Origin of the sequence: Chitinophaga filiformis (assembly GCF_900102545.1) — a bacterium.
Lineage (GTDB): Bacteria > Bacteroidota > Bacteroidia > Chitinophagales > Chitinophagaceae > Chitinophaga > Chitinophaga filiformis.
In genome coordinates this window covers 66,019-181,361 of the sequence record NZ_FNBN01000008.1, presented here as the reverse complement: position 1 = coordinate 181,361, position 115,343 = coordinate 66,019, and the positions used below count along the sequence as shown (strand labels likewise).

The 115,343-nt window shown below is 46.5% G+C and carries 81 protein-coding genes and 1 other RNA gene (1 of these 82 running past the window's edge); 39 read left to right on the top strand and 43 right to left on the bottom strand.

Features of this window, described 5'->3' with window-relative positions:
* Nucleotides 1-246, top strand: the 3' end of a protein-coding gene (locus BLR32_RS26540; protein ID WP_089836350.1) for an efflux RND transporter periplasmic adaptor subunit. It extends 420 nt beyond the left edge of the window; only the last 246 of its 666 coding nucleotides appear in the window; its start codon lies beyond the left edge, outside the window; its stop codon occupies nucleotides 244-246.
* Between the two features lie 469 nt (nucleotides 247-715).
* Here BLR32_RS26540 and trhO read toward each other — a convergent pair whose 3' ends face one another.
* The gene (gene trhO, locus BLR32_RS26535; RefSeq protein WP_089836349.1) at nucleotides 716-1,762 is read right to left on the bottom strand and encodes an oxygen-dependent tRNA uridine(34) hydroxylase TrhO; all 1,047 of its coding nucleotides are present in this window, start codon (nucleotides 1,760-1,762) and stop codon (nucleotides 716-718) included.
* A 156-nt stretch (nucleotides 1,763-1,918) separates the two neighbouring features.
* The gene (locus tag BLR32_RS33860) at nucleotides 1,919-2,131 is read right to left on the bottom strand and encodes a hypothetical protein (protein ID WP_143011601.1); all 213 of its coding nucleotides are present in this window, start codon (nucleotides 2,129-2,131) and stop codon (nucleotides 1,919-1,921) included.
* Nucleotides 2,132-2,383: 252 nt separating this feature from the next.
* Here BLR32_RS33860 and BLR32_RS34525 point away from each other — a divergent pair, with 252 nt between their 5' ends.
* On the top strand, nucleotides 2,384-2,506 hold the full coding sequence (locus BLR32_RS34525; protein WP_262487445.1) for a hypothetical protein: 123 nt from the start codon (nucleotides 2,384-2,386) through the stop codon (nucleotides 2,504-2,506).
* 45 nt (nucleotides 2,507-2,551) lie between these two features.
* Here BLR32_RS34525 and BLR32_RS26530 read toward each other — a convergent pair whose 3' ends face one another.
* The 4 genes from BLR32_RS26530 to BLR32_RS26515 form a co-directional block, all read right to left on the bottom strand.
* A complete protein-coding gene (locus BLR32_RS26530) occupies nucleotides 2,552-5,098 on the bottom strand; it encodes a DUF5686 and carboxypeptidase regulatory-like domain-containing protein (RefSeq protein WP_089836347.1) in 2,547 nt (848 codons plus the stop codon).
* A complete protein-coding gene (locus tag BLR32_RS26525; RefSeq protein ID WP_089836345.1) occupies nucleotides 5,095-5,451 on the bottom strand; it encodes a hypothetical protein in 357 nt (118 codons plus the stop codon). Before BLR32_RS26525 ends, BLR32_RS26530 begins: the two co-directional genes overlap by 4 nt.
* Nucleotides 5,452-5,759: 308 nt before the next feature.
* Complete coding sequence (locus BLR32_RS26520; RefSeq protein WP_089836342.1) at nucleotides 5,760-6,941, bottom strand: trans-sulfuration enzyme family protein; 1,182 nt, start codon at nucleotides 6,939-6,941, stop codon at nucleotides 5,760-5,762.
* 82 nt (nucleotides 6,942-7,023) lie between these two features.
* Nucleotides 7,024-7,443: an OsmC family protein gene (locus BLR32_RS26515; RefSeq protein ID WP_089836340.1), complete on the bottom strand. Its 420-nt coding sequence runs from the start codon at nucleotides 7,441-7,443 to the stop codon at nucleotides 7,024-7,026.
* A 122-nt stretch (nucleotides 7,444-7,565) separates the two neighbouring features.
* Here BLR32_RS26515 and metX point away from each other — a divergent pair, with 122 nt between their 5' ends.
* From metX to BLR32_RS26490, 5 genes are all read left to right on the top strand, one after another.
* Nucleotides 7,566-8,582, top strand: coding sequence for a homoserine O-acetyltransferase MetX (metX, locus tag BLR32_RS26510; protein WP_089836338.1), 1,017 nt, complete (start codon nucleotides 7,566-7,568; stop codon nucleotides 8,580-8,582).
* A gap of 832 nt (nucleotides 8,583-9,414) precedes the next feature.
* Nucleotides 9,415-9,783, top strand: a complete 369-nt coding sequence (locus BLR32_RS26505; RefSeq protein ID WP_143011600.1) for a hypothetical protein — start codon at nucleotides 9,415-9,417, stop codon at nucleotides 9,781-9,783.
* A gap of 140 nt (nucleotides 9,784-9,923) precedes the next feature.
* Nucleotides 9,924-11,222 (top strand): TolC family protein, encoded by a 1,299-nt coding sequence (locus BLR32_RS26500; protein ID WP_089836335.1) that lies wholly within the window; start codon nucleotides 9,924-9,926, stop codon nucleotides 11,220-11,222.
* An 18-nt stretch (nucleotides 11,223-11,240) separates the two neighbouring features.
* Nucleotides 11,241-12,320, top strand: a complete 1,080-nt coding sequence (locus BLR32_RS26495; protein WP_089836333.1) for an efflux RND transporter periplasmic adaptor subunit — start codon at nucleotides 11,241-11,243, stop codon at nucleotides 12,318-12,320.
* 14 nt (nucleotides 12,321-12,334) lie between these two features.
* Nucleotides 12,335-15,457, top strand: a complete 3,123-nt coding sequence (locus BLR32_RS26490; protein ID WP_089836331.1) for an efflux RND transporter permease subunit — start codon at nucleotides 12,335-12,337, stop codon at nucleotides 15,455-15,457.
* A 79-nt stretch (nucleotides 15,458-15,536) separates the two neighbouring features.
* Here BLR32_RS26490 and BLR32_RS26485 read toward each other — a convergent pair whose 3' ends face one another.
* Together BLR32_RS26485 and BLR32_RS26480 are read right to left on the bottom strand one after the other, a co-directional pair.
* The gene (locus BLR32_RS26485) at nucleotides 15,537-19,403 is read right to left on the bottom strand and encodes a SprB repeat-containing protein (RefSeq protein WP_176842441.1); all 3,867 of its coding nucleotides are present in this window, start codon (nucleotides 19,401-19,403) and stop codon (nucleotides 15,537-15,539) included.
* A gap of 128 nt (nucleotides 19,404-19,531) precedes the next feature.
* Nucleotides 19,532-23,500 carry a SprB repeat-containing protein gene (locus BLR32_RS26480; protein ID WP_176842440.1) on the bottom strand — a complete coding sequence of 1,323 codons (3,969 nt, stop codon included), beginning with the start codon at nucleotides 23,498-23,500 and terminating at the stop codon, nucleotides 19,532-19,534.
* A 666-nt stretch (nucleotides 23,501-24,166) separates the two neighbouring features.
* Between BLR32_RS26480 and BLR32_RS26470 the strand changes: the two genes are divergently transcribed.
* Nucleotides 24,167-26,923, top strand: a complete 2,757-nt coding sequence (locus BLR32_RS26470; protein WP_089836324.1) for a TonB-dependent receptor — start codon at nucleotides 24,167-24,169, stop codon at nucleotides 26,921-26,923.
* 383 nt (nucleotides 26,924-27,306) lie between these two features.
* Here BLR32_RS26470 and BLR32_RS26465 read toward each other — a convergent pair whose 3' ends face one another.
* The gene (locus BLR32_RS26465) at nucleotides 27,307-28,611 is read right to left on the bottom strand and encodes a GH36-type glycosyl hydrolase domain-containing protein (protein ID WP_089836322.1); all 1,305 of its coding nucleotides are present in this window, start codon (nucleotides 28,609-28,611) and stop codon (nucleotides 27,307-27,309) included.
* Between the two features lie 102 nt (nucleotides 28,612-28,713).
* Between BLR32_RS26465 and BLR32_RS26460 the strand changes: the two genes are divergently transcribed.
* A complete protein-coding gene (locus BLR32_RS26460; RefSeq protein ID WP_176842439.1) occupies nucleotides 28,714-29,748 on the top strand; it encodes a phosphotransferase enzyme family protein in 1,035 nt (344 codons plus the stop codon).
* 38 nt (nucleotides 29,749-29,786) lie between these two features.
* Here BLR32_RS26460 and BLR32_RS26455 read toward each other — a convergent pair whose 3' ends face one another.
* From BLR32_RS26455 to ychF, 10 genes are all read right to left on the bottom strand, one after another.
* On the bottom strand, nucleotides 29,787-30,569 hold the full coding sequence (locus tag BLR32_RS26455) for a DUF475 domain-containing protein (protein ID WP_089836318.1): 783 nt from the start codon (nucleotides 30,567-30,569) through the stop codon (nucleotides 29,787-29,789).
* Between the two features lie 14 nt (nucleotides 30,570-30,583).
* The gene (locus BLR32_RS26450) at nucleotides 30,584-31,186 is read right to left on the bottom strand and encodes an OmpA family protein (RefSeq protein ID WP_089836316.1); all 603 of its coding nucleotides are present in this window, start codon (nucleotides 31,184-31,186) and stop codon (nucleotides 30,584-30,586) included.
* A 10-nt stretch (nucleotides 31,187-31,196) separates the two neighbouring features.
* The gene (locus BLR32_RS26445) at nucleotides 31,197-31,850 is read right to left on the bottom strand and encodes a TerD family protein (protein ID WP_089836646.1); all 654 of its coding nucleotides are present in this window, start codon (nucleotides 31,848-31,850) and stop codon (nucleotides 31,197-31,199) included.
* A 7-nt stretch (nucleotides 31,851-31,857) separates the two neighbouring features.
* The gene (locus tag BLR32_RS26440) at nucleotides 31,858-32,424 is read right to left on the bottom strand and encodes a TerD family protein (RefSeq protein ID WP_089836314.1); all 567 of its coding nucleotides are present in this window, start codon (nucleotides 32,422-32,424) and stop codon (nucleotides 31,858-31,860) included.
* 3 nt (nucleotides 32,425-32,427) lie between these two features.
* On the bottom strand, nucleotides 32,428-33,615 hold the full coding sequence (locus BLR32_RS26435; RefSeq protein ID WP_089836312.1) for a P-loop NTPase family protein: 1,188 nt from the start codon (nucleotides 33,613-33,615) through the stop codon (nucleotides 32,428-32,430).
* A 3-nt stretch (nucleotides 33,616-33,618) separates the two neighbouring features.
* The gene (locus tag BLR32_RS26430) at nucleotides 33,619-37,431 is read right to left on the bottom strand and encodes a hypothetical protein (RefSeq protein WP_089836310.1); all 3,813 of its coding nucleotides are present in this window, start codon (nucleotides 37,429-37,431) and stop codon (nucleotides 33,619-33,621) included.
* Nucleotides 37,432-37,438: 7 nt separating this feature from the next.
* Entirely contained in the window at nucleotides 37,439-39,067 is a 1,629-nt protein-coding gene (locus BLR32_RS26425) for a hypothetical protein (protein WP_089836308.1), read from the bottom strand.
* A gap of 12 nt (nucleotides 39,068-39,079) precedes the next feature.
* Entirely contained in the window at nucleotides 39,080-39,418 is a 339-nt protein-coding gene (locus tag BLR32_RS26420) for a hypothetical protein (protein WP_089836306.1), read from the bottom strand.
* A gap of 8 nt (nucleotides 39,419-39,426) precedes the next feature.
* Nucleotides 39,427-40,845 carry a hypothetical protein gene (locus BLR32_RS26415; protein WP_143011599.1) on the bottom strand — a complete coding sequence of 473 codons (1,419 nt, stop codon included), beginning with the start codon at nucleotides 40,843-40,845 and terminating at the stop codon, nucleotides 39,427-39,429.
* Between the two features lie 364 nt (nucleotides 40,846-41,209).
* Nucleotides 41,210-42,313 carry a redox-regulated ATPase YchF gene (gene ychF, locus BLR32_RS26410; RefSeq protein ID WP_089836302.1) on the bottom strand — a complete coding sequence of 368 codons (1,104 nt, stop codon included), beginning with the start codon at nucleotides 42,311-42,313 and terminating at the stop codon, nucleotides 41,210-41,212.
* 142 nt (nucleotides 42,314-42,455) lie between these two features.
* Between ychF and BLR32_RS26405 the strand changes: the two genes are divergently transcribed.
* The 3 genes from BLR32_RS26405 (at nucleotide 42,456) to BLR32_RS26395 (ending at nucleotide 46,367) form a co-directional block, all read left to right on the top strand.
* Entirely contained in the window at nucleotides 42,456-43,694 is a 1,239-nt protein-coding gene (locus tag BLR32_RS26405) for a nucleoside recognition domain-containing protein (RefSeq protein ID WP_089836300.1), read from the top strand.
* Nucleotides 43,695-43,779: 85 nt separating this feature from the next.
* A complete protein-coding gene (locus tag BLR32_RS26400) occupies nucleotides 43,780-45,030 on the top strand; it encodes a YeiH family protein (RefSeq protein ID WP_089836298.1) in 1,251 nt (416 codons plus the stop codon).
* Between the two features lie 74 nt (nucleotides 45,031-45,104).
* Nucleotides 45,105-46,367, top strand: coding sequence for a glycosyltransferase family 39 protein (locus BLR32_RS26395; protein ID WP_089836296.1), 1,263 nt, complete (start codon nucleotides 45,105-45,107; stop codon nucleotides 46,365-46,367).
* Nucleotides 46,368-46,374: 7 nt separating this feature from the next.
* Here BLR32_RS26395 and BLR32_RS26390 read toward each other — a convergent pair whose 3' ends face one another.
* Both BLR32_RS26390 and BLR32_RS26385 read right to left on the bottom strand, forming a co-directional pair.
* Nucleotides 46,375-46,668 carry a thiamine-binding protein gene (locus BLR32_RS26390; protein ID WP_089836295.1) on the bottom strand — a complete coding sequence of 98 codons (294 nt, stop codon included), beginning with the start codon at nucleotides 46,666-46,668 and terminating at the stop codon, nucleotides 46,375-46,377.
* Nucleotides 46,669-46,815: 147 nt separating this feature from the next.
* On the bottom strand, nucleotides 46,816-48,363 hold the full coding sequence (locus tag BLR32_RS26385) for a GNAT family N-acetyltransferase (RefSeq protein ID WP_089836293.1): 1,548 nt from the start codon (nucleotides 48,361-48,363) through the stop codon (nucleotides 46,816-46,818).
* A 131-nt stretch (nucleotides 48,364-48,494) separates the two neighbouring features.
* Here BLR32_RS26385 and BLR32_RS26380 point away from each other — a divergent pair, with 131 nt between their 5' ends.
* Nucleotides 48,495-49,697, top strand: a complete 1,203-nt coding sequence (locus BLR32_RS26380; protein ID WP_089836291.1) for a glycosyltransferase — start codon at nucleotides 48,495-48,497, stop codon at nucleotides 49,695-49,697.
* Between the two features lie 4 nt (nucleotides 49,698-49,701).
* The gene (locus BLR32_RS34565) at nucleotides 49,702-50,331 is read left to right on the top strand and encodes an acyltransferase (protein WP_089836289.1); all 630 of its coding nucleotides are present in this window, start codon (nucleotides 49,702-49,704) and stop codon (nucleotides 50,329-50,331) included.
* A gap of 4 nt (nucleotides 50,332-50,335) precedes the next feature.
* Here the strand turns inward: BLR32_RS34565 and BLR32_RS26370 are convergent, their stop codons facing one another.
* Nucleotides 50,336-54,514, bottom strand: a complete 4,179-nt coding sequence (locus BLR32_RS26370) for a PKD domain-containing protein (RefSeq protein WP_089836288.1) — start codon at nucleotides 54,512-54,514, stop codon at nucleotides 50,336-50,338.
* Nucleotides 54,515-55,028: 514 nt separating this feature from the next.
* Between BLR32_RS26370 and BLR32_RS26365 the strand changes: the two genes are divergently transcribed.
* Entirely contained in the window at nucleotides 55,029-56,375 is a 1,347-nt protein-coding gene (locus BLR32_RS26365; protein ID WP_089836286.1) for a lipopolysaccharide biosynthesis protein, read from the top strand.
* A 48-nt stretch (nucleotides 56,376-56,423) separates the two neighbouring features.
* On the opposite strand, the gene BLR32_RS26360 is transcribed toward BLR32_RS26365, so the two are convergent.
* The 8 genes from BLR32_RS26360 to BLR32_RS26325 form a co-directional block, all read right to left on the bottom strand.
* On the bottom strand, nucleotides 56,424-57,515 hold the full coding sequence (locus BLR32_RS26360; protein ID WP_143011598.1) for a hypothetical protein: 1,092 nt from the start codon (nucleotides 57,513-57,515) through the stop codon (nucleotides 56,424-56,426).
* A 221-nt stretch (nucleotides 57,516-57,736) separates the two neighbouring features.
* The gene (locus BLR32_RS26355) at nucleotides 57,737-58,471 is read right to left on the bottom strand and encodes a class I SAM-dependent methyltransferase (RefSeq protein WP_089836282.1); all 735 of its coding nucleotides are present in this window, start codon (nucleotides 58,469-58,471) and stop codon (nucleotides 57,737-57,739) included.
* 18 nt (nucleotides 58,472-58,489) lie between these two features.
* Complete coding sequence (locus BLR32_RS26350; protein ID WP_089836280.1) at nucleotides 58,490-59,620, bottom strand: glycosyltransferase family 4 protein; 1,131 nt, start codon at nucleotides 59,618-59,620, stop codon at nucleotides 58,490-58,492.
* A gap of 3 nt (nucleotides 59,621-59,623) precedes the next feature.
* A complete protein-coding gene (gene asnB / locus BLR32_RS26345; RefSeq protein WP_089836278.1) occupies nucleotides 59,624-61,525 on the bottom strand; it encodes an asparagine synthase (glutamine-hydrolyzing) in 1,902 nt (633 codons plus the stop codon).
* A 10-nt stretch (nucleotides 61,526-61,535) separates the two neighbouring features.
* Entirely contained in the window at nucleotides 61,536-62,435 is a 900-nt protein-coding gene (locus tag BLR32_RS26340; protein WP_089836276.1) for a glycosyltransferase family 2 protein, read from the bottom strand.
* Entirely contained in the window at nucleotides 62,419-63,630 is a 1,212-nt protein-coding gene (locus BLR32_RS26335; protein ID WP_089836274.1) for a glycosyltransferase family 2 protein, read from the bottom strand. Before BLR32_RS26335 ends, BLR32_RS26340 begins: the two co-directional genes overlap by 17 nt.
* The gene (locus BLR32_RS26330) at nucleotides 63,630-64,787 is read right to left on the bottom strand and encodes a sugar transferase (RefSeq protein WP_245705526.1); all 1,158 of its coding nucleotides are present in this window, start codon (nucleotides 64,785-64,787) and stop codon (nucleotides 63,630-63,632) included. Before BLR32_RS26330 ends, BLR32_RS26335 begins: the two co-directional genes overlap by 1 nt.
* A gap of 46 nt (nucleotides 64,788-64,833) precedes the next feature.
* On the bottom strand, nucleotides 64,834-65,226 hold the full coding sequence (locus BLR32_RS26325) for a response regulator (protein ID WP_176842438.1): 393 nt from the start codon (nucleotides 65,224-65,226) through the stop codon (nucleotides 64,834-64,836).
* Between the two features lie 484 nt (nucleotides 65,227-65,710).
* On the opposite strand from BLR32_RS26325, the gene BLR32_RS26320 reads away from it, so the two are divergent.
* The 9 genes from BLR32_RS26320 to BLR32_RS26280 all read left to right on the top strand — a co-directional run bounded on the left by BLR32_RS26320 (nucleotide 65,711) and on the right by BLR32_RS26280 (nucleotide 83,583).
* Entirely contained in the window at nucleotides 65,711-66,901 is a 1,191-nt protein-coding gene (locus tag BLR32_RS26320) for a glycosyltransferase family 2 protein (protein WP_089836271.1), read from the top strand.
* Nucleotides 66,902-67,271: 370 nt separating this feature from the next.
* Nucleotides 67,272-74,255, top strand: a complete 6,984-nt coding sequence (locus BLR32_RS26315; protein ID WP_089836269.1) for a fibronectin type III domain-containing protein — start codon at nucleotides 67,272-67,274, stop codon at nucleotides 74,253-74,255.
* A 78-nt stretch (nucleotides 74,256-74,333) separates the two neighbouring features.
* Nucleotides 74,334-76,523 carry an exopolysaccharide transport family protein gene (locus BLR32_RS26310; protein WP_089836267.1) on the top strand — a complete coding sequence of 730 codons (2,190 nt, stop codon included), beginning with the start codon at nucleotides 74,334-74,336 and terminating at the stop codon, nucleotides 76,521-76,523.
* A 19-nt stretch (nucleotides 76,524-76,542) separates the two neighbouring features.
* Nucleotides 76,543-77,634 (top strand): acyltransferase family protein, encoded by a 1,092-nt coding sequence (locus BLR32_RS26305; protein WP_176842437.1) that lies wholly within the window; start codon nucleotides 76,543-76,545, stop codon nucleotides 77,632-77,634.
* 131 nt (nucleotides 77,635-77,765) lie between these two features.
* Nucleotides 77,766-79,208, top strand: a complete 1,443-nt coding sequence (locus BLR32_RS26300) for an O-antigen ligase family protein (protein ID WP_089836263.1) — start codon at nucleotides 77,766-77,768, stop codon at nucleotides 79,206-79,208.
* A 6-nt stretch (nucleotides 79,209-79,214) separates the two neighbouring features.
* Nucleotides 79,215-79,943: a TolC family protein gene (locus BLR32_RS26295; RefSeq protein WP_089836260.1), complete on the top strand. Its 729-nt coding sequence runs from the start codon at nucleotides 79,215-79,217 to the stop codon at nucleotides 79,941-79,943.
* Between the two features lie 47 nt (nucleotides 79,944-79,990).
* Nucleotides 79,991-81,637, top strand: coding sequence for a hypothetical protein (locus BLR32_RS26290; RefSeq protein WP_089836258.1), 1,647 nt, complete (start codon nucleotides 79,991-79,993; stop codon nucleotides 81,635-81,637).
* A complete protein-coding gene (locus BLR32_RS26285; protein ID WP_089836256.1) occupies nucleotides 81,637-82,797 on the top strand; it encodes an acyltransferase family protein in 1,161 nt (386 codons plus the stop codon). Before BLR32_RS26290 ends, BLR32_RS26285 begins: the two co-directional genes overlap by 1 nt.
* Before the next feature lie 3 nt (nucleotides 82,798-82,800).
* Complete coding sequence (locus tag BLR32_RS26280) at nucleotides 82,801-83,583, top strand: carboxylesterase family protein (RefSeq protein ID WP_089836253.1); 783 nt, start codon at nucleotides 82,801-82,803, stop codon at nucleotides 83,581-83,583.
* Between the two features lie 182 nt (nucleotides 83,584-83,765).
* Here the strand turns inward: BLR32_RS26280 and BLR32_RS26275 are convergent, their stop codons facing one another.
* The 3 genes from BLR32_RS26275 to BLR32_RS26265 form a co-directional block, all read right to left on the bottom strand.
* Complete coding sequence (locus tag BLR32_RS26275) at nucleotides 83,766-84,203, bottom strand: nucleoside deaminase (RefSeq protein ID WP_089836251.1); 438 nt, start codon at nucleotides 84,201-84,203, stop codon at nucleotides 83,766-83,768.
* Nucleotides 84,204-84,308: 105 nt separating this feature from the next.
* Nucleotides 84,309-85,562: a methionine adenosyltransferase gene (gene metK, locus BLR32_RS26270; RefSeq protein ID WP_089836250.1), complete on the bottom strand. Its 1,254-nt coding sequence runs from the start codon at nucleotides 85,560-85,562 to the stop codon at nucleotides 84,309-84,311.
* 177 nt (nucleotides 85,563-85,739) lie between these two features.
* On the bottom strand, nucleotides 85,740-86,558 hold the full coding sequence (locus BLR32_RS26265; RefSeq protein ID WP_089836248.1) for a glycogen/starch synthase: 819 nt from the start codon (nucleotides 86,556-86,558) through the stop codon (nucleotides 85,740-85,742).
* Nucleotides 86,559-86,667: 109 nt separating this feature from the next.
* Between BLR32_RS26265 and panC the strand changes: the two genes are divergently transcribed.
* The 9 genes from panC to BLR32_RS26220 all read left to right on the top strand — a co-directional run bounded on the left by panC (nucleotide 86,668) and on the right by BLR32_RS26220 (nucleotide 98,269).
* Nucleotides 86,668-87,525 (top strand): pantoate--beta-alanine ligase, encoded by an 858-nt coding sequence (panC, locus tag BLR32_RS26260; RefSeq protein ID WP_089836246.1) that lies wholly within the window; start codon nucleotides 86,668-86,670, stop codon nucleotides 87,523-87,525.
* A gap of 216 nt (nucleotides 87,526-87,741) precedes the next feature.
* Nucleotides 87,742-88,086 (top strand): aspartate 1-decarboxylase, encoded by a 345-nt coding sequence (gene panD, locus BLR32_RS26255; protein ID WP_089836244.1) that lies wholly within the window; start codon nucleotides 87,742-87,744, stop codon nucleotides 88,084-88,086.
* A gap of 26 nt (nucleotides 88,087-88,112) precedes the next feature.
* On the top strand, nucleotides 88,113-89,129 hold the full coding sequence (locus tag BLR32_RS26250; protein WP_089836242.1) for a lysylphosphatidylglycerol synthase transmembrane domain-containing protein: 1,017 nt from the start codon (nucleotides 88,113-88,115) through the stop codon (nucleotides 89,127-89,129).
* A gap of 278 nt (nucleotides 89,130-89,407) precedes the next feature.
* Nucleotides 89,408-91,513, top strand: coding sequence for a polyphosphate kinase 1 (ppk1, locus tag BLR32_RS26245; RefSeq protein ID WP_089836240.1), 2,106 nt, complete (start codon nucleotides 89,408-89,410; stop codon nucleotides 91,511-91,513).
* Nucleotides 91,514-91,595: 82 nt separating this feature from the next.
* Nucleotides 91,596-92,477, top strand: a complete 882-nt coding sequence (locus BLR32_RS26240) for a Ppx/GppA phosphatase family protein (protein ID WP_089836238.1) — start codon at nucleotides 91,596-91,598, stop codon at nucleotides 92,475-92,477.
* A gap of 62 nt (nucleotides 92,478-92,539) precedes the next feature.
* Nucleotides 92,540-93,355: a 3-methyl-2-oxobutanoate hydroxymethyltransferase gene (gene panB, locus BLR32_RS26235; RefSeq protein WP_089836235.1), complete on the top strand. Its 816-nt coding sequence runs from the start codon at nucleotides 92,540-92,542 to the stop codon at nucleotides 93,353-93,355.
* A 9-nt stretch (nucleotides 93,356-93,364) separates the two neighbouring features.
* Nucleotides 93,365-94,252, top strand: a complete 888-nt coding sequence (locus tag BLR32_RS26230; RefSeq protein WP_089836233.1) for a DUF1338 domain-containing protein — start codon at nucleotides 93,365-93,367, stop codon at nucleotides 94,250-94,252.
* A 150-nt stretch (nucleotides 94,253-94,402) separates the two neighbouring features.
* Nucleotides 94,403-95,932, top strand: coding sequence for an L-piperidine-6-carboxylate dehydrogenase (gene amaB / locus BLR32_RS26225; RefSeq protein WP_089836231.1), 1,530 nt, complete (start codon nucleotides 94,403-94,405; stop codon nucleotides 95,930-95,932).
* A 636-nt stretch (nucleotides 95,933-96,568) separates the two neighbouring features.
* A complete protein-coding gene (locus BLR32_RS26220) occupies nucleotides 96,569-98,269 on the top strand; it encodes a S8 family peptidase (RefSeq protein WP_218124255.1) in 1,701 nt (566 codons plus the stop codon).
* 156 nt (nucleotides 98,270-98,425) lie between these two features.
* Here BLR32_RS26220 and BLR32_RS26215 read toward each other — a convergent pair whose 3' ends face one another.
* The 10 genes from BLR32_RS26215 to bioD form a co-directional block, all read right to left on the bottom strand.
* A complete protein-coding gene (locus BLR32_RS26215) occupies nucleotides 98,426-98,833 on the bottom strand; it encodes a DUF4870 domain-containing protein (protein ID WP_089836229.1) in 408 nt (135 codons plus the stop codon).
* Between the two features lie 68 nt (nucleotides 98,834-98,901).
* Nucleotides 98,902-99,294: RNase P RNA component class A (gene rnpB / locus BLR32_RS26210), an RNA gene on the bottom strand.
* A 34-nt stretch (nucleotides 99,295-99,328) separates the two neighbouring features.
* Complete coding sequence (locus tag BLR32_RS26205) at nucleotides 99,329-100,357, bottom strand: Smr/MutS family protein (RefSeq protein WP_089836227.1); 1,029 nt, start codon at nucleotides 100,355-100,357, stop codon at nucleotides 99,329-99,331.
* Nucleotides 100,358-100,451: 94 nt separating this feature from the next.
* Nucleotides 100,452-100,904: a DoxX family protein gene (locus BLR32_RS26200; RefSeq protein ID WP_089836225.1), complete on the bottom strand. Its 453-nt coding sequence runs from the start codon at nucleotides 100,902-100,904 to the stop codon at nucleotides 100,452-100,454.
* 109 nt (nucleotides 100,905-101,013) lie between these two features.
* Nucleotides 101,014-102,663, bottom strand: a complete 1,650-nt coding sequence (locus BLR32_RS26195; RefSeq protein WP_089836223.1) for an amino acid permease — start codon at nucleotides 102,661-102,663, stop codon at nucleotides 101,014-101,016.
* An 88-nt stretch (nucleotides 102,664-102,751) separates the two neighbouring features.
* Nucleotides 102,752-103,723: a polyprenyl synthetase family protein gene (locus BLR32_RS26190; protein WP_089836221.1), complete on the bottom strand. Its 972-nt coding sequence runs from the start codon at nucleotides 103,721-103,723 to the stop codon at nucleotides 102,752-102,754.
* 36 nt (nucleotides 103,724-103,759) lie between these two features.
* Complete coding sequence (gene rnr, locus BLR32_RS26185) at nucleotides 103,760-105,895, bottom strand: ribonuclease R (RefSeq protein WP_089836218.1); 2,136 nt, start codon at nucleotides 105,893-105,895, stop codon at nucleotides 103,760-103,762.
* 11 nt (nucleotides 105,896-105,906) lie between these two features.
* Nucleotides 105,907-106,974, bottom strand: coding sequence for a tetraacyldisaccharide 4'-kinase (gene lpxK / locus BLR32_RS26180; RefSeq protein WP_089836216.1), 1,068 nt, complete (start codon nucleotides 106,972-106,974; stop codon nucleotides 105,907-105,909).
* A gap of 2 nt (nucleotides 106,975-106,976) precedes the next feature.
* Entirely contained in the window at nucleotides 106,977-107,558 is a 582-nt protein-coding gene (locus BLR32_RS26175) for a 5-formyltetrahydrofolate cyclo-ligase (RefSeq protein ID WP_176842436.1), read from the bottom strand.
* An 11-nt stretch (nucleotides 107,559-107,569) separates the two neighbouring features.
* On the bottom strand, nucleotides 107,570-108,196 hold the full coding sequence (bioD, locus tag BLR32_RS26170; protein WP_089836211.1) for a dethiobiotin synthase: 627 nt from the start codon (nucleotides 108,194-108,196) through the stop codon (nucleotides 107,570-107,572).
* Nucleotides 108,197-108,677: 481 nt separating this feature from the next.
* Between bioD and BLR32_RS26165 the strand changes: the two genes are divergently transcribed.
* From BLR32_RS26165 to BLR32_RS26140, 6 genes are all read left to right on the top strand, one after another.
* Nucleotides 108,678-110,036, top strand: a complete 1,359-nt coding sequence (locus tag BLR32_RS26165; protein ID WP_089836209.1) for a pyridoxal-phosphate dependent enzyme — start codon at nucleotides 108,678-108,680, stop codon at nucleotides 110,034-110,036.
* Between the two features lie 166 nt (nucleotides 110,037-110,202).
* Nucleotides 110,203-111,039 carry an ABC transporter substrate-binding protein gene (locus BLR32_RS26160; RefSeq protein ID WP_089836207.1) on the top strand — a complete coding sequence of 279 codons (837 nt, stop codon included), beginning with the start codon at nucleotides 110,203-110,205 and terminating at the stop codon, nucleotides 111,037-111,039.
* 187 nt (nucleotides 111,040-111,226) lie between these two features.
* On the top strand, nucleotides 111,227-112,294 hold the full coding sequence (fbaA, locus tag BLR32_RS26155) for a class II fructose-bisphosphate aldolase (protein ID WP_089836206.1): 1,068 nt from the start codon (nucleotides 111,227-111,229) through the stop codon (nucleotides 112,292-112,294).
* Between the two features lie 209 nt (nucleotides 112,295-112,503).
* Entirely contained in the window at nucleotides 112,504-113,352 is an 849-nt protein-coding gene (gene accD, locus BLR32_RS26150) for an acetyl-CoA carboxylase, carboxyltransferase subunit beta (RefSeq protein ID WP_089836204.1), read from the top strand.
* 110 nt (nucleotides 113,353-113,462) lie between these two features.
* Nucleotides 113,463-113,900, top strand: coding sequence for an SsrA-binding protein SmpB (gene smpB / locus BLR32_RS26145; protein WP_089836201.1), 438 nt, complete (start codon nucleotides 113,463-113,465; stop codon nucleotides 113,898-113,900).
* A gap of 21 nt (nucleotides 113,901-113,921) precedes the next feature.
* Nucleotides 113,922-115,061, top strand: a complete 1,140-nt coding sequence (locus tag BLR32_RS26140; RefSeq protein ID WP_089836199.1) for a tetratricopeptide repeat protein — start codon at nucleotides 113,922-113,924, stop codon at nucleotides 115,059-115,061.
* The last annotated feature ends 282 nt before the right edge of the window (nucleotides 115,062-115,343 follow it).

Sequence of the window (115,343 nt, the reverse complement as noted above, 5' to 3'; positions counted from 1 at the left end):
GCAGCAGTGATCGTTCATTGCAACCAGGGTGATGATATGATCGCCATTCCGGAAACGGCAGTAATAGCAGATCACAGTAAGAATTTTGTGCTGGTGTTCAAAGACAAGTATAATATCCAGGTAAGAGAGGTGCAAACGTATACCACTACCGGTGATATTATCTATATACTCAGAGGATTGACTGCGGGAGAAAACGTAATATCTGCACATCAGCAACAGATATACGAAGCGCTGAGTGATAATTAAACGCTGATCAATAGGGTTTTAGTTCGCATATAGGTTGATAGAATGGACATGCTAATGCAGCTCTTACAGGTGTTATCATTTGTTTGAACTGTTCTACATGCTCAATTACTCCGCCCCGCCGCAGAAGAAACAACGCGGGGCGGTTTTTTTATGTCTACCCGGGGTTATCACCCCGCGCTACAAACACACGGCACCTACGGAGCCGATCGCGGCGAATGAATCCATTATATCATCCCCGGGGTTATCACCCTACCGTGTACCCACATGTATTTGGTCAATAACATGTATGTCCCAAATGCAACAATTTTGATATGAAACCAGTATGAAAAAAATACTTTTTAAACGTTTTGAAGACTACATATTATGGGTAAAATACATGTGGGTACACGGTAGGGTTATCACCCCGCGCTACAAACACTGAGACCCCTAACGGGGTCTAATGCTGCGATTTTCTCACGGAAATTCAGGCTTAATCCTTTGTTTTATTTTCCCCTAATCTGGGTCTTAATCTTTGTTTGGATTTGTTGAAGAACATCGTACCCTTATCTACGCCTTTCCTCATCTGTTCCTGTTCTTCTGGAGACATCTGCACCACGGTGTGACACTCGTCACTACAGGTACCTGCATATTTAGCGGCACATTCATCGCACTGGATGAACAGCAGGTGACATCCGTCGTTCTTACAGTTGGTATGGGTATCACAGGGTTTACCACACTGATGGCACTGGGCAATCACTTCGTCGGTGATACGTTCTCCCAGGCGGTCGTCAAATACAAAGTTCTTGCCTTTAAACTTCAGGGGAAGGCCCTGCGCCTTTGCCTTATTGGTATATTCAATGATGCCGCCTTCCAGGTGGTATACATTCTGGAAGCCATTGTGCAGCATATATGCGGATGCTTTCTCACAACGGATACCACCGGTACAGTACATTACGATGTTCTTATCTTTCTGATCTTTCAGCATGTCGACCGCCATGGGCAGCTGTTCGCGGAAGGTATCGGAAGGAACTTCTATCGCGTTTTCAAAATGTCCGACTTCATATTCATAGTGATTACGCATGTCCACTACGATTGTATCAGGATCGTTAGTCAGCTCATTGAAGCTTTTGGCGTCCAGGTACTTACCTTTTACAGACATGTCGAAGGAAGGATCTTCGATACCATCTGCAACGATCTTATCGCGGACCTTAATCTTCAGCACCCAGAAGGATTTGCCATCATCATCCACAGCGATATTCAAACGGATACCGTTCAGGAAGGAATAAGAATAGAGGGCATCTTTGAAAGCCTCGTAATTGTGTTCGGGAATGCTGATCTGTGCGTTGATACCTTCGTGAGCTACATAGATGCGGCCAAATACGCCCAGGGCAAAGAGCCGCTGGTATAGGTCGTCACGGAAAGCGTTGGGATCTTCGATCTTTGCGTACTGGTAGAAAGAGACAGTAACGCGCCTGAATGTCTCAGCAGCCAGCCGTACTTTCAGTTCGGCGGCAGATACTCTGTTGTGTAAAGCCATTTTGCGTAAAGAAATTTTAAGAACACTTGCCTTGTGAGCAAAATTTCAGTTATCGCCTTACCAGCATCGAATTTCAAAGACTACTTTTAAAAGTATTGTCTAAAAGTCTGTCCAAACTTCTAAAACTGGCTCGGCGCCGCAAAGGTAATAAATTTCTCAGAGTTCTCCCTGCCAGGTCTCGGTCTCCCTGGACCACTCGTACAGGATCGTTGTCAGATAATAGGCAGTAGCGCTGATTATCAGCACATATCCGGCAAACCCAACGGTAAGATATTCAGGCAGACCATTCCAGTCATTCACTTCTGCTACATAGGCCAGGGTTGCCATTAAAATACCAAGAATAAAGGCGATCAATGCAATTCTTTTCATGAGGGGATAGCTGGTTTAGTAGATTCACATGAAAACGTTACGAATACGATACACAGGTGTAAACTGGCTTAAAATGTGTTTACTATTACTACAACGTGTAACACGGGGAAAATGTTTAGACGACCTTTAACATATCCCATCCTTTATAACTATTTGATTATTATCGTATATAAAATAATAGTAAGGCTTGGCATCCTTTTTGACATAAAGGTACACGGACAAGCAAATCAGATTAACCCAAAAATGTGAATTATGAGTACAGTTTTTCTCTACATCTTTTATTTTGTGGTGGCTTTATGGATTTACCGCTTACTGGCTTACTTCTACGACCGTAATCCCAAAGAAAGTTATAAAGCCAGGAAAGAAAGATTTTAGGCAAGCAGGGGAAAGTCAGAGTGGCTTTCCCTTTTTTTATTCCACCTATTCATCCTGTTGTGGTCTTACCAGGCCTCCAAACAATCCCCCGAAACCAACTCTTACACCGATCCGGGTATCGTCTTTACTCTGATATCCTGCAATTACATCAACGCGGATGACTTTCAGAATATTTTCCAGTCCCGCGAAAACTTCCACATAATTGTTATCCCGGTTCACGTAAAAGGCATTTGATCCTGCCACCAGGTTCCATTTCAGGCGGTTGAACAAGGGTATCTTATTGGTAAGCAATCCGTTAAAATGATGTTCGACATTCGCTGTTCCATACAGGGAGGCCGTATTACTGTACCGGTAATAAGGCGCCAGCTGAAAGCTATTCAGGTATTTGATGTTATAAAAAGTCTGGTTACCGTTAAAATGCTGGAAATCGGGTATGTCCACATGTTGACTATTGAGGAATCCACCCGCCCCAAAACGGTACTGAAATTCCCCGAAGAGTTTCAGATTGACGTTGTCCCGTATTTCAAAGTTCCATTTGTCGAAATTAGCGTCACTACCCGCAATGTCAGGAATTCCCTTGCTATACCCTACCCTGAACACCGGGTATTTTGAACCGATAGCCACCTTCCTGTCCGGCAGTTCAATAAACCGTTGTCCGGGTTGGAAAGAAAACGACAGGTTCAGTACCAGCGCCTGATTCCTGTTAAAAGGAATGGCTGCCAGTTCGTAAGGATGATTAGGCAGGAAATGTTTGCTGCTGTCTTTCCGGAAACTATAATCCGTGGTATTCTCTACCGGGATCCTGTCTTCGTAGGAAATACCCGCTGTAATAGTAGCACTGCTTTCAAACCTGCGCCTGAAGCGTAGTTCGCCAAACCAGTTCTCATACAGCTTCATATAATTGTCCTTGAACAACAGGGTATAAAAGATGTTAGCGATCGGTGCTATGGGATTGTCGCGGTTAAACTGGGAGATGCGTTTCCCTCCTCCTACCGTCCAGGTGTTCTGTCCATAGCGTCCTGCCAGTTTTGCATCCTTCTCCCATGCAAGGTAGGTATACGCATTCAGATGCGTATTACTAAAGCCATATCTTACACGGGGAATGATCCTCAGCTCCTGCTTTTTGGGCAGATCGAGTGTCAGCTGCGGCTCCAGGTTAATGGATATTCCTTCCACAGTATTATATTCAAGCTGTGTCAGTAAGGACTTGATCTCCAGCGTGTGATAATAAATACCGGTGTCCCGTTTAAAGTAATATTTATGTTCTACTCCTCCCATGCTGTAAAGGAGCTTCAGCGGATTAATGGGTTTCTGTCTGGCGCGTAATGTGTCCAGTCGCCAGGCAGATTGCGCACTATCTTTCCGGTCGCGGGCAATGCTGTCTTTCTTGTGAAAATCTGACACTTCTTCCGGCTCCAGTGGCACTGGACGCACGCTATCCCAATAGGCCAGCTGTTTCCTGTCAAAAGCGGTGTCATACCGCATGATTGTCCGATCGAAATATTTCTTTTGGAAATTGGGTGTCACGTTGTAGTTGGAATACACATTCACAAAGCTGCCCACCACATCGAAGCCAAATTGTTTGATCGTTATGTTGATGACCTGATCTTTTGTACGCCACACATCAGCGTTCACGGGTACGTGTATCTGCGTGATATGCAATGTATCCATGATCTCCAGCTGGTATTCCTGTGTCACCATCATATCGAGACTATGAATGCGCCAGTCATCATCCGTGATAAAAATATAACCGGAGAACAAGGGTTCATATTTCCGGCGGGGGATTACTTTGATCTTATTCACAGTTTTGCCGTCGTCCTGGAAAACACCTTCCAGCCTGTATTTATAATAGAACAGCGCATTTTCAGCTATGGGTGATATAAAGCCCCGTTTATTGAACTGGGAGATCATAGCCGTCACATTATTCTCATAGAAGTCGATGAATGCCGGGAAACTGAATCCAAAACCACCACCACTCTGGCGAGCTGACAATACTTCTATTTTTACATCGTCCGGTCTTTTAACCGCTACCTTTGTCACTGATTCCGACAGGAATAAAACGCCCCGTTTGTTGGAATCGAGTCCCATGTCATCTATATCGTCCTTGTCTATCTTTTTTCCGAGGAAGCTATTGGGCATATCCCGCATCTTAAAGATGCCTTTGATATAGTCGTTACAGGTATATTCCTTTACCTGATCCAGGTAGAAAGATCGTTTCTTAATAGCCTGACGGATAATAGCATATGCGGGGTCTTCTCCACCCGATTTTACCACCACTTCTCTGATCTGAAGACTGAGCGGAACAAGGATAAAATTGATCTCCTGGTCAGCCGCAGTCACCGTTACCTGCTTTTCTTCCTTCTTATATCCCATGTATTGGCACACTAAGGTGTAAGTCCCTGACGGCACATCGAGATGAAACTGTCCGGCGGAATTAGTAGTGGTACCATTGGTCGTTCCCTTAATGAATACGGAAGCAAAAGGCAGTGCTTCCTTTTTATCATTGGTCACTTTACCACGTATAATACCCGCCTGGGTGTGATAGGAAATGAAAAAGAAAATAAAGACTAGTAAGGCTTTCGGTCTCCTCATGCTGTTGCCTTTTTCTTATAGCGCAGATAGCTACCGGTCAATCCTCCCAGGCCAGCTACGAGGCCACCAATAAATGCGCTGACTACACCGATCAGGATCGGGTTTCTTACTTTGATTATCAGTTCACTCATCCTGTTTGCCAGGATATGATCGTTCTGAATATCCTTGAAGAAGGCCAATGCCAGCCATAACAGGAATACGGCGATGAAACCATTCAGGAAAGAACGCAATGGAGGTAGTGGTATCAGTACAGCTACCAGGAATGCGGCGATAGCCACGGTCCACCATGTAAAGAAGTAACCGCCCAGGAAGCTGAGCACAATGATGAGGATGAAGCGAGGTACGGATTTCATATATGGGAAGGTAAGAAATATTAACGGATCATAATATTTGGGGGTGATGTTTCCACGGATATAATGCGTATGGTTTGTCGCGGGCCGATTTATTCATGGGATGCAATGCGTGTGATCCGGTGGGGTCGATTTACGCATTTCCCTGGGTTATCGGTTTACGCATTCCCCGGAGGTTATCGATCTACGCATTCCCGGGTTATCACCCGGGGCTACAAACAATAAGACCCCTACAGGCTCTATCGCCGCGAATCATCCCCTTATTTATAAAACGGGGAAATGCTCATTGCGCTTCCCCGTTTCTATACCAGTTATTTACTGTTTTCCAGTGCCTGAAGGATATCTTCCAGGATGTCCTGTACATTTTCCAATCCCACAGAGATGCGGATCATGCCGGGCGTGATACCTACTTTCGCACGTTCTGCATCGGTCAGTTTAGCATGGGTGGTGCTGGCCGGATGGGAAGCGATACTTCTGCTGTCGCCCAGGTTAGCGGTGAGTGTCAGCATCTTCAGTGAATCCAGGAAGCGTGTACCGCTCTGCAGACCACCTTTGAGTTCGAAGCATACGATACCTCCGCCGCCACTCATCTGCTTTTTAGCGATGGCATGTTGCGGATGGCTTTCCAGCATCGGGTATTTCACCCAGGTAATATGGGGATTGCCTTCCAGTGCTTTGGCCAGAGCCAGGGCGCTTTCTGAATGGCGTGCCATGCGGATGTGTAATGTTTCCAGGCTTTTGCTCAATACCCAGGCATTGAACGGAGACATTGCCGGACCAGTGCTGCGGCAGAAGGAGTAGATCTCTTTGATCAGTTCCTTTTTGCCTACTACAACGCCGCCGAGTACACGTCCCTGTCCATCCATCCATTTAGTGGCAGAGTGGGTAACGATATGTGCACCATCAGCAATAGGACGCTGCAGTACCGGAGTGGCAAAGCAGTTGTCTACGTTGAGGATGATATTATGCTTATTGGCGATTTCCGCCAGCAGGCTCATATCTACGATTTCGAGTCCTGGGTTGGAAGGCGTTTCCACGAAGATCATCTTTGTATTCGGCTTGATCAGCGCTTCAACAGTTTCCGGTTTATTGATATCGAAATAGCTGTATTCAATACCCCATTTAGGGAGGAATTTAGTGATCACTGTATGGGTAGACCCAAAGATAGAGCTGGCGGACACCAGGTGATCTCCTGCGTTCATCAGCGCCATAAAGCTGGCGAATACGGCGCTCATGCCTGAGGCGGTGGCATATCCGGCTTCAGCACCTTCCAGGGCACATACTTTATTTACAAACTCATCCACGTTCGGGTTACTGAAACGGGTATAGATGTTATTATCCGTTTCATCCGCGAAGGTGGCGCGCATTTCTTCCGCATTGTCGTATGTGAAACTGGAAGTCAGAAAAAGCGGCGTAGAGTGTTCCATCTGCCAGGTCTTTTCTGTCTGTATCCTTACCGCATTGGTCTCCGGCCGGTATTGGTTTTTCTCCATCGGTTTACCTTGATATATTGATTGAATAATCAGCCATGCAGGTCATCATATACCTGTCAGGCACCTGTTATCATTATAGTGATTACCCGTTCACCCTTGTTTCCCAGGTGAGGTCTCCACCTGCTCTGCGCAGGGTTTCTGCAACGGAGCAATATTTAGTCATGGACAATTCCACAGCGCGGGCAGCTTTATCAGGATCTATATCGCCACTGAGGTGAAATATCACGTGTACCTTTTCCCAGATGGAAGGCTCCTTGCCTTTTTCTCTTTCCCCGTCTATCTCTATACGGAAATCGGTCACTTCCTGACGTTGTTTCTTCAGGATCATGGCCACGTCAATGGCAGAACAACCGCCCAGTCCCATGAGGAGCATCTGCATCGGTCTTACGCCATTGTTCTTTCCTCCGTTCTCCACGGAAGAATCCATCATTACCTTGTGTCCGTTCTGGTCGACCGCTTCCATGTTGAACGCATCATCTATTCTCTGGAGTGATATCTTCATTTTGTACCTAAATTATTTACCAAAGATACTTTTCCTGATGGCAAATCCCAAATACCCCCTTCTCATGGTCATTATGCATTAAGCATTTTTTAACTTAGCTTTGCGCAAATTTTTCAGGGGCATTGACAGTACATAACTTTCATCATAAACAGCCATTTACCTTAGAATCCGGCGCCGTACTGCCGGAATTGCATGTTGCATACCATACTTATGGTACACTGAACCCTACAGGCAGTAATGTGGTATGGATCTGTCATGCCCTGACGGCCAACTCTGACGTGATGGACTGGTGGAAGGGACTGATAGGGCCTGGTCAGGCGATAGATCCAGAGAAAGACTTTATTGTCTGTGCCAATATCCTGGGGTCCTGTTATGGCAGCTCCGGACCACTCTCCCACAATCCGGCTACCGGCCAGCCCTATTTCCACTCCTTTCCTAAGATAACGATCCGGGATATGGTGAGCGCGCACGTATTGCTGCGTCAGCACCTGGGCGTACAGCAGGTAAAACTGCTGCTGGGTGGGTCCATGGGTGGTTATCAGGCCCTGGAGTGGGCACTACTGGAGCCAACTGTTATCCAGCGTCTTGGCCTGCTTTGCACCGGCGCCTCAGAGAGCGCGTGGAGTATTGCCATTCATACGGCCCAGCGACTCGCCATAGAGGCCGACACTACCTGGCAGGATGATCACTATGCGGCAGGAGCAAAAGGCTTAAAAGCAGCCCGTGCAATCGGTATGCTGACCTACCGCAACTACCAGACCTTCGTACGTACACAGTCAGACCCTGACAATGAGAAAACCGACCATTTCAGGGCTTCTTCCTATATCGAATACCAGGGCGATAAACTGGTGAAACGCTTCAATGCCCAGTCTTACTGGTTACTCTCCAAGGCCATGGACAGCCACAATATCTCTCGTGGGCGTAATACCGACCTGGCTGGGGCACTTGCCCTCATCTCCCAGCCTGCCCTCATCGTGGGTATCACGAGCGATATTCTTTGTCCGCCGGAAGAACAGCTGTTCCTTTCTCAACACATCCCGCAGGCTACTTATCATGAGATAGATTCTACTTATGGTCATGACGGTTTCCTTATTGAATTTGAAAAGATCAACAGGATATTGAAGAGTTGGATGTGTTAGGATGCCGGGGTTATTATTCCGGGTGACAAACACAATGTTTCCAATGAATGACCTTGTTATGCAATTCCGGGCGCATTATGATTGCGTTTCCCCCGGGATTATCACCCCGCGCTACAAACACTGTAGTTCCTAACGGAGCTGATCGTAGCGAATGATCAGGTTATATGTGGATGCGTTGGCAACGCGGATTTTCTATGCGATGCGAAACTAACCCGGAAAAAGTGAGTCAGCATGTTATGCTTATATCACAAGCCAGGTAGAAAAGTGATGCCTACAAACACCAGATATAAGACAATCAGGGGGTTTCGCTTTGAACAAAGCTTCGATTATTCCTGCATGCAAGTTACATGCAACTTTGCTGCTGGTCATATACTGGAAATATGAGATCCGGATACGTTCCCGTTATGTGGCCAAAAATGGGCCACGATACCATGCCTTTGATATGCCTTTGATATGCCTTTGACATGCCTTTGACATGCCTTTGACATGCCTTTGGGGTGGACCTGTAACCAGACCTTCCCGGTACCAATAGTGTACCACTATAGTACCAATGGCCTCAATTTACGTTTAACTTACGTTCGGAACGTAAGTTAAACGTAAATTGAAACTACTCGCACACTTGTCGTACCGAATACATGCTATACAAAAACCCCGGGTATTGATTTCGTCTGAGGTTCAGTAGAGGCTCGCTCGATTTACCCTTTCCCTAAACCTCCTCTTTCCCCCTGCAACACCCCTTCCCCCCAGTTAAAATCCGATTAAAATGGCCTTAAACTTCCTTAAGGCAAGACATTATCTACATACTCAAATATATATTTGTATCAGAAATACTATGATCAGGACATTTGCATACATATTACTCTTTATTCACATCAACACGACGATGTTCATCCCGGTGGCGGATGAGAAAGACGTATATGACGCCTGCGGACGCCAGATCAACGACATCAATACTTTTTTCGAATTCATTAACGAGGTGATGCTCGGTAATACGGATGTCAACAGTCAGGACGAAGACGATGACCTTGCCCATTATTTCACAGGCGACGGTATTACCAGCTATGTACCCAATGCACAGGAAATCAGGTTAGTCAGGGAAGAACCCTCTGCCACTGATCTGGCAGTAGCTTACCCCCGCGAGCTGGTGCAGAAAATCAGCACCGTAGCCTACGACATTCTCACGCCCCCACCCAAGGCTTAGTACCCACATATCACTTCAAAAGATCTATGCATGCGTGTGCCTATGGCAGTCTTCAGCGACTGACTATAAACCTTTATGTGCCTGTATTGTTGATCTCTCATAAACTATTTAATACAAATTTTATCATAAACGATTCTAATATGTCTAGTAAGGACTTACATGTAGCATCAATTTACCGGATCCTTACCTGCTGTCTGTTACTTCTTGCCGCCGGTATTTCAGCAAAGGCGCAGGATACTGTACACATCAATCTTCCCGATGCAGAAAAGCAGTTCCTCGACAGGAACCTGCAACTGCTGGCGGAAAAGTATAATGTCTCTATAGCAAAAGCACAGATCATACAAGCACGGTTGTACAACAATCCTAATCTTACCCTCAGTGGTAACCTATACAATCCTGACCAAAAGAAATTCTTCGATATCAGCAATCAGACCGGTCAGTACGAGATTGGTATACAGCAAATGATCTCGCTGGCGGGTAAAAGAAATAAACAGGTAAAGCTAGCACGTACCAATGCGGAGATGGCGGAGAATGCTTTCTTCGACCTCCTGCGCACACTCCGTTTTACCCTGCGTAGTGACTTCTATCAGGCCTATTATCTCCAGAGTTCCATGAAAGCATATGAAGCGCAGATCGCTACTCTCGAGAAGATGGATGCCACCTATAAGGAGCTGCAACAGAAAGGGCTTGTCACACTCAAAGATGCAGTACGCCTGCGCTCTTTGTTGTACAGTCTACGCGCAGAGCGCACCAACATGCAGAACCAGGTAAACGACCTGGAAGCAGAGTTACAGTTATTACTACAGAATAATCATTCCTGGTTCGCTCCTGAGGTACAGGACAATGCCCTCGCCGGCATTCCCGAAGTACGGCAGACCAGCTTACAAAGCCTGGTTGACAGCGCCTATGCCAACAGGCAGGACCTGCTGCTGGCACAAAATAGCCTGCTGTACAACCAGCAGAATTATAGTCTGCAGAAAGCGATGGCAGTACCCGATCTCACACTCGGCGCCAGCTTTGACAAGCGGGGAAGTTTTGTGAATAATGCTTCCTTCCTGAATCTGGGCATAGACCTTCCCTTCTTCAACCGCAACCAGGGGAATATCAAGGCCGCAAAGTTCAGTGTTGACCAGAACAAACTACTGGTACAGCAACAGACACAGGTCGTAGAGAACGAAGTACAGACGGCCTATGTAAAAGCCATGAATACCGACAAGATGCTGGAGTCTGTGGATCCTGCCTTCCGCGGACAGTTCGAGCAACTCCTGCAAAGCATCACAGACAATTTCATGAAGAAGAATATCAGCCTGCTGGAGTTAACAGACTTCTATGATTCCTATAAAGAGAATATCCTTCAGCTGAATCAGCTGCAGAACGACAGGATGCAGGCGATAGAGACACTCAACTTCGCGATCGGTAAAACTTTGTTCAATAAATAACAATAACAGAAAATAGTCATGAAACCTTTTATTATATATCTCCTTCCTGTTGCTTTTGTATGCATGCTGTCTGCCTGCGGCTCACATGAAACGGAAGTGAAAAAAGACGATCCTGCCATCTCCGACAGCCTCTTTAAGCACGTGGAAACTTCCCCTGCAAAGATGGAAGAACCATCAGAGAATATTAAACTGAATGGTAAGATCCAGCCGGATGAGAGCAAGGAATCCAAAGTATATGCACTGGTAAGTGGTAAGATCAAAACTGTGCAGGTGGAACTGGGCGACTATGTAAAACAGGGACAGGTGCTGGCAGTGCTGCAAAGCTCTGAAGTAGCCGGTATCTCCAACGATGTTTCTATTGCAGAATCCAGCGTTGAAATGGCGAAGAAGAACATGGAGACACAGAAATCCCTCTTCGAAGGCAACCTCGCTACACAACAGGATTACCTGTCTGCGCAAATAGAATATAAGAAAGCACAATCAGAACTGAACAGGGCACGCCAGGTGGCAAATATCACCGGTGCCAGCAGCGCTGCATATACCCTGAAAGCGCCTATCAGCGGCTATGTGATAGAAAAGAACATCTCTAATAACTCTGAAGTACGCCAGGATAACAGCAACGCACTGTTCACTATTGCGGATCTTTCTACTGTATGGATCATCGCTAATGTATATGAATCAGACATTGCGAATATCCGTCTGGGCGATGAAGTAACGGTGAAAACACTGGCCAGTCCTGACAAGGAATATACAGGCAAGATTGACAAGGTGTACAATGTACTGGACCCTGCCAACCGTACCATGCAGGTACGCATCAGCATGCAGAATGCCAACGGGGAACTGAAGCCTGAGATGTTTGCAACCATCAGGGTGAGCGCCAAGCCCACCGGTGCAATCCTCAGCATTCCTGCAAAGGCAATCGTGATGGACAACAGCAAACAGTATGTGATCGTAAAGAAAGCAACAGGTCTGGAAATACGGGAAATCAACCTGCTGCGCAGGATCGAAGACCGGGCATTTATCTCCGGTCTGCAGGAAGGTGAACAGGTGGTGACCAGTTCACAGGTCTTTATTTATGATGCCCTTAACCTTAACTAGCCAAGCAGGATCTCATGCAGAAAATAATTAAAAAAGTCATAGCCTTTTCCCTGAAGAACAGGCTATTCATAGGTTTTGCGACCATTGTCCTCATTGTATGGGGTGTCATTGCGTTCAGAAACATACCTATTGAAGCATTCCCGGATGTAACGAATACGCAGATCACTATTATCACACAATGGCCCGGCAGAAGTGCAGAGGAAGTAGAGAAGTTTGTGACCGTTCCCATCGAGGTGGCCATGAACCCGGTACAGAAAAAGACTTCTGTGCGTTCTACCACCGTGTTTGGTTTGTCGGTAGTGAAAGTGATCTTTGACGATAATGTGGATGACGCATTTGCGCGTCAGCAGGTCAACAACATGCTGCGCGATGTGGAGGTACCGGATGGCGCTGAACCAGATGTACAGCCACCTACAGGGCCTACGGGAGAGATCTTCCGTTACACCCTGGAAAGCAAGACCAAAACGGTAAAGGAACTGAAAACATTACAGGACTGGGTGATTGAGCGCCGCCTGTTGAATGTACCGGGTGTGGGTGATGTGGTAAGCTTTGGCGGTGAGGTGAAGACTTATGAGATCACTGTCAATCCGCAGAAACTGGCCTCTTATGATATTACGCCGCTGGACGTTTACAGTGCCATCTCTAAAAGTAATATCAATGTTGGTGGCGATGTGATCGTAGATAATTCCCAGGCTTATGTGGTACGTGGTATCGGATTGCTGAATAATGAAGAAGAGATAGGCAATATCATTGTTGACAACATCAACAATACGCCGATACTGGTAAAGGATATTGCAACAGTGTCTGTATCTGCACTGCCTCGTCTCGGACAGGTAGGTCGTGATAAGCAGAACGATGTGGTGGAAGGCATTATCGTGATGCGTAAGGGAGAAAATCCGAGTGAGGTGATCAAACGGGTGGAAGAAAGGATCAGTTATCTGAATGAGAAGGTGTTGCCTGCTGATGTGAAGATCAACACTTTCTACAACCGCGACAACCTGATAGAATTCGCCACACATACGGTGTTACATAACATGCTGGAGGGCATCATCTTTGTAACGGTGATCGTATTCCTGTTCATGGCCGACTGGCGTACCACTGTCATTGTAGCCATTGTGATACCTCTGGCCCTGTTATTTGCCTTTATCTGTTTGACACTCAAGGGAATGTCAGCCAACCTGCTATCGATGGGGGCGATAGACTTCGGTATCATCATTGACGGCGCCGTCGTGATGGTGGAAGGGATCTTTGTATTGCTGGATCATAAGCAGCACCAGCTGGGGATGGAACGCTTCAATAAGCTGTCCAAACTGGGTCTGATCAAGAATACGGGTGGAGAGCTGGGTAAAGCCATTTTCTTCTCTAAACTGATCATCATTGCCGGTTTGCTGCCGATCTTCTCTTTTGAGAAAGTGGAAGGTAAAATGTTCTCTCCGCTGGCCTGGACACTGGGTTTTGCGTTGCTGGGCGCATTGTTGCTGACCTTAACACTGATACCATTGTTAAGCAGCCTCTTATTACGTAAAAATGTCCGGGAAAAACATAATATCTTTGTAGAAGGCATTACGAATGGTATTATGAAGGTCTTTTCACGGACCTATCGTCATAAGCGTATTACACTCATTATCTCGATGGCATTGGTGGCTGTTGGACTGTTCATGTTCAAATTCCTGGGTAGTGAATTCCTGCCGGAACTGGATGAAGGAGCGATCTACATCCGTGCTACCTGTCCGCTGAGTGTATCGCTGGATGAATCTAAAGTATTGGCTAACAAGATGCGCCGCATCATCCTGGCCTTCCCTGAGGTGAAACAGGTGATGTCGCAGACAGGCCGTCCGAATGACGGTACAGATGCCACAGGTTTCTATAACATTGAATTCCACGTAGATATCTACCCTAAGAAAGAATGGAAGAGCGGCCTGACGAAAGAAGAGCTGATTGATAAGATGCAGAAGCAGCTGGAAGTTTATCCCGGTGTGAATCTGAACTTCTCTCAGCCTATTATGGATAATGTGGAGGAGGCCGTATCGGGTGTAAAAGGCTCGCTTTGTGTGAAGATCTACGGCGACAGTCTGACTTACACAGAGGCCAAGGCGAACCAGGTATACGACATTATGAAGAACATTAAAGGGGTGGAAGATCTGGGTGTGATCAGGAATATTGGTCAACCGGAAATGAGAATTGATCTTGACGAAAATAAAATGGCCCTTTATGGCGTTACTACAGCGGACGCGAACGCTATCATTGAAATGGCGATTGGCGGTAAGGCTATCACGCAGATCTATGAAGGAGAGCGCAAATTCCAATTGCGTTTACGTTATGAAGAGCAATACCGCAACAATGCAGAAGCAATCAGTAATTTAATGGTCCCTACCCTACGCGGTGCGCGGGTGCCTATTAAGAACATTGCCACTATTCGTACATTAACAGGACCTAGTATCATTTTCAGGGACGATAACAGAAGATATACGGCCGTTAAATTTTCCATACGGGGACGAGACATGGGTAGCGTAATTGCGGAAGCCCAGGGCAAAGTTGATAAACAGGTTAAACTGGATAAAGGTTATGAAATGCAGTGGGCTGGCGACTTTGAAAACCAGCAACGTGCTACGAAGCGTCTGACACAGGTAGTGCCTATCAGCCTCCTGATTATATTCCTGATCCTGTTTGTCATGTTTGGCAATGTGAAAGATGCCGGTATGGTGTTGCTGAATGTACCATTTGCTATCATTGGAGGTATTGCGGCCTTGTTAATATCGGGGACTAACTTCAGTATCTCTGCCGGTATCGGATTCATTGCATTGTTCGGTATCTGTATACAAAACGGGGTGATACTGATATCGGTATTCAAGAATAACATGCAGTCGGTGAAGCGGCATGAATTTAATCATCACACTCTTGAAATAGCAATACGGGACGGGGTACGTACGAGAATACGCCCGGTGGTCATGACAGCGTTGATGGCGGCTATTGGCTTATTGCCAGCAGCGTTATCCAAAGGTATTGGTTCTGAGACTTCCAAACCCTTGGCGATAGTAGTAATTGGTGGTTTGATCACTGCCACCGTACTCACGCTGCTGGTGTTCCCATTATTCTTCTACCTGGGTTACAGGAAAGTCGGGCAGAAGATGGATTGATCGAGTGGTTCTGTGCTTATGTAATTGACAAAGTCTGCAAGGTGGCAGACTTTGTCTTTTTTATGCTATGTTGATCTTTCTACCTTGAAATAATAAATCTCACATCCCTGCTTTCGGTTTCTGTTATTACCCTGAGGATGAATGTGCCTGTTACAGATCCTCCGACGGAGAAAGAGTCATCCACCTGCAGCGTTGGTGCATACTGCTTCTTACCGGCTATAATGCCGTTCATATCGTATACATAAGCAACGATCTGCTGTTTCCGGTTTAGCTTTATCTTGAAATTGAAATTGCCATTATTTGGATTGGGCGACATCATCACCGTGTCTATTACCTGTACAGGTACACTGTAGCCTGGTCCTGCCTGAGGATCATAAGCGGCTATCTCCAGGTCCTTTCTCACCGTATAGGTGCAAGCGCCAAAGGTGGCGGTCATTTCTACCCAATAGCTGCCCGGGTCGGTGAATTTAATGAGCGGCGTGCCGTTGTCATATCCTAAGAGTACTGCTTTAGGATCGTATGACCAGCTGATATTATCTGGCTCTGGCAAGCTGATATCTTTCATCACAAGCGTATCAAACGCATTCCTGCGGGATGCTACCAGGAAGTTCACTTCAGGTTTGATGTTGGTCTTGCTGATAGTCACCTCTCCACTCGCTTCACAGCCATGGGTATCCTGTACTGCCAGATGATATTTACCTTCGGACAGTCCCTTAAATGAACCGGCGTTCAACCAGCTACTCTGATCAAGTGAATACTTGTAAGGTGTGGTTCCACCGCTTACAGTCGCATCAATGCTGCCATCACTTGCACCTTCACAAATACTGGTGGATGTTAATGCCAGTTCGAGCTTTTCAGGTTGATCAACTGTATAGGTAACAGTCTGCTTACAACCTTTGTCATCGGCAATGTTGATGGTATAGTCGCCGGCTGGCATGTTTTCAGCCGCGCCGCCAGAGAAGGATGGTGTATTCCACTGATAGGAGTAATTACCATCTCCCCCACTTACGTGAAGCTTGACAGCGCCATTGGATTCGCCATAACATTTTACGTCAGTGACATCTGCAGTTGTGGATATTGGAGCATAGGTAGCTGTTAATGTTACTGTAGTATCATCAATACAGGCACCTGCATCACGTATACGAAAGATATAGTCACCTGCGGAAAGTCCGGTGAACACTGGACTATCCTGCCATGTACCATTATTTATCGCATACTTATAAGGGCTTGTTCCTCCCTCAGGAGCTACAGTAATATGGCCAATAGGATCTGCACCACATCCAGGATGTTCTTTTTCGGTTACCCGCAGTCCCAGGACACTGGCCGGTTCAGTCATAGTGACTGGTTGTGTGCTGATACAGCCACGGCCATCTTTCACATGTAGCTGGTGGGTGCCTGCAGTGATGTTTTCTATCCGTGAGGACGTGCCATATGCACCATTGTCAATTGCGTAGGTATAGCCAGTATAACTACCACCATTACCACCGGTAGCTGTTATCTGTACATAACCATTACCATTGCCTTTGCAGGAAACATTGTACCCGTTGTAATCAGAGAGAACAGTAGAGAAGCTAAGTGGTTGTGACGGAAGCGTCACTGCATAAGTAGCAGGCGCAGCTAACATACAGCCACGGCCATCAAAAACGCGGAACTTGTAGTTACCTGCCGTAGTCAATGCTGTAGTTGCCGTGAAAGCGTGATAAGTACTGCCATCCAGTGACCATTCATACAGGTATGCACCATCACCACCCGTAGTAGTTATTGAGATATGAGCCCCATCAGCCAGGCAAACAGCGTCTTGTACTTTTACATTCGTGATCTGCATCTCAGATACCGCCTGAACAGTAGTTTCTGCGGATATAACGTTACAAGCAGGAGATTTTCTATCAGTAATGATAACCCGGTAAGTACCAGCTGACAGATCATCTATTTGAGTGTCTGTATCGAACCAGAATGTACCGGATGTCCATACACCGTTTTTCAATTGTTGCCAGTCGTAGCTGTAGCTGCCGGAGCCACCGGTTACTATTGCCTTTATTATAGCGCCCGTCTGAGCATCACAACCAATCGGTGTTTGGGTCAATTGCATATTCAGGGCTGTACGCTGGAAGATAGTGGCGGTCAAAGTCGACTCATCATTACAAGCCGTACCCTGATTCTTCAGAGTGATGGTATAATCGCCAGCCGGAAGATCAGTGAAGATGCCTGTGGTACTGGTTTTATTAAGGCCATTACCTGTCAGGGTATAGGTATACGAACCAGAACCTCCTTCTGCTGTTACTTCCAGACGACCGTCATTACCTCCGAAGCAGCTGACAGAATCTTTGGATACAAACTTAACGGTCAGCGGCACCAGCGTACTCAATGTAACGGTACTATCCCATGCCGGGCAAAGCGGCGCATCATTGTTGATGATCTCCGCGCGGTAAGTACCGCCGGCTAAATCTGTGAAAGTATAAGTATTAGCAGACACGGTGGCTTGTTTTACCAGTGTGCCGTTGTTATAAAGATTGAATTGATAGGCAGAAGCAGTTCCATTTGCAAGCATGGAAATTGTACCATCACCCGGAGATGCACATAATGGAGATGTGGCTACCAGGGCACCTGTCAAATGGCCGGGTTGTGAGATAACAATATCTCCGGTGAAAGCCGGTACAGTACTACAGCTGCTGTTCTTCACCTGTACTTTATAAGTACCTGCAATGAGGTTATTCCATGTGAAAGTCTTACCGCTTACTGTTGTTTCGGGCTGTACGGCAATACCTCCAGACAATAAAGTAAAGGCATATGAAGCTGTTTCATCGGCACCTGCTGCCGTGACACTGATGGAACCATCGTTGGCGTTGAAGCAGGATACATTAACATGCTGGGCTGTGTTTTCGGTTATTGTCAGGGGTGGCAACTCGGGGATGACCACCGGATAAGGCGTGAAACAACTACCGGCATCCGCGGCAGGATTTATCATCCAGAGCGTATAGTTACCGGGAGCCAGTCCTGTGATGGAGATATCATTAGCCGCAGGCACCGCTCCGTCACTCCACTTGTCCAATGCACCGCAATTCCCTATAGCAGGATCACAGGCTTCGTTTTGTGTACCACTTCTCAGCAGCCACCTTATTGTTGGGAATCCGCCATTGATGGCGCTCCCTGGAATGGTGACAGTACCATTGTTCTGATTACCGGCACAGGAAGGCGTGGTATGAATACCACCGGCAGCTATTGTCGGTGCAGCAGGCAGTATTTCGATCGAAGGTGTTGTAACAGAGTAAGGCGAATAATAAGTATGACTTGGATAGACCGCCTTCATCCGGTACCTGAACTTTACCGTTTGTATACCATTCCTCAATTCGGGAATAACCTGGTAAGGAAGAAAGCCAGTGCCATAGGCACTTCCTCCTGAATTCAATGGTCTCCATATACCATCTGTTAACTGATATTCATATTCAGTCGACCATGCTACAAAATCATTTGATCCCGTCACTACATTCTCTCCTGCAGGTCTGAGAGATACACCCTGATTTGCGCAGATCCTCGTTCCGAAAGAAGCACTTTGCAGTGTCAGGGGTGCAGACATTGCGTACACCCACCTGGCCCGAAAAACAATCGGGGAATTATTTTCCCGGTAGGCTGTACATATGGTATATGGGATCTCTTCTTTGATCCTCGAATTGGGATCGCTAATAATACTTAGCGCATCATTGCCGAGGGGAAATAGCATCTCCGGATCATATGGAATGGCAGGGCTTTGCACATCAACACCATAGCCATATGGATTATTTAACGTGTAACTCACATCCCCTATCCAAAGAGAAATATATCCGCTTTGAATGTCAAAATCACTATTGTATCCCAACTGACTAAGCGTGACCACATCCGGATTGCCATCTTTAACAATCAGGCTGCCAAAGTCCTCATATGGGTAGTCTCTATCAATCAGCAAATACATATAAACCTGCTGTTTGCCGTCCATCTGCGCGAAAGACCTGGTACTATATAGCAGCATTGTTCCTATCAAAAGTAAGAATAGGGCAAGACGCATCCTGCCCTTACTATTTTGTGTCATCTGGGTTATTACTATCTTGAAATAATGAATCTTACGTCCCTGCTTTCGGTTTCCGTTATTACCCTAAGGATGAATGTGCCTGTTACAGCTCCTCCTATGGAGAAGGAATCATCTACCTGCAGAGTGGGTGCGTATTGTTTTTTGCCGGCTATGATACCGTTCATGTCATATACATAAGCAACAATCTGTTGTTTTCGGTTTAGTTTTATCTTGAAATTGAAATTGCCATTGTTTGGATTGGGCGATAGCATCACGGTGTCTATTACCTGTACAGGTACGCTATAACCTGATCCTGCGTGCGGATCATAGGCGGCTATCTCAAGGTCCTTTCTCAGGGTATAGGTACATGCACCAAAGGTGGCCGTCATTTCTACCCAATAAGTACCCGGATCAGTGAATTTAATCAGCGGTGTGCCATTGTCATAGCCTAAGAGCACTGCTTTGGGGTCATATGACCAGCTGATATTATCTGGCTCTGGTAAGCTGATATCTTTTATTACAAGGGTATCAAATGCATTCCTGCGGGATGCTACGAGGAAGTTCACTTCTGGTTTTGCGTTCGACTTGCTGATAGTCACGTCTCCACTTGCTTCGCAACCATTTGCATCCTGTACTGCCAGATGATATTTACCTTCGGATAATCCTTTAAATGAACCGGCATTCAACCAGCTACCCTGATCGAGTGAATACTTGTAGGGCGTAGTACCACCACTCACAGCGGCATCAATGCTGCCATCACTTGCACCCTCACAAATACTGGTGGATGTTAATTTCAGTTCCAGTTTCTCAGGCTGACCGATGGTGTAGGTAAATTCCTGTTTACAACCTCTACCATCACTAATGTTAATGGTATAATCTCCCACTGGAATGTTTTCAGCTGTACTGCCGGATAAGGATGGCGTATTCCACTGATAGGTATAATTGCCATCTCCCCCACTTACATGGAGTGTCAACGCACCATTGGATTCACCATAACATTTCACATTGGTGATATCTGCTGTGGTAGCTAATGGAATATATGCGGATGTCAGTGTTGTGGTAATGCTCGTGGTACACCCCCCGGCGTCTTTCACCAGTAAGGTATGATTGCCGGCGGCAAGACCAGTGAACTGAGGACTATCCTGCCATGCGTCATTATCTATTGCATATTTATAAGGGCTTGTTCCTCCTTCAGGAGCTACGGTGATATGCCCGACAGGATCTGCGCCACAACCGGCATGTTCCTGTTCAGCTACTTTTAAACCTAATGTACCAGCGGGTTCTGTCATAGTGATCTGTCGTGTACTGATACAGCTACGACCATCTTTTACATGTAGCTGGTGGGAGCCTGCGGTGATATTCTCTATCCGTGAAGACGTGCCATAAGCACCATTGTCTATTGCATAGGTATAACCGCTGTAACTGCCACCGTTGCCACCTGTAGCGGTGATCTGTACAAAGCCATTATTATTACCCTTGCAGGAGATATTATATCCGTTGTAATCAGATAAGACAACTGCGAAGCTGACAGCTGCCGGCGGAAGTGCTACTACATAGGTTGTTGAAGATACTGTCGTGCAGCCACGTCCATCGGAAACGCGGAGCTTGTAGTTACCTGAATTAGTCAGCGTTGTAGCTGCTGTGAAAGGGTGATAAGTAGCACCATCCAGCGACCATTCATACAGGTAATTACCATCGCCACCCGTAGCGGAGATTGATATGTGAGCACCATCTGCAAGGCAGACAGCATCTTGTACCGTTACCTTAGTGATCTGTACTTCAGATGCCGGTTGAACAATGCTTTCTGTAGATATAATGCTACAAGCGGGCGCTTTTCTATCAGTAATAACCACACGGTAAGTACCGGCTGACAGATCCTCTATTTGAATATCTGTATCGAACCAGAAAGAACCGGATGTCCAGACGCCGTTCTTTAGTTGCTGCCAGTCGTAGCTGTAGCTACCAGAGCCACCAGTTACTGTTGCCTTTATTATAGCACCTGTCTGAGCATTACAGCCAATTGGTGTTTGGGTCAATTGCACATTTAATGCGGTGCGCTGGAAGATGGTGACTGGAAGACTTGATACATCGTTACAAACCGTACCCTGATTCTTTAATGTAATGGTGTAATCACCCGCAGGAAGACCTGTGAATATACCTGTAGTACTGGTTTTATTAAGACCATTACCTGTCAGGGCATATGTATATGATCCAGAACCGCCCTCTCCTTCTACGCGGATAATACCATCACTGCCGCCGAAGCAGCTCACTGAATCTTTGGATGTGAATTTGATATTAAGCGGCGTTAGTGTAGTTAGTGTAACTGTGCTATCCCATTTAGGGCAAAGCGGTGCATCATTGTTAACGATCTCTGCCCTGTAGGATCCTCCCGGCAGGTCAGTGAATGTGTACGTATTAGAAGTAGTCACTCCTGATTGCTGTACCAGGGAACCATTACTATAAAGATTGAATTGATAATTGGCTGCTCCTGTTCCAGCCACGGAGATGTTACCATCGCCGGGAGATACACATAAGGGAGATGTGGCTACAAGCGTTCCTGTAACAGGTGCAGGTTGTGAGATGGCTATATCACCTGTAAATGCAAGGTTGATGTTGCAAGTGCTGTTCTTTACCTGTGCTTTATAAATACCTGCAGGCAGGTTGTTCCATGTCATACTCTTTCCTGTTCCTGTTGTTTCAGGCCGCACTTCAGCACCACCGGACAACAACGTAAAGAAGTAGCTTGCACTGGTATCTGCGCCATCAGCAGTAACACTGATGATGCCATCGCTTGCATTGAAACAGGATGCGTTAATGTGCTGGGCACTGTTCTCAGTTATTGTCAGCGGATTCAGTTCAGGAATAGTCACCACATAAGGCGTATAACAGCTGCCCACATCTACTCCAGGATTCAACAACCAGAGTGAGTAGGTGCCCGGGGCAAGTCCTGAGATGGAAATACCACCAGCGACAGGTACTGCCCCACTACTTCCCTGATTCAGATCACCACAGTTGAAACCGGAAGGATCGCAAGGCTGGGTGGCGGTACCATTTCGCAATAACCATCTCATTTGCGTAAATCCTCCATTAATAGCGTTACCGGCAATGGTAATGGTGCCAGTATGCTGAGTACCAGGACAAGATGGCGTTATTTGTATGCCCCCCGCTGCTACAGTTGGCGCGGATGGCTGTACATATATAGGATCTGTTATTGGAGAGTAAGGGGAATAATAAGTGGCTCCACTTTTATAAACGGCCTTGTGCCTGTATCTGAATCTCAGCGTTTGTTGGGCAACTCTTACTTCCGGAATAAACTCTTCAGGACGAAAAGCCAGGGGCGATTGTACTCCCCACTTATCATATAACTCATAAGACGTTAGCCATTGCCATGCGCCACCAGTTGCCTGATACTCCCACTCCGTTGTAAATGTTACAAATTCGTTTGATTCTGTCGTGACATTATAACCTATAGCTCTAAGGTCAATGCGTTCATTCGCACAGATCGTTTTGTTAGCCACAGAACTTGATAGTGCGAACGGGGTTGGCATAGCATAGAGACGGCGGGCACGATAGTGTATAAAGATTACAACCTGACCCTGGATAGCAGGCTGGGTAACATTCACATATGGCACATCGTCCATGATCGTCGAGTATGGGGCGTCAATAACATTCAAAACATCACTACTTACAGGATATAATGCATCTACGTCAGACACCTGAAAAGGACTCTCGAGGTATACACCCCAGGTCGCAGCGTCAGGTCTGTCAGGGTAATAAGCACTATACATATCACCTCCCCAAAGTGTAATGGTTGCCCTGTGTACATCATTTTGACCAAACACGCCCAGGGAATCCATAAGGATCCATTCCGGAATAGCATCCTTGGTCGTAAAACGACCGACATAATCACCTGTGGAACTACGATCAACCAGCCAATAAAAGTCAATCTTCGCCTGGGCGGGATAATTCTGTGCTACAGCACGCCTTTCCAACAGCAGCATAGCTCCCATCAAAATAAAAAATGCTATAAATCGGCTGCTCTTAAGCCTGTTTTCCGGTGTCATTGGTATATAGGTTATCTTGAAATAATGAATCTCACATCCCCGCTTTCGGTTGCTGTTATGACCCTGGGGATGAACGTACCTGTTACTGTTCGATCAATGAGTATATATAAGTAAAGGCGCGCCTGAGGCAAGCTTTGCGCGAGGGTTCGGTTTGCAAACAAGAGCGCCGCTCCGATTAGCAGGAGAAATATCAGACAGCTAATTTTTCTTACAGAAAATAAATTGACTGCTTTAACCTCCGGTACCGCGGGTATAGGGTTACTATAAAATCCAGGCATAGGTAACATAGGTAATGGGTGTAGGTGTCCCTTAAACAATTTCAAACCATACATGGTAAATTTACATAATAGAATAATACTATTTAAAAGAGAATGAGTACTGGGCAGTCAACTAATTGTCAATCAATCAAAATTATTTTCAGCATGCAGTAGTAACACACAGTGTTAAAACAATAACGCTGTCAAAGAGGCATTTTGTCGTATCAGAACATAATAACGTATAGGTTGTTAACTATAGAATGTCGGGCTGTCGACTATTCAACTATTTTCCTTACATTCATCAAAATGTATACGTAATCCCAAGATCATCCTAAATCGCCACAGTATGAAGAACTATCTACAACTCACCTGTTTGTGCGCCCTTTTGTTGCTCATAAACTTGTCTACAAGGGTCTATGGACAGCAACAACAGACAGTAACAGGTACTGTAACAGACAAAACGACAGGCAATCCTCTACCAGGGGTCACTGTCAGCGTCAAAGGCTCACTTGCCGGTACCATCACGGATGGTAGCGGAAATTTCAGATTCAACACGACCCGCCAGTTCCCGATCACACTGGTATTTTCATCCGTGGGGTACAGCCCCGCCCCGGTGGTGGTGAACAGTGCGGGCAACATTACTGTGCAACTCGCTTCTACGGAGATCCTGGGAGAAGAGATCGTTGTTGCCGCCAGTCGTGTATCTCAGAGTATACTGGAATCGCCGGTATCTATTGAGAAACTCAACGCGACGGCCATACGCGAATCTCCTACCCCTAGTTTCTATGACGCCCTGCCTTCTCTGAAAGGTGTTGAATCCAGCGTACAGAGCCTTACCTTCCGTACCATTACCACCAGGGGTTTCAATACCAATGGTAACACCCGCTTTAACCAGCTGATGGATGGTATGGACAACCAGGCCCCGGGACTGAACTTCTCCGTGGGTAACATTGTCGGCATCTCCGAACTGGATGTAGCCAGCGTGGAATTACTGCCCGGCGCATCCTCTGCGCTGTATGGTGCAGGCGGTATGAACGGTACCTTACTGATGACCAGTAAAAGTCCGTTCGATTACCAGGGCCTCAGCCTGAAACTGCAGGCAGGTATTAACCATGTAGGCCAGAAACAACAGGACCATATCGGTTTCATCCCGGATATTACGGCCCGTTATGCCAAAGCCTTCGGTAAGTTCGCCTTTAAACTCAACTTCGGGTATATGAAGGCCGACGACTGGCAGGCAGTAGATTCTACGAATTTTGACAGGCTGAATCTGCGGACTAAACCAGGCTTCTCTCATGCTACAGATCCAAATTACGACGGTGTCAACGTTTATGGTGATGAGATCACCACTACTTTCGGAGCTTCAGGCGGATTACTCAACGGACAAGCTGTATCCCGTACAGGTTATGCTGAAAGAGACCTGGTGGACTACGGCACACGCAGTGTGAAAACAGGCGCTGCATTTCACTACAAGATCACAGACAATACGGAGGCCATCCTCCAGGGTAACTGGGGAACCGGTACAACCGTATACACAGGTTCTGACCGTTATTCCCTCCGTAAATTCAACCTGGGACAGTATAAGATCGAAGTAAGGGGCAAACGTTTCTTCGTACGTGGTTATACCACGCAGGAACGTTCGGGTCAAGCCTACAATGCCACCGCACTTGGTACTATACTGAACGAGGCTTATAATCCCAGCGTGATCAGAGACAATGATGGTAACGTAACCGGTGGATGGTTCGCTGAATATGCGACTGTTTACAACCAGGCACGCATGGGTGTTTTTCCCGGAGCACCAGGTGTAAAAACAGATGCACAGGCGCATGCTATTGCCAGGTCTATTGCTGACAGGAACAGGCTGGTACCTGGTACTGCCGCATTCAACCAGGCCAAAGAAACCATCACCAGCAATTATATCGGCTTCGGCGCCGGCAGGAACGGGGCCAAGTTCAATGATAAAACAAACCTGTATCACTACGAAGGTTTCTATGACTTCACCGATCACCTGAAAGTGCTGGAAGTACAGGCAGGCGCTGCCTTCCGCAGGTACTCACTGAACTCTGACGGTACCATCTTCGATGATGCCGCCGGACGTATCAAGATCGATGAAGTAGGCGCTTATCTGCAGGTGGGTAAGAAACTGGTACACGACAGGATCAAGCTGACGGGTTCTGTCCGTTATGACAAGAACGAGAATTTTGACGGCCGCTTTACACCTCGTATATCCGGTGTGTTTACCGTTGCTCCCCGTCACAATATCCGCCTGTCATTCCAGACAGCTTACCGCAATCCTACCAACCAGGATCAGTATATCGACCTCCCTATCCGCGCCAATACACGCCTCATAGGTGGATTACCTGAACTGCTGACCAAGTATGACCTCTACAACAATAAAGGTTACACGCAAGCCAGCGTACAACGCTATGCTGCTACCGGAGATCCTACCCAGCTGCAGCAATATACTTTCGGCAAATTCAAACCAGAAAGCGTAAGTGCCTATGAAATTGGCTACAAGGGCCTGATAAACAACCGCCTGCTGATCGACGCTTATTACTACTACAGCTCGTACAAAGATTTCCTGTCCTATACTGCGCTGATACAACCTACAGTGCCACTGGCACAGGATCCTACCCTGAGCAGCGCCAGGATATTTGCTACCTACGTGAATAATCCTGAGAAAGTAAAAGCACAGGGTGGTGCGTTGGGACTCGATTACCTGATCAATACCTGGACGCTGTCAGGTAACTTCTCTTACAATGACCTTACAAACAATAAAGGCGAGCTTGACAATGCATTTAACACTCCGAAATACCGTTTCAATATCGGTGTTGCGAATAAGAGCATTGCCAGGAACTTAGGTTTTAATGTGATGTACCGCTGGCAGGATTCCTTTGTATGGAGCTCCAGTTTTGTGAGAGGAACAGTGTCGGCGTATAGCACTGTTGATGCGCAGGTGAATTACAGGATTCCGAAGATCAGGGCTACTATTAAGATAGGTGGTTCGAATATTACGAACCATTATTTCCAGACGTCTTATGGTAATCCGAAGGCTGGGGCTATTTATTATACGGCGATTTTGTTTGATGATTTGTTGAAATAGTTTGAGAGTTATTATACGATGCGGGGACCGTAGCGGTATGCTATGGTCCCCGTTTTATTTGATGTCTGACGCGATTTGGTATTAGATATTTGGTATCAGGCGCGATTCGGTTTCAGATAGGGATACCGGGCTGTACCCCCTTTTCGAACGTACGATTGAGCTTTATCAAGCGTAGGAGGCTTAGGAATGCTATTAAACCCTATCAATCGTATCAGCTCTCAAATGGGCTAAGGCCCGGTATCTCCTCCTGAAACCGTTGTGATTCAAGCCGTCCGTTGATGGTTAACGGTTATTGGTTATTGGCCATTGCCTATTGCATATTGACCATCGACCATTGAATATTGCTATTGGCTATTGTCTCTTGACTATTTATTGTTTGTTGCTTATTTATTCTTTTCAGCCCATTCCCTTAACATTACAATGGTGTCGAACAACACACCCGCTTCTCCTCTGAAATCACCGGAGCCTTTAGGTTCGCCGGTACGCACGTCATACCATTCGTAGAAGCCTTTGCGGGCAATGGTTCTTGCAACGATGGGCTGTAATTCTTCCCATGCTTCCTTTATCATTCCGTTGGCGATAAGGGCCTGGATCATTCTTCCACCAAACCAGGTCCAGTCGCCGCCGTTCTGGTAGATGTACGGATGCATGTTCGGGAATTCTTCTGCCGGGTAAGGTGGATAGACTGTTATGCCGATGGTGGCGAATTTCTCTTTGGCGGCTGCGTCTACCATTTGTTTGTTGATGGCGGCAATTTCTTCTGGTTTGTGAAGTCCGGCCAGGATGGCGCAGGCAGAACCGCCTGTGTACAGCATATCGTTCTCGTTAAATGAGGCAGGGAAAGGGCTACCGTTCAGGTAGAGGTGAGGGATGTATTTCTGCTTTGCAGGTTCCCAGAGATGTTTGTGTACGTTTTCCTTTATCTGTTGGGCGATGGTTGTCCAGTCTTCGGTAGGGTGATAGGATGCTGGTTTCATGGCCAGGAAGTCCTGAATGGCGATCAGGTACATGGCGTTGTCGTAAATATCAGCCGCCCATTTGGTTTTATGGTTGATCACTACGCCCCAGCCGGTTTCCGGTTGTACGTCGCCCCAGTCGACGGTAGTGGCGCCTTTCACTAATCCGTATTCTTCTGCCCAGCGTTCGTTGTGAACGTAGGCGAGCGCGTCTTCCATTCTACGGATGACGGTCTTCTCGCCTATCTTTTCCTGTAGAATGGAGGTATCGCCGGTTACGTCTATGTACTTTTTGATGGCCTGGATCAAAGATGATTCCTGGTCTGTTTCCACCGTGTTTTTATGAGCAACCCAGTCGGGGGCTGTGGGGAAATAGCGAAATTCGTAGCCGACACTTGCCTTTTTTATATCGATGAAACCATCGACGATGTCTCCTCCGTTGCCCTGCATTTTAAAGAACAGCAGGAGCATGTCCTTTACTTTTTCGGGAGCATGGACTTTCAGGGAACCTTTAATGAAAGTGTTGAAATCCCTGATCCAGACCTCTCCGTAAGAAGTGCCGGCATTAAACCCGGTAAGCAGGCGCAATGCCCTGGCCTGAATGGTGTCCAGACGATGGTCGTTGCGGATGGCGAGCGACAGCTTCCTGTTGTCCGTTTTCTGCGCTAAGACTGGCGCCTGGATGGCGAACAGGGAAAGGGAAATGACAAGGCTGGTGGTGTATAATTTCATATATCAGTTTGTTGAGACCAGGCACTAATGTACAAACATGTATTTACATGTACAAACATTCTATACAAATCCAACAAAATAAAGGAATCTTATATTTGCGCCATGCAAACTGTTTTCCCGACCCTTTATTCGACCCTCAGCCCTACTGCCCTCGCCACTTATATTAGTCAGCAGTATACATTTGGCCCTCTTGAGTGCAAGTTTATTGTGCGCGGTGTAGGCGATACTTATCTTGTCAGCGCTGCCAATGAGCGGTTTATTTTACGCATTTACAGGCCATCCCACCGAACCCTGGCCAATATACAGGCCGAGGTGGAATTGCTGACCGCCCTGCATACTGCAGAAGTATCCGTATCCTATCCGCTGGCGGATAAAGATGGTCACTATATCCAGTCCCTGCCGGGAGCCGAAGGTACCCGCCATGCAGTCTTGTTCAGCTATGCGGAAGGTCGTTCCCATAATATCCTGTCAGACGTTCAGCTTCGCAATTTCGGGCAGGAAATGGCGCGTTTTCACAATATCTCCTCCCAGATACAGCTGAGTAAGGACCGGTGGACATTTGACCTCGAAACGACCTTATTTCAACCGCTGGCGGCAGTGAAAGACTATTTCAGCGAAGATCCTGCCACTTATGATTGGTTGTTGCAATCGGCAGACAAAGTGAAGACTTTCCTGTCGCAGCTGGATACTTCTCGTTTTTCCTATGGTTATTGCCACTTTGATTTCCTGCCCAAGAACTTCCACTTTGATTCACAGGACAATATCACCTTCTTTGATTTCGACTTCTTTGGAACAGGTTGGCTGGCTTATGATTTAATGACTTTCCACCAGCAATTACTGTTAGATATGCAAATGGGCCGTCTTACAGCGGAACAGCGGGAAAGAACATGGTCGCTTTTTGTAGAGGCTTACCGTAGCGAGCGAGCGCTCAGCGAGGAGGAACTGGCGGCGATACCTTACCTGGGATTGGGTTTCTGGGTGTTCTATATGGGTTTTCATGCTACGCATGATCAGTTTTATCCGTTGATGCAAACGCATATGTTACAGGGGAGGTTTGCGGTTGTGCGTAAGTTGTTGGAGCACGCGTGGGAGGAGGTTGGTATTGTTGCCTCCACAGTGCGGGAACAACTCTCCTAAGAGAATTTTTCCCTTATAAAACACCGAATATCCGGAAATCAGCCCACACTTTTTCCCGGTATATTAAACAATGCCGAAGTAATAACAGGTACAAAAAACACGATCACAGTCAACACCGATATAGCTATATCTGCCGTGTGACTGGCCAATAGTATACTAAATGAATGATCCGGATAAAAATGTTCAAAAAGCGACAATACCAGTTTAATACCTAAAATACCGATCACAATAAAGGCGGCTGTATCTAAAAAGGCGTATTTCTCTATCAGCTTTACAAACCATTGGGCTATAAATCGCATGGCGAAAATTCCGATGAATACTCCTGTGCAGACAAGAATGATATTAGGCGTAAAAGCCACCGCAGCAAATACATTGTCGATAGAGAAGGCCATATCCATGACTTCCACAATACAGACCGTGGCCCAGAAATTACCTATAGTACCAACGGTTATCCTATACAACCAACTATTATTTTTATCGACTGACTCCTCTTCTTTACGCTCCTGCTTACTGCGGTACCAATCATATACCAGGTATAATAAATAAAAACCGCCCAAAGGCTTCAGCCACCAGATCTTTACGAGTACCGCCGCAAAGATCATGGCCAGGCCACGAAACAAATAGGCTCCCCAGATACCAAATTTCAATGCTTTCCCTCTTTCAGCCTGTGGAAGGTCCATTACGATCGTCGCCAGTACAGCAGCATTATCTACCGAAAGCAGGCTTTCGATGATGATCAGGTTACAGATAATAGCGATGCTCGTACCGGGATGATGAATAATATCATTCCAGAGCAAGATTAAATCCTGTGATATGTTCATTATACCTTTTTTAGCTATTCAATATGCACTTCTACACGACGATTTTTTGCGCGGCCTGGTTCAGTATTGTTAGAAGCGATGGGGTTGTCAATGCCTTTACCAACGGCAGTGATCATGCCTTCATCTATACCTCTGGAGATAAGGTATTGTTTAAATGACGCCGCTCTTTCAGCTGCCAGCTTTAAGTTCACAGACAGATCTCCTTCACTGCTGGCATAACCGTAGATGGTGATTTTGTGCCCTTGTTTTATTTCATTTACTATTTCGTCGGAAATAGCGATGGGTGCAGCAGTTCCTTTATTGAAAGAAGCTGCGATACGGGGAGGCGCAGCAGCACCGGGAGCTGTATTAGTAGTATTAACAGCCGTAGATACAGCAACAGTATCCGAAGCCGCTTTAGCAGCAGCAGCAGAAGGCACAACAGCTGTAGTAGTATCCGGCGTAGCAGATGACGGGGCCGGTGCAGACATCGCTACCTCCGCAGCGGCTGTTTCTCTCTTAGGTATAAAATACCATACTCCCACCCCCACAACCGATGCCGCCAAAATTACGCCCACCCATGCATTACTCTTCTTCTCCGGAACAGGATCATTATTTTTACTGAGATTAAAAGGCATATGATTTTTTTTAAGTGTACATATCAACCAATGTCTGTAAGCTACCTGTATGCGCCCGGCCCATCGCTTCAAACTCCCAGGAATTCCCTACACGGAACAAACGCCCAAACTCGACCGCATCCTCCCTCGTGTATTTATCTCTGAGATCATAACGCAAAATCTCTTCGCCTGTGCTTTCGTTCACTATTCTGATATAACAATCATCTACCTGACCAAAATTCAGATTTAGTGTGCGCCTGTCTTTCTTATTATCATGCGGATATTTACAAATCGTACAGCAGATAATGATCTGCTCAACATCAGCCTTGATTTTAGAAAGATCAATGAACATGTCTTCATCATCCTCTCCATCACTTCTTCTGCCATCAGGATCATCTATAGCACCCATAATAGCCCCATCCCTGGTGATTGGCCTGAATAAGCCCTTCTCTTCACGGTCTTCAATGCAATTTCCCATTCGTACCTGCCCATAAAAAACAAAATAAGAGTCGGAAGGGATCTTAAAATTGCCATTCAAGGCAAATGCAGATACGTCAAGATCAAAGTCAGGTCCTCCCGGCTGATCATTGGGGTCCCATCCCATACCTACTCTTACAACAGTAAGCCCGGGAGCAGCTTTTGACAGGGAAAATCTTTCTCCCTTGGTTAAATTAAAACTTGCCATATGATTATTATTGATACATTTCAACCAGTGTATTCAGTCCACCTGCAAATGCCTGACCTACGGCCTCCAGATCCCACTGTCCATTGTTCCTGGAGAGGGTCGCAATGATCAGGGAGTCTTCATTCTTAAATTCTTCATTGAGCTTGTACTGACATAAGACGTTATTATCAGCCGCATTGCGGATGTTGATATAGGCATTCCTGACATACCCAAAATGATGTCCGCGAACTTCCGCCTGATCGATGGTCACAGCAAAGTACAGGAACTCAATCCTGCGATCTATTTTATCAAGATCAACCGAGATGACCTCATCATCTCCTTCTCCGGATCCATCGCGGTTGTCACCCGGATAGTGGGCAGCGCCGTCAGGACTGGTATCGTTATTATAGAAGACAAAAAATGCGTCTTCGGGCATTTTGCCGTTTGGTCCCATCATAAAGACAGAGAGATCCAGGTCTACATCGTGTCCATTTACATGAGCTATATCCCACCCAATCCCTGCTACAATTTTCTTAAGCCCGGGTTTGGTCTTCTCCAGGGAAAACGGTTTCTTTTTTTCCAGTTGAATTGCCATAATTTATTTTTTTGATGGTGGTAAAGGAGGTGGTAAGGGAGGTTTTCCTGCATTTGTAACCGGCGGTCTGTTTACAGGCGGCAGCGCTGGCTTCGCCTGAGGTAAGGGCGGCGGTGCAGTAATTCTCTTCGATAATCCGGAAAAGATCAACTCCATCGTATCTTTCAGCCATACTGATTCTACTATTTTCACATGCGGGTATCTCTTCAATAACTTATTCAAAAAATATGCGGTACTGATCTCCTCTCCTTCCAATAAAATAATGGTATTGTCTACATTCAGTTTATTCTCAGCCAGCAAGTCATCGATGTTGGCATATACCGCCTGATCATTTGAATAGTACTGCAGGCGTTCATTCAGACTACGTTCTTTGACCACAAACCAATGCCTCTTACCATCTGTCAATTCAACTTCTCCCCGTATCAGGGGCGTAAGGTGAGAAAGCTGCTCTGTACAGAAAGGTAATATTGCACCTGTTTCTTTCTCCATATCAAGGGAAAGATATGATTGTTGCGCGATGATATATTCTATGATCATTTCGGCCAGCAACTTTACCCGGGGATCGGCACCCTGGCCTTTCATTGATAACCTGTTCACCGGCGGCTGTTGAAAGTCCTTAAACAGCTTAAAGTATAATGTACCATTCAGGCCATTCAGCAACAACACATTATTGCGGGGATTAATGATGAGGTGTTTCACTAATACTTCAAACAGTGCTATATCATAATTCACACTGCTGGTATTGAAGTATCCGGCATCAATAAACAGACTTTCTATGAGCGCCTTCTCTTTGTCTTCTATATCCACATCGAATAAAAAATGCAGCGCAAAATGCTGCCGATATGATTCTATCGAATCACTTTTATATAATACTGTATTGATAAAGAATGAAAGGCACTGCTCAATCCCGTAATAGAACAGCTGCTTTACAGGTTTCTTATTGCCATAAATAATGAAGTGCTTCGCCGGATCCTTTATGATCTCAAAATAGTTGCCATATGCATTAGGATGATGTTGATGAAACAGATCCCGGGCGGCATTTCCAAATATGAAATCATTCCCATTTACATAGAAGTACAATTGCACTTCATTGCTATCCTTTATAACTAAAGGCGCATACCCGTTACCATTAGTCTGGTACCAGAAAGAGACTGCACGCCTGGAAATTTTTACTAGCACGCGGTAGGTCATGGCTTACTGGATTTTGATTCCTTTTAGCAGATGCTTTTCAAAGAACTTCATTCCTTCCAGGATGATGACAGGCGCCACATAATCAAATTTCTTCTGTTCATCGAGCTTGCGCTTTTTCGCTTCGATAAACTCTGGTATACCTTTGATATAGTTTTCTATATTCATGTCATGGAATCCAGCCATGAAGTCGGCTGAGCTCATTTTAAGTCCGAACATCGAAGAGGCGACCTTATAAAACAGATCTGCAAAATCCATGAACCGGGGACAAGGCTGGCTGCCCTGTGGCGGGTAATTGATGAAATAATCTCCAATGTGCTCCAGCATCTCAGGTGTGATGGAATTCGTAGATTCAAGGTATTTAAATTCACCATTCGGCATGACAATACAAAAATGATCCTCGCCCAGTATCTCGATCGCCTGCTTATTTGTAGGTACCAGTATCTTCGTAATGTCAGTAGGGATAGCTAAGCCCTTGGACACTTCGTATTTCACATCTGTATAGCTGTCTCCTTTCTGAGAATTGATATCTATTATTTTCAGCGGACTTTGATTCACAGGCATGATCGTCTTTCTGGCTACTGCTTCGCCGCCAATACCCCTGATGAACATCTGGGTATAATAAGTATTGGCAGCAGAAGGATCCACAGCATTGAACCAGTCGAATATGCGGGCGCCTTTACCGGCGAAGGCAATCCTTATTTTCGGCGGTGTATTTTTCACCGCAGGTGGGGCATCTTCCGAGCGGACAATTTCAGTACGTAATTTATGTACTAGCTGGCCGGCGTAAAACATGATCAATCCGGTGATATACAGGTTCACACTCATCATCTCCTTACATTCAGCAGCAATGAGCAGGTAAAAGGTATTGAAGTCTGTATGCTCCAACCGGTCCAATACCTGTTCGAAATAATAGGGCGCGGTATTTTCAGAAAATTTATTCTCTCCCTTATTTAGTCCTTGTATGGAAATCCCTTTCCTTTCACACATTTTCAGCAACACTGTTCTGAAGTTGGGAGAATAACGGGTAGCCTGGGCCATTCGCTCCGCAGCAAAGCGGATAGAGTTCTGTTTGATCATCGCCTTCCCGCCAGACATCTGGCAAAGAGCTGTGATATCGGTCGTACTTCCCCCTATATCAAAGCAGAGGACCAATTCTCCCGGGTTCAGGGAATAGCCGCCATTGGGTCTGACGAGATAATTCGCCACCGCACATGCTTCTGACAGGGATTCCTTGTTCCCTAATAGCTTGAAGTCAAAACGGATAGGTGCTGTATCAAAAGGAATCTCCACAACCTCCTTTTTCTTGGTATCTACTTCAGTGCCCCAGCCATTCTCTTCAGCAGCTCCCCAGCCGGAACCGGCATCACTGTCCAGACTCCATGTACCCCCCTGTACATCGCCGATATCAGACAGATCAGAAGGCGGATACGTTTTCAGGGCTACGCCATTGTTGATAGGACTTATATCTACCAGAGAATCCCAGATAGCCCGGTATTCACCTAACAGATCTTTTCCCATGGAGGAAGGATAAGACCATTTTAAGGTATGCGGCTCATGGTTTTCTACGAAGAGCTGTGCATATACATGTAGCATCAATGTGCTCAGGTACGCCGTCTTATAGCTCTTATCAATCCGTTGTGAAGACCATTTCATGTTGTACACCAGCTCCGCTTTCCCTACCCGGTTATAAGTGAGGAAATACCGGTTGTCCAATGCACTATCGATGGGAAGATTCTTTTCAAAACAGGGGAATCCACCTTTGACGGCTTGTGCCAGGAGGAAATCAGACTGGCTGTTTTTCTCATTGACAATCCTCCTGGGATCGTGAATGGTGAGTACAGACTTTATTGAATTGGAAAGTATTTCATCATTCTGAAAGAAGAATATTTCATCTTCCACTGCCGGGCGTTCGTCATTATTTTTCAGATCGGTGGATAGCAATGATATCCGTTTGTTAGTCAGTTTCAGGTCTTCCCGGATCATTTTGTCGCTATCGGAGTAGTAGGCAATGGAGGAGTTTGTACTTCCAAAATCAACGCCCAGGAATGCAGGAGACAGTGCCTTGGTCGTGTTCAGCATATTCCAGGGGAAGGCAGGATCATCGCCAAAAGACTTGTACCGTATAATGCCAAAACCACAATCCACCCCGGCATGCGAGAATCTGATGCCCTTAAACGGCTGATTGCTTTCGTAGATTTCATACTTATACTTGTTGTCAGCCACCGCGTTATTTGAGGCTACATGCAACTGCACTTTTATACCTGGCACGGACAATGCCCGTCCCTTTTCTGCCAGGTACAATGGTATCCCCTTTTCATCCAGGGCAATGCGAAAGAAGTCGTCATTTACATTTCCGATAAAGGGTGTGGCCTGAAATTTCGCATCATTGTGTGGTATCTCAGAATATAGGAAATACCTGTTCCATTGTTTCGAAATGTAGTTGGGCCATAGCAGGATATCCTTGCCCATGATAGACTCCTGGGTTACCTTATATACGACCTGTTTAATGATTTCATTCCCCGTATCTGTAAAGAGTTTCAGGTGGACAATTAATTTCTCTCCATCCTTGTCATTAGGATCATACAGTGCAGTAATACGTGATTTCACATTGGAAGCGGGGGAAAGCCCTGTCAATGCATCCAGGTTCGCTCCAAAGACATTCAAGGCCAGCGGCGTCAGTGGTAAAGCGAAGTAAGCGTAATTATTGGGTTGCCCCTTGGTTTCAGCAGCCAATAACAATATAGGTTTATTGGCTAAGAAATGCTTCGTTGCTGCGCCTTCTTTACCGAAGTCAATCTGGGCAATTTCGGTAGCATCAGTCAGCAAAAGGTCTTTGGGATCAAATGGGATACTGAATTCTGAACTGGCGCCCTGTGTGATGATGCCTTCGGATCCGTATAATAGGGTAGAATAATTGAACAGCTTACTGAAAGGAAGTGTAAACAGCGATCCAACCTCCGGAGGATTTGGGTTATCCATTCTGGCAAAGTTTCTTTGCTCCTGGTATTTCACCATATCCTTTATCCAATCCTGCAGGCAGGCGCTAATGTTTTCGTAAGAGGGCCTTAGATCAGCGGGCAGATTACTGAAGTGTTGTTTGAATTGCTGGATATTCTCCAGCATGTGCCTGGCATATCCATATATTATTTTAAGCTCCTCTGGTCGCAGGTCTGATTTTAAAGGATCGACAAAGCGGCCACTTTGAATATTAATAAAAGGATACTTTCCTTTAATATTATAAGAGACAGAGGTAAACAGAAAACAATCAGGAGACGTACCACCCACAACATTTCCTTTGAAAGAGATCACATCTATAAAAGGAACTTTCTCTGCATTGTCGGCCAGCGATTGATCACACCAGAGTGGTTGTCTTTCAAACAATGCATTACCGAAGGCGCCGGTGGGTTCATAAATATTCTCCGTATCACTCAGTTTTTTTCCATCTGAATAAACCAGTGGTACCCTATTCACCTCAATATCTTTATAGTTTAGCGCGATACAACTGATAAATCCTTTCCATTCGCTGACCAGTGATTTATAAAAAAGCATGAGCCCTGAAGCATCGGCATCTTTGTCAATGATATTGTTCAATGCACTTTCGAACAGCGCAGCTCTGGCAAATACGGTTGGGATACCAGATACAAGGGTACCAATGTTTACAGCGGCAGCACCATCCTGTTCTACCGCTATTTCAGGAATGATAATATTCCTGGTAAAGACTTCCAGCTGAGGGATTCTGTCCCAGGCAAATTGAACGCCCTGCAATTCTGTTTTAGGGTGTACCTTAATAGTTAAGGCCTTTATTTTATTGCTCATTGTAATTTCAGATTAAATGGAAACCCTGTGAATGAGTAATTGCGTTATAGATATGCGCCAGGAATTTCTCCTTTGTGGTATTGACCTGTTGATCTTCTTCCGGTCCCAGATTGATCAGTTTTTTAATAAAAGAGTCATATCTGTTAGCGAGTATTCCGCCTTTGGGCCAGTGATTCTTTTCATCCAGGAAGATGGTCCCCACATCCAGTTTTTTGAGTTCTGAAAGGTTGTCAGGGAATGCCTTGCTATCGAAGATGAAGGTACCCGGGGCTACAGTGCTCCTTACCTGGTAAAGCCAGCCTGGTGTAAATCGCGTGTTTTCAAACGTATAGGCGAATGCTTTGAAGTAGTCATTGATTTCGTCACATTCGGCATCGGTGATAGTGTTGTATTGAGTTATCTTTTGTTCCTGGCACCTGGTGATGAACCCTTTGATACCGGCATCACCATTCGCTGCATTATTTACGGTGAGTGAAATATGCGCAAGAGAAAACAAGGCACCGATTTTATTAGCAAATCTTTCTCCCGCTTTGTTAGCATTGCCTACAAAGTCATGAATAGAGAAACTAAAGGCGCCATTACTAAAGTCTACAGCCTTATATACGTACTCAGTTTTATCTACATCCAGTCCGCTGGTTCTGGTAAAGAAATCGTACGCAGCACAGGCAGCCAGTAGTTCTGTAATATGAGCGGCATTTTCTTGTGTAGCGCCACCGGTAATAGTCTGGTTAGTGTCCGTTGCATTATCCACAGGTTTACTTTCCACCGGCCAACCAATATGATACAGCATTTTATAACATAGTTGTACTGTCGGGTCGCTTTGATAAAACTGCAGAGCAGCCTGACTATTCAATGGGAAATAAGAGGCATCTGCAATGATGCTGTTTTCTTTGCTGGCTTTCTGTTTATCGTTAGGTTTTTTGAAAGTAAAATATTCAGTGAGAAGCGTTGAGCCGAATTTAGCCTTGGAAAAGTCTATGCTGGAAGCGCCCTTTGACCTGATTTTAATAAAATCCTGCAAGGCCTTTGGAATAATAGGAATAGAAGACGCACCGGTACCCCCAAAGATGGAGCCGAAAATAAAGACTCTTGCATCCTGTCCGGCGAGTTCCAGTTTTGTAACAAATTCATCCAGTTCCCGCTCCTGTACTTTGATATCTGTGCCTCTTACAATATTTCTCGCGGCTTCAATCATGCCATGATACATAAGCATGGATCCCAGGTGAGTTTGCGCCCGGTAGCCGTGAGACAGATCGAATTCCTGCACCGACTCATTATCTAAAAACAGGTCAGAGATCAGCTTATTCGCTCTTTGTTGTTCAGGGGTACCCGAATTCAACCTGGTAATATTTTTATAGTTTTCCCTGCCCTGGCCGGAGTAGTTAGTGTAAAACCTATAGAGGTTTAGTTTCGAAGAGAAGAAGGTATTTGCATTGGGCGTACCTCCGGCTTTAATCCGGTTGTATAGCTGGATCAGCTTTTCCACGCGGCCTTTATTGCCATTGGCCTGATCTGTATCGAGTGTCAGGATCTCAATTTCCCTGCTGTCGAACATGCCTATTGCACTGAGATGAGTGAAGGCTTCCAGGCAGCGCATGCCCGTACCGCCAACGGCGATAACAAATAATTTATCCATGATAGTATCAGATTAAAACCAGTGACCTAACTTACCATTTGTGAAAATGCGGCTAAGAATAAAGCCCAACAGGATGTATAAGAAGAAACCCAATACAGTGCCAATGCTTAATGCCATCATATAATTGCCTATTACTCTCCTGTTCCCATCAGGCATGAAGACGAAAAATCCAAGCAGGAAAATGAGTATGGGATTGATCAGACAGAATACCCAAAAGTATACTTTTCTGATCCTGGGATCTCTGGGTTTGCTGCCACCCTCGAATTTGATGAGGTTAGCAATGACAGCAGCGATGAACAGACAGATCAGGGTAATGATGACGGATACGGTGTAAGCAGTAATTGATTCCATGGTAATAGTTAATTTTGATTTGTTTTCATATAGTAGGTGTAGATGATTTTGTTTTCTGGCTTGAGCTCCAGCAAGGTATTTTTAACTGATTCATACAATGCGGTATTGGGAGTTCCTTTTGCATTTATCCATTTGAATTTCTCCAGCTTGGGGCTATCGACATTAGGGGTCGCGGCAGTCAACACGATATTTATCTTCAATAATGTATCATCTGCAGGCATAAACTTCGGGTCGAAGCTAACACCTAATTCCACATGCTTACTATCACTTTTACAGGTATTATCAAACAAGGACTGATTGAGGCGGAAGTAATTGGAGAGCGGTTTTAATGTCTGCGCGTGGTATGTACAGGCATCTTTTATTATACCGTCCTCGTTATAACAGTCCAGGGTTAATGGATCCTTTTCCTCATCGGAGATTTTGTTTTCTCCGTTTTTTCCCTTGGTCATTGCAGGAGGGTGATGCAGCGCAAAATCTGCTTTTGCGAAGTTTTCGAAATCTTCCGTTGCGTTGAATGTCTGGACTTCAAATGCTTTGTAAGAATAGCTATCCTGATTACTCAAGTCAATGAAGAGATTGCGGAAGATGTCATTTACTTCTTCTTCCTTATGTATCTCTGCTATGTTTTTCCAATCCAGTCCTAATGGATAATATTCGTAATTTTCACTTTTGAGATATTGATCCGGTTTCAGATCTAAAGCATTCTTATCATTGTAAATACCGCCGGCTTTAGGATCAGTATAATTTGTCGATAAGCGATAGGTACTCGTAGATAAATCAAACCTTGTACTATAGGGGGCTAGTTTGGGCGCGAGTTTAGACAGTAAATTACTGGCGCTGTTGAAGATGGTAAAGTAAATATGCTTGTCTACATTCCCTTCTTTATAGTCTACTATAAAGAAATGGATTGAGTTGCCCCTGGCGAGCCATTTTGAGAAAGGTAGTTTCAGATAGGCTGTACTGGTGACTTCCGTCTTGTTGTTCCATTCTTCGAAGTCTGTAATCAGAAGTGCATCATTATCGGCAGCTGTAATTTTATTTACCGCCTGCTGGATAGGCGCCCAGATATCCTTGTAATTCCCCTGGTTGCTTATTTCCTGTCCCAGCTGTGTTGTATTCGTCACAGGTAATGGAGTGACCTCATTAGATCCCAGTTTGTATACCTCGAATTGATCAGTCAGTACTGTATTAAAACATTCTGATAGTAAGCTTTTTACAGTAGACGTACTGAACGCGTTGTTAATACCTGCTGAGAAGTCGATAAATAATGCAGGCGTATCTTTTTTAACATTCGGCTGAACATTATTATAGGCATTGAGTCTCTCGGCCAGGCCGGGGCCATAGGGGTCAAAGGGTGTTTTTTTATTACATCCTCCGATACCTATTAATATCAGGAGGCCATACATAAATCGGGAATTTATAGTCATATTTCAGGGATTAAAAGCTAAGTGTCTTAACAATAGTATTCCAGCCGCCCTGGTGATGCACCAGTGCCAGAAATACACTATCTGGAAATAATTATGGATAGTTACTATTGGAGTTTGTAATAACAGTTGAAAATTAGAACTAATTTCCAACACGACAATCGCAGAAAGGCAAAAAGGGGATTAATCCCCTTTTTCAAAATGACGCTTGAATATTTCGCTTATTTTAAATAGTCTTTCAATTTAATGTGCGTGAGAACAGGCCTCGAGCCTTGTTTCATGTACCCCTAAAATAGCGACGCCCCGGGGCCGTCCCCAGGGCGTCTTAGATTTGTTGTACCCCTCAGCGGATAAACCCTGAGTATCTTTATACATTGAAACGGAAGTGCATTACATCACCATCGTTCACGATGTATTCTTTACCTTCTATGCGCAAGCGGCCATTATCGCGGGCTGCGGTTTCAGAGCCGAATTTTACATAGTCATCATAGGCGATCACCTCTGCCTTGATGAAACCTTTTTCGAAATCGGTATGGATCACACTCGCAGCCTGTGGTGCTTTCCAACCGGTGTGGATAGTCCATGCCCTTACTTCCTGTACACCTGCAGTGAAGTAGGTGATCAGGTTCAGGAGGTTGTATGCTTCACGGATCAGGCGGTTCAGGCCTGGTTCGGTCAGGTTATATTCGGAAAGGAACAGTTCTTTATCCGCTGGATCTTCCATTTCAGAGATCTGGGCTTCGATACTGTTGTTCATTACCACTACAGTTGCGTTTTCCGCTTTAACGGAAGCCTGCAGCTGCTCGGAGAATTTGTTGCCGGTCAGCATAGAGGCTTCGTCTACGTTGGCTACATAGAGTACCGGCTTTTCTGTCAGCAGGAACAGGTCGGCGATCGCTACGCGGTCTTCCTTGCTCAATCCCAGCTCACGGATATTTTTACCCTTTTCCAGGTGCTCCTGGCATTGTTTCAGGATTTCGAACTCTCTTTTAGCTTTTGGATCGCCACCGGTCTTTGCCATTTTCTCGGTACGTGCGATCTTTTTCTCCACACTCTCGAGGTCTTTCAGCTGTAACTCGGTGTCAATGATCTCTTTATCGCCCACGGGGTTGATCGCACCTTCTTCCCTGAGGATGTTATCATCTTCGAAGCAGCGGATTACGTGTACGATCGCATCCACTTCACGGATATTAGCGAGGAACTTGTTACCAAGACCTTCACCTTTACTGGCGCCTTTTACAAGGCCTGCAATGTCTACGAATTCGATGGTGGTAGGAACTACCCGGTTTGGTTTTACCAGTTCTTCCAGCTTTCTCAGCCTTTCATCCGGTACGTCTACAAGTCCTACGTTAGGTTCAATTGTACAGAAACGGTAGTTGCTGGCCTGCGCCTTTGCACTGTTGCTTACCGCGTTAAATAATGTCGACTTTCCTACATTCGGCAATCCAACAATTCCTACTTGTAACGCCATTTTTAAAAAATTTGCGCGAAGATAATGCTTTTTTAGCTATCAATATCAAGAGAACGGAATGACCACTCAGGCATAACACAGATTTATGTTTTTAATATTAAATTTTTGCCATTAGATTTGGCTTTCAATCATTTCACACTATATGGCATTAAACTACGTCTGGCTGGCCTTCTTCCTGATTTCTTTTGTTGTGGCCGTTTGCAGGCTGATTTTCCTCCAGGATACTGCCGTGTTCTCCACTGTTATGAATGGCATGTTTGAGAGCGCCAAAACCGGGGCGGAGATCTCGCTGGGGCTGGCAGGTATTATGACCTTCTGGCTGGGGATCATGAAAGTGGGGGAAAAAGGTGGAATGATCGGCATCCTGGCAAGGGCGGTAGACCCCTTCTTTTCCAAGCTTTTCCCGGGAATACCTAAAAAACACCCTGCTATGGGTTCCATTCTCATGAACTTCAGTGCCAATGCTTTAGGACTGGACAATGCCGCCACTCCTGTAGGACTGAAGGCCATGAAACAGTTACAGGAACTGAATCCGGAACCGGATACGGCTACCAATGCCCAGATCATGTTCCTGGTATTGAACACTGCTGGTATCACCCTGATCCCGACCTCTGTCATCGCCCTGCGTATTGCCGCGGGTTCCCATAATGCCGCTGAGATATTTATTCCTACGCTGATCGGTACCATTATCTCCTTTGTGTCTGGTCTGATCGCGGTGGCTATCTACCAGCGTATTAACCTGCTGAAAGCGCCTATCATACTGACCTTCGCTGTGTTCGGTTTGCTGCTGCTGGGGCTGTATTATGTGATGCCTTACCTTAGCACCGAGCAGCTGGCGCAATACACAGCTTTTGTAGGGGGCTTCACCATTTTTGCCATTATCGTAGGATTCCTGGCATTGGGTGTTGTCAAAAAGATCAATGTATATGACGTATTTATAGAGGGGGCGAAAGAAGGTTTCCAGGTATCTGTGACCATCATCCCTTACCTGGTGACCATGCTGGTGGCTATCAGCGCCTTCAGGAATACAGGCTGCATGGACTATGTGCTGGATGGCATCGCCAGCCTGTTTGCTGCTATGGGCATGAATACGGACTTTGTGCCTGCGCTCCCCGTTGGCTTAATGAAACCCCTCAGCGGAGGCGCTGCCCGCGCGCTCATGGTTGACATCCTGAAAACACACGGACCGGATTCGTTTGCCGGACGTCTGGCCAGTATTATACAAGGCTCAACGGAGACAACATTCTATGTATTGGCAGTGTATTTCGGCTCTGTGAACATCAAAAAGACAAAATATGCGCTGACCTGTGGCCTGATCGCTGATGTAGTGGGATTGATCGCCGCCATCGTGATAGGATACATTTTCTTTTATAATAAATAAATTCTTTTATTAACTTGGGCGCCACCACCAATAAATCCGCTTCCACCAAGAGGTACTCTTAATTCATTTAATGTCGCTTACTATCATGCCTAAGAAAACGTTACACGAAGACTGGATTGCTGTTATTATTGCTTTTTTGACTATTGGACTGGTATTGTTGGGTCTCAAACCAGTATTTCCGAAGATACCCGTCTGGAGTGATGCCTCCCTTGTAACGGCACAATTCGGGGGAGTGGCCATATGGAAACAAACAGGGATCTTATTCCTGTGGGTCTTTGGCAGTCTGCTGCTTGCGAAAGCTTTTACAGGAAAGGTCGAGTTTGTAAAACTATTGGTGTCCCTGTTATTTATCGTCTTTATTACCTTATTGGCACAATTCATCACCAGTAATAAAACACTGACGGATTTTGGGGTAGAGGTCGTACTATTCAGCCTGATATTAGGACTGCTGATCAGTAACCTGATAGGAATACCTGCTATACTGAAGCCAGCTATACAGACCGAACTGTATATCAAGATAGGCCTGGTGCTGCTGGGCACCAACGTTCTCTTCCAGGTGCTGGTGAAAGCCGGCGGATTGGGTATTCTGCAATCTGTAGCCGTGGTGTTTACCGTATGGTATTTCAGTTTCTGGGTATGCCGCAAGTTCAAACTGGACGATGAATTCCGTATGATGATCTCCAGTGCGGTATCCATTTGCGGTGTTTCTGCTGCCATTGCGACTGCGGGCGCTATTGAAGGGGATAATAAGAAATTGTCTCATGTCATCTCCCTGGTGCTTATTGTGGCCATTCCCATGATGCTGTTCATGCCATATATCGCCACCTGGGCACATATGTCGCCCGCTGTGGCCGGCGCCTGGCTGGGTGGTACGATCGATACCTCTGGTGCTGTGGTAGCCGCTGGCAGCATCCTGGGAGAAGAAGCACTAAAATATGCCACCCTGGTGAAGTTCTCACAGAACGTATTACTTGGACTGGCGGCCTTCTTTATCTCTCTCTATTGGTCTTATACCCGTAAGGATGCAGGTTATGAAAAGCCAACCCTGCGTACTATCTGGGAGCGTTTCCCAAAGTTTGTACTGGGTTTCGTACTGGCGTCCCTCCTGTTTTCCTTTTTACTGTCTCCCGATACAGTAACTGCCACTAAGGGTCCTTTAAAGGAATTGCAAACATATTGGTTCGCAATAGCGTTTACCTGTATAGGACTGGAGACCAAATTCACGGATATCTTTAAAATAGAGAATGGCCGTCCTGCAATGGCGTTTATCATTGCACAGCTCTTCAATATCATATTTACGCTGGTGATAGCTTACCTTGTGTTCGGCCGACAATAAAAAGGAGACGATCCACAGACCGCAGGTGAGCGATACACTACGGTCTGTGGATGGTCTGCTACCGAACTACGAACATGCTACGCCCCAATGCACAAGAGAAATTATTACTTGCTTCCGGTATTGCCGGTTACCTCTTCCTGCTGGTCATTACTACACTACACTGGCAGGCACCGCTATTTGATGAGCCTATTTTTATTGCCAATGTTCATCTTCTTGAGCAATACGGACTGTCCCGTACTTTCCTGTTAAACATAGACAAGCAGGCGCCCGGGCCTTTATATCAGTTTATACATTATGCACTGGAGCCTGTCACGCATTTACAGACGCCGGAGATCCGGCTAGTGAATACCGTGCTGCTGGTGATTATTATTATGCTACTGGCGGCCATTATACGGAGGATGCAACGGAGAATAAAGAAAAGCGTATGGTTGCCGGCATTACATATCATGGCGGTGCCGATGGTATGGCAGGTAGCAGGAATGGCATTAACGGAAATACCTCCGATGTTCTTTGCAACACTATCAATATGGCTGTTACAGCTGGCGCTGGATTACACGTACAAACACCGCGCCCCCGCCCTCTTTTTAGCCCTGCTGGCGGGACTGTGCCTGGGACTGGCGATACTGGGTTCCTGGTCTTTTATCGTGATTGTGCCTGCTGCACTGTTGTTACTGCTACAATCAGCGGGGGAATGGAAGCGCTGGATAAATGTCAGTATATACATGGGCGTAGCTTTGCTCTGCTGTATACCGGTATTCTTGATCTGGGGAGGTCTGATACCGCCAAAGCAGGCTGTCCTCAGTACGGGAGGTATCGTGCCCTGGCATGGGATACTGGCTTTTGCTTACGGAGCGCTTATTGTATTGATCATAGCCCCAGGCTGGTTTATCTACCGGCGCCTGACGCTGCTGGTATTAATACTCCTGTATATCGTATTGCTGCCGGTGAACTATTACTGGCTGCACTTCGGATATGCTCCTTTGAATGAAGCAATGAAAAAGATCTTTCCGGCAGCCGTCATGCAGGTATACCCCTATCTCATCTCTCCCCTGCTGATAACTCTTGCACTGTACTTTCTGTACTGTTCGTTCCTGCAGTGGATGGAACGGCGTACAGAACCTTTTTTCCTGTTTATTTTACTGGCAGCCCTTCTGATGCTGGCTACCAGTTTTAAGGCTACCCTTCTTTTCAGTTCCAGGTATGTAGCGCAGGCTACACCCCTGTTCATCATACTGCTGACACCTTATATCCACGCCAGTAAGCAGCAGTGCATACGGTTTGCTGCCGGAATGATCCTTGGTTTGTTATCGCTGGAAATGTATTTCCTTTTCAGATAAATATGGCTTAGTCATATTTGCCGGTCTTATCTTCAATGCTGACATCCGCATCTTTTTTAATCTGCATTTTTACGTATACCAGCAGCTGTGAGGCGCCGGCTTTGAAGCAGACGTCCTGTGCCTTGCGGACTACTTCCATACATTCGTCGTAAGTGCCTTCTATCACCGTTTCGAAAGGGCATACCCTGTATTTCAGGCCTGAGGCCTGGATTACGGCGATTGCTTCATCTACGACAGCGTATACCTGGTCGCTGGGTACGGAAGGAAGGATTTGCAATGCCAGATTGATCTTGTGTGCCATATGTTTTTATTGTTTCTGTAACGCAAAATTAATCATCGGGATGGTTTTTCGGGACATATTCCCGCGGGTTGTCGCCCCGGGCTACAAACAGAATCTAAAGGGGTCTATTGACGCGAATGATTACGTTTTGCGTACATTATGGAGCTATCAACTGTTTTTACCGGGCTTCTTCCATTTCACCTCATACAGGTCCTTGCGCATATCTTTCTTCGTTTGTACGCTACCGAATGCGTTTAGTTCTTTCAGTAGTACCAGATCTACATCTGCAATAACGACCATTTCAGTATTGGCGGTGGCATCTGCTTTCACGCCGGTAACGGGAAAGGCAAAATCAGAAGGTGTCAGTACCGCGCTCTGTGCATATTGTAGGTCCATGTTATTGACCTTGGGTAAGTTGCCTACGCAGCCGGCGATGGCAACGTAACATTCATTCTCAATAGCCCTGGCCTGTGCACAGAATCGCACACGGTTAAACGCATGCTGGGTATCGGTCAGAAAGGGTACAAACAATATTTGCATTCCCTGTTCGGACAATATACGGGAGGGTTCGGGGAACTCAACATCATAGCAGATCTGGATACCTATCTTTCCGCAATCTGTATCGAACACTTTCAGCCTGTCGCCACCTTTCACGCCCCAGGCATATACTTCGCTGGGTGTTGGATGCATTTTAATATATTCTTCGTAGGTGCCATCACGGCGGCAAAGGTAACAGATGTTGTAGAGGGCCTCGTCAATAACAATCGGCATGCTGCCTCCGATGATATTCACGTTATAAGACACAGCATGCTGTATGAGCTGGTCCCTTAGTTGTTCTGTATATTTCGCCACTCCCCTGATAGCGCCAGCCTGGTCCAGCTGATTAAATTCAGCCATCAGCGGGGCATTGAACAGTTCGGGGAATACCACGAAGTCCGAGCCATAATCACTTACGGCATCTATAAAGTATTCCACCTGCTGCATAAAGCCTTCCAGGCTACCGTAGTCACGCATCTGCCATTGCACCAGTCCTATACGAACGATAGATTTGTTGTAGCGGATGGTATCTATGTCTTTCTCATAGTAGATATTATACCATTGCAGCAAGGTGGCAAAGCCTTTGGAGGCTTCGTCATGCGGTAGATAATTCTTCAGGATCTTTTTTACCTGGAAGTCGTTGGAGAACTGGAAAGTCAGTGTAGGATCATAGATCTCCTTATCGCGTACCTTTTCGATATAGTCCCTGGGCGACATCTCATCCGCATACTTCAGATAATTGGGGATACGGCCACCGGCTACGATACCACGAAGGTTCAGTCTTTCGCAGAGTGTCTTGCGGGCATCATACAACCGCCTTGCCAGTCGCCGGCCACGATAGTCAGGATGTACGAACACTTCAATACCATAGAGGACATCCCCTTTAGGGTCATGTGTACTAAAAGTATAATAACCGGTTATTTGTTCATACGTATGTTCATCACCGAATTTCCCGTAGTCAACGATGATAGACAATGCGCAGCCCACCACCTTATCGTTTACGGTAACGGCAATCTGTCCTTCGGGAAAAAGCTCCATCAGCCGGCGGATGGTAGGTTCACGCCAGTAGCTGCCTTCCATATCTGCGTATGCAGATACCATCGATTCTTTCAGATCCAGATAATCTTCGGCGGTTAACTGCCTGATGTCGATTGTTTCGGGTGTGTGTTTTGAAGTCATAAAATAGTCCACTTTTATCTTTTACTACTGCTTTTCTATAATGTAAAAAAAGTAGTTATATTTGGGTCGTTTTTAGCCATGCTCCCTTGAGACCTCAATAAGCAATTATATCACCATAATTCTTAACTGCAGTGTCACTCATCAGGAACCGGGATATTGTTATCATTGGCTTACAGCAGTGGTATACCCCTATAGGAAGTAATTGTAAGAATATAGCGTTACAATTCGCTCGCCATAACCGTGTGTTATATGTCAATTCACCACTTGACCGGCGAACCATACTACAACAAAAGGATGATCCCAATATCTCTTATCATCTCAAAACTTTACAGAAGAAAGAACCTGCGATCGTACCGGTCGGAGAAAATCTCTGGAGCTATTATCCTTCTTCCGTACTTGAATCCATCAACTGGCTGCCGGCCAAGGCGCGGCCACTCTTCTCCTGGTTAAACAAACGGAATAACAGGAAGTTTGCCGCAAGCATTCATGAAGCGATCACGGCATTGGGTTTCTCCGATGTTATCCTCTTCAATGATAACGATATTTTTCGTGGTTTTTACATGAAAGAATTGCTCAAGCCGGCTACTTATATTTATTACAGCCGGGATTATCTGCTGGGCGTGGATTACTGGAAAAAACACGGAGAAAAGCTGGAGCCTGAGCATATCGCTAAAGCAGATGTGGCGCTGGCAAATTCCACCTACCTGACGGATATGCTCAAAAAGTATAATCCGAACAGCTTTTATGTCGGTCAGGGCTGTGACCTCTCACTGTTTGATGTAACACAACAGTATGCTGTACCTGCGGATGTTGCCAACATAAAAGGACCGCGTATAGGTTATGTGGGTGCATTGAATGCCCTCCGGCTGGATCCGGGCATTATTGAGCATATTGCCAGGGAGAAAAGAGACTGGTCTATCGTACTGGTCGGGCCGGAAGATGAGTATTTTAAGCAATCAGTACTACATCAGTTGCCCAATGTACACTTCCTGGGCAGAAAGGAGCTGAAGGAGCTGCCGGCCTATATCCGGGCTTTTGATGTATGTATCAATCCGCAGCAGGTAAATGTACTGACCGTAGGCAATTATCCATTAAAAATAGATGAATACCTCGCTTTAGGAAAACCGGTAGTAGCCACCGCCACCAGGACGATGGAGCTATTCGATTCACACACGTACCTTGCCCGGAATGCAAATGAGTATGTTACGCTGATCAGCGGGGCGCTTTCAGAAGATTGTCCTGCCCTGCAGGAGGAACGTATTGCGTTTGCCCGCTCCCATAGCTGGGAAAACTCTGTAACAGCCATTTATGAGGCAATCTTAAATACCGCATGACCAGATGAGTACATTTACAAGCCTGAAAGAGAAAATCAAAAGTAGTCCCGGACTTAAACAGTTTGCACACCGCATGATAATGCCCAAAGGCCAGGCAAGACCCCGCCTGTGGGTAAGACTGGTGGTGAACCGTTTTATACATAAAAGAGGGAAAGGCGCTATCGTGCGCCGTTATACCCGGCTCGACGTATTCCCTTTTAACAACTTCACACTGGGTGCTAAGTCCATCGTCGACGATTTTGCCACCATCAACAACGGGATGGGCGATGTACTGATCGGCAACAATGTGCAGGTGGGTATAGGCAATGTCGTGATCGGCCCTGTTACTATTGGCGACAATGTGATCATTGCACAGAATGTGGTGATGTCGGGGCTTAATCATGGTTACCAGGATATTGCTGTTCCCATTGGTATGCAGCCCTGTACTACAGGAGAGATCAACATCGGTGCTGACAGTTGGATTGGTGCGAATGCAGTGATCACAGCGGGCGTAAAAATAGGGGAACATTCCGTGGTAGCAGCGGGTAGCGTTGTTACCAGAAATGTTCCCCCATTTAGCATTGTAGCCGGGAATCCTGCAAGACTCATCAAACAGTATAACCCCGCTACAAAATTATGGGAAAAGGTCCCCTGATCTGTTAATTAGCTTTTATAAACTTCGTACTCCATTTATAAGTGCTCTTCTTGTATACCACCTGCAGAATGTATGTACCCATTGGCAGAGATGATACATCGAGTGCCTGTTGCTGGTTATCACCCGCCGGCAGGTTATAGCTCTTCAGTGCCTTACCGGAGATGTTGTAGATAGTGATAGTACCCTGCGTTGCGTTCTTCATACGTTGTTTGAAGTACAATGTGCTGACAGCCGGATTCGGATATGTCATGATCTCAGGCACGAAGGTATCTCCCTCTCCCTCAAGCACGGTCACTTCGAAAGTAGAACGGGCGCTCAGTTTATTCTCATCGGTGACGGTCAGCTCAAACACATAACTGCCAGGGAATGACATACCGGAAATCTTCGTGCTCCTTCCATTTGGAGCGGAGAAGCTGGCCGCCATCGGACCATACACCTGTTTCCATGCATAAGAAGTAATCGTGCTGTTGATTGCATAAGAAGCGCTACCGTCGGCAGTCATACTTTCCTTAGGCAATGTCAGGGTCAGGTCGCCCTGTGTACGGGCAACAGGCGCCTTGCTGTTATTGTTGCTGGTGGAAGCCGGCAGTACGGTTACCGTCATCCGGTCTCTGGCAGTAGCATTCTTATTATCTGTTACCGCCAGTTCGAATACATAAGTGCCTTCTGTCAGTGCAGATACTACGTTAATAATACCCTGTGAGTTGGAGAAGCGTACGTCTTTACCAGACATCTTCTGCCATTGGTAATTGGTGATCACACCGTCCGGGTCGGAAGAAGCGGCTCCGTTCAGGATCACGCTGTTAACCGGCAATGTAATGGTCACATCGGCGCCTGCACTGGCAACAGGTGGTTTGTTAGCAACCGGCGCAGGTTTCACCACTACTCTCATTGTATCAGTGTCTATCATGTTATCATTGTCCGCAACAGTAAGCGTCAGTACATAAGTACCTTCTACCAGGTCAGTTGCCTGAGTGACAGCCACGTTAGATTGTGTAAAGGTACCTCCGTCGGGACCGCTTAACTTCCTCCATGCATATTTCGCGATACTACCGTCTGCATCTTTAGAGGCGCTTCCGTTCAGGTTCACTGTATTGCTGGGCAGTGTGATTGTCTGGTCTGGTCCGGCGTTGGCCACAGGCGCTATATCCGGCGCAGGAAGGTTCACTCTCACTACTACGTTTGCAGTGGATGTAGCATTATCATCATCGGTGACGGTCAGGGAGAACGTATAAGTACCTCCTTCGAAGCCCGTTACTGTGGTATTTGCCAGGGTTGCACTGGTGATCTTCACGGTGATAGGCCCTGCTATTTGCTTCCATGCATATTTCACAATCTTACCATCAGCATCTTTTGAAGCAGATCCATTCAGCGTTACACTATTGGTTGGCAGGGTTATACTCTGCATATTGCCTGCATTGGCCACAGGGGCCTGGTTTGGCGCTGCGACAGGGTTCACTTTTACCGTCACACTTGCGGTAGCGGTAGCCTTATCGTCGTCAGTCACTGTCAGGGAGAATACATAAGTACCTTCCACGAGACCTGTTGCCGTGGTTTTGGCGAGCGCAGAACTGGTAAATGTACCCGCAGCCGGACCGCTTACTTTCTTCCAGGCATACCCGGTGATCTTACCATCGGGATCTGAGGAAGCAGAACCATCGAGCGTTACTGTATTAACTGGTAGCGTAATGGCTGTATTTGCGCCGGCATTCGCTACAGGTACCTTGTTTGGCGCCGCCGGATTTACTTTTACGATGATGCTGTCCATGTCTGTAGCCGCCTTGTTGTCGGTTACGGTCAGCCTGAAGATGTAGGTACCGGCAGTTAGTCCGGTTACACTGGTTGTAGCTACTGCTGCATTGGTGATCGTTCCTCCGGCTGGTCCGGACAGTTTCAACCATGCATATTTGCTGATAGTACCATCTGCATCGGTGGATGCTGCGGCATTAAGTGTTACAGTATTTGTTGGCAGGGTGATAGTAATATCCTTCCCGGCATTGGCAACAGGTGTTGCATTGCCACTACCCGGAGCTGCGGTTCCCTGGTATTCATAGGCGCCTACATCAAAGCCTTTGTTCATAGGGCGTTTGTTACCATCAAGGTCGTCTGTCAGTCCGAGGTCGGCCACTGATTTACCACCATCGACCGCTTTTGAGCTACCAACAAGGTGGAGATCACCACCGGCTACATTGGTCACTACTTTACCTGCATTTGCAGTAGTAGAGAAGAGGTTATTGCCGTAGTCGAATTTAATATTCTGCGCTCCCCTGATGTAAATACCATCCGTAGGATAGCTGCCTCCCAGGGAATTTTCAATTATCAGGTTGTTATATACTCTATGGCCAACAGTGGTCAGGTAGGCGTATATCTTGATGCCGCTATTGCCTGTATTATAGATCGTATTATTATAGATGTAGGCGGTCACGGGTTCGAGGATCAGCTTATCTGCCACCTGAATACCTTCCCCGTTCTCTACATTGGAAACAGTATTATTATACACGTAGGAGATACCGGATCCGAATAATGCAATACCGGGCAGATAACCGTGGTCCACTACGTTGTCATAGAGTCTTACACGGGAGCCGCCGCCCATCAGCATACCATAACTCTGTGCATCCAGTCTGTTGGTGCCATAGTTACGGACGATATTATGATGGACCTTGTTGGTTCCCATGTCTGCCATGGCTACCTGGATACCGTCCTGGCCCATGTACTGGAGATCATTGTCGTATACTTCCAGGTCCTGGATGTGATGAGATTTGATGCCTTTACACAGGGCATAATCCATGATGTAATGAGTGTTACCAATATAGAAACCTTCGTAGGCTGCATAGCGGCCTTTGATGTGGTGAATCTTCACATTCTTCATTATGTATTTGCCTTCCCAGAACTGTGGATTGTTGCATTCCTGGGTGGTCTTGGCCACAATAAAGGAACCTACATCGTGGATATAAAAGTTGTGTACATCAATATCGCTACTGCCTGAGCCCAGGTACATTCCTTCCATTACAATGCCCAACAGGTTCTTCCCATTCACGTCAAAGCCATATTCGATGCCCGGAGTACCAGTACCTGTGATGTGCAGGAATTTACCTCCCATAATACCGAAGGAAACGTCTGTTTTAAGGGTCTTGATACCTGTTCTTACCACACCACCGCAGTTGGTAATAACGATCGGTTTATCGGCGGTACCTACCAGGTTACCCAGCTGTATGAACTCATAATCACCTCCGGCAATACAGAGCGTATCGCCCGGATTCAGGTTGAAGGCTTTCATGGCATCCGTGTACCACATGCCATTGCCGACATTGGTCTTCGCCATTACCTTCTTATTGCCGGCGGGTGGCGGAGGGGGTGGATCTGCAGTTACACCTGCCTGGTACTGCAGCATCCACTCGTATACATTCATACCATTTTCCTTATAGGAAGGATCATAGGCGGTAGTCCATGCATCATGCCCTTTTTTGTTGAAAATGGTGAGTTTGGGTTCCGGATTAGCGGCCGGTTTATAAGCCTCTATCATGGATACCCAGTCCCTGGAATATTGTGAAGGTACCATAGGGTCGTCACTATTGTGAAGGAACCACATCGGCACATCGTTTTTAGCTACTGTGTTGGGAGCCCGGGGCAGCTGTTTCGGGTTCATATTACCTGCAATAGGAACAGCCGCAGCAACCATTTGTGCATAGGAATCGCCTGCGCTCGCAAAATCTTCCGTAACACCACCACCCATACTCAGACCGGTTACATAAATACGTTTGTTGTCAATCCTGTACTTACGTTTCAGGTAGTTGATCAGGCTTAATACATCTACCGGAGCCGGAATTTTCTTAAACTGCGGAGCGGCAACTATAAATGAATAAGACTTGCCTTTGACTGTAAAAGAGGTGGGAAAAGTACCATTGTTAAGCAGTTTAGGCAAACCGTTCTTCAGCACAGTTTTCAACTGTGTGGTGCCGTTACCGAGTTCTCCTATGCCGTGAATGAAGATGATCAGCGGAAATGATTCCTTACTGCCTGCATAGGACGGTGGAACGTATTCGTAATACCCCCCGGAATTCGTAACATTGGTTCCGGCTAATGATACCGCTGTCATCTGAGCGGTTGCTGCTAGCGTTGTGTACAGTGTCACTGCGAGGCATACAGTGAACAGTCTGAACATCGTTGAGTACAAATGTTTCATCAGTCAGGTTTTTCAATTAAACTATATGGTGCACTTGGAGGGGTTCTCCCCCTGATCTATAGAATAATAAAAGCAATTCAGTTGAAAATGGTTAATGCACACTGGATGTAATCGTATACATAGTCTCCCAGAGGTCTTTCAACAGTCGTCGTGATGTCCTTTTAAACTCACCTGGTTCTTCATAAGGGCGTCTGATTATGATGCTGGTGTGTCCCTGTCATCTGACATTCTGCTACTCTTAGATGTTTTTCAAGATCCCGCGGCAAAGTACAATAATTTTATTAGTCAAATAGAATATTTTTTATATGTAATTATACTAATTAATAAAGCATTATAAAAATTAATACGTAAATAAGTATCAACGACGTTATTGCTGGGGCTGCGCGAAATTAAATTTTGCCAAACTTTTATATTATGGTAATATTGTGGACACCGGAATACACCTGTTCCCCAATAATCTTATCCTGTACAAAGACCGCACAAAATTTCGATTCACTGGTTTTATATCAAATACATGGGATTTAAATTATTATCGGTATTTAACAACAGGCATTTTCATTCTTTATTAGGCAATCTTGTCTCCGCTTTTCTGAACGTTTTATCCTTTGCCATTCTCGTTCGTCTGCTGTCCCTTTCTGCCTTCGGAGAATGGGTATTATTTATAGGCACATATACTGTACTTGATCAGATCCGCACAGCATTGCTGCAATCGGGCATTATTAAATTTTATACCGGCGCTGATGAAAAGACCGGCCTGGAAGTGGCAGGCAGTGCATGGTATCTTGTGCTCATTTTAACAGGCATTTACCTGCTTTTGAATCTCATAGCAGGACTTATACTCTACAACTTCTTCGATGAAACCTGGCGCTTCTTTATGCGCTGGCTGGGCCTGATGATGGTGGTGTCTGTCCCCTTCAATGTAGCCAGCTGGTTCCTCCAGGCAGAACATCGTTTTGACAAGATATTGCAGATACGCTTCTGGCAGAACGGAGGATTCCTGGTGCTGATCTTATTGTTTCACTTTTTCGGTACTGTTACCCTCCCCCATGTGCTGGTTGCATACATGACCGGACTGGCGGCTACCAGCGGATTTACGCTGCTGAAGGGTTGGACCAAGGTGCGTACAGTGGTGCATAGTACAAAAAAACAGGTGATCGTACTGGTAAAATACGGATGGCTGATCGTAGGCAGTATGATCTCATCCGGCTTCCTCAACTACTCTGATAACTTCCTGATACGTACCATGATCAGTCCTGCAGCAGTAGCTATTTACAGTATTCCGCAGAAGTTCATGGAAGTGATAGAGATCATTCTCCGCAGTTTTGTAGCTACAGCGCAACCTACGCTGTCGGGGGCTGCCAACAAAAATGACTGGCCGGGCGTATCAAGGGCCTTCAACCGCTATACGGGTGTTGTCAGCATTGTGATCATTCCTTTTATCATTGGCATGATCCTCTTCACCGAGCCCCTGATCATCATCCTGGCTGGCCGTGCATACCTGCCGGCAACAGACGTGGTGCGTATCTTCCTCCTGTGTGCTTTTCTCTATCCTATTGACCGCTTTATCGGGGTGGCACTGGACATGATCAACCGGCCACTGACCAATTTCTATAAGAACTTCATAAAACTGATACTAAATATCATCGGCGATATTGTTTTCATATTGCTCTTCCATGATGTACGCTGGGTGGCATTCGGCTCATTGCTGAATATGATTATTTGTGTGGTGATAGGTTATTATATGCTGAAGAAGTATGTGCCATTTACGACGCGTGAGATTATTCAACTTGGCTGGGCGGAATGCCTCGTGATACTGGAGAAAGTAACGGGGAAAATACGCAGAAAGTTGCCTGTTTCCTGACAGAACGAAAACAGGCAACGCTTCTTTATAAAAGATCAGGATAAACGATCATGGTGTATCCATGCTCTGGATCAGTGCCACCAGGGCGGCCGGTGTTACGGGAGCCAGGTTAAAACTAATCGCTGCATAATTCTGACCTCCCGGAGGCGCCGGAATATTGACAGGTAGTTTCTGTGCGAAGAAGTTACCGTTCAGCGCTGTGATAGCCAGGAAAGTACCTGCCTGACCTATGGGTACAGAGTTCTGATAACTCAGTAAGCCCTGGCGACCAACCGGCGCATTCAGAATTACATTGTACAATTTCACTACTGTATTTACACCAGCAGGTTTGAAAAATAGCATGCTTGGCTCTTCACCGCCGTAACTGGTCTGGGTAGCCGGATTGTAAAAGTTGGTGAAATAGCCCAGTATAGTGGTTTTGGGACCAGGCAGGTTAGTCAGTGCGTCGCAGTTTCTCCAGGCCATCAGACTATCGAGACGGAAATTCAACGTAGTACCGTTGAATAATGCGAATCCCGGCGCCGGATTCCAGGAAACACCCTGATTACCGCTGGCCGCAACAGGAATGGTAACGGGCTGATTCGAATCGTTGTAGCCTGAAGTAGAAATGATAACAGACGTATCACCACCCCATAGCGGTACACCATCCTGTGCCGGCCTTTTGACAACCGGTACCTGTACAGCTACTGCGCTGTCGGCCCGTAGTTTCAGATCCTGTCCTGCCTGAGTAGCGCGTACGAAGAATTCTCCGTAAGACGTAAGCTGTGCTCCGCCGTTTGTAGCTGTGGGTCTGCTGGCAAAGATCATGTTGCTGGGCGTCAGGATCTCTTTAATAACAATGTCTACACTACCTGAAACAGGGCCGCCACTTTGTGTGACGAGGGAATTCGGGCTGAACGTATAGATAGAACCCTGTTTAGTTTTGATTCTACCACCCTGTTTGCCATCTACCTTGAAAAATTCGTACTGTGGACCATTTGCCCGCAGGAGCTTTGCCAGCATGGCGCCATCACCATCTGCCTCAGCCGCTGCAGCGGCGATTCTGTTATTGCTCTGTAGTTTGGCTTCTTTTGAACAGGATACAAAAGTAAGCGCGGCTATGCACAAGCCGCCCCATGTCATGAGGGAAAAGGTTTTCATCGTGGGTTTGTTTTAAGTTAGGGCTTTTCTGTCGGGGATAAAATTATTCATTATGGCTGCTACAATATAGACACCTTACTATAACGCTGATAAATACTTATGCATATCCGTATCATCTTAAGCAGGCCGGTCCGCGTGCACGTCAAAGCACACTCATAAAAAAAAGAAGCCCCCGGAATAATCCAGGGACTTCGCTCCTTAAAAACAATCCTGTATTAGAACTAAATTCTTTTCAGCACTCTCGATCTGATAATGCTTTTGCAGATATCTGTAAATGCCCGGGCCGCTTCTGTCAGCTCCTTTCCCAATGAGCGTTGCGGGAAGTAACGGAGCACCATTTCACGGGTCCAGGGCTCTTCAAAATATTTGAGAATGTCTTTGTCGTCCGGATTTACAATAAACTCAAAGCTACCCTCCCATTCCACACGCATAGTATGCAGGTTGGGATGTGTTCTTTCCATGATCTTGTATCCAATGGATGCTTTGGGCAGGTATTCCAGGTATAGGTCGCCAAAGTCAAAGCTGGTAGGGAAAGATATTCTTTCTTTATCTACCAGTACTACTTTGCCTTCCACTTCCAGCAATACCCATTTATGTGATTTCTTAGGGAAGAGATGTTCACCCAGCAGGGATGGTGTTTCAATATAACCTCTTTTCGCTACGCGGAACTGTTCATTGAGGAAAGCCACAGGGTCTTCCACATGTTCCAGTACGTGATTACAGATCACATAGTCAAACTCCTTGTCTTTGAAAGGCAGGTTTTCTCCGTCTGCTTTCAGGAACTGCTGGTTTCTCAGCACTTTTATGTCGCCGCTGCGATGCGTATTGTCATCAACGTATTTATCTACTACCACATTTGACCTGGGGTGCGGGTTGTGGCCGCCGCCCACCTCAAGTACCCTGTCCGTTTTTTTAATATTCAGATCGAAACGGGATTGGGGATTTCTGATTTTCATGCGTCAAGTTTATTAATCTTATAATGGCGCCAGCATCTGCTGGTACACTGTTTCTATTTTATGGGTCATATCCCGCACATCAAAGTTTGCTTTCACACTCCTGCCGGCATTTTCCTGCAGTGTGTTACGCAAGGCACGGTCATGTATCAGTCTTTCGATGGCGGCCACCAGCGCTGCTTCATCCTTAGGTGGTACGAGCAGACCGGTCACCTCATGTTCCACGGCCTCACGGGTACCATCCACATCAGAGGCGATCACCGCTTTGGCCATCGCCATGGCTTCCAGCACCCCTATCGGGAACCCTTCCCAGAGAGAAGGCAGGCAGTAAATATCCACTGCGTTCAGTACTGCCGGTACATCCTGGCGGAAATTGTCAAAGATTACCCTGTCACTGATGCCCAGATCTCTTGCCAGCTGCACGGCGGCATCTTTCAGGTCGCCCTCTCCTATCATTAACAAGGTAAGGTCCCGAAAGTTGGCGCAAACCCTGGCATAAGCCCTTAACATCCCCAGGGGATCTTTCTGTTCCGTAATACGGACGATATACCCGATTACCAGGTGATGGGCAGGAATGCCATATAAAGCCTTTATATCGGGGTATTCACCAAAGCGGTTGAACTTCTCCAGGTTCACCCCGTTTTTGACCACCAGCGACTTAAAATCCCCAAATTCGCGTACTCCTGTCTCATGATTGGAATCGGAAACCGTAATATTGAGCCTGGTACGCCGCGTAATGAACTTTTCCGCCAGTATCCTGGCCTTTTTATTCCAGGCAGGCAGACTGTCGTGAAAAGACCATCCGTGAATGGTATATATCACCGGCAGGCCCAGCGAGCGGGCGGCCCAGAGAACATTGGTATTGGCGCGGGTACCATGCACATGCACGATATCCACCCTTTGTTCTTTCAGGAATTGTTTTACTTTCTTCCAAACCTTGAAGTCGAACGCCTTCTCGGTATGGATGACATGAGCGGGCACGCCCAGTTTGGCAAGGGATGTGATCATCGGGCCGTCAGTAAAGGATAGCACCACCGGCTCGAACAACCCCTTGTCCAGGTAACGGACGAGGTCCAGCACATGGCTTTCCCCTCCTCCTATTTTGCCCTGGCGGATCGTTTGTAAAACTCTGATCTTCTTAGTCGCTTCCATCGGTTACAATTGTTCCATCCACCGGCTATACCACAGTTGGAATACGAGGATATTCCAGAGTTTCTGGTGACTTACCTTTCCGCCTTCAAAATAGTTCTGCTTCAATACCTGGATATGCTCCGGATCAAAGAGCCCGGTCTGCTCCAGTTTGGCGGGAGATAAATAATACGCCATCTGTTCTTTCAGTTCATCCCTGAACCAATGGGTCAGTGGAGCAATGAACGGTCTTTTAGGACGGTCCATCAGTGTTTTCGGTATATACTGGTGTACGATTTCCTTCAGGATGTATTTGTTGACCTTATTCTTCACTTTTACGTGAGCAGGCACTTTTGCCAGGAATTCCACCAGGCGGTGATCCAGCATGGGTTCGCGACCTTCAATGCTGACAGACATAGTGGCCCTGTCTACTTTTACGAGGTTATTGTCGACCAGGAAGGTTTTATAGTCCACAGAGAGCAGGCGGTTCAATGCATCATTGATATTGTTCAGTTCCCCGTTCATATCAAAGTTTGTCTTGTAGCTACAGTGTGTACCTCCCAGGTAACTGGCAGCTTCTGTTTCTGTGATATACTGGCTGATATATTTCAATGCCTGCTGTGACTTACCTGATGCCCAGATCAGTTTCATCTTCTCATAACGGCTGGCAAAGTTGTATTGTTTATTGAAATAAGGAATACTGGCCGGATTTACCAGCTTCATTACCTTACTTACCACCCCCTGCAGTGATTTCGGCATACGTTCCGTGTATTGCAGGGATTGATTGAATTTGTTGTACCCGGCAAAGAGCTCGTCGCCACCGTCGGCAGACAGTACCACTTTTACCTGCTTCGCGGCCAGTTTGCTGACCAGTGTGGTAGGCACGGTGGAGTTATCAGCAAAAGGCTCGTCATAGATTTCCGGCAGGTGTTCCAGTATGTCTCTTGCATCTGAAGGACCTACTATCCATTCGGTATGGTCGGTGCCCAGGTGTTGCGCAATCCGGCGGGCCTCTTTAGACTCATCGAAAGCCGCTTCTTTATAGCCGATGGTGAAGGTCTTCAGGCGGCTGCCGGAAGAAGCCTGCAATATGGCTGCCACACTGGAGCTGTCGTAACCACCGCTCAGGAATACCCCAACCGGAACGTCAGCTACCATGCGGTATTTATAGGCGCTTTCCATCAGCTCTTTGGTATGTCGGATGATATCGCCTTCATACATATTTGTCAGTGGCTGGCGATAGGCATCCAGTACGCTCCAGTATTCTGAAGTAGTCAGCGCTTTATTCTTCAGGGACAGATGCATGAAATGTCCCGGTTTCAGTTTATGCGTATGTTCGAAGATGGTATACGGAGCAGGGATGTAACTATACTGGAGGAACAGTGATACACTGTTCACATCAATCTTTTTCTCGAAAGCGGGGAAACGGCTGAAGCTTTTCAGTTCAGAGGCAAACAGCAGTACATTGTTATGCCAGTAGTAATAAAGCGGTTTTACGCCTGCCCTGTCGCGGCAGAAGATCACTTGTTCTTCCTCTCTGTCATAGATCACAAAGGCGAACATACCAATGCAACGGTCTACTATTTTCTCTTTCCAGCAATCATATCCTTTTATCAGGACTTCTGTATCGCTGCTGGAAGTAAATTGGTACCCCTGGTGTTCCAGTTCCCGGCGTATCTCTTTAAAGTTGTATACCTCGCCATTGAAGATCATGGTATACTGTTTAAAATGCATAGGCTGATGGCCGCCGCTGGAAAGGTCGAGAATGGACAGACGACGCTGGCCTAATCCGACTAATGCATTAGGGTGTTCAAACACTTCATAACCACCGTCGTCCGGACCGCGATGCAGCAATGCATCGGTCATGTCTTTTAATACGGGGAGGCTTGCCTTTTTGGAGAAATCAATAAACCCTGCTATGCCACACATGGTAATAATTTTAGTTGACGATGTTTAAGTTCCACATAATGCCTTTCCAGAAAGCCCTTAAGTGTTCCTTCTCTTTGTTCAGAAGGAATTGTAATGTGTTCTTGGGAATGGTAAACAAGGTCAGGTACAGTAAAAAGATGATCCGGTTAGGTAATGCCACATTCCTGCGCATGAACAGTATCCTGTTCCTGGTAAGGTAGTATGTTTTTAAGGGGCTGTTCTTGCCTGTGGACATTGATTCTTTATGATAGATAAGTGATTTATACTGATAATAGATCTTATAGCCTTTACGCTTGAATTGTTCGCACCAGTCAAATTCTTCGTAGTACAGGAAGTATACTTCCGGCATCAGCCCTACTTCTTTCAATACAGCGGCCCTGGTCATCATACCACCGCCGTGTGCATAGTTGGTAGCTGAGATCTGATCGTACTGGCCCTGGTCAGGCTCCTTACAACCGATCATACTGTTCCTGCCAGTGAATACATCTACCGACTGATAGCCGGCATATTCGATAATACCTTTATGAAAGAAATAATGAAATTTAGGGCTAACCATCCCCGCATCGGGATGTGCGTAAAAGACTTCCAGCAGGCCCTCAATCAGACCGTCTGTAAATTCCGTATCGTTATTCACGAGGAAGATATACTCACCTGTTGCTTCTATAATACCAAGATTATTGCCGCCGGCAAAACCTCTGTTCGTAGTACTCCTGATCACCTTCACGGCAGGATAGGCTTCCTGCAATGCAGCAGTAGGATCTTCGACGGAAGCATTGTCAACAACGATCACTTCCACATTGGCGTAGCTGTTCCTGCTGATGGATGTCAGCAATTCACATGTAACGCTGCAGGTATTATAGTTGATCGTTACAATAGAAACAAGCGGCGCTATTTTATTTTCCTGTAACATTGACCAGCGGATTATCGATAGTTGTTTTGGAATGCTTCGTATGAATGAAGGTCTTATCAGCGCCTTTGAGCCTGAATACCAGTGAAAGCATGATACCCACTACACGGGGAAGATTCATTAATACAGTGAACATATACTTTGAATAGAACTTACCTGGCAGCGGCAGCATCATACTGATGGCAAAGGCACCGAGGCAGATCAACCAGGCAGATACCGGCAGGGAAAGGTATTGACCGAACACCAGGTAAAGGGCCGTCATGAACAATACACCTGCCAGCAACAGCATACGTGGCAGCAGCATGTTCTGTCCTACGGACATATAGAAATAGTCTATCCTGCCTTTGAGCAATGCCTGGAACCCACGTACAAAGTAGTGACGGAGGTACACGAACTGGCTGGAGAGCCAGCGCTTACGCTGGTTTTCAAATGCAGCGGCATTTTCTACCTTCTCATCGAATATCAGCGCTTCTTCCAGGTAATGTATCTTATACCCTTTATCTACCAGCAGCTGTTGCAATACTTTATCAAAACCACCGGTAGCCTCCGTCTCCTGCAAGGCCTGTTTCATCACCTGGTAATCGAAAGCGATGCCTGACCCGATGATGGAAGCAGAGAGGCCAAGTGCGTTGGCGCCCTTACGATTGATGTGATTAGCGATGATCTCATTAGCTGCATCCAGGATGGCGAAAGGAGAGTCCATATTCTTTGCAACACGCTGTCCCTGTATAACATGATAACCCTGCTGATAAGCGATGTTGATCTGCTGCAGGAAATCAGGTGCAGGGATATTGTCCGCATCGGCGATCACCGCCAGGTCATAAATATTATCATCCAGTTGTGCGAAAGCAGCGTTCAGTGATTTCGCCTTTGTACTCTTTTTAAAAGATACAGGGATCACGCTGATACCTTCATCTTCGAGTGTCTGGATAGTGGCAGGCTTCAGGGAATCGGCAATGACAATCACTTTATAGCTATTGGTCGGATAGTCGAGCGACTCATAACTTTTTGCTGCATGCAGGATGATGTCATCTTCTTTATAGGCAGGTACCAGGATGGCGATTCTGCAGTACGAAGCGACATCCCCCGCAACTTTATTTTTCTTTGGAAACAGTTTACCGGCAACAGAGAACAAGAGGTTGTAAAGTACGCAGCCTCCGAGGTATGCGAATATGATTAATTCAATCGTAAAAATCATTATACATTATCTTTTTGTATTAACGCTTTAGGGGTGTTCGCCATAATCCACATGTCGTAGGTAAAACTATGCAGCTTGGAATAGTCGATATCCAGTGCTATTCTTTCTTCTACAGACATATCTTTCTTTCCCCTTTTGCTGATCTGCCAGAGACCCGTGATGCCTGCCGGCGCCAGGAAGCGTTGTGCCCATTCGTCTGTGGTCAGTGTGGAGGCCTCGTATAATGGCAAAGGTCTGTTGCCTACGAGCGACATATCTCCTTTCAACACATTAAAAAGCTGGGGAAGTTCATCTAGGCTGGTGTTTCTTAAAAACGCGCCGAAGCGGGTTATCCGGGGATCATTGGACACTTTATAAAAAACAGGACCACCGCTGCCCTTATATTGATTCAGGTGTTGCAGTTGCTGCAGTTTTTTGTCCGCGTCTGCAATCATTGTCCTGAACTTGTAGAATTTGAATACCCTGTAATTTTTGCCGGCCCTGCGTGCTGCATAAAAAATAGGCCCTTTTGATTCAAATTTAATGATGATGGCGATTAACAATAACAAGGGGCTGGCGGCAATTAATAAACTGCTTGCGACAGTAATATCAAAAGTTCTTTTCAGTACAGCGTTGAAGGTTCTTTTGGGCCTGATCTTTTTACCATTGACTACTGTCAGTGGCGGATAAGTGTTCAGCTGTTTGAATTTGCTGATGAAAGATATCTTGGATGGTAATTTGGACAAACATTTCGCAGTAATAATCTCATCGATGAAAGTATATTTTTTTACTGCTGCTTTCATTTCAGGGGTAATCTCCTCAGCATCCACATACAGGAAGAAAGGAATGCAGGAGTAGCAGACTTCCTTCTTCAGGTATTCATGCCAGGCATTGAATCCTTTCTGATCTTCGGTATGAGACCTGTAAATAATGACGCCGGGTTTTCTTCTGAAAACAGACTGCAGCTGTTCCATCGTTATCTGGGCGGTATTAAAATCCTGTGCAAAGAAACACTTGTATCCGGCGGCTTCAAATTCGGGAGCAGTCATATGTTGTCCCACAAACAACACGATATTGTTGTCTGCAACGATCTGACGGGACATTGTCTGTTCACGCTCTTCAAACTGTTTTGGGGCCGCATTTTTCAATACGCTCAGTTCAGGTGTAAATGTATTCATGCTAAACAAGGAATTAATGGTTACATACTGATTATATCATCAAGTGCTATGAAAAAGCAGGTACATGCTGTGCTTTCAACACATGATCAATTGTATCCAGTAAGATTACGGGATCAAACGGCTTTTTTATAATCGTCTTGATGTTACCGGGGCGTATATTCGCAAACGACTCTCTGGTATCATGCACGCCGGATAACACCATAAGTGGTATATGCTGGTACAGATTACTTTCGGTCATGAACTCTATAAGTTCCCATCCATTAATGTTGGGCATCTGGAGATCTGTTATCACCAGGTCGGGGATATTGCCATTTTTAAGCCATGCCATAGCAGCCAGACCATCACACGCTGAGACAACGTTGTAAGTCCTGTTTAGCATCACTTCTAGTAAGTATCGGATGGGTAAACTATCATCTATTATTAAAACTGTTTTTTTCACCTTTAACCAATTTAATATTACAAATAACTCCCAATACGGTTAAGCATTGGAAAATTCAGCGTTCGTTGGCTTTAAATTGGATAAGGTTTTATTGGAACTTAAAAAACAGTTTCTCAGGGGATATGAAAGAAAAGACTCAAATATGGTTTCATTTACAAAGCTTGCACTAAAGTACGAAAGTAATTCTTAAACAGCAAGCTAGAAATTTCCGCAATAGTATTGTCCTTATAACAACGATGTAAAAATATAATACTTTATTCATTTCCCAATATGTTTTTGGTAAACGGTTGGATTTTTTGGGTGAATGCGCAAGAAATTATCGTAAACGGATATTCAACGCTATTGGTTGCTTCTTTTTTTTAAATGTAGCATACACTGCTGAAAAAATACTGCACAATTATTATACTTTTGCGATGAATCCCTATATAGGGTTGTTCTCTAACGTGCTACAACGCTCCGTTTATCCCCTCAATCTATATATATTATGACTGTGATTACAGCGCTCTTCTGGTGCAGCCTCTTTCTTGTTTGCTATAGTTATGTAGGATATGGTATACTACTTTATATAGTAATTAAACTGCGCCGCTTTTTCGTAAAACCCCGGCATACGGGAGATGAACCCCCTTTCACACCTGAGGTGACACTGATGGTAGCTGCTTATAACGAAGAAGCCTTTATCAGGAAAAAGATTGCCAATACACTTTCCCTGAATTATCCGGCGGAGAAAGTACAGATCATCTTTGTAACCGATGGCAGTTCGGACGACACCAATAATATAATAAGAAGTTACCCCCGGATCACATTACTTTATGAACCGGAACGCAGGGGGAAGACCATGGCGGTAAACAGGGCGATGAAATTTGTTAAGACACCTTTTGTGGTATTCTCTGATGCGAACACCTTATTAAATAAGGACGTCCTTATTTGTCTGATGCGCCACTTCCGGGACGAACATACCGGTGCGGTGGCAGGAGAAAAAAAGATCATTGTGGCAGAACAGGCAGAAGCCGAAGGCGCCGGAGAAGGCATGTACTGGAAGTACGAGTCCTTATTAAAGAAATGGGATGCAGAGCTGTATAGTGTGATGGGCGCCGCGGGTGAATTGTTTGCCATACGTACCTCCTTATATGAGGATATCCCTGCAGACACTATCCTGGATGATTTTATGATCTCTTTCGGTATCAATAAAAAAGGTTACAGTGTAGCGTATGCCCCTGATGCCTATGCACAGGAAACACCCTCTGCTTCGCTGGAAGATGAATATAAACGTAAGGTGCGCATCGCTGCTGGAGGTTTCCAGTCAATGAGCCGGCTGATGGATCTGCTGAACATTTTCCGTTACCCCAAAATTACCTGGCAATATGTTTCGCACCGTGTATTTCGCTGGACGGTTGCCCCATTATGTCTATTATTGACGCTACTTACTAATATAATAGTGTGCGCGTCTGGCGCACCATTCATTTATTGGCTGATACTACTGATGCAGGTGGCATTTTATGGCATGGCTTTAGTTGGATATGCGCTGGCAAGAAAACAGGTGAAAAGTAAAGTGTTCTATATACCTTTTTATTTTGTCTTTATGAATGTGGCCGTCTATCAAGGGTTTGGCCGTTTTTTGAGAAAGAAGCAATCAGCAGTATGGGACCGTTCACAACGTCAGTTAACAACCGGATAAGGCGTACTTTTTACATTCACCATTCTCTTGTGTCATTTCACCAATTGTTTTATATCGTTCACCGTTAAAAAACAGATTTTCACTAAAAAAATCTCCAACTGTAAAAATATACACTTACTTTTGGAACTTGAACCGAGTACACTAAGCTTATTCCTTATCTGATTACGTAAGAAAGCTACCAAGTGTGAAATAATTCCTAACCTCATCCTACATAAAAGCCAATCTGGTAGTAATTCTCTTTTCGGAACTACTCAAATTTAATTTTACCATCTCCTCTGATTTGCCCGCCCTGGGTACTTTGGGCTGTTGTTACGTTATTTCTGGCTAATTACCGGGTATACCCGATTGTCCATAATATATATTTTCTTTTATGAAAAGAAATGTACACTTACTATTCAGCATTCTGAGCATTCTGATGCTCTTTGTGGGTACGGCTTCAGCGCAGCAGGCCTTGAATCCCGCAGACCCCATTGTTGTGTACAATTCCAGCTCCCCCCCTACTGCTCCACCCTATGGACGTATCGGGAAATGGGTAAAGACCAATCGCCTGGCCTGGAATACGTCCAACTTCAAATGTTACATTTACAAGGGACTCAATTTCCGCCTCAAATTCCCTAAGACCTACCAGCACAATGTTGCTGATGGAAAAAAATATCCAATCTTCGTGTTCCTTCACGGTCGTGGTGAAGGTGGCAGCGTTTACGACAACGAATATCAGTTATTACACGGCGGACAGAATTTTGATACCCAGACAAGTAATGGCAACTTCGACGGTTTCCTGTTTTATGGACAGACAGCAGATGGTAACTGGGGAAACGGTCAGTATGACATTATCAAAGAATTGTTAGACAGTCTTGCCTTACAGGTAAAGGGTGACCTGAACAGGGTTATCGTAAACGGTCTTTCTGCCGGTGGCTATGGTTCATGGCTTTTCGCAGAAAGATATCCCCAGTATTTTGCTTCAATAATGCCGATGAGTGGTATTGCCAACGGCGATGCCAGCACCACCAACATCAACAATCTTAAGTATACTGCTACCTGGTATTTCCAGGGAGGTAAGGACAATGCGCCTGCTCCGTATACTGCTAATACGGTCATCACCGCCTATCAGAATGCCGGTGCGCATATTACCTATACGTTATACCCCGATCTGGGTCATGGTACCTGGACTACAGCCTGGGCCGAACCAGACTTCGTTCCATTTATGAACAGGAACAATATTCTGACTCCATGGCCTCTGGGAGGACGTTCTGAATTCTGTCCCGGCGACCCGGTGAATATTACCGCCGGTATCCCTCCTGGATTTGCTGCCTATGAGTGGCAAAAAGATGGCGTGACCATTCCCGGCGCCAGCTCCAACAGCATTAACATTACAGCTCTTGGCACCTATTCGGTAAGAGTAAGGAGAACTGCCGGTGGCGCATGGTCAGAGTTTTCTCCTATCCCACTTGTTGTTAAAACAAAAACAGGTACTGTTACACCACCGATCACCATAGATAGTCTCGCAACAAATATATTGCCTGCTCCTGATGGCAGCACCACTGTTACTATGAAACTGCCTACCGGCTATGCTTCCTACGAGTGGCGTACTGTAGGTGGCAATACCTCATTGAGTAGCACCAATACATTTACAGCGGGTGTAGGACAGTATATTGCCCGTGTAACTGAACAATTCGGTTGTACCAGCAGCTTCTCTGCTCCTTATAGCGTGATCAATGCTGCAGGCACTAATGTGCCGGATCCTGTAGGCGGTGTTACTGTAACGCCGGTTTCAGAGACTCAGCTGACATTGAACTGGAACGACAAGCCGAACCCTCAGAACAATGAGACAGCTTTTGAAATATACCGTAGCACTACATCAGGCAGCGGTTACAAACTGGTAGCAAAAGTCCCTGCTAATGTGCTGGTATTTGCCGACCAGGGACTGGCTTCCAATACAAAATACTATTACGTAATACGCCCGGTGAATGCCAACGGCGCTGCTCCTGTATCAGCTGAGGCCAGCGGCACTACCGAGACAGATTCCCAGGCGCCTACTTCACCGCGGAACCTGACTGTTACCAGTACCAGTTCCAGCTCTGTTTCTCTTAGCTGGACCGCTGCTACAGATGACATAGGCGTGAGTGCATATGACGTTTATGTAAATAATCAGAAATCATACACTGTTGACGCCACCCAGCTCACTATGGTTGCTTATGCCCTGACCGAAAAACAGGTATATAACTTCTATGTGATAGCCAAGGATGCTGCAGGTAATCCTTCTCCTCCAAGCAACCAGGTAACTGCCGGAGCAGTCAATAAGGGTATCGCCTTTAAGTATTATGAAGGCACCTGGAGCTCATTACCGAACTTCAATAATCTTGTACCGGTAGAAACCGGCAGGACCGCTAATATAGACCTTACTGTCAGGAACAGGACTACCAACTACGCCTTCCTGTGGACTGGTTACCTGACCATTCCTACAGCAGGTACTTACTACTTTGCCACCAACTCTGATGATGGTAGCAAGCTGTGGTTCAATACACCTTACAGCTTTAGCGGTAGCGCCACTGTAAATAATGACGGCGCTCACGGTACACAGCAGGTAAGCAGTTCAGCAATGGTCCTGGCAGCAGGGGTATATCCGATCACTGTAGCTTACTTCCAGGGTACCGGCAGCGCGGTGATGAACCTCCGCTGGAGAAACGGTATTTTAGGCTCCTTCTCGAATATTCCGGATCAGTACCTTGGTGATACCATGACCATTCCGGGATCAGCACCTGCTGCACCATTGATACTTGGCGCTACAGCTGCCGCATTCAATAAGGTAAATCTGAAATGGAGCGACAACAGCAATAACGAAACCGGATTTGAGTTATATCGTAGCACCAGCTATAATGGTACTTATTCTGTAGTAGGAAAAGCTGATGCCAATGCGACCACTCTAACAGATAATACTGTTGCTGCCAACACCCGCTATTGGTATAAGGTCCGTTCAGTAGGTCTGTCAGGCGAATCTGCACAGGCAGTAGGTTATCCATACCTGGCAATGTATCCGCTGGACAACTCTGCTGCTGACGTCAGCATCAATAACAATACGGGTAGTCCGAACGCGGTTACTTACACCAGTGCTGATGAAATAGAAGGTACGCATGCGGCCGTCTTTAACGGTACCAGCGCCTATATGAGCATAGGTGGTAACGGCAGTGGCTTCCTGCACGATGCATTCTCTGCACGTACAGTTTCTCTCTGGATCAAGCCAACGGTAACAGATAACACCCGTACTATATTTGATATTGGTGGCAGCACGAGCGGTCTGGCACTGCGCATCAATGCAAATAAACTGGAAGCAGGAGCTGCTAACAATGGCACCCGTGTGTCTGTTTCTGTTCCTTTCACCAGTACATCGTGGACCCATGTGGCTGTAGTATATGGCAGCAGTTCCCTGAAGCTTTATATTAACGGCGACCTGGCAGCATCTACAAACACCAGCTTTAGCAGCATCAATTCAACCAGCGATAACGCAAGGATCGGCGCCAACAATGGTACGAACGCCTTCAATGTAACAGGTACTTTCTACCGTGGTAACGTTGACAGGATTGCCATCATCGGGCAAGCACTGACACAGGCTGAAATAAGCCAGGATGCAGGACAGAACCTGCCATTCTATAGTGTGTTAACACCAGTATTACCTGCAGCTCCGTCTGCACCAACAAACCTGGTGGCTACCGCCGCTTCTCCTTCTACCATTAATCTGACCTGGACTAACAGCACGGCAAATGCTACCGGCTATGAAATCCAGCGTTCATTTGGTAACAGCAATACTTTCGTACTGGTAAAAGCCGACGCCGTAACAGGTACCGCCGGCAGCTATACAGATACTGCTTTATACGCCAATCAGCAGTATGTATACCGCGTACGTGAAACAGGTGATGGTGGCAACTCCGCTTACTCATCCAACGCAAGCGCCGTTACAGGTAATAACAGACCGGTAATTGACGCCATCGGTAACAGGTCAGCACGTTACGATGTGGAAACACACATTCCGATCGTTGCTACCGACGAGGATGAAGATGCGCTCACCCTGACCACAGATAATCTGCCTTCTTTCGTAACACTGGCATCCGATGCAAATGGCTCTTACCTGAAGGTAACACCAAATGCCGGTCTGCAGGGAACGTACAACAACCTGACCGTGTATGCGACAGATCCATTCGGTGGTAAGGATACCGCTACTTTCAATCTGACTATTAACGACAATTTTAGCCCTGTCATAGCCTCTATTGCCAACATTTCCCTGAATGAGGGCGCTGAACAGCAGCTTTCTCTCTCCGCTACTGATCAGAATGCTTCAGATGTACTTACATGGTCTGCAGCATCACTGCCCTCATTCATTACTCTTACCGGCAGCAATCGTACTGCCAGCCTGAGTGTAGATCCTGGCTTCGCTGACGCGGGTGTTTATACGGTGAAGATGAATACCGTTGATGGCAACGGTGGAACCGACACCAAAACATTCACCGTAACGGTGATTGATAAAGATCCGAACTATAAACTCTTTGTACGCTTCAAACATCAGACTGATGCTCCGGCGCCATGGAATAACATTACTTCGGTATCTACCAACAACCTGAAGAACGACAAAGGTGAAACTACCAATGTAGATCTGCAGTTGCAGACCGGCAATTGGTTCACCTGGAATGAAGGCCCTGTAACTGGTAATGACGGCGGCGTTTATCCGGATGTAGTGATGAAAGAATACTACTTCTTCGGATCATGGCCTGGCATTTTCACCTCCGACAATGCAATTGACGTAAAACTGACCGGACTGGATGCCAATAGGAAGTACTCCTTCAAGTTCTACGCGGGTAGTGTATGGTCTGTACAGGCGAATAACGGCACCACCGTCTTTACGATCAACGGCGTCAGCAAACCGCTGAACGTACAGGGTAACACTTCCACTACTGTAAACTTTGACAATATCGCGCCAAATGGCAGTGGTGAAATCACCTTCAATATGGCAGTAGCCAATGGCACACCTGTAGGTTACCTCGGTGCCTTCGAAGTGAACGCTATACTGGACGACGGTACCCTGCCAGCTGCGCCTAAGGAACTGACCGCGACAGAAGACAATGGCACCGTGTCCCTCAACTGGACCAATGTTGCCTACAATGCTACCGGTTACAGGATCCATCGCGCTACAGACAGCCTGGGCACTTACAGCCTGCTGGGTAGTCTGAACAGCGCAACGGCGAACAGTTATGTGGACAACACCGTACATGGTAACACTCATTACTATTATAAGGTCAGTGCTTCCAATACTGCAGGCGTATCTGCCGGTTATAGCAATATTGCCGGTGTGAATGTACCGGTGAAACCACCTTCTATCAATACTATCGCCGACGTGAAACTGAAAGCTGGTACTTCTGCACAGTTCAACGTACAGGCTACACCTGACCAGGGCAATACCGTAGCACTCTCTGTAAGCGGTCTGCCAGCGTTCGGTGACTTCACGGACAACGGCAATGGTACAGGCTCATTCAGCTTCGCACCAACTGCGAACAACCTGGGTAGCTATGCCGTGACCCTGACCGCAACTGACAACCAGGGTGCAGCCGCCAGCGATACCTTTAATGTGCTTATTACCGATAAGAATACCACTAGTGTATTCCTCGACTTCTCTTCCAGCAGTCCGGCTCCTGCGCCATGGAACAATGTGGCAGGATTCCCTTACCAGGGTGTAAGACTGGCCAATGCACTGGATGAATCAGGTAATCCTACCGGTATCAGCGTAACATTTAATGAAGTATGGGAAAATGACCAGCCTGCAGTAGGTATGAGCACTTATGACAACTCCGGTATCTATCCTGACGTTGTTATGCAGTCTGCCGTATATGACAGCAGGAACATTACCCACACCGTGAAACTGGCTGGATTGAACAAAGCGAAACGTTATAATGTTGTGTTCTTTAGCAGTCTGAACTTCGGTGTAGCTGCCAAGGTAAGATACACGATCGGTACAGACAGCGTGGTTATAGATCCTGCATACAACACCAACCTCACTAAACAGATAAACGGTGTATTGCCGAATGCGAACGGTGAGATCAATGTACAGGTGAACAAGACCCAGAATGGTTACTATATGCACATGAACTCCATGGTACTGGAAGCTTACGACAGCGCAACAACCGTCCTGAATCCGATCAACCTGCGTGCAACCGCAACCGGCGCCAAGACAATCGCCCTGCAGTGGTCAGACAGGTCCAACACAGAAACAGGATACCAGGTATGGCGTGCAGTTTCCGGCGGCAGCTACGCACAGGTAGCTAGTCTCCCGGCCAACACAGTAAGCTATACTGACAATAACCTGACCGTAAACAAGAAATACTACTACAAGGTGCGTGCGGTAAGAGGCGCCAGCAATTCTGACTACAGCAATGCGGCATCCGCAACCAGCCTTGGATTCAGTGTAAATGTGAACTTCAGCGAACTGCTGGTAGCTCCTGCTCCATGGAACAACACTGGTATGCGTCCGCAACAGGGCGTGGTGATCAGTAACATGCAGGATGGCCAGAGCAATACAACCGGCGTCGGCATCACCATCCTCGAAAACTTCGATGGTATGTATTCCGCTGGTATCAATACAGGCAACAACAGTGGTGTTTACCCTGACAATGTGATGGTAGAAAACTATGGTCTGTTCCCGGGCAACCACGCAGACTTCTACATCACCGGCCTGAACCAGGCGCTGAAATATGACCTGGTATTCTTCGGTAGCTCTGTCGAGTGGGAAGATATCACAGGTAAATACACTGTGAACGGTACGAAGATGGCATGGCTGAACGCTTCCCTGAACAAGAGTGGCGTGGTAACCATCCGCGATGTATCTCCTGATGCTTATGGTAAGATCCATATAGATGTTGATCCTGGTACGGCAACATCCCGCTATGGACTGATCGCAGCAATGATCGTTAAAGGGCACGTAGATCCTGCTACTCAGAATGAAGATGGTCCGATCGATCCTCAGGATGGTCAGGCCGCAAGGATAGGCGACGGCACAATCGCAGCAGTTGCTCCTCCTGCAGTGGCAATGATCAACAAGGCCGCTGACTTCGGAGACGCCAAGGTTTATCCGAATCCATACAACGACCAGTTCAACGTTGACTTAGTATTGAAAGCCGAAACAGCTGTAAGAGTAGAGATTTTTGACATGTCAGGACGGCTGTTATATTCAGATTACAAGGGTTCCGTTCCGGCGGGCGCCAGCACCCTGCGTATTAATACCGGTTCAAGGATTAGTGCGCCTGGCATCTACCTGCTCCGTATTAGCGGTAAGAACGGGGAAACCAAGATGGTTAAACTGGTAAAGCATTAAGCTTTACCAGTTTCTCCCAAAAAGTCCGGGCAACCGGATTTTTTTGCACGCTACAGATGTTAAATAATTACAATTAATATGGATATAATATATTTCATAAAGGCCCTGCTGAAAAAGAAATGGTGGATAATCATCAGTACCATCATTGCCATTGTTGCTGCCCTGTTCTTTACCCTTGGCAAGCCGAGAATGTATGCTTCCGTAACCCAGATTGCGACCGGATTCACTATCAATGACCAGGTGAAACTCCGGGAAGAGAATGTCAATATTTTTGAAGCAGACGTAAAGTTTGATAACGTGATCGAAACCATCAACTCACCAGTGGTGATCGGCATGCTGTCTTACGACCTGCTTATTCATGACCTGACCAGCACTAAACCCTTCGTACGTCTGCAGGAGAAAGACCTGGAATCAGACGCTTATAAAGCAGTCGACAAACAAGCCGCTGTAGAGATACTGCGTGGCAAACTAGACTCCCTCCAGGTACTATCCTCCTACAATCCGGCAGAAAGGAGAATTCTGGAATTTCTCAAACTGTTTAAATATGACTACGAATCCATCCGTAAAAGGCTGAATGCTTCCCGTGTACAGCGTACAGACTACCTGGAGATCGTATCCATGGCAGAAAATCCTGAGCAGGCCGCTTATACCGTCAATACGGTTTACCGGGAATTCCTGCGCTACTACAGAAGTATGCGTACTGAAAGATCAGTAGAAAGCGTGGAGTCTTTTGACGAACTGGTAAGACAAAAGAAAGCTGAGCTGGATAAAAAAGTAGAAGCGCTCCGCTTATATAAATCATCCGAAGGCCTGCTTAATGTGGAAACAGCCAGCGGTAACGAACTGGATCTGATCAAACAGTTTGAAAAAGGCCTGTCTGACGAAAGGGCTAATTACAATACCATCAACTCTTCCCTGCAGAGCGTAAACCAGCGTCTCGCTGCCGCCAGCCAGGGTAAGACCGTTTTCACCAACAGTAACAGTGAGATCATAGATCTGCGCAGACAGATCAATGACCTCAATACAGAACTTACCAGGAAAGGTGGTAATGACGAAGCGATGAACGCCAAGCTGGCCGGACTGCGTTCGCAGCTCCAGAAGAAACTGGGCGCATCCACAACCGGCACACAGACCGCTACTACCAAAGATGCATTAGTACAGGAAAAAGCGAATCTTGAAGCACAGCTGAATGCTTCCAGCCTGAATATAGGCGCATTACAATCGCAGATTGCCAAACTGAAAGGTTCCGTAGGTTCTTATGCCAATAAGGAAGCTACAGTAAGCGGTCTGCAGGCGGAAGTAGACATGGCACAGGAAGAATACAACAAGCTGAAGGAAAAGCTGAACGCCGCACAGGACAACCGGACTACACCGGATGTTAACTTCAAACAGATCCTGAAAGGACAGCCAGCCTTCAGGCCAGAGTCTTCCAAACGTGTCATCATCATGGGTATGGCAGGTATCTCTACCTTCCTGCTGACCTCTTTCATTGTATTGCTGCTGGAATTCCTGGATGGATCGCTGAAATCGCCCTCGGTGTTTGAGAAACACCTCGACCTTCGCCTGATCAGCAGTGTGAATCATGCTGACCTGAGCAAGTACAGCATCCTGGAAGTGTTGCAGAAAACAACGATCTCTGACAAACATTCCAAACAGCGTCAGAACACCTTCCGCGAACTGCTGCGTAAGCTGCGGTATGAAGTGGAAAGCAGTGGCAAAAAATCATTCCTTATCACCAGTACAGAATCCCGTCAGGGTAAAACTACCCTTACACAGGCGCTGGCGTACAGCCTGAGCCTCAGTAATAAAAATGTACTGGTAATAGACACCAACTTCTGTAATAATGACCTCACCGTACAGATGGAGGCAGCACCGACACTGGAGACATTCTCCGTACCCGAGGCAGAACTGAACATTGACAAAGTAAAGGAGATTGTGACCACATATCCTGTACCTGGCATCGAAGTGATCGGTTGTAAAGGTGGCGACTATACCCCATCAGAGATCTTACCGAAGAATAATCTTCTAAACTACCTCCCCTTCCTGACGAATTACTATGATTTTGTGCTGCTGGAAGGCGCCCCGCTGAATGACTATACCGATAGTAAAGAGCTGGCGCAATATGTAGATGGCGTCATAGCAGTTTTTTCATCCAAGCTTGCGTTAACACAGGTAGACCGCGAATCAACGCAGTTTTTTGAGACCCTTGGTGATAAGTTCGTGGGAGCAGTACTGAACAATGTACAGGAAGAATACCTCGAATTATAACCAAAAGTTTTACCCAAAAATGCCAAGCTTTACACTCAAAGAACTGTTTAACTTCAAGCCACCACAAGCCAACCGGCTGGGATGGATAGACTATGCGAAAGGCATAGCTATTATCCTGGTCGTATACCGACATGTGCTATTCGGATTGAAAAGCAGTGGCATGGTTGTCAGTCAGTGGATCATTGACGGCAATAACATGTTCTACAGCTTCCGTATGCCCCTGTTCTTTCTCCTCTCCGGGTTATTCTTCGAAAGAAGTATAACCAGGAAGGGAGAGATGGGATTTTTTGTTACCCGCGTTAATACATTGTTGTACCCCTACGTTCTGTGGGCCTTCATTCAGATCACCCTGCAAATAATCTTCTCTTCATTTGTTAACGCCCACCGTACCGGCGCCGATTACCTGAATATTCTGATACAACCCCGCCATCTTGACCAGTTATGGTATTTATTTGCTTTGTTCAATGTAACCTTACTGTATCTGTTGATAGCAAAACTTTTCCGCTATGACAAATTCGCGCAGGTCCTTGTGTCGCTGGGATTGCTGGCAATAGCTCCGCTTGTGAACAGTATCAGCACTCTTTATGACGTAGCATTACACTACATCTTTTTCTGTATCGGCAACCTGACAGCGGCTTACTTTTTCTCGCAGAAGGTGCAGGAGAAACTTTCTTCCGCATATGGACTCCTGATACTGCTGCCTGTTTTTGCAGTCTGCCAGTATTATTTCCTGTATCACCAGCAGATGAACCTCTTCCTGTATGCCGGCATAGCGCTCGTAGGCAGCCTGTTTACAATTATGCTTTCCTTCCAGTTATCGAAGTACAATGCATTGCCCTTCCTGAGAACGTTCGGGCATTACTCCCTGTACATCTACCTCTTGCATGTACCCATTGTAGCCGTGATCAGGTATTTCCTGCTCGCTACTACGATGAAACAATATATAGTGCCGTTGTTACTGTTGCTGATCTTTATCGCCATTTTCTTTTCCATCGTCGTTTACCGGATATGCATGCAGCTGAGGCTGGGTTTCCTGTTTACAGGGCCCTTCAAGGCCAAACCATACAATCCGCAGCAATCGGAGATGGTCACTCAAAAAACACATTTATAATGCCCGTAAAGAAAAAATATACGCCCGGTATCAGCAAGGCATTCCATCAGACGATGTTGCTGATTTTTGTGGCGCTGACGTTGATAATGCTATTTGTGAAAATCATGTTTTTTTAACGTATTCAGACTATTATGCTCAGTCAACAGGCTAAGAAAAACACCGTAATATACCTGTTCATCCTGCTCTGGGTGATAGCAGTGCCTGCCATCGCCTACGTATCGTCAATGGACGCCAAACTCAGTATGGTGGTGTTTGGTGGCATTATCGGGCTGGTGCTGGCGGTGATCAGCGCCATGAACTTCCGCCTTGGCTATTATATATACATTGCTGTTTCGATGATCGCGCACGTACCCGAGAGAATGGCCGGCACAACGATGCCCGTGGGGGTTGCAATGGATCTTTTCCTGGTATTGATGCTGGCCGGCGCCATCTTCGACAGGAAAAGCAGGGAGAAGTCTAATGTTGCTTACTTCAAAGACCCTCTCCTGCTGATATTGTACCTGTATACGGCCTACCTGCTGATACAGTTCTTCAATCCCAATATGTTGTCGATACAGGGTTGGTTCATTTTTATCAGGGTGTATATCCGCAATTTCATATTCCTGTTCCTCACCATCAAAGTGATGAGCGACTGGATACAGATAAACAGATTCTTCAAATTCTGGCTGGCGCTGTCCACCGCAGCTGCCCTGTACGGTTGTCTGCAACAGGCGGTAGGACTGCTACCCTTTGAAAGGGCCTATGTTGCTATGAACCCTGACAAGTTCAAGACGGTGATGATACAGGGACGTGCCAGGATCTTTTCCTTTATGGCAGACCCTGCGGCCTTTGGTGTACTGATGGCCTGCGGCGCTATCATCTGTACAATATTGCTTACCGCCAGCCAGAAGATATTAAGCTTCCCAAAAAAGTTTTTGCTGCTTTTTATGATAGTAGTTCATCTGCTGGCGCTTGGATATTCCGGCACCCGCACCGCGTATGTGATGTTGCCCGTAGGACTGTTATTATTCTTCCTGGTGAACCTGCATAACAGGAATACCCTGATCGCTGCCGCCATTTTCACTTTCGGCATGCTGGCCATTTTGTTCGGCCCCTTTTACAGCAGTCCGACCATTATCCGCATCCGCACCGCCTTTATGGGTAGCCAGGACGAATCGCTCAGCCTCCGTGATGTGAACAGGCACAGCATACAGCCCTATTTGTATGCACATCCCATTGGTGGTGGTGTGATGACGGTAGGCGGCGACGGAGTAACCTATAATCCTGCTCACCCGATGGCAGGGGTACAGCCCGACAGTGGTTACCTGCGTGCAGCAATGGAGCTGGGATGGATAGGACTGATCATCACCTGTATCTATACCTACATGGGTATTCATTACGCGGTGAAAAACTACTTCAATGAAAACAATGAACTGAATAAGCTATTGCTGATAGGCATCGCTGCGGTGATGTATGCTATCCTGGTAGCCCAGTATGCACAGGAGGCGGCGGGGCTGGTGGAATCATCTATTTTCCTCAATGCAATCCTGGGCATCACCATTAGAGTACGATATAATCTTTCAACATCTAAATAATACAGTATGAAAAAGGGACTTCTATTCATTATTGGCTTGGCATTCTGTATTTCTGTGCAGGCACAGAAAAAGGAATCAAGCCTTTATATCCCTCTCACCGATTCACCTGAAGTAGCACAATTGAAAGCAGTATTAGTAGAACTTGCTATGCAGAACCCCGGATTGAAGGTATATGACAACAAGGCAAAAATTGCCAAATATCAGCAGAACAAAGCTGCAGCAGGATGGGCGAACTTGTTCCAGGCATATGGAAACCTGAACGAGTATACGCTGAAGAACAACAGCAATAACGCCACCTTCTTCCCCAGGTACAACTTTTCGCTGACGATTCCTCTTGGTAGTTTCATTTCCATCCCCAACGATGTGAAGATCGCCAGAACGGAGCGGAAAGTGGTCATGAATATGAAAGAGGAAGAACAGCTGAAAATAAAGGCAGATGTACTGAATGCCTACGAGTTGTACGCTGCCAATAAGAAAATGCTGGAGCTGGAAGTACCGTTGCTCGAAGACGTGTACAACCATTATAAACAAACAGAAGAAAAGTTCTCCGCTGGTGATAAAGATGTAACGGTAGAAACCCTGAACATCGCTTACAGAAGTTACAATGAGGAGATGGTAAGAAAGGTGATGCTGGAAAGGGATATCAGGCAGGCTAAAATAGAACTGGAAAGACTGATCGGCATCAGCTTTGAAGAAGCGGTACTTCAATCACAGGCACGGACCTTTAACAAATAGTGTAATCACGGATGATGAGATATTACGTCCAAAAAAACTACCCTGTTATGGCCACTTTACTGCTACTCGCAGTATTGCTGGCCATAGCCTGCCGGCAGGTGCTGATGCAGACGGGTGGCCATTTCTGTTATCCGCTGGATGATACATTCATTCATATGTCCATTGCGAAGAACTTCGCATTACATGGCGTATGGGGTATCAATGCGCAGGAATTCAGCGCAGCCAGCTCCTCCCCTTTGTATACCCTTATACTGGCCGCATTTTTTAAGGCTGGCATCAACAGTATCTGGATGCCGTTTTATATCAATGTGTGCTTTGCATTCCTGCTGGTGATCGTGACTGACAAGCTCTTACAGCGTTTCAGTCTGCCGGCTTCTATCAGATGTATTTCTCTGATTTTGCTTGTCATACTGGTACCGGTACCAGTGATGGTGGCAAGTGGCATGGAGCATATGCTACATGCCTTCCTGGCCATGTGGATGTTATACCTGTCTGTCGCTTTTCTGACGCCAGACAATACCACCCGCAACCAGGTCTTGTTACTGTCACTGGTGGCCGGACTGGCTATCCTGGCCCGCTTTGAATCCTTATTCCTGCTGGCCGGTGTAATAGTAGCCGGTATTTACAACAGGCGATGGCAGCAGACCAGCGTCGTACTGGTACTGTCGTTGGTACCGCTGATGATATTCGGGTATATCTCTGTAAGACACGGTGGCTATTTCCTGCCCAACTCCGTATTACTGAAGGCCAGCAAACTGGCAGGCGGACCTTCCCAGCTGATGAGCAGCCTGCAGGAGATCGTGGTTTATAAACTACTGTACGGTAATAATACCATGGTGAACATCTTCACCAACAAGTATTACCCTGAAGGCTCCTCATCGCTTTCAGGTACTACCGTGGTAAGAATGCTGCTGATCATTCCCGCGCTGATCATATTACTGCGGCCGGATAATGACAACGTCAATACTATCAGCAAAATAAAGCAACTGGCCTGCATTCCGCTGATCAATACCTTCCTGCACATGGCCCTGGCCGCCGTGGGCTGGCTGTTCCGGTATGAAGCTTACCTGCTGGCGCTGGATATAACAGTAGTAGCTATACTGTTGTATTACTATTATCGTCAGCTAACCCGTAGTCAACGGCATTACTCCCTGCTGGAGAAAGCTATTGGCGCCTTCCTGTTGCTCTTTGCGTTTGCACCTTTGCCATTAAGAGCAGCAGGCGCTTTTCATAATTTGCCTCTGGCAGCGCGTAATATCTATGAGCAGCAGTACCAGATGGGACGCTTTCTGCAAACCAGCTATCAGCATACGGCGGTAGCGGCGAATGATGTGGGCGCGGTCAGTTATCTGTCTGACAACAGGATACTGGATCTCTGGGGACTGGGCAACAATGTAGTGGCCGCCGGAAAACTCCATGGCCAGTATTCTCCGCAGTTCCTGCAGCAGTTTACGGGTCAGGAGCACGTGAAGATCGCAGTGGTGTACGACACCTGGTTTGACAGTACGCTCCTGCAGCAATGGAGAAAGGTAGCGTCCTGGAAGATCTCCAACAACGTGATCTGCGGAGGCGACGAGGTATTCTTTTATGCGGTGGATCCTTCGGAGGCAACATCCCTGTATAACAAACTGGCGGCGTACAAGCCATTGTTGCCACCGGGAGTAGTAGTCACCTATTATCCTTTTCAACTGTAATGCAAACACAGACCAACTATATTAAAAGCCTGGATGGCATCCGCGCCATTGCGATACTGCTGGTAATGGCATTCCATTTCGGCGTGATCCGCTTTGGCTGGATGGGGGTACAGCTTTTCTTTGTACTCTCCGGCTTCCTGATCAGCAGTATACTACTGAAAGAAAAGGATAAACCATCCCCATTGTCCCAACGCCTCAAAAAATTCTGGATCAGGAGAAGCCTGCGCATTTTCCCCCTGTACTACATTTACCTCACTGCATTTGTAGTCATCTGCCTGTTTACAGCTTTTCCTCCGGGTTATTTCAGGGACTTGCCCTACTTATACTCCTATACCTTCAACCTGACCAGGATCAGTAACAGCTGGCATGAAAGCCCGGTGTACACGCATTTCTGGTCTCTCTGTGTCGAAGAGCAGTTTTACCTGTTCTTCCCTTTCATTGTTTTCCTGCTTTCCAGGCTCTCTCTCCGGCGGCTGCTGGTAGTGGTACTGGTAGCCGGTCCGCTCTTCCGCTGGTCTTTCGGTAATTACCTGGCGCAACATGGCAAGACCTCCTTCGAGGTATTTGACGTGATTTACTGGTTTCCACTCAGTCACCTGGATGCCTTCTTTACAGGAACGGCCATTCCGTTGCTGGGACTGAAAGACAGGATCAAACGGCCTGAATGGCTATTCGCGCTGTGCTGTATACTGGCTTTGGGCGCAGGTATGGCTAATTACCTGTTCGAAAGTCATGGGCACTCGCTGCCCACCTCTATGGGGTACAATTTCGGGGATGTGAACAGTTATCAGCATGTATGGTATTATACGGTGCTGAACCTGTTTACCGCTTCCCTGCTGCTGTTACTGGTTTCCTCCTACAGCAGTATGCCCGGTAATTTTGTAAAGAAAATATTTGAGAACAATATCCTGGTAGCTATCGGGAAAGTCTCTTACGGTATGTACATTTTGCATTGGGTCATACAAACGCAGCTGGTAGAACGATGGATACCCGTCAGCGAAAGCAACAAGTACTGGTTATTCCTGATAGACGTACCGGTAGTGTATGCTTTCGCACTATGCAGCTTTCATTTCATTGAACAACGATTTACTCAACTTAAAGATAAATTCACTACCGGCAACATACCGGTGAAAGCCACCACACTCAGCACAAAAAATTAAACAATGAAAAAAGTATTACTTCTTGCGATGCTGTCTATCCCAGGTATCGCAGGCGCACCAGGTCTTCCGGACGCATTCAGGCAGATAATTGTCCCAACCGATCCATGGCATCAGGTGCCGGCATTACTACATGTTCCGCAGGGAAAACCTAAGGAGAAGTTTCCACTGATTATCTGTTTTCATGGAAAAAGCATCGCAGGTCACGACATTTCCAAACTGTTCAGGGAGGGTATTCCCCGTCAGATCAAAGAAGGCCGCAAGATAGAGGCGGTCGCCAAAACAGATGGCAAGCTCTATAAGTTCATGGTACTGGCGCCGCTGGCTGAAAGCTGGGGGATCAATCCACAACAACTGGAATTTATCCTGGATGATGTATTGAAGAAATACCCGGTTGACGCCGACCGCATTTATCTCACAGGCTACAGCGCAGGCGGATGGTGTACGCTGATGTCTATGACGGAAAGTAAACACCTGACCTCCCGTCTGGCAGCTACAGTGCCTATGTCGCCGGCGCCCCTGTACCCGGAAAATTACGGCAGGTTTAAACTCGTGTCAGATGCAGGACTCCATGCATGGTACTTTGCCGGCACTGCGGAGCCCCAATTCCTGGAGAACATCCTCCGTTGCATAGATAGTACCAACCACTATCAAAAAGGCCTTGTAAAGCTTACAAAACACGAAAAAGCACATACCGGCTGGCATGAGTTCTATGATCCTGCTTATAGGGACAGTACCGACAATTTGAGCATCTACGAATGGATGCTGCAATATAAGAGGAAGAATTAAGCCCCGGACAGGTTTACGGCGCTGCTTAAACGCTGGAGAAGCAGCATGGTTAGATATCAGCTGACAGCATACGCCTGCGACTTTACAATCGGGCCCTGAAGAAAAGAAATACTTTAACTGCTTATTGATAAACCGTCCACAAGCAACGAAAAGGACTGTCCCATACCGGGGCAGCTCCTTTTTTATTCACCTATATCCTCGTTCCAGAGCACCGGATGTTGCTGAATGAACGTCTGCATCATCTCAATACATTCTTTATCATTTTCCACTGTCAACTCCACATTACTGGCTTTCAGCAGTTCCTCCGCACCCATGAATGTCTGGTTCTCGCCAATCACCACCTTTGGGATACCGTATAGCAGTATAGCGCCCGTGCACATCGGGCAGGGCGATAAGGTTGTATACAGTACACACTCCCTGTAAGTGGCCGCTGGAAGCCGGCCGGCATTCTCCAGCGCATCCATCTCACCATGCAGGATAACACTGCCTTTCTGTACCCTGCGGTTGTGTCCACGACCAATGATCTCGCCTTTATGTACAAGCACAGATCCAATGGGGATGCCACCCTCGTTCAGGCCTTTTAAGGCCTCTTCTATGGCGGCTTTCATGAAGTTATCCATAATATGCTATCTTGATGATCAGGAAACAGGTGGATTCTAAATATAACAAAAAACCGCCTCACTGTACATGAGACGGTTCTTAAAATTATTTACCAGCGGATATTCTTACAATCCGAAAGCTGATTTTACTTTTTCAACATAATCCAGTTTCTCCCAGGTAAACAGCTCCACTTCTACTTTCTTCTCATTCTTTTTACCCTTGTTGAACACTTTGGTAACTACTCTGCTGTCGCGGCCCATGTGACCATAAGCAGCTGTATCGCTGTAGATAGGATTACGCAGTTTCAGACGCTGCTCGATAGCGTAAGGACGCAGGTCGAAGATCTCTTCTACCTTTCTTGCGATATCGCCATCGCTCATTTTTACCTTGGCAGTGCCACGCGTATCGATGAAGAGACCACAAGGTTTAGCCACACCGATTGCGTAGGATACCTGTACCAGCGCTTCATCGCAAAGACCTGCAGCTACCAGGTTTTTGGCAATGTGACGGGTAGCATAAGCCGCAGAACGGTCTACTTTGGAAGGATCTTTACCGGAGAATGCACCACCACCGTGAGCACCTTTACCACCGTAGGTATCAACGATGATCTTACGGCCAGTCAAGCCGGTATCACCGTGAGGACCACCGATCACGAACTTACCGGTTGGGTTGATATGATAAGTGATCTTGTCATTGAACAGTGCCTGTAATTCAGGTTTCAGCTGAGCCTTTACGCGCGGGATCAGGATGTTGATCATGTCACTCTTGATCTTCGCTAACATCTTGTCTTCAGAATCGAAATCATCGTGCTGTGTAGAAATAACGATGGTGTCAATACGAACAGGCCTGTTATCGTCAGAGTATTCGATCGTTACCTGTGACTTGGCATCAGGACGCAGGTAAGCAATCTCTTTATTTTCGCGGCGGATAGCAGCGAGTTCGATCAGCAGCTTGTGAGCGAGGTCCAGAGCCAGTGGCATATAGTTCTCAGTTTCGCGGGTGGCGTAACCGAACATCATACCCTGGTCGCCGGCGCCCTGTTCTTCAGGGTTCTTACGTTCAACGCCCTGGTTGATATCTGGTGACTGCTCATGAATAGCAGAGAAGATACCACAGGAGTTAGCTTCGAACATGTATTCGCTCTTAGTATACCCTATCTTACGGATTACCTCACGAGCAATTTCCTGCACATCCAGGTAAGCTTCAGATTTTACTTCACCGGCCAGTACCACCTGACCAGTTGTCACCAACGTTTCACACGCCACTTTTGATGTAGTATCATAAGCAAGGAAATGATCAATTAGTGCGTCGGATATCTGATCGGCCACTTTATCCGGATGGCCTTCGGAAACAGATTCTGAGGTAAATAAATAAGGCATAAAATAATTGAATTTCGCTTTTAGATTAGTATTTAAAGTACAATTTACCAACTTTTTGCATTTTGGTGGTATGCCTCATGGTAAACTGCGGCAAAAATAGGAAAATAGTTTGAGAATGAACTTTTCAGAGAATAAAAAAAGCCCCGTTCGGAACGAGGCTTTTCTGTAGAGAAAGAATTATTTTCCAAGTAGCTGCGTATACAGTTGCAGATAGTCTGCGAGATCTTCATTATCCTTTTTGTAAGGGAGAATGATCTTACCTTTTTCCGCTTTCAGCTCATCCACTACTTTCTTTTCTGTCTTTTCACCTGCCAGTACCACGGCATCGGCATATTTACCGGCACCTCTGTTCAGTGCACTGTTGGTACCTTCCTTATATAACTCCAGGTCTTTTTCTTTGATCTGGGTACTGATGGTAGCTTTCTTCACAAAGCCTGCGCCCAGTTTTTCCTTAAAGGAATTGGGCTCCATGGAATATACCACTTTGGAATGAGCGAATACCGGTTCTTTCTTGTAAGCAGTCTTCAGGTATAAAGGAATCAGTGAAGTCATCCATCCGCTACAGTGAATAATGTCCGGCGGCCAGCCAAACTTCTTTACTGTTTCCAGCGCTCCTTTACAGAAAAATACTGCACGGGCTGCATTATCGTCATAGAATTGCTCGTTTTCGTCCGTGAACAATGTCTTACGCTTGAAGTAATCTTCATTGTCCAGGAAATAAACCTGCAAACGGGCGTTGGGCAATGATGCCACCTTGATAATCAACGGATAATCGTCACCCTCTATCACAATGTTAATGCCAGACAGTCTTACCACCTCGTGTAACCGGTGCCTTCTTTCGTTGATAATGCCAAACCGGGGCATGATCACCCGCACTTCCAGCCCGGACTCATTGGACTTAATTGCCATTTTATTGACCATATTCGCATACTCTGTTAATTCCAGATAAGGCGACATTTCCTGAGCAATAAAAAGAATTCGTTTCTTTGTGGACATCTAATGCTGATATTAATGCAGTAATTTTTAATTTGGTTTGCAAAATTACGGATTTTTAACGGAAGAAAAGACAAATTGGCACTTTTAACATCCTTTTAAGCAATAAATTATGTATCTGTTCAAGCGGAAAGACGATCTCGAAAGGCACTTATCAACAGCACGGAAAGAGGGTAAACGTATTGGTTTTGTGCCAACTATGGGCGCATTGCATCAGGGCCATTTGTCCCTTATTGCAGCGGCAAAAGAAAACACCGACCTCGTCGTGTGCAGCATATTTGTCAATCCTACCCAGTTTAATGATCCCGCCGATTTTGAGAAATATCCCATTACAATAGACCAGGATATCCTTCAACTGACTGCCGCCGGCAACGATGTACTGTTTCTGCCATCTGTGCAGGAAATGTACCCAAAGGGCCTGGCTCCCGAAATGCACTATGACTTCGGCGAACTGGAAACAGTACTTGAAGGCGCCCACCGACCAGGTCACTTCCAGGGTGTAGGCCAGGTTGTACATAAACTGTTAGACCTGGTACAGCCTGACAAGCTCTTCATGGGACAAAAAGACTTTCAACAATGCCTGATAATCAACCGCCTGATCAAACTATTGCATTTAAACGTTGAGCTGGTTATCTGCCCTACCCTCCGTGAACAGGACGGTCTGGCCATGAGCAGCCGTAATCTACGCCTCAATCCAACAGAAAGACAAAACGCCCTGCACATCTCCCGTGCACTTTACTATATAAAAAACAACCTTACCCAGGCCCCACTCAAAGAAATAGCAGGCAAAGCTATTAACGAGCTGAAAGGCAACGGCTTCGATGTTGACTATCTCGACATGGTGTCCATAGCACCGGATGGTAACATCGATTTTCCGGCAGCTCCCGGTAAAGATCCGCTGTATGCAGTAGTAGCCGCCAGGGAGATCAGCAGTAATGTCAGGTTGATTGACAATATGCAGGTAAACTGATCAGCCGTTAAACAAATAACTTCTGCTGAATGCGCTAATTGCGGTGTTTGGGGAAACTACCATCAACAAACCATAATAGGACTCCGTAGGAGTCCCATTGTTTGTAGCGCGGGGTTTTTAACCCCGGGTAACCGCCAACACCACGGCGCGCCGTATTGTATTTTTTCCCTAATTTTGCCTTTACACCAGACCCACGGAAGTGGGATATTTTTTATCATGCACATTGAAGTACTGAAAAGTAAGATACATAGAGCAGTTATCACTGAAGCAAACTTACACTACGTAGGAAGTATTACTATTGACGAAGATCTGATGGACGCTGCTAACCTCATTGAATATGAAAAAGTTCAGGTAGTGAACGTCAATAACGGAGAACGCCTGGAGACCTATATCATCAAAGGAAAACGCGGTTCCGGTGTTGTTTGTATGAATGGCCCCGCTGCCCGCCTCTGCGCGGTTGGCGATACTGTTATTATCATCTCTTACGCTACTATGGACTTTGAGGAGGCTAAGAAGCATACTCCCATTGCCATATTCCCGAAAGAAAATAACAAATTGTAACCGCTGGATCCCAAAAGACTATTACTATGCCCAAATTTTTGAAGTTTATCTGCTTTTTAGCCATTGGGCTAGGATTAGTCTGGCTTGTTACGCATAATCTTACCGATAAGGAGAAAGACGATATCTTCAATTCGCTGGAGCATGCTAATTACTGGCTGCTGATCCCTGTTATCATAGTTGGTATTGCCAGTCACTGGTACCGGGCTGTCCGCTGGAAGCTCATTATGGAACCTATGGGCTACCATCCGGGTACACTCAATACATTCTTTGCCGTGATGGTAGGCTACCTGGCCAACCTGGCGGTGCCCCGTCTGGGAGAAGTGACCCGCTGCGGTATCGTAGCGCGTTATGAAAAGATCCCGGTAGATAAACTGGTAGGTACCATGATTGCGGAACGTGCGGTCGACATGCTGCTCCTGCTCATTCTCATGGTCATCACCGTCGTTATTCAGATAGACGTAATCGGTGGGCTGTTCGTTGCTGAAATCTGGCATCCGATTGAGAATAAGCTGGGTAGTGCAGGCAGCTCCCGTTCACTGATCATCATCGGCGCCCTGATAGTACTCATATTACTCACTTATATTGTTTTCCGCCTCATTGCCCGTTCTACCATTGGTATCAAGATCCGTGCGCTGGCGCATGGCGTATGGGACGGTATCCGCTCCATCGGTCAGATGGAAAAGAAAGGCTGGTTTATCTTCTACTCAATACTGATCTGGATGATGTACTTCGCCATGATGTACCTGGGCTTCTACTGTATGGAGGAAACCCGTTACCTGGGACTGAAGGCTGCCCTGGCAGTGCTCATCATCGGCAGTGTAGGGATGATCGTAACACCCGGCGGTACCGGCGCTTACCAGTTCCTCGTGCAAAGAACCCTCATGGTATATGGGGTACTCGATACCACAGCATATGCCTTCGGATGGATTGTTTGGTCCGCCCAAACCCTCCTGGTGCTGGTTGTTGGTCTGGGTAGCCTGATAGCCCTCCCCTTGTTAAACAAGGCACAAACACCATCGGAAAAAGCCAGCCAGACTGTCTGACACCTGCACTAATTACTTCCGGATCATGCCTCTATAAATGATATATACAACTATATCTACGGAAAATACCATAGATTATTATCTATGCGCTATTCTCTATCGCTTTTTAATTGCTTACCTTTAAGAATGCGTATCAGAAATTTAACATAAGATCTATTCCAAAAATCTGTATTGTTGTGATTAACAGTATTAGACCAGTATAACCACAACCGTTAAATACTCTTCAGATGCGATTGTCAAGCAGTGAGCCAATAGATCTAAACATACAAGTTCCGGCGATGGAAAAGAAAAGCAATAGCAAAAAGATTGTGCCGTTGAAGAAAGTCAAGATGATACCGCGGGATATCAGCTGGCTGGCATTTAATGCAAGAGTGTTACAGGAAGCAGCTGATAATACTGTCCCCCTCCATGAACGCATTCGTTTCCTTGGTATTTTCTCCAACAACCTCGACGAGTTTTTCCGTGTACGTGTTGCTACCCTTAAAAGGATGCTGCTGGTCGGCAAGTCCACCCGTATGCATATGGAAGAAAACCCCGACGAGATCCTGGACGATATACAGAGTATGGTGATAGACCAGCAACGGGAGTTTGACCGTATATGGGAAGGCATTGAAGACGAACTGAAAAGCCAGAAGATCTTCATCCGCACCGAAAAACACCTGAATAAAGATCAGCAGAAATTCGTACTCAACTACTTCAATGAGGAAGTACGTACCAATATTATCCCTTTGATGATCGAGAGTATACAACACTTTCCGTTCCTCAGGGATAAATCCATCTATCTGGCGGTTGTACTGGCCAGGCAGGATAACTCTGTCAGACAGAAGTTTGCACTGATAGAGATCCCTACCTCCATCCTGCCCCGTTTCATCATCCTGCCTTCCAAAGAAGGTGAAGAGGATATTATCCTGCTGGAAGACGTGATCCGTTTCTGTCTGCCGCATATCTTCTCCTACTTCGGTTTCGACAAATTCACGGCACATATCATCAAGGTAACAAGAGACGCGGAACTGGATATTGACAATGATATCTCCACCAGCCTTATTCACCAGATCGAAAAAGGTCTGAAAGACCGTCGCAAAGGGAAACCGGTACGGTTTGTATACGATAAGGACATTGATCCGCTGCTGCTGGAATACCTGATGCGCCGCCTGGGGCTGTCCGGTAAGGACAACCTCATTCCGGGAGCCCGTATCCATAACTTCAAGGACTTTATGGATTTCCCTACCAGCGTATTCAGGGAAAGGTCACATCCGGCACGTAAGAGCTTCATTCATCCATTGTTAGCCAACGCTTCCAGTGTGATGCATGTGATACAGCTGCAGGATGTGATGCTGCATTTCCCCTATCACTCTTTCGATACCATCATAGATCTGCTCAGGGAAGCTGCCATCGATCCTAATGTAACCAGCATTAAGATCACGGCTTACAGGCTGGCGCGCAACTCCAAGATCATCAATGCCCTGGTAAACGCAGTGCGCAATGGTAAACAGGTAACCGTAGCACTGGAACTAAGAGCCCGTTTCAATGAGGCCGATAACCTGGAATGGAAGACCCGCCTGGAAGATGAAGGCGTAAAAGTGCTGATCGGCATTCCGGGTCTGAAAGTTCATGCCAAATTGTGTGTCATCAAGAAACGTATCGGTACCAAGACTGTGCAATGCGGCTTTGTGAGCACGGGTAACCTGAACGAGAAAACCGCCAGGGTATACGGTGACCACTGCCTATTGACCGCCAACAGGAATATTATGGCTGATATCAACCGCGTTTTCGCTTACCTGGAGAACAGCAAACATGATATCAAAATGCTGGAGGCATGCCATACATTGCCGGTAAGTCCTTACAGCATGCGTCCTTTCTTTATACGCCAGGTGGAAAAAGAGATCAAGAATGCCCGTCATAAGAAAGGCGGCTCCATGATCATCAAAATGAACTCCCTCTCTGATCCTGAAATGATCAATCTTTTATATGAAGGCGCCAAAGAAGGTGTGGACATTAAGATGATCATCCGTGGTATCTGCTGCGCCTATACGGAGAACAAGAAATGGAAAAAGGATATCACGGCAGTCAGCATTGTGGACGAATATCTGGAGCATGCCCGTGTATTTGTGTTTGGGAAGGAGGGACAGGAAAAGGTATACATCGCTTCCTGCGACTGGATGCTGCGTAACCTTGATTATCGCGTAGAAGTGGCGATACCTATTACAGATCCGGATATACAGCAGGAGTTGAAAGATATCCTGGCCATACAGCTCAGCGGCAATGTCAAAGCCCGCATACTGGACAACGATCAGAAAAACGAATATAAACGTGACAGCGGCAAGAAGATCCGGTCACAGATAGAGATTTTTAAATATCTCCACGAGAAACAATATAATAGTTAATAGTAAGACATTGTATCAGGAATCAGGATTTGATCATCGATTAATTCCTGATTCCTGATTCTAATTATATACATTTGCGCCCATGAAGCTTGCTGCCATTGATATCGGGTCCAACGCTGCCAGGCTGCTCATCTCTGAAGCATCTCCCAACAGCCAGGGCCGGATGGATTTTACCAAAGTAAACCTGGTCAGGGTGCCTTTACGCCTGGGTCTTGATGTTTTCTCAGAAGGCGCTATCTCTGAGAAAAGGGCCGATCATCTCCTGAAAACTATTAAAGCATATAAACTACTGCTGGAAGTATATGAGGTGAAGTATCTGAAAGCCTGCGCCACTTCGGCCATGCGCGATGCTTCCAACTCTGCACAGATATTACAGTATGTAAGACAGCACACCGGTATCGATATCAGCGTCATCTCCGGGCAGGAAGAAGCCTCCTACCTGTATGAAAGCCACATCGCGGAGAATCTCGACAAGACCCGCTCCTACATGTACATTGATGTGGGCGGTGGTAGTACAGAAGTCACACTATTCAGTAATAACAGCCTGAGATATAAAGAGTCCTTCAATATCGGCACCATCCGCCTGATGCAGAACCAGGTAAGGGATGATCAGTGGCAGTATATGAAGGATACCATCAAAGCCCGCCTCCGGGGCATCAACAATGTCACCGCTATCGGTTCCGGCGGTAACATCAACAAGATCTTCTCCCTTTCCAAGCGTAAGGAAGGTAAACCGCTTACGCTGGAAGTGCTGAAAGACTACTACAAGGAATTCAATAGCTTCACTGTCGAAGAACGTATCCACCTCTATAATCTCCGGGAAGACCGTGCCGATGTAATCGTTCCTGCCCTTCAGATCTATATCAACATCATGCGCTGGGCCGATGCCGAGGAAATATTTGTACCCAAGATCGGTCTTGCAGATGGTCTTATCCAGTCACTCTATGCGGAGATAAGCCGGTAATTTCCAAATATTGGTTACCTTACGCGCGCTTTTACACTTATCACATATAATCTGTCAACAGGATGTCTACGCACAAAGAAGTTAAACGGATAACGACACATATACTGCAGAAAATGAAGGACGACGGAGAGAAGATCTCCATGATCACAGCTTATGATTATTCCATGGCCCGCATTTTTGACGATGCAGGTATGGATATCCTGCTGGTAGGCGATTCTGCATCCAATGTGATGGCTGGCTTTGAAACAACGCTCCCCATAACGCTCGACCAGATGATCTATCACGGCGCGTCTGTGGTAAGAGCTATTAAACGGGCCTTTGTAGTGGTTGATCTTCCTTTTGGTACTTACCAGGGCAACTCCAAGGAAGCACTGGCATCTACCATCCGTATTATGAAAGAAACCAGCGCCCATGGCGTGAAGATAGAAGGTGGTGAAGAGGTCATTGAATCTGTAAAACGAATCATCTCTGCCGGTGTGCCGGTAATGGGCCACCTGGGACTAACCCCCCAGTCCATCAATAAGTTTGGCACCTATACAGTCAGAGCTACTGAAGAAGCCGAAGCCCAGAAACTGATCAACGATGCCCGTCTGCTCCAGGAAGCAGGTTGTTTTGCCATTGTACTGGAAAAGATCCCGGCACAGCTGGGTAAACAGGTATCAGAAGCATTGCGGATACCAACCATAGGTATCGGCGCCGGCAAGTATGTTGACGGACAGGTACTGGTAATGCACGACATGCTGGGGATTAATAAAGACTTTAAACCACGTTTCCTGCGCCGCTATCTCAATTTATATGACGAAATTTACAAGGCATCGCAACAATATATCCACGATGTGAAAGCCAAAGACTTTCCGAACGATAGCGAACAATATTAAAATTGTTTTATGTTAGACTATGTTCTTAGCGGTCTGATGCAACGTTACCAGGACCGCGTTCCTGACGTTGCAGCGATCATAGCCGCAATGATCTCTGAGAATCTGATTGGAGTTCCGGAAGACATTGAAAACGACCATATTGCCTTCCGTACAATCGGTGTACCCGAGCTTGGGATACAATCCCTGGAAAAGATCTTCCTCCACTACGGTTACACCCGGAGGGATGCCTACCATTTCAAGGAAAAGAAGCTGGACGCTTACTGGTACGCACCGCCACTGCCCAACTATCCCCGTATTTTCATCAGCGAGCTGAGGGTACAGGACCTGAGTACGGCAGCCCAGCAGATCATCACCAGTTATACCAACGAGGTACTGGTAGATCCTGTCAGCAATCTTGACCTGAACGACGGACCGGCAGTAGATGCCTTCCTGCACAGTGCACTCTGGCGCACGCCTACCCTGCAGGATTATGAAGCGCTGGCAGCTGAAAGTGAATATGCAGCCTGGGTGATCTACAACCGGTATTACCTGAACCATTTCACCATCAGCGTACAGAACCTGCCTGCCGGTTACAATACTGTAGCCGACTTCAATAACTTCCTTGAAAAAGAAGGATTTATACTGAATAATGCCGGTGGCAAGATCAAGGTAAGCCCTGATGGCATGCTCTTACAGAGCAGCACCGTCGCTAAAATGATCCCGGCTACCTTTGCCGGCAACGAAGTACATAAAATAGCAGGTTCCTACGTGGAATTTGCAGAACGGAAGGTATTGCCGCAGTTTGCAGATCTTCCGGCCGACAAGATCACCCGCGCACACCGCAGGGAGGGTTTTGAGGCAGGTAATGCGGACCGTATCTTCGAAAGCACTTACAGTTCACAAACGAATAAGCAATAATCACGACGCCGGAACTACAGGGAGATGCGATCATCCTGTTGTTCCGGTAACCGGTTTCCCGGAAGCCGATGGTATTCACAGGACAACCGGATGCGTTAACTCATACATACATCAAAACAGCCGTGACCCACACGGTACAAACAGCACAAGATGATCCAGGACATTCTGCAGCAACTGCATATCAGCAACGTAAATAGCGGCGTCAGCACAGGCACTACCTGGCTGGATGCCAAAGGAGAAACTATTCAGGCCTCTTCCCCGGTAGACGGGAAAGATATTGCCACTGTCAAAGCGGCCAACCGTGCAGATTATGACGCGGTGATTGAAAAAGCACAGGAAGCATTTAAGGAATGGCGTTTATGGCCTGCTCCCCGCCGTGGCGAGATAGTGCGTCAGATGGGTGAGGCTCTCCGGAAAAATAAGGAGGCGCTGGGTAAACTGGTGTCTTACGAAATGGGAAAAAGCCTGCAGGAAGGTTATGGAGAGGTGCAGGAAATGATTGACATCTGCGACTTTGCCGTAGGTCTCTCCCGCCAGTTGCATGGGCTAAGTATGCACTCCGAACGTCCGGGTCACAGGATGTATGAGCAATGGCATCCGCTGGGCGTTACAGGCATCATTTCGGCCTTTAATTTCCCTGTTGCAGTGTGGAGCTGGAATGCTATGCTTGCATGGGTTTGCGGCGACGTATGCGTCTGGAAACCATCAGAAAAGACACCTTTGTCAGCTATTGCCTGTCAGCAGATCGTACAGGACGTACTGAAAGCGAATAAAGTACCGGAAGGTGTTTGTTGCCTGGTAACAGGAGGCCGTGAAGTAGGTGAATGGATGGCAGCCGATACCCGTATTCCATTGATCTCTGCTACCGGTTCTACCCGTATGGGTAAAGCGGTAGGCAGCGTGGTGGGCGCCCGTCTGGGACGCGCCCTGCTGGAACTGGGGGGTAACAATGCCATCATCATCACAGCCAATGCAGACCTGGACATGTCCCTCATCGGCTGTGTATTCGGAGCGGTAGGCACTGCCGGCCAGCGTTGTACCAGCACCAGGAGACTGATCATCCATGAGAGCGTATATGATGCCTTTACACAAAAACTGGTAAAAGCTTACCAGCAGCTGCGCATTGGCAATCCGCTGGACGAACATAACCACGTAGGCCCATTGATCGATAAAGACGCGGTACACCTGTACCAGGAATCCATCGAAAAAGTAAAGGCGCAAGGAGGTACCTTCCTGGTAGAAGGAGGCGTGCTAAGCGGCGACGCATATGCTTCCGGCTGTTACGTAAAGCCTTGTATCGCGGCTGTGGAGAACAGTTACGCCATCGTACAGCATGAAACCTTCGCTCCCATCCTGTATGTGATGAAATACAAAAACATGGAGGATGCGATCGCTATGCAGAATGGCGTGCCACAGGGATTATCCTCTGCTATTATGACGCTGAACCTGCGCGAGGCAGAATTGTTCCTGTCACAGGCGGGCTCTGACTGCGGTATCGCCAATGTCAACATTGGTACTTCAGGAGCAGAGATTGGAGGTGCATTCGGCGGAGAAAAAGAAACCGGCGGTGGCAGGGAAAGTGGCTCAGACGCATGGAAGAACTATATGCGCAGGCAGACAAATACGATCAATTACTCCACACAGTTACCACTGGCCCAGGGTATTAAATTCGATCTGTAAAAATTTTTATTCCTAACACAATAACAGGAATAATAGTCCGTTTAATATGCGGATAACTTTTAAACTGATATTAACTGCAATATATAATTAGCTTGTAGGAGCAGTACCTTTCTTCACATAGCATGTGAGCGAACAATATAGATCAAAAAAGAATAGCGAGGTTAGAGAACCTCGCTTTTTCGTTAAACGGAAACCATGCTTATGAGAAAAGTAATCATAACTTTTGGGAAAGTTATCAAGTACTCTTCCAGCTCTAAATATTACACTTTTTTCCGGAATTTCATATTCTACTTTTGTGGTATTTGCAACTATTTTTTGACGAACGGTTATTTTCGAAGGCTGATATCAATGCAGTAGCGACTTCTGTGGCAACACTCTTCCTCCTCTTCAAAAGAAAATTTCGCTCATATTCATTTAATTGTTAAATTAACAGTAAATGAACGAATACAATTAGGTTACAGGTACTCCTATTATAGCGGCAAGTTGTTACGTGAACGGCTATCCAGGCAATCAGCTATTGGCATATCTAATTAGCTCGCTCATCATTTAACGCAGGGTGATTCCCCTACATTTTGCGTACCTTTACCTTAATTTGGTTTTTGATTTTGTAAAGCTTATAGAGAAAAAAACAGACTGATGAAATCTAACAGAGCTATGGCAGTCATGGCTGGTGGTGTGTTGTGGATGACTGCTTTGACCGCTAACCCGTCTTATGCCCAATCTTCAGCAACTCCCAGGAACTGGCACCTACTGAACTATGCGCAGGATAGTGTGTATGGAACCGGCGTTGAAAAAGCATATGCAGAACTCCTGAAAGGGAAGAAAAGCAGCCCTATACTGGTAGCAGTGATAGATTCCGGTATTGACACGCTTCATGAAGATTTGAAATCTGTTCTTTGGGTAAACCCCAAAGAGATTCCCGGCAACGGTATTGATGATGATGGAAATGGCTATATCGACGACGTCCACGGGTGGAACTTCCTCGGTGGCAAAGATGGCCGTAGTGTAAAGGAAGACAGCGACGAAGCGACCCGTGAATATTACCGCATTAAGAGCCTTTACGGCAATCCCGACTCAGCGCTCGATAAACAATCCAAAGAATATAGCTACTGGCAGAAACTGCAGGGTAAGGTATCCAGACCTTCCGGTGAAAGCAAGGTGACCTACAAAACCATGCTTAAACTACAGGAGAGCCTGCGTAAATGCGAGACACTCATTACCGGTTACCTCCACCAGAATGACTTCAACGCCGCAAAACTGGACAGCATACAAACCCCTGACCAGGATGTAATGGTAGCGAAGAAATTCCTTTTACGCATCTTCGAGAATACCGGCGAAGCAAACCTCAGCTACTCCGAACTGAAGTCAGAGTTTGAGGAATACCTGGCAGATCTGAAAAAGAAAGCAGAGCAGGCTGATAACGATGCTCCTGTCGATAAACGTGCCGATATCATTGGCGATAACGTGAACGACATCAACGATAAATACTACGGTAACAACGACGTGATGGGACAATTCGGTTTCCATGGTACACACGTTTCCGGTATCATCGCTGCTGTAAGGAACAATGACATTGGTATTGACGGTATCAATAACAATGTACGCATCATGATGGTGAAAGCCGTTCCTGATGGTGATGAACGCGATAAAGACGTGGCCCTGGCTATCCGTTATGCGGTAGACAATGGCGCACGTGTGGTGAATATGAGCTTTGGCAAAGGCTTCTCCCCTCATAAAGAATGGGTAGATGCTGCTGTCAAATATGCGGAAGAAAAAGGTGTATTACTCGTGCATGCTGCAGGTAATGATGGCAGTAACAATGATGAAGTGGACAACTTCCCGAATCCTGATTTTGCAGATCATTCTGCGAGAGCAAATAACTACATTACTGTTGGCGCCAGCGGTAGCGGCAAAAACGGTAAAGTAGCCAGCTTCTCCAACTATGGTAAGAAGAATGTAGACATCTTCGCACCTGGTGTACAGATCTATTCTACCGTACCTGGTGGCAATAAATATGGCAATGCCAGCGGTACCAGTATGGCGGCTCCCGTAGTAGCAGGTGTAGCAGCGCTGGTGCTCTCCTACCATCCAAATCTTACTGCACAACAGTTAAAGTATATCCTGATGAAATCAGCGACACCTTTACCTGACGGCACTACGGAAGTGACTAAACCGGGATCACCAGATGTGAAGATCCCGTTTGCGGAATTGTCTATTTCAGGTGGTCTTGTTAATGCCTACGAAGCATTAAAACTGGCGGATAGCATGGATGCGCATAAAGATGTGAAAGAGAAGAAAAAGAAGAAGGCGAAGCTGGAACCCGTTAAGAAAGGCTAAACATCCACCTACGAATAAACATAACACAATTAACAAAACATAATAGGACTCCGCCAGGAGTCCTTTTGTTTGTAGCCCGGGGTGCAACCCCGGAGACGTAATATCCCGTCCGCCATTTTATCACATTTAGTTATACAGGTATTGCAGATACATTTATCACTTCACCAGCCTCCAGCTCAGCGGATACCTGTACAACACACCATTATGCGCCTTCGTAGCCGCGATAATAGAGAATATAATATTCACCAGGTAAACGATCCCGCGTGTACCATGGAAGAGAGAAATGTCTGTTATATCCCAATAATGAAAACCAGGTCTGCCCCAGGCCCAGTCCCAGTGATTGATCATACCGATCAGGTTAAGGGCCACGTTCACGATACTCAATGTGATCTGGAAGTTCAGCGCTTCCTTTCCTGTTTGATTCAGAAACTCCGACTCATTGCGTTTCACCAGCCAGAGGACCAGTGCAACGATGATATTGCCTGCCGGGGGAATGAACAGCATACCGGCAAGACCACCCAGGTGCATGGCGAGCGCCCAGTTTCTTTCTTCTTGTTGTTGCATAGAGATTATTGGTTTCGGGTTATGTTTTAAGGGGTATTTCCGTTGGTTGATAAGCTACGAGCTAAAAAGAAAACTACAAACCTGTAAGCCGGATTCTGTTCCGCCTTGCGGCGGATGCTATCATTTATCTTCGATGCCGTTCACACGACACCTGTATCTGCCTACCCTCGGTCATTGGACGAGCAGCCCTTAAGCGACCGTATACATGGCATTTCAGCACGCAAGGTTTACCCTCCAGGTCTGTTACCATACCCAGACGTGGGCTCTTACCCCACATTTTCACCCTTACCTGATACCGCTTGCGCGGAATAAGGCGGTCATTTTCTGTGGCACTATCTGTGCCATTCTTCGCTCTTTTAACGGAGAAAAGAACAGCCCCACCCGTTAGGTGGTGCGTTGCTCTATGCTGTCCGGACTTTCCTCATCCTCCTTTCGGCGGAAGCGATAGCACGGTTTGTAGTTTCTGCAAATGTAATAGAAAAGACGGCATCTGAATTAGTGCCGGAAAAATATCTCCGTAGCGCCATAGCCATAGCGGGGGTGATATTCATTGATAAACCGCTCCACTTCAGGCGTATCCCGCAGAATAGCGTGGATCTCATCCTTCAGCTTGCCCTTTCCTACGCCATGAATGACGATCATACTGTGCTGGTGATGCGCAATGGCCAGTTCCAGGTAGTGTACAAATTCATTCAGCTGTATGGCCAGTATCTCAATATTCTTGAGCCCGCGCCATTCTTTTACCAGCATTTCTATATGCAGGTCCAGTTCATATTTAGGCTGCTGCGGCGGCTCCGGTGCTGCGGGAGTTGCAGGTGTACTGCCTGCTGACAGTGAACCTATGCTGCTGGCATCGAAATAGGGCTTATCATTTTTACTCTTCTCCGGATATTTCTCAAACAGCACCTGACTGAGGGTCGCATCCCTCCGGGCCTGCAACTCGGAGAGCTGGAGGAAAAGCTGTTTTACCTTCGGCTTCCATGTTTTCGGGAAGGAAGGCGCCAGTTTATCATTTTTCTCTTTCGGGAAGAAAACGAACTCCAGCCTGGGACTGTCGTTCAATGATTCAAACAACAGGTCTGACAGGTAGAAATTGCTGAATGGCTGGATCTCATTCCGGATCTCCATTTCCATACTGTTCCGTAACCATACCTGGAAGTTAAAACGGTAGGCTTCGCTGGTCTCATTCAGCAGATGAAATTTGAGCGACTGGACATGCTCTTCATAAGCGTCCATCCTGAAGACGGGCAATATGGAAAGGAACATCCCTTTGCTCATGCGAATATTATCCTCATATTTCTTCTTCTCCGGCTTGATATCATAGCCCTGGATCCGCTGTGGCGGAGGAGTTGGCTTAGGCGTGGTAAAACGATGAAAATACGGGAAATCTATCTGGTCAAGATACACCGGAAAGGTGACCTTGCCCACCTCTACCATTACCATGTCGGCATTGATAATGTCGACAACTGTCCCTTCTTCTTTGGAATGTAGCAGCAATATTTTATCGCCAATCTCAAACTTCATACTTGCAGGCCCGCGATAGAAAATACAGTTTTAACGTGAACTGCCAATACAAAGCAGTCCGCATCGCGGATGGCAAAGGTAAGACAATTATTCCTCAAGCCGGATGGCGGCGCATATAATCGTCAAAGGACATGGGGCCGCTGCCTTCCACCAGGAAGAATACCAGAAGCAGCAGAACAAGGATAGAAAGGCCGGTCTCTGCATGTACATTGAATATTCCTGTAGCATTAACTGCCATAGAAGTATGTACAAAGAAGATTGCGCCTAAAAGGATTGGAATCTGAGCCAGAATGGCCACACGTGTAAGTAAACCGAAAACGATAAGAAGACCTCCGAGCAAGTGAGCAAAGACAATGTAGTGAGCAAGCCAGAAAGACATTACTGTGAGAAACGGGCTTTGGTCGATCACAGATTTGAGCACATCGATATTTTGTATGAAAACCACCCCTTTGTAGAATAAAAATACACCTAACAGGACACGGATGCCATCAAGCCAGCGGGGATGATGGCGTTCGCCCCAACGGTCGATTCGTTGTAGCAGATTCATAACACATGATTTTAATGATCAAAGAGCTTAACCGAATATACGAAATAAAGTTGACCGTAGCAACATTTAACTTGACGGAAGCAATGAATGATCTAAAATCTTGATTTTCTTACGCTTGTGCCAGCTTACTTCTTCTATAACCGTAACAGAAATAGATAGTCAGGCCTATCAGCAACCAGATGAAAAATACCACCCAGTTCCTGAAGCCAATTTCCGTCATCAGGTAGAAACAGCTCAGCAAACCCAATACAGGGATCAACGACAGCTTTTTAACGAAGGAAAGTATGGTGAAGATCAATGCCGCCACCACGAAGAAGAAGAAAGGAATATTGTGTTTCCACACTTCCCAGCCGCCTGCAAATGAAAAGCGCTGCGGCAATTCATTGCGGAACAGATAGGCAAAGAGTATGACAATAACAGGTACGATGAACTGCCCGTTAATGTACGGCAGCCTGAAACGCTTGGAATGAGGGTTCTTCTCCTGCGGTGGCAGTAGCAGCACCCCGCCACATACCAGGATAAAGGCAAACAGGGTACCTATACTGGTCAGGTCAGTCACAATGGTCAGGTTCAGGAACAGGGCCGGAATACCCACCAGGAAACCCGTTACGATCGTAGCAAATGAAGGCGTTTTAAACCTCGGATGAATGGTACTGAATTTCCTCGGCAGCAAACCGTCCCGGCTCATGCTCATCCAGATACGGGGCTGCCCGATCTGGAATACCAGCAACACACTGGTAGTAGCAATTACCGCACTTACTGATATCAGGAAGCTCACTTTAGGCAGGTTTACCGCATTGAATACGAACGCCAGCGGATCATCTACCTTCAGCTGAGAGTACGACACCATTCCCGTCAACACAAAGGCAATCAGCACATATAACACCGTACAGATGATCAGTGAATAGATCATCCCTTTAGGCAGATCGCGCTGCGGATTGGAACATTCTTCCGCCGTAGTACTGATAGCATCAAAACCGATATAGGCAAAGAACACCGCAGATACACCCTTTAATACGCCTGAAAACCCGTTAGGCATAAAAGGACTCCAATTGTCGACATTCACATAAAAGGCGCCCACCACAATTACAAAAAGGATCACCAGTATTTTGAGGCCCACCATGAAATTGGCGCTCTTTTTACTTTCCCGGATGCCCACATAGGCCAGGTAAGTAACCAGGACCACAATAATAAATGCCGGCAGGTTCAGGATGATCGGAATACCCGCAATATGCGGCGCTGCAGCATACAATTCAGGCGATGCACTATCATAGTTGCTGGTCAGCCAGCCAGGAAATGACAGGTTCACCCCAATAGCATTCCCAATACCAGCCAGCAGGTTATTGAAATACCCGCTCCAGGAAATGGCCACTGCTATATTCCCAATGGCATATTCAAGGATCAATGCCCACCCGATCACCCAGGCGGCCAGTTCCCCGAAAGTCACATAGGAATAAGTATAAGCACTGCCGGATACCGGTACACGGGATGCAAACTCCGCATAACAAAGTGCAGAAAACCCGCAGGTAATGGCAGTAATAACAAAAAGTAAGGAAACACCGGGACCTCCATGATAAGAGGCTTCCCCGATGGTAGAGAAGATACCCGCGCCGATCACAGCGGCAATACCTAATGCGGTCAGATCCCGCACCCGTAACACTTTATTTAATTCCCCTCCCCCGTGCGCATCCGACAAACCATCTTGACTATCTTTCAGAATACTGACAATAGATTTCTTACGAAAAAGCGATTTGGACATGCAGGTATTTTGGTTACAGGTTTAGCTAATGCGCGAATATATATAAATTAACCGATACACAAATTTGGAGGGAGCAGATAGTATTACTTTAATGCTCCCTGTTTAAGAGGTAGTTGGCCAGTTCTGTGAGTGGTTTCTTACGGTTTGAGATCACCGCAATATGCTCAAGATGTTCAAAAGCAATCTGCTGGAAACGCTCTTTCTCCTTTTCTGCCCAGGCATCTACCTTGCAGTCGTGAAACAGCTCCAGCACCTGGGCCACCTTATCATCCGAACTGGTAGCCAGCAATTCCTTCAGTTTCTTATGCTGAACAGGATTGCACAGTTCCAGGGCTTTTAACAGCAGGAAGGTCTTTTTATTCACCAGGATATCCCCTCCCTGTTGTTTGCCGAACTTTTCCGGGTCGCCGAATGCGTCCAGGAAGTCATCCTGGATCTGAAAAGCGATCCCTATATTTTTACCAAATTCATATATATGCTGCTGGTTATACTCGCTGCCACCGCCGATGATAGCCCCCATTTTCAGACTGGCTGCCAGCAATACGGAGGTCTTCAGCGCAATCATATTCACATAATCATCATAACGTACCTGTTCCGGCTCCATCTCTTCAAAATCCATATCCATCTGCTGCCCTTCGCATACCTCAATAGCCGCCTTATTAAAAGCGGTGATCAGCTTCTGCTTATAGTGGGGCTGCACCTTGTTCAGGTATTCATATACTTTGATCAGCATTACATCTCCCGCCAGTATTGCCGCTGTATCACCATACAGGGTATGTACAGTGGGCTGGTTACGGCGCAGTGGTGCTTTGTCCATGATATCATCATGCACCAGTGTGAAGTTATGGAACAATTCCACAGCGGTACCCACCTCAAATGCATCGGGATGGATCTCGTCAAACAGTTCATTGCCCATAATACTCAGCACCGGTCTGATACGCTTTCCGCCTATATTGAGGATATGACTGGCAGCATCATAGAGCTTCTTTGGCTGCGCAGGGAATTGTTCTTTACTGAAATGTTCTCCGAAGCGGATAGTCAGGTCTTTAAATGAATGCATGGTGTTTTTCGAATAAGCGGCTGTAAGTTATATAAATTATGGCTTTTTACGGGAAGAGGAAGCCTGCTTCTTCCCAGATGCAGGTTTCTTCTTACTACTTGTATCCTTCTTTTTCCCTTTGGTCTTTGTATCCTTTCTATCAGCAGCCGCTGATTTGCGGGCAGGTTTCTCAGTCGCCCCAGGCTTACGGGAGGACTTCCTGAATGGCGTTGGTTCACCTCCACCCTCTTCTATCAGGTCATAGTCCAGCTGACGTTTTACCAGGTTGGCAGCTACCACCTGTATCCTCACTTTATCACCTATACGGATCTTTTTGCCGGTGAACATACCTATCAGGGCATACTCATTCTCGTCATACTTGAACTCGTCTTTGGTGCTCATGTTATGAATGCTTACCAGACCTTCACACTTGGTATCTACAGTTTCCACCCAGAAACCGAAGTGAGCCACACCGCTTACTACACCGTCAAATTCTTCACCGATGTACTGCTGCATGTATTCCACCTGTTTGTATTTGTTGGCCGCTCTTTCCGCATCCATGGCCTTACGTTCCATTTCAGAGGAATGCTTGCACTTTTTCTCCATCTGCCTGTCGGGATGGATATCGTGTGTCAGGCACTGTTGCAATACACGGTGTACGAGTACATCCGGATAACGGCGTATCGGCGAGGTAAAGTGACAATAGTGATCAAATCCCAGTCCGTAGTGACCGATATCATCCACGGTATAGGCGGCCTTCGCCATAGTACGGATACCCAGTGTTTCCAGTACATGCTGTTCCGGCTTACCATGGGCCAGCTGCAACATTTCATTGAAGGAGCGGGCCAGTTTATCCGGGTTATCTATTTCCAGCTTGTGACCGAACTTACGGGCGAAACCAGAGAATACTCTCAGCTTTTCCTCATCAGGTGTATCATGCACACGGTATGGGAAAGGCACGTGCTGGTTGGTACCAATACGGATATTGTATACATACTCTGCCACCGTCCTGTTGGCCAGCAACATCAGTTCTTCAATCAGCTGGTGAGCTTCTTTACTTTCCTTCACGACGATACCTACCGGCTTTGCATTCTCATCCAGCTGGAAGCGTACTTCCTGGGAAGAGAAGTTGATAGCGCCATTTTCAAAGCGCTGCTTGCGCAATATCTGCGCGATATTGTTCAATAACAATACCTCATCCTTGTAAGTACCTTCTCCGGATTCAATGATTTCCTGCACATCTTCATAGGTGAAGCGGTGATTAGAATGTATCACTGTTCTGCCCAGCCAGTGTTCTTTGATCTCACCCTTGTCATTCATTTTGAAAACGGCTGAGAAAGTCAGCTTGTCTTCATGCGGACGCAGGGAACACAGCTCATTGGAGATCTTCTCCGGCAGCATAGGCAGTACACGATCCGGCAGGTATACCGAAGTAGCGCGTTTATCTGCTTCCTTATCCAAAGCAGTCTCCGGCAGTACATAGTGACTCACGTCTGCAATATGTACTCCTACTTCGTACAAGCTGCCACGCAGCTTACGGATGGAAATAGCATCATCGAAATCCTTTGCATCAACAGGGTCAATGGTGAAGGTGAGGATCTTACGGAAGTCCTTTCTCTTCTTCACTTCTTCCGCATCTATGTTCTCACTGATCTCACCCAGTTCTTTCATGACTTCATCCGGGAAGCTGAGGGGGAATCCGCTTTCTATCAGGATCTCTTTCATCGCCAGGTCGTTGGTATTGCTGGCGTCCAGCACTTCCACGATCTCACCTACCGGCTTGCGTGTTTTTTCGCCCCAGGCTACTACACGTACGACGGCTTTGTCCCCGTCTTTCGCGCCTTTCACTGAATTAGCAGGGATATATATATCGGGCATGAACAGCCCTTTTTCCGGCACCAGGAAAGCGAAGCCTTTGTTGACCTGCAGGGTACCGGTGAATTCAATCTTTTTGCGTTTAACGATTTCCGTTATCACCCCTTCCATACGTCCTTCGTTCCTACCCTGTTTGATCACATCAACAAGCACGTCATCTCCATCGAGAGCGGTATTAAGGTTTTTCTGGCGGACCATGATGTCCTTCTCCTGGCCTTCAATAATAACAAAGGACATCCCGGAGCGGGTTATTTGTACAGTGCCACGAAAGGTTTTCTTCTGGCTGCTGTGTTTTTGAGGTTTTTTCTTTTTAGTCATTCTCGTAACGTTTAATCATGGTTACTTCCAAACTGATCCACGTAAGTAAAAATATAATTATTAAATGATTCTCCTTCCCCGTAGAGGAAAGATATTTCAACCGGCATAACGGCTATGGGTATGTTCATGGGACGCAGGCGGTCTTCGAGCAGTTGTAGTCTTACCGCGTCCTTTTCCGTTGTTACCACCAGTTTGTGGTTGCCGGGAAGGTTGCCGAGTTCCCTGTTAATTTTCTCCAGATCAGGGACGGAATAGTAATAATGATCCGGAAAAGGCAGGAGGAACACATTTTTATAGCTTTCCTTCAGTTGTTGTAAAAGCGGTTCCGGGCGTGCAATACCACACACGAGGAGAACGGTGGTATCTTCAGGCGCGGAAACCGGGTTGCCGCTGAACATGTCATATAGCTCGCCATATTTCAGAGAAGTAAAAAACAGTTGCTGATGTGGCAGGGGTTTGATTTCCTGCCTGATGGCGGCTTTTTCAGCATTGGACAGTTCCGGCGGACATTTGGACACAATGATACAATTGGCCCTCTGATAGCCTATTCGGCCTTCGCGCAGGCGACCGAAAGGTACCACATGATCTTTGGTGAAACGGCGGTGGTAGTCTGTGATCAGGATATTCATCCCTGGTTTCACAGAGCGGTGCTGGAAAGCATCATCCAGCAGTATCACTTCCGTTTCGGGGCGTTCTCCCAGCAGCTGTGGTATGGCCAGCATGCGTTCTTCCCCTACGCAAACCTCTATATCCGGGAATTTCTGATGGAACTGCATCGGTTCATCGCCCAGTTGTGCTGCGGTGCTGGCCTCATTGGCCAGCAGGTAACCACTGCTGCGCCGGTTGTATCCCCGGCTGAGGGTGGCTACACGGTATTTATCCTTTAATATCCTGATGAGGTGTTCAACATGCGGGGTTTTCCCGGTGCCTCCTACTGAAAGGTTGCCTACGGCAATTACGGGCAGGTCAAACTCCACGGCGGTCAGCATATTGGTATCATAGAAACGGTTACGGATCCACATCACGAGGCCGTACAACAGTGAAAAAGGGTATAATAAGATCTTCAGGTGTTTCAGCATTCTTAGCTTTTTTTGAAATCATAAATTGTTTGCGGTGTGATGACCATCTGCAGGGGAACATCATTTGCGTTCACATCTGCAATAGCATCTACCGGTTCAAACAATGACAGTCCGATAGTGGTCACCGTTGGCAGGCATTCCTTCAGAAAACGGTCATACATCCCTTTTCCGTATCCTACCCGCTGCCCGTTCCTGTCAAAGGCCAGCATAGGTACAAAAACCAGGTCCATTTCTGAGGATAGTAAGGATATCCCGCCAGCGGGTTCCGGTATACCATAGGCATTCCTGACCAGCACGGTTTCTGGTTTCCACAGGAAGTGTTCCATCGTTGCACTACGCATGTCAGACCTTGACAGCGCCCACTGCAATTTAGGATAGGCTTCTCTGGCCCAGTGTACCAGGGCGTACGTATCCGCTTCTTTCTTTTCAGTGATGGGAAGAAAAATGTGTGCCATTCTGAAAGCGCTGAAATCCAGCAGCTGGCATTGGTTTAATAACTCCCTGTTCAGGGTGGCTATCACATCATCCGGAAGGTTTAGACGTTTTTCCAGGTATTCCTTTCGTATATCCTTTTTTGTTAACAAGTGGATCTGTATTACCACAAAGATAGCTTTTCTGCCTGTTCCTTCACAAAAGCCCTGTCAACCAGCGCAGTGTGAGGTATCCGGCCCAGCAGCGGATAACCGCTCCATCCTATCACTTCGGTTTCATTGCTATGGTATTCTCCGCTGAAGATCCAGCCCAGTACAGGGATTCCGCGTTGTCTCAGTACCTGGGCTGTCAATAATGCATGGTTGATGCTTCCCAGGTAATTCTGGGCCACAATAATGACCTTCGCCTCCAGTTGCTGTATAAAATCGATAGTGAAGACCTGTTCCGTTAACGGGACCATCAGTCCTCCGGCCCCTTCTATGACCAGTGACCGGCTGGATGGCTGAATGCTATGTGCCAGCTCAAGTATCCTTTTTACGTTAATGTTCACATCCTCCAGTCTGGCAGCCAGGTGTGGCGAGGCTGGCGCTTCCAGGCAGTAGGCTTCCCGGTGACATACCGACACCGGATTTGATATTAAACTTTTTACCGTATCTGTGTCTGTCCCCTCTGTTAATCCTGTCTGTACGGGTTTCCAGTAGTCTGCCTGCAGTGCTTCCACTACACAGGCCGAAGTGACTGTTTTCCCCACCCCGGTTCCTATCCCGGTTATAAAAATCCTTTCACTCATGACATGCAAAGATAGTATAATAGGAATTACTTTGATAATCAATTCCTGTTAAGAAACGGTAATCTCTGGTTTAGGCATTGTTCCCGTTCCGGATCCGCTCTGGTACCGATCAGAATTCGTTCCTTCCATATCGCTTCACCGGCATTTCCATATCATTTCACCGGCATCTCTATATCGATTCGATATAGAGATGAGCCTAAAGTGATATCCAGATGACGGTATAGCGATATGGAGATATAGGGAACAGATGCTATTCAGAGCGGTATCGGATCGAAAAGGTATCGTAAAAGCATATTATCCATACGGGATCATTCGCGGCATTAGCCCCCGTCAGGGGTCTAATGTTTGTAGCCAGAGGTGATAACCCCGGGAATAGGTTATAGGTCCACCTTAAAGGCATGTCAAAGGCATAGTAAAGGCATGGATAAGGCATGGTAAAGGCGGAAATTCCTTACTTTCGCCACAGTCCAACAAGATTCATATGAAATTTTGCAATAGCATACTCGAAACAATCGGAAACACCCCTCTTGTCAAATTACACCGCGTTACCGCCGGCCTTCCATGTCCGGTACTGGCAAAAGTTGAGTTCTTTAACCCCGGCAACTCTATCAAAGACCGTATGGCCGTAAAAATGGTCGAAGAGGCCGAAAAACAGGGCCTGCTGAAACCCGGCGGCACCATCATCGAAGGAACCTCCGGCAACACCGGTATGGGTCTCGCATTAGCCGCTGTGATCAAAGGATACAAATGCATCTTTACTACCACGGATAAGCAATCCAAGGAGAAAGTAGATATACTCAAAGCCGTAGGCGCAGAAGTGATCGTATGTCCTACGAATGTGGAACCGGAAGATCCCCGTTCCTATTACTCCGTAGCCCGCAGGCTGTCGCAGGAGATCCCTAACGCGTTTTACGTGAACCAGTACGACAACCTGGCCAACAGGGATGCTCACTACGAGCAGACAGGCCCGGAGATCTGGGAGCAGACCGACGGGAAAGTCACTCACCTGGTAGTGGCTACAGGTACCGGAGGCACTGTTACCGGAGCTGGTAAATTCCTGAAAGAGAAGAACCCGGACATACAGGTATGGGCGATTGACAGCTACGGTTCCCTGCTGAAAAAATACCACGAGACCGGTGAACTGGACATGACCGAGGTATACCCTTACATCACAGAAGGTATCGGTGAGGACTTCGTACCGCAGAACTACGATATGAGCGTGATCGATCATTTTGAGAAAGTGACCGATAAGGACGGCGCTGTTATGGCCCGCCGCATTTCCAAGGAAGAAGGCATTTTTGTAGGCTATTCCGCCGGATCAGCAATATCGGGCTTATTGCAATTGAAAAGCAGGTTGAAACCGACTGACCTGGTGGTAGTGATCTTCCATGACCACGGTAGCCGTTATGTAGGGAAAGTCTACAACGACCAGTGGATGATGGAACGCGGATTCCTGGATGTGAAGACCGTGAAGGATGTGGTGAATGGCCGCCGTAACCAGCCGCTGGTAACGATCGACCAGGAAGAGAAAGTAAGCGAGGCGATTGTGAAGATGAAGAAGTATGACATTGAGCATCTGCCGGTACTGCATAATAATCAGATCGTTGGGGCCATTTCTGAAGGAGGGCTTTTCAACCGCCTGATCGATGATGCCAACCTGAAAGATGCACAGATCAAACAGGTAATGCAGCATGCTTTCCCGGAAGTGAGCATGGATACGCCGATAGAAAAACTGACTGTTTATATCAACAAAGAGAACGGAGCGGTTATTACCAAAGATGATAGCGGCAAGCCACATATCGTGACGAAATACGATATCATCCAGGCGCTGGGAAGTTGACCACGCCAGGGATCTTTGTGTTTGTAGCCTGGGGTGCACCCCCAGGGCCCCGCGGGGAAATTAACAAAAGGAAAAACGGGGATAGAATAAACACATATTGTACCTCATGAGTGTCCTGGACACCAATGATCTTAGAACCTAATAAACTAAAAACAACAGGCAGCTAATGCCGGTAACAAATACTTACAAAGACCAGCTGGGGCGGGAAGTGAGCATTCCTTACCCGCCCCGCCGGATCATCTCACTGGTCCCTTCTCAGACAGAATTACTGTACGACCTGGGACTAAATGAAGAAGTGATCGGCATTACCAAATTCTGTATCCATCCTGATGAATGGTTCCGGACCAAGACACGTATAGGTGGCACGAAAACACTGCACTTAGAACAGATCCTCGCCCTGCAACCTGATCTCGTTATTGCCAACAAAGAGGAAAATACAAAGGAGCAGGTGGAATACCTGATGCAACATGTACCTGTCTGGGTAAGCGATATATGGCAACTGGGAGATGTCAGAAATATGATCAGGAATATCGGTGAGATCACTGGCAAAAGTGAACGGGCCGATGAAATAGCTGGCAATATCTTGTTTGGTTTCAAAGGATTGATAGATGAAGTGCAGCAGCAGGAGGAAGATTTACTGCGTACTGCTTATTTTATCTGGCGGGAGCCATGGATGGTAGCTGGCGGAGGGACTTTTATCAGTATTATGATGAGACACTGCGGACTGGAGAATGTTTTCGAAGATATGCCCCGGTATCCAGAGATTGCCCTGGAGCAATTGAGAACAGCCGATTGTGAGCTGATACTCCTTTCATCGGAACCCTATCCTTTTAAGGAAAAGCATATCGCTGAATTACAGGCTGTGCGTCCGGATGTGCGCATTGAACTGGTGGATGGGGAGATGTTTTCCTGGTACGGCAGCCGGCTGCTAAAATCTGTACCCTATTTCCGGGAACTGAGGGAACGGCTAAAGAACACCGACCGGATTCCGAGGTCAGATTGAACCGAACCTTGTCAAAAAGAGCAAAATCTATGACCAGCAATAAGAATTCGTCCGAAAAAATGACGAATTCCTATAAAAAACACACAATTTTTCGTGATTCATCCAATTCTAATTAAGAAATCTACTATAATAGTTAATCTTTAGTACTTATATTTGCTGTCCTTAAATGTAAAACAATCCGAAAGCTATGGGAAAATACAGAGCTGGCGTGTTATTCGGCGAAGAGCTGGATGCGCTGTACAATGATGCCAAGAATAACGCATGGGCAATGCCTGCTGTTAACGTAGTAGGTACCAATTCCGTAAACGCAGTACTGGAAACCGCTGCCAAAGTAAACTCACCTGTAATTATTCAGTTTTCCAATGGCGGTGCGCAGTTCTTTGCCGGTAAAGGAATGCCGAACGACAAGCTGCAGGCAAATATTGCCGGTGGTATTTCCGGTGCAAAACACGTACACGAGGTGGCAAAATACTACGGTGTTCCTGTAGTACTGCACACTGACCACGCTGCTAAAAAATGGCTGCCATGGATCGACGGTCTGCTGGATGCTGGTGAAGTTTTCATGAAACAGACCGGTCAGCCACTGTACAGCTCCCACATGCTGGACCTCTCTGAAGAGCCGCTGCACGAGAACATAGAAACTTCCCTGAAATATTTCGAGAGAATGAACAAACTGGGTATGTCCATCGAGATCGAGCTGGGCGTAACCGGTGGTGAAGAAGACGGTGTAGACAACTCCGGCGTAGAAAACCACAAACTGTACACACAGCCTGAAGAAGTAGCTTACGCTTACGAAACCCTGTCTAAAGTAGGCAGCCGTTTCACTGTAGCAGCTGCTTTCGGTAACGTACACGGTGTTTACTCTCCGGGTAACGTGGAACTGCGTCCTGTGATCCTGCACAACAGCCAGGAATTCATCCAGAAGAAACACAATACTGCTGCTAAGCCAGTATACTATGTATTCCATGGTGGTTCCGGTTCACCTAAACACCAGATCAACGAAGCGCTGGGTTACGGTGTGATCAAAATGAACATCGATACCGATATGCAGTGGGCATTCTGGGAAGGTGTACACGACTTCTACGAAGCGAAGAGAGATTATCTGCAGGCACAGCTGGGTAACCCTGAAGGCGCAGATAAGCCAAATAAAAAATACTATGACCCACGCGTATGGCTGCGTAAAGGCGAAGAAACTTTCGTTAAACGTCTTGAAGAAGCCTTTGCCGACCTGAACTGCATCAACAGGAACGCATAATCCGCGAAGCGGTACAATTTATAGATCCTCAGGAAGTCATTCCTGGGGATTTTTTTGTAAATACGTTTTTATTATACCACTTATATATATATCTTTCAAATCAAATTATTGGTTGCCAGGTACTTTAAGTATAATTATAGGGGTAGAATACTTTGGAAGTTAATATAATTTGTATCTTGCACAACTATTTTGTAACCTAATAGCACAATATGTCAAGCTGGTTTAAGCGCATTAAACAAGGCATTCAAACGTCTACAAGTGAAAAGAAAGAGGCGCCGGATGGATTGTGGCACAAATGTCCTAACTGCAAAAAAACCTCTACAGTAAAAGATCTGAAGGAGCACTATTATGTATGCGACAAGTGTAATTATCACAATCGCATCAATTCGGCGGAGTATTTCGAAATATTATTTGACAATAATCAGTTCGAAGAGCTCTTTGAGAACATTTATCCGAAAGACTTCCTCGGCTTCAAAGACCTCAAGCCTTATGGCGCCAGGCTGGTAGATGCACAGAAGAAGTCGGGACTGAAAGACGCGATGCGGGTAGGCGTAGGTAAGGTACAGAGTAACGACCTGGTGATTGCCTGTATGGACTTCGCCTTCATCGGCGGATCCATGGGTTCCGTGGTAGGTGAAAAGATCGCCCGTTCCATCGACTATTGCATTGCGAACAAAATGCCGTTGATGATCATCTCCAAATCAGGAGGCGCCCGTATGATGGAAAGTGCCTTCTCCCTGATGCAGATGGCAAAAACGTCCGCAAAACTGACACAGCTGGCAGAAGCAAAGCTGCCTTATATTTCCCTGATGACAGACCCTACCACCGGTGGTGTGACTGCATCCTTCGCGATGCTGGGCGACCTGAATGTGGCAGAGCCTAAAGCACTGATCGGTTTTGCTGGTCCGCGTGTTATCAAGGAAACGATCAAAAAAGACCTGCCGGAAGGTTTCCAGAGTGCAGAGTTCCTGCTGGAACATGGCTTCCTGGACCTGATCATCGACCGTAAGGAGATGAAACAACGCCTGGCAGTGTTATTGGAATTATTTAAACACTAAGCACCAAAACCGAAGAATTTAGGAATTAGGAATTAAGGATTGGGAATGGGGAGATGCTTCCGGATTTCAATTCTTAATTCCTAATTTTTAAGTCCTGATTTAATAATAAGATGGCAGAACTCAAGAACAGATCGGCATATTTCGAGTACGCAATAGAGGATAAGTATATTGCCGGCATGGTGTTGACAGGCACAGAGATCAAGTCCATCCGCGGAAGCAAGGTAAGCTTCAACGATTCATTCTGCTATTTCTCAAAAGGAGAATTGTTTGTTAAAAGCCTGCATATTTCCGAGTATTCACACGGCACATATGCAAACCATGATCCCCTGCGTGAACGTAAGTTACTGCTTACCAAGCGGGAACTGCGGAAACTGGAAAATAAGATTAAAGAACGTGGCTATAGCATCATTCCGCTTCGCATCTTTATTACCGACAAAAGCCTTGCTAAGATAGAGATTGGCCTGGGTAAAGGTAAAAAGCTGCATGATAAACGCGAAAGCATCAAGCAACGTGAAACGGACAGGGAGATCAGAAGATTCCTGAAATAAGAAAATTCATTATTCGAGCATATGCAAAACCGTTTCCTGTGGCTCATAGCCGCCCCTATCCTACTGATACTGTCCTGTAAATCGGGTGAAAAGCTCTACAACAAAGGCCGCTATGATGAAGCGGTACTCGCGTTCGTAAAAAAATTACAGAAAAGACCTGACAACACTGTTGCACTACAACTTCTTCCTCAGGCCTATGCACAGGCACAACGTTCCCACGAGGACAAAGTCAATGGTTACATGATTTCCAATGACCCTTTAAAATGGGAATACATCCGTTCAGAATACCGCGTGCTCCAGCGTCTGTATGATGGCATTCATGCCTCTCCTGCAGCCCTGGCCATTGTGAAACCAAAAGATTACCGGAATGCCATTACCGGCGCCCAGGAGAATGCGGCACAGGTCAGGTATGACAGAGGTGTGGACTTGCTTGAACAGGGCGATAAAGCCGCGGCAAGGCAGGCCTTTGATGAATTCCAGGCTGCCCTGGGCCTGATCCCTAACTACCGCAACGCTGCACAACTCCGGGACGAATCCTTCCAGCGAGGCCTCGTAAATGTGATCGTAAGGCATGTAGATGTGCGCTCTCCCTACTATCAGTTCAGCGCTGACCAGTTCAGGGATGTACTGATCCGCAACCTCCAGCAGCGGAACATCAACCGTTTCGTGCAGTTTACCGACGAGCGTATCGCCCGGAACAACAAAATACAACCTGACCAGTTCCTGGAAATGAGTTTCAACGATTTCGTAGTAGGACAAACCTACGTAGACCGCTCAGAAAGAGAAGTCTCCAAAGAGATCGTTGTAGGCAGCGTAAAAGACAGCACCGGTAAAACGACTATCAATCGCTATGCTACCGTAAAAGCGAAAGTATACGTTGTTAAAGCGACCGTTGTTTCCAAAGGCCTGCTGGACTACCAGCTGATCGATGTAGCGACCAACAATATCATTCGTACCGACAGACTTCCCGGCAGCTATACCTGGCTGAACCAGTATGGCTATTATAAAGGCGATGAACGTGCGCTCAGCGACGAAGACAAGGCCCTGATGACCGGCGAAGATGTACCTCCACCTCCTCCACAGGAATTATTCCTGCAGTTCACCAAACCGATCTATGATCAGCTGACGCGTGAAATGCAGGCTGTTTACAACAATATGTAAGAACTGAAATGAGGTGTAATCCGGAATGAGGTGCACCCGATGAACGATACAAACATAATAGGCTCGCCGCGGCGGGCCTATTGTTTTATAACGCGTCACGCGCCCCCGGGGAACAAAACGCCATCAATAAAACATAATAGGACTCCAGAGGAGTCCCATTGTTTGTAGCCCGAGGTGATAACCCCGGGGAATAAATGTCTGGGGGCAACCCTGCGAAAATAAACATCCGGATGCCCCCCAGGGAAAACGCCGATTCCCCGGAAACAAACGCGGCACGCGCCC

Excerpts from the sequence above, each read along its gene's own strand:
- BLR32_RS26190 (WP_089836221.1), bottom strand. The coding sequence starts at position 103,723 with ATGCATTCATTTAAAGACCTGACTATCCGCTTCGGAGAACATTTCAGT.
- lpxK (WP_089836216.1), bottom strand. The coding sequence starts at position 106,974 with ATGCTGAAACACCTGAAGATCTTATTATACCCTTTTTCACTGTTGTAC.
- BLR32_RS26445 (WP_089836646.1), bottom strand. The coding sequence starts at position 31,850 with ATGGCAAGTTTTAATTTAACCAAGGGAGAAAGATTTTCCCTGTCAAAA.
- BLR32_RS26160 (WP_089836207.1), top strand. The coding sequence starts at position 110,203 with ATGCCGGTAACAAATACTTACAAAGACCAGCTGGGGCGGGAAGTGAGC.
- BLR32_RS26425 (WP_089836308.1), bottom strand. The coding sequence starts at position 39,067 with ATGGATAAATTATTTGTTATCGCCGTTGGCGGTACGGGCATGCGCTGC.
- rnr (WP_089836218.1), bottom strand. The coding sequence starts at position 105,895 with ATGACTAAAAAGAAAAAACCTCAAAAACACAGCAGCCAGAAGAAAACC.
- fbaA (WP_089836206.1), top strand. The coding sequence starts at position 111,227 with ATGGGAAAATACAGAGCTGGCGTGTTATTCGGCGAAGAGCTGGATGCG.
- BLR32_RS26500 (WP_089836335.1), top strand. The coding sequence starts at position 9,924 with ATGTCTAGTAAGGACTTACATGTAGCATCAATTTACCGGATCCTTACC.
- ychF (WP_089836302.1), bottom strand. The coding sequence starts at position 42,313 with ATGGCGTTACAAGTAGGAATTGTTGGATTGCCGAATGTAGGAAAGTCG.
- BLR32_RS26275 (WP_089836251.1), bottom strand. The coding sequence starts at position 84,203 with ATGGATAACTTCATGAAAGCCGCCATAGAAGAGGCCTTAAAAGGCCTG.
- accD (WP_089836204.1), top strand. The coding sequence starts at position 112,504 with ATGTCAAGCTGGTTTAAGCGCATTAAACAAGGCATTCAAACGTCTACA.
- BLR32_RS26370 (WP_089836288.1), bottom strand. The coding sequence starts at position 54,514 with ATGAAACATTTGTACTCAACGATGTTCAGACTGTTCACTGTATGCCTC.
- BLR32_RS26230 (WP_089836233.1), top strand. The coding sequence starts at position 93,365 with ATGTTAGACTATGTTCTTAGCGGTCTGATGCAACGTTACCAGGACCGC.
- panC (WP_089836246.1), top strand. The coding sequence starts at position 86,668 with ATGTATCTGTTCAAGCGGAAAGACGATCTCGAAAGGCACTTATCAACA.
- BLR32_RS26365 (WP_089836286.1), top strand. The coding sequence starts at position 55,029 with ATGGGATTTAAATTATTATCGGTATTTAACAACAGGCATTTTCATTCT.
- BLR32_RS26355 (WP_089836282.1), bottom strand. The coding sequence starts at position 58,471 with ATGAAAATCAGAAATCCCCAATCCCGTTTCGATCTGAATATTAAAAAA.
- BLR32_RS33860 (WP_143011601.1), bottom strand. The coding sequence starts at position 2,131 with ATGAAAAGAATTGCATTGATCGCCTTTATTCTTGGTATTTTAATGGCA.
- BLR32_RS26195 (WP_089836223.1), bottom strand. The coding sequence starts at position 102,663 with ATGTCCAAATCGCTTTTTCGTAAGAAATCTATTGTCAGTATTCTGAAA.
- BLR32_RS26205 (WP_089836227.1), bottom strand. The coding sequence starts at position 100,357 with ATGAAGTTTGAGATTGGCGATAAAATATTGCTGCTACATTCCAAAGAA.
- BLR32_RS26485 (WP_176842441.1), bottom strand. The coding sequence starts at position 19,403 with ATGTATTTGCTGATTGATAGAGACTACCCATATGAGGACTTTGGCAGC.
- BLR32_RS26470 (WP_089836324.1), top strand. The coding sequence starts at position 24,167 with ATGAAGAACTATCTACAACTCACCTGTTTGTGCGCCCTTTTGTTGCTC.
- BLR32_RS26450 (WP_089836316.1), bottom strand. The coding sequence starts at position 31,186 with ATGCCTTTTAATCTCAGTAAAAATAATGATCCTGTTCCGGAGAAGAAG.
- BLR32_RS26250 (WP_089836242.1), top strand. The coding sequence starts at position 88,113 with ATGCCCAAATTTTTGAAGTTTATCTGCTTTTTAGCCATTGGGCTAGGA.
- BLR32_RS26350 (WP_089836280.1), bottom strand. The coding sequence starts at position 59,620 with ATGGAAGCGACTAAGAAGATCAGAGTTTTACAAACGATCCGCCAGGGC.
- BLR32_RS26285 (WP_089836256.1), top strand. The coding sequence starts at position 81,637 with ATGCAAACACAGACCAACTATATTAAAAGCCTGGATGGCATCCGCGCC.
- bioD (WP_089836211.1), bottom strand. The coding sequence starts at position 108,196 with ATGAGTGAAAGGATTTTTATAACCGGGATAGGAACCGGGGTGGGGAAA.
- BLR32_RS26310 (WP_089836267.1), top strand. The coding sequence starts at position 74,334 with ATGGATATAATATATTTCATAAAGGCCCTGCTGAAAAAGAAATGGTGG.
- BLR32_RS26465 (WP_089836322.1), bottom strand. The coding sequence starts at position 28,611 with ATGAAATTATACACCACCAGCCTTGTCATTTCCCTTTCCCTGTTCGCC.
- BLR32_RS26330 (WP_245705526.1), bottom strand. The coding sequence starts at position 64,787 with ATGAATACATTTACACCTGAACTGAGCGTATTGAAAAATGCGGCCCCA.
- BLR32_RS26390 (WP_089836295.1), bottom strand. The coding sequence starts at position 46,668 with ATGGCACACAAGATCAATCTGGCATTGCAAATCCTTCCTTCCGTACCC.
- BLR32_RS26415 (WP_143011599.1), bottom strand. The coding sequence starts at position 40,845 with ATGACTATAAATTCCCGATTTATGTATGGCCTCCTGATATTAATAGGT.
- BLR32_RS26505 (WP_143011600.1), top strand. The coding sequence starts at position 9,415 with ATGATCAGGACATTTGCATACATATTACTCTTTATTCACATCAACACG.
- BLR32_RS26515 (WP_089836340.1), bottom strand. The coding sequence starts at position 7,443 with ATGAAGATATCACTCCAGAGAATAGATGATGCGTTCAACATGGAAGCG.
- amaB (WP_089836231.1), top strand. The coding sequence starts at position 94,403 with ATGATCCAGGACATTCTGCAGCAACTGCATATCAGCAACGTAAATAGC.
- BLR32_RS26385 (WP_089836293.1), bottom strand. The coding sequence starts at position 48,363 with ATGACTTCAAAACACACACCCGAAACAATCGACATCAGGCAGTTAACC.
- BLR32_RS26280 (WP_089836253.1), top strand. The coding sequence starts at position 82,801 with ATGAAAAAAGTATTACTTCTTGCGATGCTGTCTATCCCAGGTATCGCA.
- trhO (WP_089836349.1), bottom strand. The coding sequence starts at position 1,762 with ATGGCTTTACACAACAGAGTATCTGCCGCCGAACTGAAAGTACGGCTG.
- BLR32_RS26290 (WP_089836258.1), top strand. The coding sequence starts at position 79,991 with ATGGCCACTTTACTGCTACTCGCAGTATTGCTGGCCATAGCCTGCCGG.
- BLR32_RS26265 (WP_089836248.1), bottom strand. The coding sequence starts at position 86,558 with ATGTCCACAAAGAAACGAATTCTTTTTATTGCTCAGGAAATGTCGCCT.
- BLR32_RS26165 (WP_089836209.1), top strand. The coding sequence starts at position 108,678 with ATGAAATTTTGCAATAGCATACTCGAAACAATCGGAAACACCCCTCTT.
- BLR32_RS26495 (WP_089836333.1), top strand. The coding sequence starts at position 11,241 with ATGAAACCTTTTATTATATATCTCCTTCCTGTTGCTTTTGTATGCATG.
- BLR32_RS26395 (WP_089836296.1), top strand. The coding sequence starts at position 45,105 with ATGCTACGCCCCAATGCACAAGAGAAATTATTACTTGCTTCCGGTATT.
- BLR32_RS26240 (WP_089836238.1), top strand. The coding sequence starts at position 91,596 with ATGAAGCTTGCTGCCATTGATATCGGGTCCAACGCTGCCAGGCTGCTC.
- smpB (WP_089836201.1), top strand. The coding sequence starts at position 113,463 with ATGGCAGAACTCAAGAACAGATCGGCATATTTCGAGTACGCAATAGAG.
- BLR32_RS26340 (WP_089836276.1), bottom strand. The coding sequence starts at position 62,435 with ATGTTACAGGAAAATAAAATAGCGCCGCTTGTTTCTATTGTAACGATC.
- BLR32_RS26200 (WP_089836225.1), bottom strand. The coding sequence starts at position 100,904 with ATGAATCTGCTACAACGAATCGACCGTTGGGGCGAACGCCATCATCCC.
- BLR32_RS26300 (WP_089836263.1), top strand. The coding sequence starts at position 77,766 with ATGCTCAGTCAACAGGCTAAGAAAAACACCGTAATATACCTGTTCATC.
- BLR32_RS26140 (WP_089836199.1), top strand. The coding sequence starts at position 113,922 with ATGCAAAACCGTTTCCTGTGGCTCATAGCCGCCCCTATCCTACTGATA.
- BLR32_RS26435 (WP_089836312.1), bottom strand. The coding sequence starts at position 33,615 with ATGACCTACCGCGTGCTAGTAAAAATTTCCAGGCGTGCAGTCTCTTTC.
- BLR32_RS26490 (WP_089836331.1), top strand. The coding sequence starts at position 12,335 with ATGCAGAAAATAATTAAAAAAGTCATAGCCTTTTCCCTGAAGAACAGG.
- BLR32_RS26520 (WP_089836342.1), bottom strand. The coding sequence starts at position 6,941 with ATGGAGAAAAACCAATACCGGCCGGAGACCAATGCGGTAAGGATACAG.
- BLR32_RS26455 (WP_089836318.1), bottom strand. The coding sequence starts at position 30,569 with ATGAACATATCACAGGATTTAATCTTGCTCTGGAATGATATTATTCAT.
- BLR32_RS26430 (WP_089836310.1), bottom strand. The coding sequence starts at position 37,431 with ATGAGCAATAAAATAAAGGCCTTAACTATTAAGGTACACCCTAAAACA.
- BLR32_RS26305 (WP_176842437.1), top strand. The coding sequence starts at position 76,543 with ATGCCAAGCTTTACACTCAAAGAACTGTTTAACTTCAAGCCACCACAA.
- BLR32_RS26440 (WP_089836314.1), bottom strand. The coding sequence starts at position 32,424 with ATGGCAATTCAACTGGAAAAAAAGAAACCGTTTTCCCTGGAGAAGACC.
- BLR32_RS26525 (WP_089836345.1), bottom strand. The coding sequence starts at position 5,451 with ATGAAATCCGTACCTCGCTTCATCCTCATCATTGTGCTCAGCTTCCTG.
- BLR32_RS26315 (WP_089836269.1), top strand. The coding sequence starts at position 67,272 with ATGAAAAGAAATGTACACTTACTATTCAGCATTCTGAGCATTCTGATG.
- BLR32_RS26215 (WP_089836229.1), bottom strand. The coding sequence starts at position 98,833 with ATGCAACAACAAGAAGAAAGAAACTGGGCGCTCGCCATGCACCTGGGT.
- asnB (WP_089836278.1), bottom strand. The coding sequence starts at position 61,525 with ATGTGTGGCATAGCAGGGTTTATTGATTTCTCCAAAAAGGCAAGCCTC.
- BLR32_RS26400 (WP_089836298.1), top strand. The coding sequence starts at position 43,780 with ATGCCTAAGAAAACGTTACACGAAGACTGGATTGCTGTTATTATTGCT.
- ppk1 (WP_089836240.1), top strand. The coding sequence starts at position 89,408 with ATGGAAAAGAAAAGCAATAGCAAAAAGATTGTGCCGTTGAAGAAAGTC.
- BLR32_RS26405 (WP_089836300.1), top strand. The coding sequence starts at position 42,456 with ATGGCATTAAACTACGTCTGGCTGGCCTTCTTCCTGATTTCTTTTGTT.
- BLR32_RS26460 (WP_176842439.1), top strand. The coding sequence starts at position 28,714 with ATGCAAACTGTTTTCCCGACCCTTTATTCGACCCTCAGCCCTACTGCC.
- BLR32_RS26530 (WP_089836347.1), bottom strand. The coding sequence starts at position 5,098 with ATGAGGAGACCGAAAGCCTTACTAGTCTTTATTTTCTTTTTCATTTCC.
- BLR32_RS34565 (WP_089836289.1), top strand. The coding sequence starts at position 49,702 with ATGAGTACATTTACAAGCCTGAAAGAGAAAATCAAAAGTAGTCCCGGA.
- BLR32_RS34525 (WP_262487445.1), top strand. The coding sequence starts at position 2,384 with ATGAGTACAGTTTTTCTCTACATCTTTTATTTTGTGGTGGCTTTATGG.
- BLR32_RS26335 (WP_089836274.1), bottom strand. The coding sequence starts at position 63,630 with ATGATTTTTACGATTGAATTAATCATATTCGCATACCTCGGAGGCTGC.
- metK (WP_089836250.1), bottom strand. The coding sequence starts at position 85,562 with ATGCCTTATTTATTTACCTCAGAATCTGTTTCCGAAGGCCATCCGGAT.
- BLR32_RS26320 (WP_089836271.1), top strand. The coding sequence starts at position 65,711 with ATGACTGTGATTACAGCGCTCTTCTGGTGCAGCCTCTTTCTTGTTTGC.
- BLR32_RS26420 (WP_089836306.1), bottom strand. The coding sequence starts at position 39,418 with ATGGAATCAATTACTGCTTACACCGTATCCGTCATCATTACCCTGATC.
- BLR32_RS26295 (WP_089836260.1), top strand. The coding sequence starts at position 79,215 with ATGAAAAAGGGACTTCTATTCATTATTGGCTTGGCATTCTGTATTTCT.
- panB (WP_089836235.1), top strand. The coding sequence starts at position 92,540 with ATGTCTACGCACAAAGAAGTTAAACGGATAACGACACATATACTGCAG.
- BLR32_RS26360 (WP_143011598.1), bottom strand. The coding sequence starts at position 57,515 with ATGAAAACCTTTTCCCTCATGACATGGGGCGGCTTGTGCATAGCCGCG.
- BLR32_RS26480 (WP_176842440.1), bottom strand. The coding sequence starts at position 23,500 with ATGCTGCTGTTGGAAAGGCGTGCTGTAGCACAGAATTATCCCGCCCAG.
- panD (WP_089836244.1), top strand. The coding sequence starts at position 87,742 with ATGCACATTGAAGTACTGAAAAGTAAGATACATAGAGCAGTTATCACT.
- BLR32_RS26220 (WP_218124255.1), top strand. The coding sequence starts at position 96,569 with ATGAAATCTAACAGAGCTATGGCAGTCATGGCTGGTGGTGTGTTGTGG.